The sequence below is a fragment of the Mesorhizobium sp. P160187 genome (assembly GCF_057766425.1).
On sequence record NZ_JBYMDX010000003.1, the window covers coordinates 277258 to 388641 of the forward strand.

At 62.5% G+C, this 111384-nt stretch carries 110 protein-coding genes, 1 tRNA gene and 2 pseudogenes (2 of these 113 cut by a window edge); 59 read left to right on the forward strand and 54 right to left on the reverse strand.

Annotated features, from left to right (window positions below):
- Both AC3CCE_RS04655 and AC3CCE_RS04660 read left to right on the forward strand, forming a co-directional pair.
- Positions 1-1525, forward strand: partial view of a DUF4159 domain-containing protein gene (locus AC3CCE_RS04655; RefSeq protein ID WP_352624140.1) — the 3' portion only. Its footprint begins 1301 nt before the window's first position; the window shows 1525 of its 2826 coding nt (coding positions 1302-2826); its start codon lies beyond the left edge, outside the window; its stop codon occupies positions 1523-1525.
- A gap of 4 nt (positions 1526-1529) precedes the next feature.
- Entirely contained in the window at positions 1530-3614 is a 2085-nt protein-coding gene (locus tag AC3CCE_RS04660; protein ID WP_352594765.1) for a hypothetical protein, read from the forward strand.
- Positions 3615-3658: 44 nt separating this feature from the next.
- Here AC3CCE_RS04660 and clpS read toward each other — a convergent pair whose 3' ends face one another.
- The 4 genes from clpS to AC3CCE_RS04680 all read right to left on the reverse strand — a co-directional run bounded on the left by clpS (position 3659) and on the right by AC3CCE_RS04680 (position 5171).
- On the reverse strand, positions 3659-3964 hold the full coding sequence (clpS, locus tag AC3CCE_RS04665; RefSeq protein WP_023670006.1) for an ATP-dependent Clp protease adapter ClpS: 306 nt from the start codon (positions 3962-3964) through the stop codon (positions 3659-3661).
- Positions 3965-4097: 133 nt separating this feature from the next.
- Positions 4098-4445, reverse strand: a complete 348-nt coding sequence (locus tag AC3CCE_RS04670; RefSeq protein WP_023713954.1) for a hypothetical protein — start codon at positions 4443-4445, stop codon at positions 4098-4100.
- A gap of 153 nt (positions 4446-4598) precedes the next feature.
- A complete protein-coding gene (locus tag AC3CCE_RS04675; RefSeq protein ID WP_352624143.1) occupies positions 4599-4829 on the reverse strand; it encodes a hypothetical protein in 231 nt (76 codons plus the stop codon).
- 39 nt (positions 4830-4868) lie between these two features.
- Entirely contained in the window at positions 4869-5171 is a 303-nt protein-coding gene (locus AC3CCE_RS04680) for a hypothetical protein (RefSeq protein WP_023683677.1), read from the reverse strand.
- Between the two features lie 258 nt (positions 5172-5429).
- Here AC3CCE_RS04680 and AC3CCE_RS04685 point away from each other — a divergent pair, with 258 nt between their 5' ends.
- From AC3CCE_RS04685 to AC3CCE_RS04695, 3 genes and pseudogenes are all read left to right on the forward strand, one after another.
- Positions 5430-6146, forward strand: a complete 717-nt coding sequence (locus AC3CCE_RS04685; protein ID WP_023670002.1) for a response regulator — start codon at positions 5430-5432, stop codon at positions 6144-6146.
- The gene (locus tag AC3CCE_RS04690; protein WP_352510472.1) at positions 6143-7552 is read left to right on the forward strand and encodes an ATP-binding protein; all 1410 of its coding nucleotides are present in this window, start codon (positions 6143-6145) and stop codon (positions 7550-7552) included. The genes AC3CCE_RS04685 and AC3CCE_RS04690 overlap by 4 nt, the downstream gene beginning before the upstream one ends.
- A 93-nt stretch (positions 7553-7645) precedes the next feature.
- A pseudogene (locus AC3CCE_RS04695) lies at positions 7646-8049 on the forward strand (YciI family protein).
- An 18-nt stretch (positions 8050-8067) separates the two neighbouring features.
- Here the strand turns inward: AC3CCE_RS04695 and AC3CCE_RS04700 are convergent.
- Both AC3CCE_RS04700 and AC3CCE_RS04705 read right to left on the reverse strand, forming a co-directional pair.
- The gene (locus tag AC3CCE_RS04700) at positions 8068-9543 is read right to left on the reverse strand and encodes a pyridoxal phosphate-dependent decarboxylase family protein (protein WP_352624146.1); all 1476 of its coding nucleotides are present in this window, start codon (positions 9541-9543) and stop codon (positions 8068-8070) included.
- Between the two features lie 19 nt (positions 9544-9562).
- Positions 9563-10648: a PLP-dependent cysteine synthase family protein gene (locus tag AC3CCE_RS04705; RefSeq protein WP_023754941.1), complete on the reverse strand. Its 1086-nt coding sequence runs from the start codon at positions 10646-10648 to the stop codon at positions 9563-9565.
- 202 nt (positions 10649-10850) lie between these two features.
- On the opposite strand from AC3CCE_RS04705, the gene AC3CCE_RS04710 reads away from it, so the two are divergent.
- Positions 10851-12881 (forward strand): transcriptional regulator, encoded by a 2031-nt coding sequence (locus AC3CCE_RS04710; protein ID WP_352624148.1) that lies wholly within the window; start codon positions 10851-10853, stop codon positions 12879-12881.
- 97 nt (positions 12882-12978) lie between these two features.
- Here the strand turns inward: AC3CCE_RS04710 and choV are convergent, their stop codons facing one another.
- The 3 genes from choV to AC3CCE_RS04725 form a co-directional block, all read right to left on the reverse strand.
- Positions 12979-14160 (reverse strand): choline ABC transporter ATP-binding protein, encoded by a 1182-nt coding sequence (gene choV, locus AC3CCE_RS04715; RefSeq protein ID WP_352510467.1) that lies wholly within the window; start codon positions 14158-14160, stop codon positions 12979-12981.
- Complete coding sequence (gene choW, locus AC3CCE_RS04720) at positions 14157-15011, reverse strand: choline ABC transporter permease subunit (RefSeq protein WP_352510465.1); 855 nt, start codon at positions 15009-15011, stop codon at positions 14157-14159. Before choW ends, choV begins: the two co-directional genes overlap by 4 nt.
- Positions 15012-15148: 137 nt before the next feature.
- Complete coding sequence (locus tag AC3CCE_RS04725) at positions 15149-16084, reverse strand: choline ABC transporter substrate-binding protein (RefSeq protein WP_023686157.1); 936 nt, start codon at positions 16082-16084, stop codon at positions 15149-15151.
- A gap of 237 nt (positions 16085-16321) precedes the next feature.
- Here AC3CCE_RS04725 and AC3CCE_RS04730 point away from each other — a divergent pair, with 237 nt between their 5' ends.
- From AC3CCE_RS04730 to AC3CCE_RS04760, 7 genes are all read left to right on the forward strand, one after another.
- Positions 16322-16933, forward strand: coding sequence for a thymidine kinase (locus AC3CCE_RS04730; RefSeq protein ID WP_352510462.1), 612 nt, complete (start codon positions 16322-16324; stop codon positions 16931-16933).
- Positions 16934-16947: 14 nt separating this feature from the next.
- Positions 16948-18126 carry a glycosyltransferase gene (locus AC3CCE_RS04735; RefSeq protein WP_352510461.1) on the forward strand — a complete coding sequence of 393 codons (1179 nt, stop codon included), beginning with the start codon at positions 16948-16950 and terminating at the stop codon, positions 18124-18126.
- Positions 18127-18210: 84 nt separating this feature from the next.
- On the forward strand, positions 18211-18594 hold the full coding sequence (locus tag AC3CCE_RS04740; protein ID WP_023737794.1) for a c-type cytochrome: 384 nt from the start codon (positions 18211-18213) through the stop codon (positions 18592-18594).
- A gap of 321 nt (positions 18595-18915) precedes the next feature.
- On the forward strand, positions 18916-20004 hold the full coding sequence (locus tag AC3CCE_RS04745; protein ID WP_023669990.1) for a hypothetical protein: 1089 nt from the start codon (positions 18916-18918) through the stop codon (positions 20002-20004).
- Between the two features lie 27 nt (positions 20005-20031).
- Positions 20032-21177 (forward strand): hypothetical protein, encoded by a 1146-nt coding sequence (locus AC3CCE_RS04750; RefSeq protein WP_023669989.1) that lies wholly within the window; start codon positions 20032-20034, stop codon positions 21175-21177.
- A gap of 48 nt (positions 21178-21225) precedes the next feature.
- Entirely contained in the window at positions 21226-22005 is a 780-nt protein-coding gene (locus AC3CCE_RS04755; RefSeq protein ID WP_352459836.1) for a Fic family protein, read from the forward strand.
- A gap of 2 nt (positions 22006-22007) precedes the next feature.
- The gene (locus AC3CCE_RS04760; protein ID WP_352459835.1) at positions 22008-23918 is read left to right on the forward strand and encodes an ATP-binding protein; all 1911 of its coding nucleotides are present in this window, start codon (positions 22008-22010) and stop codon (positions 23916-23918) included.
- 68 nt (positions 23919-23986) lie between these two features.
- Here AC3CCE_RS04760 and AC3CCE_RS04765 read toward each other — a convergent pair whose 3' ends face one another.
- Positions 23987-24124, reverse strand: a complete 138-nt coding sequence (locus tag AC3CCE_RS04765; protein ID WP_023749803.1) for a hypothetical protein — start codon at positions 24122-24124, stop codon at positions 23987-23989.
- A 127-nt stretch (positions 24125-24251) separates the two neighbouring features.
- On the opposite strand from AC3CCE_RS04765, the gene AC3CCE_RS04770 reads away from it, so the two are divergent.
- The 3 genes from AC3CCE_RS04770 to AC3CCE_RS04780 all read left to right on the forward strand — a co-directional run bounded on the left by AC3CCE_RS04770 (position 24252) and on the right by AC3CCE_RS04780 (position 28667).
- Positions 24252-25556, forward strand: coding sequence for a DUF6638 family protein (locus AC3CCE_RS04770; RefSeq protein WP_023683664.1), 1305 nt, complete (start codon positions 24252-24254; stop codon positions 25554-25556).
- Between the two features lie 16 nt (positions 25557-25572).
- Positions 25573-26697 (forward strand): DUF2333 family protein, encoded by a 1125-nt coding sequence (locus AC3CCE_RS04775; protein WP_352459834.1) that lies wholly within the window; start codon positions 25573-25575, stop codon positions 26695-26697.
- Positions 26698-26987: 290 nt separating this feature from the next.
- Complete coding sequence (locus AC3CCE_RS04780; protein ID WP_352459833.1) at positions 26988-28667, forward strand: formate--tetrahydrofolate ligase; 1680 nt, start codon at positions 26988-26990, stop codon at positions 28665-28667.
- 74 nt (positions 28668-28741) lie between these two features.
- On the opposite strand, the gene AC3CCE_RS04785 is transcribed toward AC3CCE_RS04780, so the two are convergent.
- Entirely contained in the window at positions 28742-29380 is a 639-nt protein-coding gene (locus AC3CCE_RS04785; protein WP_352459832.1) for an isochorismatase family protein, read from the reverse strand.
- Positions 29381-29507: 127 nt separating this feature from the next.
- Between AC3CCE_RS04785 and AC3CCE_RS04790 the strand changes: the two genes are divergently transcribed.
- The gene (locus AC3CCE_RS04790; protein WP_352459831.1) at positions 29508-30503 is read left to right on the forward strand and encodes a helix-turn-helix domain-containing protein; all 996 of its coding nucleotides are present in this window, start codon (positions 29508-29510) and stop codon (positions 30501-30503) included.
- A 15-nt stretch (positions 30504-30518) separates the two neighbouring features.
- On the opposite strand, the gene AC3CCE_RS04795 is transcribed toward AC3CCE_RS04790, so the two are convergent.
- Complete coding sequence (locus tag AC3CCE_RS04795; protein WP_352459830.1) at positions 30519-31076, reverse strand: sugar O-acetyltransferase; 558 nt, start codon at positions 31074-31076, stop codon at positions 30519-30521.
- A 154-nt stretch (positions 31077-31230) separates the two neighbouring features.
- On the opposite strand from AC3CCE_RS04795, the gene AC3CCE_RS04800 reads away from it, so the two are divergent.
- From AC3CCE_RS04800 to AC3CCE_RS04815, 4 genes are all read left to right on the forward strand, one after another.
- On the forward strand, positions 31231-31692 hold the full coding sequence (locus AC3CCE_RS04800) for a membrane protein (protein WP_023695827.1): 462 nt from the start codon (positions 31231-31233) through the stop codon (positions 31690-31692).
- Positions 31689-33080, forward strand: a complete 1392-nt coding sequence (locus AC3CCE_RS04805; protein ID WP_023733378.1) for an FAD-containing oxidoreductase — start codon at positions 31689-31691, stop codon at positions 33078-33080. Before AC3CCE_RS04800 ends, AC3CCE_RS04805 begins: the two co-directional genes overlap by 4 nt.
- A 115-nt stretch (positions 33081-33195) precedes the next feature.
- On the forward strand, positions 33196-34374 hold the full coding sequence (locus tag AC3CCE_RS04810; protein WP_352624153.1) for an MFS transporter: 1179 nt from the start codon (positions 33196-33198) through the stop codon (positions 34372-34374).
- A 91-nt stretch (positions 34375-34465) separates the two neighbouring features.
- Complete coding sequence (locus AC3CCE_RS04815; protein ID WP_352624155.1) at positions 34466-35521, forward strand: M14 family metallopeptidase; 1056 nt, start codon at positions 34466-34468, stop codon at positions 35519-35521.
- A gap of 1 nt (position 35522) precedes the next feature.
- Here the strand turns inward: AC3CCE_RS04815 and AC3CCE_RS04820 are convergent, their stop codons facing one another.
- On the reverse strand, positions 35523-36293 hold the full coding sequence (locus tag AC3CCE_RS04820; protein WP_023686174.1) for an isocitrate lyase/PEP mutase family protein: 771 nt from the start codon (positions 36291-36293) through the stop codon (positions 35523-35525).
- 321 nt (positions 36294-36614) lie between these two features.
- Here AC3CCE_RS04820 and AC3CCE_RS04825 point away from each other — a divergent pair, with 321 nt between their 5' ends.
- On the forward strand, positions 36615-38804 hold the full coding sequence (locus AC3CCE_RS04825) for an anthranilate synthase (RefSeq protein WP_023741042.1): 2190 nt from the start codon (positions 36615-36617) through the stop codon (positions 38802-38804).
- Between the two features lie 23 nt (positions 38805-38827).
- Positions 38828-39757, forward strand: a complete 930-nt coding sequence (locus tag AC3CCE_RS04830; protein ID WP_196813681.1) for a cation diffusion facilitator family transporter — start codon at positions 38828-38830, stop codon at positions 39755-39757.
- 6 nt (positions 39758-39763) lie between these two features.
- On the opposite strand, the gene AC3CCE_RS04835 is transcribed toward AC3CCE_RS04830, so the two are convergent.
- The 3 genes from AC3CCE_RS04835 to AC3CCE_RS04845 form a co-directional block, all read right to left on the reverse strand.
- Positions 39764-40150 carry a type II toxin-antitoxin system VapC family toxin gene (locus AC3CCE_RS04835; RefSeq protein ID WP_023669975.1) on the reverse strand — a complete coding sequence of 129 codons (387 nt, stop codon included), beginning with the start codon at positions 40148-40150 and terminating at the stop codon, positions 39764-39766.
- Positions 40147-40392: an antitoxin gene (locus AC3CCE_RS04840; RefSeq protein ID WP_023669974.1), complete on the reverse strand. Its 246-nt coding sequence runs from the start codon at positions 40390-40392 to the stop codon at positions 40147-40149. Before AC3CCE_RS04840 ends, AC3CCE_RS04835 begins: the two co-directional genes overlap by 4 nt.
- Before the next feature lie 65 nt (positions 40393-40457).
- On the reverse strand, positions 40458-41546 hold the full coding sequence (locus tag AC3CCE_RS04845) for a hypothetical protein (RefSeq protein ID WP_352624158.1): 1089 nt from the start codon (positions 41544-41546) through the stop codon (positions 40458-40460).
- A gap of 98 nt (positions 41547-41644) precedes the next feature.
- Here AC3CCE_RS04845 and AC3CCE_RS04850 point away from each other — a divergent pair, with 98 nt between their 5' ends.
- The 5 genes from AC3CCE_RS04850 to AC3CCE_RS04870 all read left to right on the forward strand — a co-directional run bounded on the left by AC3CCE_RS04850 (position 41645) and on the right by AC3CCE_RS04870 (position 45281).
- Positions 41645-42073, forward strand: a complete 429-nt coding sequence (locus AC3CCE_RS04850) for a DsrE family protein (RefSeq protein WP_023669972.1) — start codon at positions 41645-41647, stop codon at positions 42071-42073.
- A gap of 73 nt (positions 42074-42146) precedes the next feature.
- A complete protein-coding gene (locus tag AC3CCE_RS04855; RefSeq protein WP_352624160.1) occupies positions 42147-42926 on the forward strand; it encodes an SDR family NAD(P)-dependent oxidoreductase in 780 nt (259 codons plus the stop codon).
- A gap of 79 nt (positions 42927-43005) precedes the next feature.
- The gene (locus AC3CCE_RS04860; RefSeq protein WP_023669970.1) at positions 43006-43314 is read left to right on the forward strand and encodes a putative quinol monooxygenase; all 309 of its coding nucleotides are present in this window, start codon (positions 43006-43008) and stop codon (positions 43312-43314) included.
- An 80-nt stretch (positions 43315-43394) separates the two neighbouring features.
- Complete coding sequence (locus AC3CCE_RS04865; protein ID WP_023669969.1) at positions 43395-44483, forward strand: AbrB family transcriptional regulator; 1089 nt, start codon at positions 43395-43397, stop codon at positions 44481-44483.
- 45 nt (positions 44484-44528) lie between these two features.
- The gene (locus AC3CCE_RS04870; RefSeq protein ID WP_023669968.1) at positions 44529-45281 is read left to right on the forward strand and encodes an SDR family NAD(P)-dependent oxidoreductase; all 753 of its coding nucleotides are present in this window, start codon (positions 44529-44531) and stop codon (positions 45279-45281) included.
- Positions 45282-45334: 53 nt separating this feature from the next.
- On the opposite strand, the gene AC3CCE_RS04875 is transcribed toward AC3CCE_RS04870, so the two are convergent.
- Positions 45335-46231 (reverse strand): LysR family transcriptional regulator, encoded by an 897-nt coding sequence (locus tag AC3CCE_RS04875; protein ID WP_023669967.1) that lies wholly within the window; start codon positions 46229-46231, stop codon positions 45335-45337.
- Between the two features lie 146 nt (positions 46232-46377).
- Between AC3CCE_RS04875 and AC3CCE_RS04880 the strand changes: the two genes are divergently transcribed.
- Positions 46378-47913, forward strand: a complete 1536-nt coding sequence (locus AC3CCE_RS04880; RefSeq protein ID WP_352624163.1) for an MFS transporter — start codon at positions 46378-46380, stop codon at positions 47911-47913.
- 10 nt (positions 47914-47923) lie between these two features.
- Here AC3CCE_RS04880 and AC3CCE_RS04885 read toward each other — a convergent pair whose 3' ends face one another.
- The 3 genes from AC3CCE_RS04885 to AC3CCE_RS04895 are packed head-to-tail and all read right to left on the reverse strand — an operon-like array spanning position 47924 to position 50186.
- The gene (locus AC3CCE_RS04885; protein ID WP_031192978.1) at positions 47924-48238 is read right to left on the reverse strand and encodes a nuclear transport factor 2 family protein; all 315 of its coding nucleotides are present in this window, start codon (positions 48236-48238) and stop codon (positions 47924-47926) included.
- Positions 48238-49014 carry an esterase family protein gene (locus AC3CCE_RS04890; RefSeq protein WP_023804785.1) on the reverse strand — a complete coding sequence of 259 codons (777 nt, stop codon included), beginning with the start codon at positions 49012-49014 and terminating at the stop codon, positions 48238-48240. Before AC3CCE_RS04890 ends, AC3CCE_RS04885 begins: the two co-directional genes overlap by 1 nt.
- A gap of 5 nt (positions 49015-49019) precedes the next feature.
- The gene (locus AC3CCE_RS04895) at positions 49020-50186 is read right to left on the reverse strand and encodes an ATP-grasp domain-containing protein (RefSeq protein WP_352510447.1); all 1167 of its coding nucleotides are present in this window, start codon (positions 50184-50186) and stop codon (positions 49020-49022) included.
- 419 nt (positions 50187-50605) lie between these two features.
- Here AC3CCE_RS04895 and leuA point away from each other — a divergent pair, with 419 nt between their 5' ends.
- From leuA to AC3CCE_RS04915, 4 genes are all read left to right on the forward strand, one after another.
- Positions 50606-52345, forward strand: a complete 1740-nt coding sequence (leuA, locus tag AC3CCE_RS04900) for a 2-isopropylmalate synthase (protein WP_488377108.1) — start codon at positions 50606-50608, stop codon at positions 52343-52345.
- Positions 52346-52538: 193 nt separating this feature from the next.
- Positions 52539-54308, forward strand: coding sequence for a tetratricopeptide repeat protein (locus tag AC3CCE_RS04905; protein ID WP_023711106.1), 1770 nt, complete (start codon positions 52539-52541; stop codon positions 54306-54308).
- A gap of 121 nt (positions 54309-54429) precedes the next feature.
- The gene (locus AC3CCE_RS04910) at positions 54430-55233 is read left to right on the forward strand and encodes an alpha/beta fold hydrolase (protein ID WP_023711105.1); all 804 of its coding nucleotides are present in this window, start codon (positions 54430-54432) and stop codon (positions 55231-55233) included.
- 84 nt (positions 55234-55317) lie between these two features.
- Positions 55318-55935 (forward strand): hypothetical protein, encoded by a 618-nt coding sequence (locus tag AC3CCE_RS04915; RefSeq protein ID WP_023711104.1) that lies wholly within the window; start codon positions 55318-55320, stop codon positions 55933-55935.
- Here AC3CCE_RS04915 and AC3CCE_RS04920 read toward each other — a convergent pair whose 3' ends face one another.
- Entirely contained in the window at positions 55936-56862 is a 927-nt protein-coding gene (locus AC3CCE_RS04920) for a metallophosphoesterase family protein (RefSeq protein ID WP_023683636.1), read from the reverse strand.
- A 71-nt stretch (positions 56863-56933) separates the two neighbouring features.
- On the opposite strand from AC3CCE_RS04920, the gene AC3CCE_RS04925 reads away from it, so the two are divergent.
- Positions 56934-57434 carry an NUDIX domain-containing protein gene (locus AC3CCE_RS04925; RefSeq protein ID WP_352510445.1) on the forward strand — a complete coding sequence of 167 codons (501 nt, stop codon included), beginning with the start codon at positions 56934-56936 and terminating at the stop codon, positions 57432-57434.
- Between the two features lie 16 nt (positions 57435-57450).
- Here the strand turns inward: AC3CCE_RS04925 and AC3CCE_RS04930 are convergent, their stop codons facing one another.
- A complete protein-coding gene (locus AC3CCE_RS04930; RefSeq protein WP_023699707.1) occupies positions 57451-58437 on the reverse strand; it encodes a glutathione S-transferase family protein in 987 nt (328 codons plus the stop codon).
- Between the two features lie 271 nt (positions 58438-58708).
- On the opposite strand from AC3CCE_RS04930, the gene AC3CCE_RS04935 reads away from it, so the two are divergent.
- From AC3CCE_RS04935 to AC3CCE_RS04960, 6 genes are all read left to right on the forward strand, one after another.
- Complete coding sequence (locus AC3CCE_RS04935; RefSeq protein ID WP_023686191.1) at positions 58709-59245, forward strand: GNAT family N-acetyltransferase; 537 nt, start codon at positions 58709-58711, stop codon at positions 59243-59245.
- 106 nt (positions 59246-59351) lie between these two features.
- A complete protein-coding gene (locus AC3CCE_RS04940) occupies positions 59352-60113 on the forward strand; it encodes a 3-hydroxyacyl-CoA dehydrogenase (RefSeq protein ID WP_023683632.1) in 762 nt (253 codons plus the stop codon).
- 6 nt (positions 60114-60119) lie between these two features.
- Positions 60120-61286: a CaiB/BaiF CoA transferase family protein gene (locus AC3CCE_RS04945; protein WP_352510444.1), complete on the forward strand. Its 1167-nt coding sequence runs from the start codon at positions 60120-60122 to the stop codon at positions 61284-61286.
- A 35-nt stretch (positions 61287-61321) separates the two neighbouring features.
- Positions 61322-62092 carry a HugZ family pyridoxamine 5'-phosphate oxidase gene (locus AC3CCE_RS04950; protein ID WP_352510571.1) on the forward strand — a complete coding sequence of 257 codons (771 nt, stop codon included), beginning with the start codon at positions 61322-61324 and terminating at the stop codon, positions 62090-62092.
- Positions 62093-62245: 153 nt separating this feature from the next.
- The gene (locus AC3CCE_RS04955) at positions 62246-62584 is read left to right on the forward strand and encodes an ArsR/SmtB family transcription factor (RefSeq protein ID WP_023669951.1); all 339 of its coding nucleotides are present in this window, start codon (positions 62246-62248) and stop codon (positions 62582-62584) included.
- Between the two features lie 71 nt (positions 62585-62655).
- On the forward strand, positions 62656-63450 hold the full coding sequence (locus tag AC3CCE_RS04960; protein ID WP_023683629.1) for a TrmH family RNA methyltransferase: 795 nt from the start codon (positions 62656-62658) through the stop codon (positions 63448-63450).
- 38 nt (positions 63451-63488) lie between these two features.
- On the opposite strand, the gene AC3CCE_RS04965 is transcribed toward AC3CCE_RS04960, so the two are convergent.
- Both AC3CCE_RS04965 and AC3CCE_RS04970 read right to left on the reverse strand, forming a co-directional pair.
- Positions 63489-64649 (reverse strand): coiled-coil domain-containing protein, encoded by a 1161-nt coding sequence (locus AC3CCE_RS04965; RefSeq protein WP_352510442.1) that lies wholly within the window; start codon positions 64647-64649, stop codon positions 63489-63491.
- 155 nt (positions 64650-64804) lie between these two features.
- Complete coding sequence (locus tag AC3CCE_RS04970) at positions 64805-65341, reverse strand: DUF1134 domain-containing protein (RefSeq protein WP_245259859.1); 537 nt, start codon at positions 65339-65341, stop codon at positions 64805-64807.
- 390 nt (positions 65342-65731) lie between these two features.
- On the opposite strand from AC3CCE_RS04970, the gene chpT reads away from it, so the two are divergent.
- Together chpT and AC3CCE_RS04980 are read left to right on the forward strand one after the other, a co-directional pair.
- Positions 65732-66361, forward strand: coding sequence for a histidine phosphotransferase ChpT (chpT, locus tag AC3CCE_RS04975; protein ID WP_023669947.1), 630 nt, complete (start codon positions 65732-65734; stop codon positions 66359-66361).
- Positions 66362-66605: 244 nt separating this feature from the next.
- The gene (locus AC3CCE_RS04980) at positions 66606-66974 is read left to right on the forward strand and encodes a response regulator (RefSeq protein WP_352510441.1); all 369 of its coding nucleotides are present in this window, start codon (positions 66606-66608) and stop codon (positions 66972-66974) included.
- Positions 66975-67060: 86 nt separating this feature from the next.
- Here the strand turns inward: AC3CCE_RS04980 and ctrA are convergent, their stop codons facing one another.
- A complete protein-coding gene (gene ctrA, locus AC3CCE_RS04985) occupies positions 67061-67756 on the reverse strand; it encodes a response regulator transcription factor CtrA (protein ID WP_006203583.1) in 696 nt (231 codons plus the stop codon).
- 449 nt (positions 67757-68205) lie between these two features.
- Between ctrA and AC3CCE_RS04990 the strand changes: the two genes are divergently transcribed.
- Positions 68206-68583 carry a flagellar export protein FliJ gene (locus tag AC3CCE_RS04990; RefSeq protein WP_023669945.1) on the forward strand — a complete coding sequence of 126 codons (378 nt, stop codon included), beginning with the start codon at positions 68206-68208 and terminating at the stop codon, positions 68581-68583.
- Between the two features lie 109 nt (positions 68584-68692).
- Here AC3CCE_RS04990 and AC3CCE_RS04995 read toward each other — a convergent pair whose 3' ends face one another.
- Complete coding sequence (locus AC3CCE_RS04995; protein WP_352624168.1) at positions 68693-69094, reverse strand: winged helix-turn-helix transcriptional regulator; 402 nt, start codon at positions 69092-69094, stop codon at positions 68693-68695.
- Positions 69095-69186: 92 nt separating this feature from the next.
- Between AC3CCE_RS04995 and AC3CCE_RS05000 the strand changes: the two genes are divergently transcribed.
- On the forward strand, positions 69187-70116 hold the full coding sequence (locus AC3CCE_RS05000; RefSeq protein WP_352624170.1) for an NADP-dependent oxidoreductase: 930 nt from the start codon (positions 69187-69189) through the stop codon (positions 70114-70116).
- Positions 70117-70182: 66 nt separating this feature from the next.
- Here AC3CCE_RS05000 and sciP read toward each other — a convergent pair whose 3' ends face one another.
- Positions 70183-70458 carry a CtrA inhibitor SciP gene (gene sciP / locus AC3CCE_RS05005; protein ID WP_013529904.1) on the reverse strand — a complete coding sequence of 92 codons (276 nt, stop codon included), beginning with the start codon at positions 70456-70458 and terminating at the stop codon, positions 70183-70185.
- 257 nt (positions 70459-70715) lie between these two features.
- Between sciP and mnmA the strand changes: the two genes are divergently transcribed.
- The gene (gene mnmA / locus AC3CCE_RS05010) at positions 70716-71906 is read left to right on the forward strand and encodes a tRNA 2-thiouridine(34) synthase MnmA (RefSeq protein WP_027049863.1); all 1191 of its coding nucleotides are present in this window, start codon (positions 70716-70718) and stop codon (positions 71904-71906) included.
- Positions 71907-71970: 64 nt separating this feature from the next.
- Here mnmA and AC3CCE_RS05015 read toward each other — a convergent pair whose 3' ends face one another.
- On the reverse strand, positions 71971-72930 hold the full coding sequence (locus AC3CCE_RS05015; RefSeq protein WP_023669941.1) for a Gfo/Idh/MocA family protein: 960 nt from the start codon (positions 72928-72930) through the stop codon (positions 71971-71973).
- A gap of 236 nt (positions 72931-73166) precedes the next feature.
- Here AC3CCE_RS05015 and AC3CCE_RS05020 point away from each other — a divergent pair.
- Positions 73167-73243: transfer RNA gene (locus tag AC3CCE_RS05020), tRNA-Met, on the forward strand.
- Here AC3CCE_RS05020 and AC3CCE_RS05025 read toward each other — a convergent pair.
- From AC3CCE_RS05025 to AC3CCE_RS05035, 3 genes are all read right to left on the reverse strand, one after another.
- Positions 73200-74828, reverse strand: coding sequence for a recombinase family protein (locus AC3CCE_RS05025; protein ID WP_031201392.1), 1629 nt, complete (start codon positions 74826-74828; stop codon positions 73200-73202). The genes AC3CCE_RS05020 and AC3CCE_RS05025 overlap by 44 nt on opposite strands.
- Positions 74829-75393: 565 nt before the next feature.
- Entirely contained in the window at positions 75394-75753 is a 360-nt protein-coding gene (locus AC3CCE_RS05030) for a helix-turn-helix domain-containing protein (protein WP_352624172.1), read from the reverse strand.
- A 7-nt stretch (positions 75754-75760) separates the two neighbouring features.
- Positions 75761-76441, reverse strand: coding sequence for a hypothetical protein (locus AC3CCE_RS05035; protein WP_023669908.1), 681 nt, complete (start codon positions 76439-76441; stop codon positions 75761-75763).
- A 137-nt stretch (positions 76442-76578) separates the two neighbouring features.
- Between AC3CCE_RS05035 and AC3CCE_RS05040 the strand changes: the two genes are divergently transcribed.
- Positions 76579-76821 (forward strand): helix-turn-helix domain-containing protein, encoded by a 243-nt coding sequence (locus AC3CCE_RS05040; RefSeq protein ID WP_023699715.1) that lies wholly within the window; start codon positions 76579-76581, stop codon positions 76819-76821.
- Positions 76822-76906: 85 nt separating this feature from the next.
- Here AC3CCE_RS05040 and AC3CCE_RS05045 read toward each other — a convergent pair whose 3' ends face one another.
- Together AC3CCE_RS05045 and traA are read right to left on the reverse strand one after the other, a co-directional pair.
- Positions 76907-77122 carry a helix-turn-helix transcriptional regulator gene (locus AC3CCE_RS05045; protein WP_023669907.1) on the reverse strand — a complete coding sequence of 72 codons (216 nt, stop codon included), beginning with the start codon at positions 77120-77122 and terminating at the stop codon, positions 76907-76909.
- Positions 77123-77251: 129 nt separating this feature from the next.
- Positions 77252-80300, reverse strand: a pseudogene (gene traA / locus AC3CCE_RS05050) (Ti-type conjugative transfer relaxase TraA).
- A gap of 172 nt (positions 80301-80472) precedes the next feature.
- Here traA and AC3CCE_RS05055 point away from each other — a divergent pair.
- The 3 genes from AC3CCE_RS05055 to AC3CCE_RS05065 all read left to right on the forward strand — a co-directional run bounded on the left by AC3CCE_RS05055 (position 80473) and on the right by AC3CCE_RS05065 (position 82118).
- A complete protein-coding gene (locus tag AC3CCE_RS05055; RefSeq protein WP_023669905.1) occupies positions 80473-80799 on the forward strand; it encodes a conjugal transfer protein TraD in 327 nt (108 codons plus the stop codon).
- Between the two features lies 1 nt (position 80800).
- Positions 80801-81049 carry a conjugal transfer protein TraD gene (locus AC3CCE_RS05060; RefSeq protein ID WP_023669904.1) on the forward strand — a complete coding sequence of 83 codons (249 nt, stop codon included), beginning with the start codon at positions 80801-80803 and terminating at the stop codon, positions 81047-81049.
- 538 nt (positions 81050-81587) lie between these two features.
- The gene (locus AC3CCE_RS05065) at positions 81588-82118 is read left to right on the forward strand and encodes a Ros/MucR family transcriptional regulator (RefSeq protein ID WP_352624176.1); all 531 of its coding nucleotides are present in this window, start codon (positions 81588-81590) and stop codon (positions 82116-82118) included.
- Between the two features lie 88 nt (positions 82119-82206).
- On the opposite strand, the gene AC3CCE_RS05070 is transcribed toward AC3CCE_RS05065, so the two are convergent.
- Entirely contained in the window at positions 82207-82518 is a 312-nt protein-coding gene (locus AC3CCE_RS05070) for a DUF736 domain-containing protein (protein ID WP_023669902.1), read from the reverse strand.
- Positions 82519-83332: 814 nt separating this feature from the next.
- Between AC3CCE_RS05070 and AC3CCE_RS05075 the strand changes: the two genes are divergently transcribed.
- A complete protein-coding gene (locus AC3CCE_RS05075; protein ID WP_352624178.1) occupies positions 83333-83560 on the forward strand; it encodes a hypothetical protein in 228 nt (75 codons plus the stop codon).
- 282 nt (positions 83561-83842) lie between these two features.
- Here the strand turns inward: AC3CCE_RS05075 and AC3CCE_RS05080 are convergent, their stop codons facing one another.
- From AC3CCE_RS05080 to AC3CCE_RS05110, 7 genes are all read right to left on the reverse strand, one after another.
- Positions 83843-84094: a hypothetical protein gene (locus AC3CCE_RS05080; RefSeq protein WP_352624180.1), complete on the reverse strand. Its 252-nt coding sequence runs from the start codon at positions 84092-84094 to the stop codon at positions 83843-83845.
- Positions 84095-84209: 115 nt separating this feature from the next.
- Complete coding sequence (locus AC3CCE_RS05085) at positions 84210-84347, reverse strand: YHYH domain-containing protein (protein ID WP_023669898.1); 138 nt, start codon at positions 84345-84347, stop codon at positions 84210-84212.
- A 948-nt stretch (positions 84348-85295) separates the two neighbouring features.
- Positions 85296-86639 carry a hemolysin family protein gene (locus tag AC3CCE_RS05090; protein WP_023669895.1) on the reverse strand — a complete coding sequence of 448 codons (1344 nt, stop codon included), beginning with the start codon at positions 86637-86639 and terminating at the stop codon, positions 85296-85298.
- Between the two features lie 478 nt (positions 86640-87117).
- A complete protein-coding gene (locus AC3CCE_RS05095; RefSeq protein WP_023669894.1) occupies positions 87118-87834 on the reverse strand; it encodes a HoxN/HupN/NixA family nickel/cobalt transporter in 717 nt (238 codons plus the stop codon).
- Positions 87835-87854: 20 nt separating this feature from the next.
- Positions 87855-88499, reverse strand: coding sequence for a DUF1007 family protein (locus AC3CCE_RS05100; protein WP_460221597.1), 645 nt, complete (start codon positions 88497-88499; stop codon positions 87855-87857).
- A gap of 87 nt (positions 88500-88586) precedes the next feature.
- A complete protein-coding gene (locus tag AC3CCE_RS05105) occupies positions 88587-89261 on the reverse strand; it encodes a hypothetical protein (protein WP_156940642.1) in 675 nt (224 codons plus the stop codon).
- A 7-nt stretch (positions 89262-89268) separates the two neighbouring features.
- Positions 89269-90081 carry a class I SAM-dependent methyltransferase gene (locus AC3CCE_RS05110; protein WP_050588535.1) on the reverse strand — a complete coding sequence of 271 codons (813 nt, stop codon included), beginning with the start codon at positions 90079-90081 and terminating at the stop codon, positions 89269-89271.
- A gap of 204 nt (positions 90082-90285) precedes the next feature.
- Here AC3CCE_RS05110 and AC3CCE_RS05115 point away from each other — a divergent pair, with 204 nt between their 5' ends.
- The gene (locus AC3CCE_RS05115; protein WP_023807249.1) at positions 90286-90879 is read left to right on the forward strand and encodes a TetR/AcrR family transcriptional regulator; all 594 of its coding nucleotides are present in this window, start codon (positions 90286-90288) and stop codon (positions 90877-90879) included.
- A gap of 229 nt (positions 90880-91108) precedes the next feature.
- Here AC3CCE_RS05115 and AC3CCE_RS05120 read toward each other — a convergent pair whose 3' ends face one another.
- From AC3CCE_RS05120 to AC3CCE_RS05130, 3 genes are all read right to left on the reverse strand, one after another.
- Entirely contained in the window at positions 91109-92146 is a 1038-nt protein-coding gene (locus AC3CCE_RS05120; RefSeq protein ID WP_352624183.1) for a Cj0069 family protein, read from the reverse strand.
- 86 nt (positions 92147-92232) lie between these two features.
- The gene (chrA, locus tag AC3CCE_RS05125) at positions 92233-93648 is read right to left on the reverse strand and encodes a chromate efflux transporter (RefSeq protein WP_031197581.1); all 1416 of its coding nucleotides are present in this window, start codon (positions 93646-93648) and stop codon (positions 92233-92235) included.
- A gap of 17 nt (positions 93649-93665) precedes the next feature.
- Positions 93666-94643 carry a chromate resistance protein ChrB domain-containing protein gene (locus tag AC3CCE_RS05130; RefSeq protein WP_023669887.1) on the reverse strand — a complete coding sequence of 326 codons (978 nt, stop codon included), beginning with the start codon at positions 94641-94643 and terminating at the stop codon, positions 93666-93668.
- Positions 94644-95212: 569 nt separating this feature from the next.
- Between AC3CCE_RS05130 and AC3CCE_RS05135 the strand changes: the two genes are divergently transcribed.
- The gene (locus AC3CCE_RS05135; RefSeq protein ID WP_023669886.1) at positions 95213-96187 is read left to right on the forward strand and encodes a Fe-Mn family superoxide dismutase; all 975 of its coding nucleotides are present in this window, start codon (positions 95213-95215) and stop codon (positions 96185-96187) included.
- A complete protein-coding gene (locus AC3CCE_RS05140) occupies positions 96184-96654 on the forward strand; it encodes a chromate resistance protein ChrB domain-containing protein (protein WP_023669885.1) in 471 nt (156 codons plus the stop codon). The genes AC3CCE_RS05135 and AC3CCE_RS05140 overlap by 4 nt, the downstream gene beginning before the upstream one ends.
- 34 nt (positions 96655-96688) lie before the next feature.
- Here the strand turns inward: AC3CCE_RS05140 and AC3CCE_RS05145 are convergent, their stop codons facing one another.
- The 9 genes from AC3CCE_RS05145 to AC3CCE_RS05185 all read right to left on the reverse strand — a co-directional run bounded on the left by AC3CCE_RS05145 (position 96689) and on the right by AC3CCE_RS05185 (position 105718).
- Positions 96689-97672, reverse strand: coding sequence for an ABC transporter ATP-binding protein (locus AC3CCE_RS05145; protein WP_023686257.1), 984 nt, complete (start codon positions 97670-97672; stop codon positions 96689-96691).
- Positions 97665-98675 carry an ABC transporter ATP-binding protein gene (locus tag AC3CCE_RS05150; protein ID WP_023669883.1) on the reverse strand — a complete coding sequence of 337 codons (1011 nt, stop codon included), beginning with the start codon at positions 98673-98675 and terminating at the stop codon, positions 97665-97667. The genes AC3CCE_RS05145 and AC3CCE_RS05150 overlap by 8 nt, the downstream gene beginning before the upstream one ends.
- Positions 98672-99583: an ABC transporter permease gene (locus tag AC3CCE_RS05155; RefSeq protein ID WP_023669882.1), complete on the reverse strand. Its 912-nt coding sequence runs from the start codon at positions 99581-99583 to the stop codon at positions 98672-98674. The genes AC3CCE_RS05150 and AC3CCE_RS05155 overlap by 4 nt, the downstream gene beginning before the upstream one ends.
- A gap of 4 nt (positions 99584-99587) precedes the next feature.
- On the reverse strand, positions 99588-100529 hold the full coding sequence (locus tag AC3CCE_RS05160; protein ID WP_352624188.1) for an ABC transporter permease: 942 nt from the start codon (positions 100527-100529) through the stop codon (positions 99588-99590).
- A 28-nt stretch (positions 100530-100557) separates the two neighbouring features.
- Positions 100558-102120 carry an ABC transporter substrate-binding protein gene (locus tag AC3CCE_RS05165; RefSeq protein WP_352624189.1) on the reverse strand — a complete coding sequence of 521 codons (1563 nt, stop codon included), beginning with the start codon at positions 102118-102120 and terminating at the stop codon, positions 100558-100560.
- A gap of 130 nt (positions 102121-102250) precedes the next feature.
- Positions 102251-102691, reverse strand: a complete 441-nt coding sequence (locus tag AC3CCE_RS05170) for a YqaA family protein (RefSeq protein WP_031197584.1) — start codon at positions 102689-102691, stop codon at positions 102251-102253.
- 9 nt (positions 102692-102700) lie between these two features.
- Positions 102701-104023, reverse strand: a complete 1323-nt coding sequence (locus AC3CCE_RS05175) for an MFS transporter (protein WP_023669878.1) — start codon at positions 104021-104023, stop codon at positions 102701-102703.
- Positions 104024-104087: 64 nt separating this feature from the next.
- On the reverse strand, positions 104088-105428 hold the full coding sequence (locus AC3CCE_RS05180; RefSeq protein ID WP_023713973.1) for a cation diffusion facilitator family transporter: 1341 nt from the start codon (positions 105426-105428) through the stop codon (positions 104088-104090).
- Positions 105429-105436: 8 nt separating this feature from the next.
- Positions 105437-105718 (reverse strand): metal-sensing transcriptional repressor, encoded by a 282-nt coding sequence (locus AC3CCE_RS05185; protein ID WP_023669876.1) that lies wholly within the window; start codon positions 105716-105718, stop codon positions 105437-105439.
- Positions 105719-105822: 104 nt separating this feature from the next.
- On the opposite strand from AC3CCE_RS05185, the gene AC3CCE_RS05190 reads away from it, so the two are divergent.
- From AC3CCE_RS05190 to AC3CCE_RS05200, 3 genes are read left to right on the forward strand one after another with little or no spacing between them, the layout of a single operon-like run.
- Positions 105823-106212, forward strand: a complete 390-nt coding sequence (locus tag AC3CCE_RS05190; RefSeq protein WP_352624192.1) for a hypothetical protein — start codon at positions 105823-105825, stop codon at positions 106210-106212.
- A 48-nt stretch (positions 106213-106260) separates the two neighbouring features.
- Complete coding sequence (locus AC3CCE_RS05195) at positions 106261-106995, forward strand: HupE/UreJ family protein (RefSeq protein ID WP_023713974.1); 735 nt, start codon at positions 106261-106263, stop codon at positions 106993-106995.
- Between the two features lie 34 nt (positions 106996-107029).
- Positions 107030-107677 carry a hypothetical protein gene (locus AC3CCE_RS05200; RefSeq protein ID WP_023669873.1) on the forward strand — a complete coding sequence of 216 codons (648 nt, stop codon included), beginning with the start codon at positions 107030-107032 and terminating at the stop codon, positions 107675-107677.
- A gap of 210 nt (positions 107678-107887) precedes the next feature.
- Here the strand turns inward: AC3CCE_RS05200 and AC3CCE_RS05205 are convergent, their stop codons facing one another.
- Positions 107888-108958, reverse strand: a complete 1071-nt coding sequence (locus AC3CCE_RS05205; protein WP_031197587.1) for an NAD/NADP octopine/nopaline dehydrogenase family protein — start codon at positions 108956-108958, stop codon at positions 107888-107890.
- Positions 108959-109189: 231 nt separating this feature from the next.
- Here AC3CCE_RS05205 and AC3CCE_RS05210 point away from each other — a divergent pair, with 231 nt between their 5' ends.
- Positions 109190-110161 carry a LysR family transcriptional regulator gene (locus AC3CCE_RS05210; protein WP_023669872.1) on the forward strand — a complete coding sequence of 324 codons (972 nt, stop codon included), beginning with the start codon at positions 109190-109192 and terminating at the stop codon, positions 110159-110161.
- Positions 110158-111384: the 5' portion of an NAD(P)-binding domain-containing protein gene (locus AC3CCE_RS05215; protein WP_023669871.1), read on the forward strand. 243 nt of this gene lie beyond the right edge of the window; 1227 of the gene's 1470 nt are visible here — the first part of the coding sequence; it begins with the start codon at positions 110158-110160; its stop codon lies off the right edge, out of view. The genes AC3CCE_RS05210 and AC3CCE_RS05215 overlap by 4 nt, the downstream gene beginning before the upstream one ends.

The window sequence follows — 111384 nt, forward strand, 5'->3', positions numbered from 1 at the left end:
GACGCCGCAAGCGGTGACCGAATTCCCGAAGAACGGCCCGTTCGCCGACCTCGCACCGCCGGCCGAGGTCACGGTAAGCCGGCAGGTGTTGGCCGAACCGACGCCGGACATCGTCGAACGCACCTGGGCAACCCTTGCCGATGGCACCCCGCTGGTGACCGGGTTGAAGAAGGGCAAGGGCACGCTGGTTCTGTTCCACATCACCCCGGAAGCGACATGGTCGACGCTGCCGATCTCCGGCAGCTTCGTCGAGATGCTGCGGCGCATTGTGCAACTGTCGCGCAACCAGGGTGCGGCGGTTGCCAACGCTGAAGCCGCTGCTACGTCGCTGGCGCCTTATCGCATGATAGCCGCCGACGGCACTTTGGTGCCGCCGACGCCGGACGCACGACCGCTGGTCCCTGGCGCCGGCTCGCTGCCGGTGACGTTCGAGAACCCGCCCGGCCTCTATGGCTCGGAAACCGGCGTTTTCGCCCACAATCTGCTCGACCCGGCCACCGCCTTCGCGCCGCTGGTGCGCCCGCAATTCACAGTGCCGGTGACCAATATCCAGTACGCTTTCGATGAATCGCGCGACCTCAAGGGATCGCTGGTCACAGCGGCACTTGTGCTTATGCTGCTCGACACGCTGGCGGTGTTCTGGATGGGCGGGCTGATGTCGCGCCGACCACGCCGCGCCCGATCGGCCGCGGCAACGACGGCTGCGCTGCTGCTTGGCCTCGGCATGCTGTTTGGCCATGCCGACCTCGCCCGCGCCGACGACGCCAAGCCCGGCGATGCCGCCGCTATCGAGGACATTGCCAAGACCCGCATCGCCTATGTGCTGACCGGTGTGCCCGGTGACGATTCGATCAGCCGCGCAGGGCTCGAAGGCTTGACCCGCTTCCTGATCGAGAAGACCGCGCTCGAGCCGGGCGCGCCGGCGGGCGTCGATATCTCGAAGGACGAGCTTTCCTTCTATCCGCTGATCTACTGGCCGATCGATCCCTCCGCGCCGATGCCGAGCCAAGCCGCGATCGCCCGCATCGACGCCTATATGCAGCAGGGCGGCACGGTGCTGTTCGACACGCGCGACCAGTTCGCCAACGGCATCGGTGCGGATTCGGCGAGCCCGGCGACGGAACGGTTGCGCGACATTCTCGGCAATCTCAACGTGCCGCCGCTGGAGCCGGTGCCCGCCGACCATGTGCTGACCAAATCCTTCTTCATCCTGCCCGAATTTCCCGGCCGCTTCTCCGGCAGCCCGCTCTGGGTGGAAGCCTCGCTCGAGGCCAGCAATGCCGAGAATCGGCCGGTACGCGTCGGCGACGGCGTCTCGCCGATCCTGATCACCGCCAATGATTTTGCCGGCGCCTGGGCCGTCGACGAGAATGGTGACCCGCTTTTGCCGACCGTGCCATCGGATCCGATGCAGCGCATCTATGCGCTGCGCGCCGGCGTCAATATCATGATGTACATGCTGACCGGCAACTACAAATCCGACCAGGTGCACGTGCCGATCCTGCTCGAACGGCTGGGGCAGTAAGCCTATGAACTGGTCGATTTCCTTCGAACCGCTGCTGTCCTGGCCCTTGCTGGCTTTGGTGCTCGCACCGCTGCTGGTGCTGGCGGCTGTCGGCTTGTGGTTTCGCCAGCGCGGCGCGATCTTCCGCTTCGCGGCGCTGATTGCGCTGGGCGCAGCACTCCTCAATCCGGTCTTCCTCGATGAGGAGCGCGAGGCGCTGAAGAGCGTCGTTGCCGTCATCGTCGACCGCAGCCAGAGCCAGGATATCGGCGACCGGACCAAACAGACCGACGAAGCGCTTGCCGGTTTGCAGCAGCGCCTTGACCGCTTCAAGCAGTTCGACGTCCGCGTCATCGAGGCCGGCAAGTCGGAAGCCGCCGACGAGCGCACCGAGACCAAGCTTTTTGCAGCGCTTGAAGGCGCGTTCCGCGACGTGCCGCCCTCGCGCATCGGTGGCGCCATCATGATCACCGATGGCGAGGTGCATGACGCGCCGGCCGCCCCCGACTTCAATGCGCCGCTGCACGCGCTGATCACCGGCAACGAGCACGAGAAGGACCGCCGCATCCGCTTCGAGAATGCGCCGCGCTTCGGCTTGGTCGGCAAGCCGCTCGACATGACCTACCGGGTCATCGCCACCGACGGCGAAACCGGCCCGGTCGATGTCCGCGTCTCGGTCAATGGCGAGCAGGTCGCGGTCGAAGAGGCGACCATCGGCCAGGCGATGCCGCTGCAGGTGACCATCCCCGGCGCCGGCCGCAACATCGTCGAACTCTCCATTGACCGCGAGCCGGGCGAACTGACCGACGCCAACAACCGCGCCATCGCGCTGATCGACGGCATCCGCGAGAATTTGCGCGTGCTTTTGGTTTCCGGCGAACCGCATGCCGGCGAGCGCACGTGGCGCAACCTGCTGAAATCCGACGCCTCGGTCGATCTCGTCCATTTCACTATTTTGCGGCCGCCGGAAAAGCAGGACGGCACGCCGATCAACGAACTGTCGCTGATCGCCTTCCCGACCCGCGAGCTGTTCGTCGAGAAGATCAAGGATTTCGATCTCATCATCTTCGACCGCTACCAGCACCGCGACGTGCTGCCGATCCTCTATTACGACTACATCTCCGAATATGTCGAAAAGGGCGGCGCGCTGCTGATCGCCGCCGGGCCGGAATATGCCGGCGACGCCTCGATCGCCCGCACCCCGCTAATGTCGTCGCTGCCGGCAATGCCGACCGGCGAAGTCATCGACAAGGCCTTCTATCCGCGCCTCACCGATCTCGGCCAGCGCCATCCGGTGACGCGCGGCCTCGACGGCTCGGCGACGGAGCCGCCGCGCTGGAGCCGCTGGTTCCGCACGATCGGCGTGCAGAACCCCGAAGGCGAAGTGGTGATGAAGGGCGCCGACAACCGCCCGCTGCTTCTGCTCGACCATAAGGGCGAAGGCCGCGTCGGCATGCTTCTGTCCGATCAGGGCTGGCTATGGGCGCGCGGCTTCGAGGGTGGCGGGCCGCATGTCCAGCTTTACCGCCGCATCGCCCACTGGCTGATGAAGGAACCTGAACTCGAGGAAGAGCGGCTGACCGCCGACGGCCGCGGCATGATGCTGGAAATCCGCCGCCAGACGATGAGCGACGATCCCGGCCCGGCGCAGGTGATCACCCCTTCGGGCAAGGCGCTGATCGTGAAGCTGGAGAAGTCCGAACCCGGCGTTTTCCTGGGCAGCATCGAGACCAAGGAGATCGGCCTCTACCAGATCGGCAATGGTGACCTGACCGCACTCGCCCATGTCGGCCCGGTCAACGCGCCGGAATTCTCCGACGTCGTCTCTACCGAGGACCGGTTGAAGGCTCCGACTGAGGCCACCGGCGGCAGCGTGCGCCGGCTGGCGGCCTCCTCCACCCTTGGCCAGCTCACCGGCAGTGTCGCCCTGCCCTCCATCGTCCCGGTCCGCGCCTCCGGTGCGGCCTCGGGCGCAGACTGGATCGGCCTGCGCAGCACCGACGACAGCGTGCTCAAAGCCGTCTCGCGCGTACCCTTGTTCGGCGGCTTCCTCGGCCTTTGCCTGCTGCTGCTGGCCATGGGCGCGATGTGGTATAGAGAAGGAAGGTGAGGATCCCTTCTCCCCGTCACTATACGGGGAGAAAGACGCTCAACCTACTCCTCCGGCTCCGTCGTAAACAGCAGCGGGTACCCCTTGGCCTTGGCCGCGTCGACGGCCCGTGTCGCCTTGGTCTCGGCGACATCCCTGGTGAAGACGGCAACGACGCAAACGCCGAGCCGGTGCGCGGTGATCATCACCCGGTTAGCCTGGTCTTCGCTGAGCTTGAACTCGCCCTTCAGCACCGTCACCACGAATTCGCGCGGCGTAAAATCGTCATTGATGAGGATGACCTTGTAGAGCTTCGGCCGCTCGGTCCGCGGCTTGGTCTTGGTGCGGGGTTTGGAACTGATTTCAGGCATCGGGAACCGGTATCGCGCGAGGGGTCGCTCTCACTTTGTCATGGGGGAAAGCCGTCGTCCATTTTGATCGGCGCGCCAAACCGGCTTCCCGGAAGTGCTGCCGTTCACAAATTTAGGAAGTGTATGCTGCGGTTCAACGGCCCTGGCGATTGGCGACGCGACGAGCCTGGAATTGCCGTGCGCTGGATGCCGCATCCGGCCTTGATCCGGCCGCCTTGTATTCGACCCAGGCGACCGCGAGCCAGCCGAAGAAGCAGGCCAGCGCCGCGCCGGTGATCACGGTAAGCAGCAGGCTTTGCCATGGTGTGATGTATTGCCAGCTGCTGGAGATTGCCGGTGCAAACAGCGACGGCTCTGTGCGCCCGCTCACCGGATCGGGCACCGGGCTGGCGGTGAACTGGATCAGCACCCTGACCATTGCCGAGGCCACAAGGCCGCCGATGGCCATCGAGCGCAGAATGGATGAAAGCCGCTTCTTCATGCGGGCTATCCTACCGGATCTGCATTGCAAACGGGTTAAAGTCCTGGGTGGCCGGCACCCATCAACGGGTAATCATGCTCACACGACAAGGCCGCTCCAGCCGGGGGGGTGCTGGAGCGGCCTTGTTACAGACAAGCCTGTTGGCTGTCTGGATCAGGCCTTCGGGGCGTCCGTCTTGACGACCTTCTTCGCCTTCTTGTGCTTCTTGACGGGCTTCTTGGCGACGACCTTCTTCACCGGGGGCTTGGCGGTCGTGGTCGCCGGAGCGGTGCTCGTGGAAGCAGCCGGAGCAGCGGTCGTGGTGGCAGCGGCATTGCCCAGAGCCGGCATTGCGAAAGCGAGAGCGACGGCGAGACCGGTGGCGGAGAGGATGGACTTTTTCATGGCTTCATTTCCTTCTTTGTGCGGGTCGAGTTTCGAGTGTCACTGAACCGGGTCGATCGGTGTCACTCCAAGCAGCTTCAAAGCGTTCGCGAGCATCCGGATACCCTGTGCCTGTTTCTTGTTGGCGCAGAACCGGTTTCCCTTTCTTTGCAGTGCTTTCGCCGCGGTGACCTGCGTTGCCGCGGCATGGGTTTCAAGGGCTTCGTCTACCTGGCGATTGAGATCGATGCAGCGCTCGCTCCTTGTGATCGGCGTCACCTTTGCGGTTGTGGCTCCGACCGCGGCTGTGACGAGCGGAATGCTGAGCAGCGCACCCATCAAGCTGATCGTGAACCTGTGCATTGGTGATGTCCGTTACTCCGGAGACTTCGCGTCGCAGCCGATGTCCTGACCGCCACGGCACCCTTTATGCCCTTGATTTTTTTCGGGAGTTTTTCCGGACTATAGAATTTTGTTTCTGGACTGTTTCTGGCAAATCGGCTTTGCGGGCGATCATCGCCGCTCGCCAACATGTGGCCAGAATTCTATCGTGTGGGTGACGCCACAGAAGCAGACTCAGAAGGCAGCCGCCGACCGGCCGCCAGCAATGACAGGATCGCCGTGAAATCCGATGCGCACATACTGATCGTCGACGACGACAAGGGCATTCGCGACCTGCTTCAGGAATTCTTCCAGAAGCGCGGCCTGCGCACCACGGTTGCCGCCGACGGCGTCGAGATGGAAGACATACTGCGCCGCACGCAGGTAGACCTGATCGTGCTTGATGTGATGCTGCCAGGAAAGAGCGGGCTGGAGCTCTGCCGCGACCTGCGCGCCAGCTACTCGACGCCGATCATCATGCTGACGGCGGTGACCGAGACCACCGACCGCGTCGTCGGCCTGGAAATGGGAGCCGACGACTATGTGCCCAAACCCTTCGATCCGCGCGAGCTGCTGGCCCGTATCCGCGCCGTTTTGAGGCGCAATGGTGCTGCCGAGCCGAAGCGGGCCACCACCAAGCAGATCTATCATTTCGCCGGCTGGACGATGGACTGCTCGCGCCGCCGGCTGATGGCGCCGGGCGACGTCAGGGTCGAGCTGACGATGGCGGAGTTCAACCTGCTGCAGACCTTCGTCAAAAGCGCGCAGCGCGTGCTCACCCGCGACCAGCTCATCGAGCTTTCCGGCGGTGACAGCGACTATTCCTTCGATCGCAGTATCGACATCCTGGTCAGCCGTCTCAGGCGCAAGATGGAAGACGACCCCAAGACGCCGAAACTGATCCTGACTGTGCGCAGCGGAGGCTACCAGTTTCTGCCCGAGACCACCTCCGAATGAGACGTTTCCTGCCGCAAACCCTGCCGGTCTGGGTTTTGCTCATCGTCATTGCCGGCCTGCTGATCAGCCAGGTCGCTACGCTCTATATCGTCTCGCGCGATCGCGCCGTCGCCAATGACGAGGTCGATCTCTACCGGCTTAACGACCGCGCCTATTCGCTGGTGCAGCTGATGCATGACGACACGCCGGAGCAGCGCAAGCTGACGGCCTCCGGTCTGTTCAACGCCACCTATGCGCTCACCGTTTCGGACACGCCCGCGGTCACCTCGTCGATCGCCGGCGACGACGAACTGGCCGAACTCGAGGACATCCTGGTCGGGCGGCTGTCGAAATTCGGCATCACCGACGCCCGCGTCCGGCGCGATCCGGCAACCCAGGCAGCCAACGCGCCTGGCGGTGTGGCCGTGACCAAGGATGTCGGCGCGGTGGAGCGCGACCTGTTATCGCTGGCGGCCAGCTTCGCCCAGAGCGACAAGCTGACGGCATCTGTCCGCTTCGCCGACGGCCAATGGCTGAATTTCACCGAGCCCAACACGCCGGTCGGACCGATATTGAGCTTCGACAGCCTGCCGCTCTATTCGCTGATCGCGGCCCTGGTGGTGATCATGTCGATCTGGTCGCTGCGCCGGCTGACGGCGCCCTATCGGATGATGGAAACGGCGGTCAACCGGATCGGCACGGATCTGAAGAGCCCGCCGATCGCCGAGACCGGCAGCCGCGAAATCCGCGCCGCGGCCAAAGCCGTCAACGCCATGCAGGTCCGGCTGCGCGACTATGTCGAGGACCGCGAACATCTGGCCGCCGCGCTCGCCCACGATCTGCGCACGCCGCTGACCCGCATGCGGCTGCGCCTCGAACTGTTGCGCAGATCGACGGCGCGCGAGGCGCTCGCCCACGACCTCGCCGACATCGAGAGCATCGCCAGCTCCGTCATCGACTTCGCCACCTTCGAAGTCACCGAGGAGAAGAGCGAGCGGATCGATTTCTGGTCGCTGGTGGAATCGATCGCCGACAGTTTCGAGGACGTCACGTTCGACCATGACGGCGCCAGGCCGCGTGGCATGATCTGCATCGCGCGACCGGTGGCGCTGAAGCGCTGCGTCAACAATCTGGTCCAGAATGCCGTGACCTACGGCAAGAAAGCCCATGTCAGCCTGCGGCAGTCGGACGGCACGGTCACGCTGGTTATCCGCGACGAGGGGCCGGGCATACCGCAGGCGCAGCTCGACCAGGTGTTCGGTTCCTTCGTGCGGCTGGAGCAATCGCGCAACCGCCAGACCGGCGGTCTCGGGCTAGGCCTGACCATTGCCCGCAACATTGCGCGTGCCGCCGGCGGCGATGTCAACCTGTCCAACCATCCTCGCGGCGGCCTGCTGACGGAGCTCAGCCTGCCGCTGGCGGCATAAGGCAGCAGACTAGCGTCTCGCTGGGCACCGGGGGTGGATCAACCAACCCGCCCTTGCAATAGTGCGGCCGCTCGAACAGGAGGAGATCGCCGCATGTTTTACGCCATCCTGGCCTATCACGTCGAACAGACCATCGAGTCCCTGACGCCGCAGCAGGAGCGGCGCTGATGCACGACCTGCTCGAAGTCAACGCCAGGCTGACCCGCGAAGGCAAGCTTGGGCCGGCGGCAAGACTGGCCGCCACCGCCGAGGCCGTCACGCTGCGTGGTCCGGGCGACGGCATCGTCATCGACGGGCCGTTTGCCGAGACCAAGGAACAATTGCTGGGTCTTTATGTCCTCGACTGCGCCACGCAGGAGGCGGCGATTGCAGCCGCGCGCGACTTGCGCCGCGTGAACCCCTCGGCAGTGTACGAGATCCGGCCGATTACATTCTACCTTCCCGGCGTGACGTTTCCCGCCACGGAGGGCGATTTAAAGGAGGCCGCCAGCGGCTGAGAACTACCCCATGGCCGGTCAGGCAGAAGCGATCTCGTTACCCAGGCGAACCGTTTCGGCGACCAGAAGGTCGAGGTCCTCGCGCCGGGTCCGGTGGTTGTTGATCGCCACCCTGAGGCAATGCCGGCCTTGCACCGTGGTATCGGAAATGGCGGCGGTTCCGTCTTCCTGCAGCCTCAGCATGATCTCGGTGTTGAGCGCTTTCGCGCGCTCGCCATCGAGACCATCCGCGCGATAGCGGAAGCAGACGATGTTGATGCTGGTCGGCGCCGTCAGTTCGAGCGCTGGTTCGGCCGCGATCAGCCCTGAGAGATACTGCCCCTGCGCAATGTTCTGGTCGATCAGGCGGCCGAATTTTTCGACGCCGTGTTCTCGCAACGCCATCCACACTTTGAGTGCCTTGAAGCCGCGTGTCGTCTGCAGGCCATAGTCGTGCAGCCATTGGCCGGAGGCGAGGCCGCGCGGTGTCGATTCCAGATATTCCGGCGTCACCGCGAAGGTCTTGCGATGCGCCGAGGCATCCCGCACCAGCGCGCAGCCTGCCTCGAAAGGCGCATGCAGCCATTTGTGCGGATCGAGCGCGATGGAATCGGCCCATTCGATGCCGGCGACGCGATGTGCATTCTCAGGCGCGATCGCGATCAGAGCGCCGATGCAGCCGTCGACATGGAACCAGAGGTCCTCCTCATGCGCCAGCTTGGCCAGCGCCTGCAGATCGTCGATGGCGCCGGTGTTGACAGTGCCGGCGTTGCCGATGATGCAGGCCGGCTTGAACCCGGCCGCGCGATCTTCCGATATCGCAGTCCTCAAACCTTCAATGTCGATGCGCAGGCCGGCGTCGCTGGCAATGCGGCGCAGCGCCTTGTTGCCGAGACCGAGCGCTTCCATCCCCTTGCGGTGACAGGAATGGACCTGGTCCGAGCCATAGAAGCGCAAAGGCTTTTCGATTGCTCCAACGCCGTGCTCGCGCACGTCGATGCCGGCCTTGGTGTTGCGCGCCACGGTGAGCCCGATGATGTTGGCCATCGAGCCGCCGCTGACCAGCGTACCGCTGGCCGAAGCCGGCATGCCCATCATCTGCTTGCACCAGTCGACCACCTGGCCGTCCATCAGGGCGGCGGCATGGTTGCCGCCGCCTAGATTGGAGCCCTGGATTGCCGCCAGGAAATCGCCGATCGCGCCGGTAAAATTGCTCGACCCCATATACCAGGACCAGAAGCGCGGATGGATGTTGCCCATCGGATAGGGCATCACCTTGTCCACGACATCGCCATAGATGTCGGCAAGCGGGGTCGGCGATTGCGGCAGCGAGGCGGTGAAGAAATGCCTCACATCTCCAGGCATCTCCTGCCACACCGGCCGTTGCCTGACATCGCGCAGGTAAGCGACAGCATCGTCAACGATCCGATGCGACAGGCTTTGCACATCGGCCCAGTCCGAGGGGTCAAGCGTTTCCTCGGTACTGGTAGCCGAGTGTCCAGGCATCGCGTCCATGCAATTTGCTCCCGCGTCATCATGCCGGGAACTGGCAACCGGGCGTCGAGCGCGAGAGAGCAAGCTCTTCCGCATTCATCTCGGCCTCGATGCCGTCGAACAAAGGCGTGGTCATGTAGCGTTCACCGGTATCGGGAAGCATGCACAGGATCACCGATCCGGCCGGTGCCGTGCCGGCGATCTGGCGCGCCACGGCAAAAGCCGAACCGCCGGAAATGCCGGTGAAGATGCCTTCCTGCTGCGCCAGCGCCTTGGCCCATTTCATGCCCTCCGGCCCGGCGATCGGCATCACCTCGTCATAGAAGTTGCCATCGATGGCCTCCTGCAGGACGTGCGGGATGAAATCCGGCGTCCAGCCCTGGATCGGGTGCGGTTCGAAAGCCGGATGGCTGGCGGCCGGCGCTCCGCCGGCGCCACGCATCTGCGGCTTGCCGCTGCCGACAAGCTGCGCATTAACCGGTTCGGTGAGCACGATCCGAGTCTCAGGCCGCTCGCGGCGCAGCACCCGCGCCACGCCGGCGACGGTGCCGCCGGTGCCGTAGCCAGTGACGAAATAGTCGAGCCGCGAGCCGGCGAAATCGTTGACGATCTCGCGTCCCGTGGTTGCTTCATGGATGTCGGCGTTGGCCTCGGTCTCGAACTGGCGGGCCAGGAACCAGCCATTGGCTTCGGCCAGTTCCACCGCCTTCTTGTACATGCCGAAGCCTTTCTCGGCGCGCGGCGTCAGCACCACCTTGGCGCCCAGCATCCGCATCAGCTTGCGGCGCTCGACCGAGAAACTGTCGGCCATCGTCACCACCAGCTTGTAGCCCTTCTGCGCACAGACCATGGCAAGACCGATGCCGGTGTTGCCGCTGGTCGCCTCGACGATGGTCTGTCCCGGCTTGAGCGCGCCGGTGCGTTCACCTTCCTCGATGATGTTGAGCGCCAGCCGGTCCTTCACCGACGCAGCCGGATTGAAGAACTCGGCCTTGACGTAGATGGTGGCGTGCGCCGGTCCGAGATTATTGACGCGGATGACCGGCGTGTCGCCGATGGTGTCGAGAATGCTGTCGAACAGGCGGCCGCGGCCGGCCGTGGTTCTGATTTTCTGCTGATGCAACATGGTAGACTCCTGGTTCTTGCTCACGGGCCGGTTACACACCGGCGGTTTGAGCGGCGAGATTTCGACACCTTGCCGCACTACAGGTCCTTGACGTGCGGCAGTGTGGTAAACACCACATTCGGCGCACAAATTTTGCCAGCCGGGTGCACTTTGTCGTGCTCGGTGGTAAAGCAGGGGCCGGCAGGTCAGCGTGGGAGCAGGCGTGGTATCTGGCGTGGAATCGAGCCTGGCGAGCAGCCATCAAGGTGTTGTCGTGCGCCTGTTTGGGCCGCCGACAATTGCGCGCGACGGCGTCCCGGTGGTCTTGCCGGCATCGCGCAAGCTGCGCGCGCTGCTGGCCTATCTGGCGCTGGCGCCCCATCCGGTCGGACGTGGCAAGCTCTGCGAGTTGCTGTGGGATGTTCCAAATGATCCCAGGGGTGAGCTGCGCTGGTGCCTGAGCAAGCTGCGGGCCGCGCTCGACGAACCGGGCCGCCGCAGGATCGAAACATCGGGCGATACGATCGCGCTCGATCTCGACGGCATCTCAGTCGACGTTCTGGATGTCGCGGCGGCGGCTGCCGCAGGCATCGAAACGCTCGAGCCGACGCGATTGCAGTTGCTCTCCGACCTGTTCGTCGGCGACTTCCTCGAAGGGCTGGAGATCGACCGCAGCCCTCTCTTCAACAGCTGGCTGACCGCGCAGCGCCGCCGTTTCGGTTCCTGCCAAGCTGCTATACTGGAACATTTGGTCAAGACGCTGCCGGCCGATTCCGAAGCCGTCTCCGCCCATCTCGAAAAATGGCTGGAACTGACCCCGTTCGACAGCAGCGCCCATGTCGCACTCCTGGTGAGGCTGGCGCGGCGCGGCCAGTTCGGCGCCTGCGAAGACCATCTTGCCGCTGCGGCGCAGTTGTTCCAGTCGGAAGAGCTGGATTTCGGCCCGGTGCGCGAGGCGTGGCTGTCCATCCGCAGCGAACGGCCCTGCGCGATTTTGCCGGCACAACCGGCAGCTCCGCCCGGGCCGAACCAGGCGTCAGTCATGCTTGCCGGTTCAGAAGCCGCGACGCCGCACAAGGCTTCGCTGGCCGTGATGCCATTTGCCGAAGACGCCGGTAGCGGCGTTCGTGGCGGGCTGGCCGATGGCTTGACCCACGACATCATTACCCGCCTCGCCAAGCTCAGGGACTTCTTTGTCATCGCCCGGGGCTCGGTCTTTGCGCTGGCGGAAAGGAACATCGCGCCGGAAGATGCCGGCCGAAGGCTGAATGTCGACTATGTCGCCACCGGCACGGTGCGCAGCGCGACGGGTCGCCTGATCGTCACTGTCGAGCTTGTCGAGGTTCGCACGGCCAGGATCGTCTGGGCCGAGACCTTCGAGCGCAAGGCCGAGGACATCTTCATTGTCCTCGACGATATCGGCAACAGCATCGTGGCCTCTGTCTCATCCGAGATAGAGATGGTCGAGCGCAACCGCGCCATGCTGAAAGCGCCCAATTCACTTAACGCCTGGGAGGCCTACCATCGCGGCCTCTGGCACATGTATCGCTTCACCCGCAGCGAGAACGACCTCGCACGGCATTTCTTCGACATTGCTGTCAGGCAGGATCCGACCTTTACCCGCGCCTATGCCGGCCTGTCCTTCACCCATTGGCAGAGCGCCTTCCAGCGCTGGGGCGACCGCGACCAGGACAGCGTGCTTGCCTTTGAGGCGGCCGGCCAGAGCGTTTTGGTCGACGATCATAATCCCGCCGCGCACTGGGCGATGGGCCGGGCGCTGTGGCTGCGCGGCGAGGGTGATGCGTCCGTGCTAGAACTGCAAAGAGCCGTCGACCTCAGCCCGAACTTCGCGCTTGGCCACTATGCGCTGTCCTTCGTGCATTCGCAGTCGGGCGACCCGCACGCGGCGATCGGATCGTCGGATCATTCGCGCCATCTGTCGCCGTTCGACCCGATGCTGTTCGGCATGCTGGGCGCACGCGCCATGGCGCATGTCCGCCTCGGCCAGTTCGACGAGGCGGCCGAATGGGCGCTGAAGGCGGCCGCCCGCCCCAACGCCCATGTCATCATCCTGTCGATCGCCGCTCACTGCCTGGCGTTGGCTGGGCGGCTGGACGAGGCGAAAAACTTCGCCGCCGCCATCCGCAAGACGCTTCCGGACTACCGTGCGGACGACTTCATCCACACCTTCCGCTTCGACCGGGATGCCACAGCCCTGTTCAAGCTCGGCGCCACGCGCATCGGTCTGGCTTAGAGCATGATTCCAAAAAGTGGGTACCGGTTTTTGGAAAAGATCATGCTCCAACAAAGGGTTAGATCATGATGAGATTTCAACCAAATCTCATCATGATCTAGCGCCGCAACACCGCGCTCAGCACGTCGCGTATGCCGATCGCCCCGACAAAGCGCGACTGGTCGTCGAACAGCGCCACGGGTGCCGTCTGCGAGCGGTGCATGGCCAGCATCACCGTCTTCAGCGAGGTCCCGGGATTGGCCCAGAACACTTGCGCCGTCTCCTCCGGCTGCGCCTCGACATCGGCGCATGAAACCCATACCGCCGGTTTGCCGTCGCGTTCCGCCGCCGCCACCAGCCCGTGCTCGTCGATCTTAAAGCGCGTCGTCTTGCGCCGGTCGAGCCACACCCAGCCATTATCGCCGTGCTCGAGGTCGCGGCTGTCGCGCATGACGTTCCAGGCGGTCAGCACCGACAACGGATTCACATTGGCGATGAAGTCGCGGACATAGTCATTGGCGGGCTTGAGCACGATGTCTTCCGGCGCCCCGGTCTGCACGATGCGCCCGCCTTCCATGATGGTGATATGGGTGCCGATCTTCAGCGCCTCTTCCAGATCATGGCTGACGAAGATGATGGTCTTCTTCAGCTCCGCCTGCAGCTGCAGCAATTCGTCCTGCAGCTTGGTGCGGATCAGCGGATCGAGCGCCGAGAACGGCTCGTCCATCAGCAGGATCGGCGCCTCGGTGGCGAAGGCACGGGCCAGGCCGACGCGCTGCTGCATGCCGCCGGACAGTTCATGCGCGTATTTCTTCGACCACTGGTCGAGATTGACCAGTTTCAGCTGGCGTTGCACGCGCTCCTTGCGCTCTTGCTCCGGCACGCCGGCGAGTTCGAGGCCGAGGCCGACATTCTCCTCCACCGTACGCCAAGGCAGCAGGCCGAACTGCTGGAACACCATCGCCACCTGCTGCTGGCGCAGCCGCCGCAGCGTCGCCTGATCGCAGGTCACGACATCGACGATATTGTCGCCGTCCTTGACCAGCACCTGGCCGCGCGACACCACGTTGAGCCGGTTGACCGCCCGCAGCAGCGTCGACTTGCCCGAGCCGGACAGGCCCATCAGCACCGAGATTTCGCCCTCATGGACGGTCAGGCTGGCGCCGGCGCAACCCAGCACATTGCCGGTCTTTTCGAGGATTTCGGCGCGCGTGGCGCCGCCGTCGATCAGCGCCAGCGAACCGGCCTGGTCGGACCCGAAGACGATATCGACATTCTTGAAGTCAACGGCGACGGTCATTTCTTGCCTCCAACGCCGATACGCGTCATCCGGTCGAGCACGATGGCGAGTACGACAATCGCCAGGCCCGCCTCGAGCCCGAGATCGATGCGGCGCGAGCCGAGCGCGCGGTTGATTTCAGTGCCGAGGCCGCCGGCGCCGATCAGTGCTGCAAACACCACCATCGACAGCGACAGCATGATCGATTGCGTCAGCCCGGCCATGATGGTCGGCAGCGCTGAGGGCAATTCGACCTTCCACAGCAGCTGCTGCTTGGTGGCGCCAAACGCCTCGCCGGCCTCGATGATCGACTTCGGCACCGAGACGACGCCGAGATGGGTGAGCCGGACCGCGGTCGGGATGACGAAGATGATGGTGACGATGAGGCCGGGCGCGTTGCCGAGACCGAACAGGGTCAGGACCGGGATCAGGTAGACGAAGGTCGGCAGCGTCTGCATCAGATCGAGCACCGGCAGCATGATGCGGTAGACCTTCGGCTTGTGCGCGGCCCAGATGCCGAGCGGCACGCCGATGGCCATCGCCATGGCGGCGGCGGCCACGACCAGCACCAGCGTCTGCACCGTCTGCTTCCAGAGGTTCTGGTTGATGATGAAGATCAGGCCGAGAAAGACGCCTATGGCCAGCGGGCGCGAGCGCTGCAGCAGCCAGGCGACGATGGCGATGATCAGCGCCAGCAGCACCGGCGGCACCACCAACAGGATGCCAACCAGCCCGTCGAGCAGGAAATTGAGGCCATTCGAGAAGGCCCTGAACACAGTGTCGAAATTGTCGGTGAGGAAACCGAAGAACGCCTTTCCCCAGGCGCCGATCGGTATCTTGTGATCGACCATGAATTTCGAAATCGGATCCATATCGCCCCTCTCATGCGAGAGACCGCCTGCTTCCGGCCTCCGCTGTCGTTAGGTCATCTTCTCACAGGATATGAAAAAGGGCAGCCCTTTCTAGATTGGCTGCCCTTCCTGGTTCGGCTTTGCCGAATTCAGTCGGCTCAGCTTCCGAGCGCGGTCTTGACCGCCGCTGCCGCATCGCCGCCATCGAAGGTGGTGACGCCGGCAATCCACGGCGCAACCGCGTCAGGGTGCTTCTTCAGCCAGTCGGCTGCGACCGTGTTGGCGTCGCCGCCCTTCAGGATCGCGTCCATCATCTCGCCTTCCATGTCCAGGTTGAACTTCAGGTTGGCGATGAACTTGCCGGCATTCGGGCATTCGGTGGTGTAGCCCTTGCGCACATTGGTGTAGACGGTGGCGGCGCCGAAGCCGCTGTCGCCCATGCCGTCGAGATAGGTGAGCTTCATGGCGCCCATCACCGGATGCGGCGTCCAGCCGAGGAACGCGATCCACTCATTGTTCTTGATCGACTGCTCGGCCTGCGTCAGCATGCCGGCTTCCGAGGACTCGACCAGCTCGAAGCCTTCGAGATTGTCCTTCGGGTTCTTGATCATGTCGAGGATGATGCGGTTGCCGTCATTGCCCGCCTCGATGCCGTAAATCTTGCCGTTGAACTTGTCCTTGAACTTGCCGATGTCGGTCAGCGACTTGACGCCGGCCTCCGCGACATAGGTCGGTACGACGATGCCGTAGCCGGCGCCGGTCAGGTTGGTGCCGATCGTCTCGACCGAACCATCGGCGGTGTAGTCCTTGATGTCGTTGGTCATCGAGGGCATCCAGTTGCCGAGGAAGACGTCGAGATCCTTGTTTTTCAGCGACGCCATGGTCACCGGTACCGATAGCTGGATCGTCTGCGGCTCGTAGCCGAGCGCGGTGAGCAGCACCGAAGCGACGCCGGTGGTTGCCTGGATGTCGGTCCAGCCGACATCGGAAAGGCGCACCGCCTTGCAGCTCTCCGGATCGCCGGCAAGTGCAGCGCTCGTGGACAGAAAAGTCGCCAGGCCGAGGCCGGCGACGAAGGTGTTCATACGCGACATTGGCAGTCTCCCATTGTGATTCTTTGGCGAAGCGTAGTTACGGTTTCTCTGCCCGCCTTGTTTCGTCAGCCAAACACCATTCTGGTGTGGTTTCAAGCGCTAAGACAATCACGATCAACGGCGCGGACTGGCCAAACAGCGACACGCCCGCCGCTTTTTGGATTGCAGACGGCTTTTCCCATGAAATGCAGCGGTGCCCTCTCCCCGCGCCGCGCCAACTCGGCTTAAAAGGACGGCATGGCCAAGCTCTACTTCCACTATGCGACGATGAATGCCGGCAAAACGACAATGCTGCTGCAGGCGTCCTACAATTATCGCGAACGCGGTATGACGACGATGCTGTTCGTCGCCGGCCACTACAGAAAGGGCGACACCGGGCTGATCTCGTCGCGCATCGGCCTGGAGACGGAGGCCGAGATGTTCCGCGACGGCGACGATCTCTACGCTCGCGTCGCCGAGCATCACGAACATACGACGGTGCATTGCATCTTTGTCGACGAGGCGCAATTTCTCGAGGAAGAGCAGGTCTGGCAGCTCGCCCGTATCGCCGACCGGCTGAACATCCCTGTGATGTGCTACGGCCTGCGCACCGATTTCCAGGGCAATCTGTTTTCCGGTTCGCGAGCGCTTCTGGCCATCGCAGACGATCTGCGCGAAGTGCGCACCATCTGCCGCTGCGGCCGCAAGGCGACGATGGTCGTGCGTCTCGGCGCTGACGGCAAGGTGGCCAGACAAGGCGAACAGGTGGCGATCGGCAAGGACGTCTATATCTCGCTCTGCCGCCGCCACTGGGAAGAGGAAATGGGCCGCGCCGCGCCCGACGATTTCATTGGCTTCACCAGAAGCTGAACGGCCGGGACAACATGAAAATTCTGCAGTTCACAGTTGATTGCCCGTTTCCGCCGGTCTCCGGCGGAGAGATCCGGAACGCCGCCAATGCACGCGCCCTGGCATCGATGGGCGAGGTCCTGACGGTAAGCCTGACTGGCGCCCCGGCACCCTCCACACCGCCGAACATCCGTCACCGGATCATCGAGGCAGCGCGCGGCAGGGCGCCCTGGGGCAGGCGCAGCCCGCACCCGACCGTGCATATGATGCCGGACGACGAGCTGGCCGAAGCCGACGCCATCTGGAGGGAGTTCGCGCCCGATCTCGTGGTGATCGAGGAGATCGTGCTTTCGCAGCTGCTGACGCTGGCGCCGAAGCATCGCGCGCGCACCGTCCTTGACCAGCACAACATTGATTCCCGGACGGTGTCCGACCGGATCGCCGGCCTGACGCTGTGGCAGCAAATTCGAGACTGGCGCCAAAACAGGCGAAGGAAGGCAGAGGCGCGCGAAGCCGACAGGTGTGCGGCTGCCCTGGCCGACCAGGTCTGGGTTTGTTCGCGGGCCGACGAAGCGCTTCTGTCCGCTCTCGGCCCCGTCAACGACGTCAGGTTCGTCGCCAACCCCATTCCAGACGAGAGCGTGCTTTCCCTGCCGATTGCTGCCGAGCGCTTCAGTGAGCTCAGCCTGTGCTTCATCGGGCATCTCGGCTATTTCCCCAACATCGACGCCGTCAAGCAGATCGGCCGCGCGATGGCGCCGTGCCTCGCCGCCTCCGGCCGGCCCTGGTCGATCACCGTCGCCGGCAGAAACCCGCGCGATGTCGTGCGCGGTCTATGCACCAGGCATGGTCTGCGGTTGATCGAGAACCCACCGCATCTGCCGGAATTGCTTGGGCGTGCCGGCTATGCGCCGATCCCGCTGCGCTTCGGCGGCGGAACCCGCATCAAGGTGCTGGAGGCGATGGCGGCGGGCCTTGTCGTCGCCGCCACCGAAAAGGCCGTCGAAGGGCTTGGCCTGCAGGCGGGCAGGCATTTCCTGTCCAGCGACGATGCCGGCAAGTTGGCATTGAAAATCATCGATCTCGCGACACGCCCGCAAGCGGCCGCCGAGATGGCGGAGATCGGCCGCGCTTTCGTGCGCGACAATCATTCGTCGGCGGCGATTGAAAAGCAGGTCAAGCAGGCGGTCGCGGCGATCCCGCGCACGGACTGAGCCCGGCTGCTATCCACCGGCATACGGCGTTTGTTAAGGCCTGCTGCCTATTTTGCCCTCAGCAAGAGCCAGCCGGGAACCGCCATGCTTCGAGCCATTTCATCAGCCCTTGTCATTTACTTGGCCGGTATCCTCGCCGCGCAGGCCGACGGCGATGCAGCACTTGGCAAGAAAGTATTCTACCGCTGCATGGCCTGTCACGAGGCGGCAAGCGACCGCGACAAGGTCGGCCCGCATCTCCTCGGTATCGTCGGCCGCACCGCCGGCACCGCCCAGAATTTCAACTATTCGCAGGCCATGAAGGACGCCGGCGCGGCCGGCCTGGTCTGGGACGAAGCCAACCTCAAAGCCTATCTCGGCGCTCCCAAGCTGAAAGTACCCGGCAACAGGATGGGCTTCTCCGGCCTGAGCAGCGACGAGGACATCGCCAACGTCATCGCCTATCTGAAGGCCGATCCGAAGCCTTGAACGGCGCGATGCGTAGCGTGATGGCGACGGCTTCCGCCAGCTGTCTCGCGCTTGCAACTCATTGAGCCCTCTGTCGAATTCAGCACACCCACACTGTCCGAGATCGACTTCTTCGCAGCCGTCAAAGTTCAATGACAATTGAACAATACTTGGCCGGCTGGTTAATCACGCCATGACCCCGCCTTCATTGCCTTTCAAGACGACCAGGCATTTTTTTGTTTTCGGGGCGGGTCTTGTCTTGCGTCTTTCAATCCCCTGATACCCCACATATATTCGCCGCTGTTCGCAGCCAGCGACCGGAAGCCGAAGCGGGAGGCCCCTATGGCGACATTGCAGAATTTCGATGCCGAAATTGCCAAGACCAGGCAGGTCGTGCAGGACATGCGCTCCAAGATCGAGCAGTCGGGCACGGTGCTTGATACGCTGGCCACCGCCGACAAGAAGATCGGCGACGCCAATTTCGACATCGAGAATGCCCGCATCGAGGACGTGCTGAAGCAGCAGAAGGTGATGGAAGGCAACATTGCCGACCTGATCATCGGGCTGGAAGACGCCACCAACGTCTTCGGCACCGAATTCGAGAGCATGAAGAACTACACCGGCTGGGAAAGCTTCGTCGGCGTCTTCTCGGCGCAACGCAAGCAGCGCATGCGCACCGACCGCGTCCGCAACATGTCGCTGGCCGGCAATCTGCAGGAGCTTCTGGTCAAGTCCGACACCATCGTCGGCATCCTGAAAGCGCAGAAAGAGGTCCTCGACCAGCGCTACAAGACCTCGGAAAACAGCCTGTCGCAGGTGATCGAGCGCCGCAAGGTCACCATGACCAACCTCGAGGCGGTGCAGAAGCGCATCGAGGAGGTCAATCCGCTGCTGCTCGACATCGAAAACAAGATCGCCGCTTCTACCAGTCAGAAGGAGCGCACGCAGCTTGAGGGCGAGCGCTCGAAACTGGCGACCGAATACAATGAAAAGCAGGCCAAGGAGCAGGAGCTTCTGGCCGAAAGCCAGACGCTGGAACGCTACACCTCGATGTTCCAGACCTTCGTCGATTCGCTCAACAATCAGATCGCAGCGCAGTCGACGCTGATCAACAAGCTGACCATCGATACCGAGCAGCGCATCGTGCTCTACAAGGCACTGGAAGATTCCTTGAAGACCGCCGCCCAGCAGGATGTCGCCCACAAGATCAACACGCTGGGCAGCCAGGTTGACAACACCGCCGAAGAGACCATGGCCGGCATTGGCGCCGCCTCGCAAAAGCACATCGGCGATCTCCTCGAAATGCACGAGAAGAACATGGTCGCCAGCTCCGACATCCAGCGCCGCAAGAAGCTCGCCGACGACGCCTTCGCCCGCCGTTTCGACGACGTGATGAAGAAGCACAATTCGGCCAACTACGTGCAGTCGTAAGGAGCGGCTGCACGCGGGCACACCGGCATGACTCCCGAAAACGAAGCGGCGGCGCGCTATTTTTCCGCCATCACGGCGGCACTCAGCGGCCTCGAAGTGTTCATGCGCGACGACCGCTCGCCGCTTTACCGGCACGGCATCGTCGCCAAGATTGTCGCCGAATACATTGCCCGGCTGGACAAATCGTTTTCCTGCTGGCGCAACCGGCTCGGCTTCATGGACACGTTCCGCATTTCGCGCGCCGACAGCGGCTATCCCGTCTTCCAGAACCTGCTCGAACTGGAAAACGACCGCCGCCAGGCCGAGGCGCGGCTGGCCAACATTCCGCTGGCCGGCGAATTGCGCGAGGAAATGGCCGACTTCATCCTGCGCCACAAGGAATTCCCCGAAGCGCTGCAGAAGTCGATGGCCGAGCGGCTCTATCTCGAGGACGTCAAGAGCGAACAGACTTTTGGCCCGTTCTCGCTGGCGCAGACGGCCAAGGTCTCGGTCAATCCAAAGACCGGGCGCCCCTATTACCTCGTGCACTGGGCGAGCTTCGACGGCAGCGCCAACCTGCCGCTGGTCTACATGGTGACGGTGGAGGATTCCTCCGAAAGCATGATCCGGCAGCTCGTTGACAGCAGCGGCAAGCTCAATGAACGGGTCGACATCCCGCTGCCGGTGGACGGCCTGCTCAACCCCGAACTCGCCCATCGCTTCGACGATTTCACCGAGAAGAATTCCGCCTACACGCTTTCGCCCGCAACGATTGCGGTCAATCTCGACAAGGATTTCGAGCCGCTGCACCCTAAGCAGCTGCGCCGCGTCGTGCTCGGCCCCTTTTATTCCGCAGGCATTACGGACAACAATTCGACCGTGACCGAGGTGCTGGCCAAGGTGCGCAAACCGGAAAATGCCTGGCTGCTCACCTGGACCATCCAGGAGGTCTACTCCAAGGGCGAGAAACCCGGCCGCAAGGGCCTGTTTTCGAGCGAGAAGACCACGCAGGAATTCTTTATCAACACCGACGATCTCGAAGCCGCGCGCCAGGGTGTGTCGAGCTACGAGAACCACGCCCTGATCCCGCACGAAGCCTATCAAGCACTCTACGCCGCCGGCGAAGCTCAAAAGATCTTTTCCGGCTACAAGGTTCACATCCTGTCAAATGGGCAGGTGATTTCAGATGTGTAAGAGTCTCGCTTGTGACGCCAATCGCCAAGCTGAGCCGAGGCGTGGCCGATGATGCCAGCGGTCTTCGCAAAGAAGAAACAGCTTGATGCTCTGAGGAAGACTGTCCGGGCCGGCGCGCTGGAAGGTCTGGAGCACAGCCAGCGCATCGACATCACCTACACGTCCAATGCGATCGAAGGCAACACGCTGACTGCCGGCGAAACAGCCCTGGTGCTCGAGAAGGGCATCACAATCAGCGGCAAGCCCCTTAAGGACCATCTGGAGGCAGTCGATCATGCGCGAGCACTGAATTGGGTGCTGGAAATCGCCTCGCAACGCGACATGCCGATAATCGAGGCCGATATCCGTAACCTCCACCACCTGGTTGTCGCGAATTCCAGGCCCGAGATTGCAGGCAGCTATGCCGATACCGCCCGCTATGTGAATACCGATGCCGGTGTTCACAATTTTCCGACGCCGACGGAAGTCCCGGCCCTCATGGAAGCTTTTTCCCATTGGCTGGGCGTGGCACGCAACACGCCGAAGACCGCCTTCGAAGCGCATAGACGGTTCGTCGGCATTCATCCTTTCAACGACGGGAATGGTCGTACGGCACGTCTGTTGATGAACCTCATTCTGGCGCGGGCCGGCTATCCGCCGGTAGCGATTCGTCCCGAGGATCGTCCGGCCTACATTGCCGCCCTTGAGATCGATCAACGCGGCGGCGGCCATGCCGCCTTTGACAAGTTGCTTTTCGACAGGCTGGACCAGACGTTGGATATGTATCTCGACGCCGCTCGCCAGGCGCGCGATTCGTCGGCCAGCAAAAGTATTCCTATGAGGAGCTGACCATGGACACGGGCCTGACCACCATCCCGGAAGCGGCTATCGAAAAGCACCGCGCAACCGCGCAAAGCTTCATCACCCGCGTCGTCGTATTGGAAGACCCCTCGCGCGAATCCGGCACAGCGCTGGCCGGCACCAACCGCCGCTTCGTCTCCACCGTCTCGGTCGGCTCGGTGCGGCGCACACGCGAGGTCGAGCTGGTCAAGACCGTCGCCGCAATCCATCCCGACGACCAGCTGATGAGCATCCCGCAGCACACGCTGTTGTTCCGCGCCCGCCGCGGCCTGGCGATTGCGCTCGCCATCTCCGACGTCTTCGCCGAGGGCTCCGACCTCGAAAGCCTCCAGGCCAAGAACACCCGCGCGCCTCTTGAGGGCGATGAGGCGGCGACCTTCAAGAAGCTTCTGTCAGCCTCGGCTTACGTTTCAGCCTTCAGCCTCGCCTCTTACCTGTTCCAGCTGATCGACAGCGACGGCGAGGCGCCCAACGATATCCCCGAACCGGACTTCCTGTTCGACACGCCGCAGGACGCGGTGAAGTCGATCGTCGCCGGGTTGGACAAGGCGATTGCAGGCTCCAAGGACGATGGCGACCTGACGACGCGCGCGCGAGCTTTTGCACGGGTCGCCATTGATGGGCTGCTGGCCCGCAAAGGCCGCTTCGACGGCATCGGTCCGTTCGAGAACGCCCACATCCGCATCGACGCCGACGATTTCACCCTCGACGGCTTCGACGTCGCGCCCGGCAAGCGCTCGAAACCGCTGGTGATGACCTTCAAGAAGCCCGAAGAGGTCGTCGGCAATCACATCGCCAAATACCAGTCGGTCAAGCTCGCCAAGATGCTGATGGCCTATGATTTCGAGCGCGAGCTGAACCCGTTCGTCGAGCTCGGCGGCTTCCTCTTCACCTTCATCGGCGATGGCGCGCCGGGCACCGGCAAGACGACGCTGATCCAGATGATCGCCGGCCTCGTCAACAATTATTGCCAGGTTGCCGGCTATCCCTTCGCCTATGAGAATTTCGGCGTCGACCAGATCTCGTCCTACCAGGGCAAATCCGGCCAGAATTGCCGCCAGTTCATCAACAACGTCTTGAACCCACGCGTCATCGGTTTCGGCACCGTCGACGACATCGACCAGGTGGCGGCCCGCCGCTCCGACGACCGCGCCTCGGCCGGCCAACAGGAAATCACCGGCGTCTTGATGGACGCCTTTGCCGGCGCCGGCACGGTGGTGCGCGGCAATTGCTCGTTCGGCATGTTTTCCAACTATCCCGAAAATGTCGACGATGCGCTGCGCCAGCGCGCCGGCGCCCGCTGGCTGGTCGACGGCCCGCAGAGCCGCGACGACTATATCGACATCTTCGTGCTGCTTGCCGGCAAGAACCACAAGATCCCACTCGGCGACCACAAGCTCTACGCCGCGCAGGAGATCCAGCGCGCGGTGACCGAAGCCTATGAGGAGCATGAGAAGCCTCAGGAAGACGGGCTGATGAAGGTCTATGAGCGCTACATGAAGGAGAATGGCGCGCCGAAATCGATGGCCGACATCGGCACTTATCTGCACCTGATCAAGGATGCCGAGCCGCGCTTCACCGGCCGAGCCATCAAGAACGTCACCGACGCCATCAAGATGCGCGCCATGGACATCGAGCTGCCCGACGACTGGTTCGAGAAGCCGGAAGCCTTCATGCACAAGGGTTACAACGAAAAGAAAGCCATGATCGAGGAACTGCGTGGGCCGTTCTCGATGGACATGGTCATGCAGGAGATCAACCGCTACGCCGACTCGGAGTTCCGCTATTCCGACAAATCCGATGACGCCGCGGTGGAGAAGCTGCTGCGCGACGCACGCCTGCGCGAACGGGCGGGGCGCGAGATGGAGGAGATGAAGAAGAAGGGGCTCTGGAATGCGTGAGCTTCCTTCGCTGCCCGCGGGTGCTGAAAGGCTTGGCGCTAACGCTGACGCCCCCCTCTCCCCGTCCTTCACGGGGAGAGGGTAAGGGTGAGGGGCGGCGCATGCGTGGACCAGAGATCGCTACGACCATACTGGCAGCTATCGAACAGCGCCTCGATCGGCACATCCGGACCAATGATCTTCGATTTATTGACGCCAAAGGCCATGGGGAGACATGTCCTTGAATGCTAGCGCTGCCCCTCACCCTTACCCTCTCCCCGTGAAGAACGGGGAGAGGGAGGCGTCAGCGTTGGCGCTTCGCCACAACAGGCAACGCCACTCGGAACGTTCTGCATGAGCCACGCCAAAAAGCCCGACCTTCTCCGCGACAATGAGCTGATCTACGGTCGCTTGCTCACCGTCGACGAGTCGCACCTCATCCAGCGCTACAACAAGGCGCTTGTTGCCTTCGGCCTCAAGCCCACCAAGCTGAAGAGCTTCCAGATCGACCGCACCGGCTTCTCGCCCGAAGTGGCCGAGGAATGCGGCGATTACGATTATCTCGACCCCAATGAGGTCAACCGCCGCTTCATCATCCTGACGCCGTCGCAGATCGATCTGCCGGTGGTGCACACCGCCTTTTCCAACACCTCGCAGCTGATGTTCGAGTTCATGTCCAAGAACCAGCGCGCCATCGATGCGCTGACCATCAAGGATGTCATCTACGGCGAGATCGAGGATTCCGTTCCCCTGGTCAACGACATCGAGGATCTGCTGTCGATCAGCCAGGTCGAGTTCAGGGTGCTTTCGGCCGAGGACGTGCTGGGCAAGGCCGCCGAACTCGGCAAGCTGGTCGACCGGCTGAAGCAGGAGCCCGATGCCTGGCGCGACAACACCATGCTGAGCCGTATGGTGGAGCTGGCGAAGGTCTGCGGCGATATCCGTGAGAATGCGCTGGTGCCCGACCAGGTGATCTTCCGCCACAACGCCTACTGGACCAGCCATTTCGGCGGCGTCTACGTCTTCGTCGATCCTGATATGACCACCGTCATCGGCGACCCGGCCGCCCCCGGCTTTCGCCGTTCGCGGCCCTGGCAGGTCAGCTATCTCTCGATCAACGATGCCGACAAGGTGTTCAAGTTCCTGGCCAGCACCGGCCGCATCGAACTGCCCCGCGCGTCATGGGTCGAAAGCTCGGGCTATCTCGAGCATCGCGCCGAGATGGTGGTGCGCTCTCTCATCCGCGACACAGAGCCGAACCGCAATTTGACCGAGGTCGACAAGGTCTGGCTGCAGACCTGGATCCATGGCCATGCCGATCTGATCACCAAGGACGGCAATTTCCCCTTTCTCAACGCCGCCAAGCGTGAGATCGCCCAACTCGGCCATCTCAAGATCGAGGATGTGTTTCCGCAACAGCGCTTCCTGGTCGTGCGTGGCAAGCCCGACCATCCCGACGCCTGGCTGACCAACCAGCTGATCTCGGATTTCGTGCCGCAGGACTTCGTCTCGCGTTACGTCTTCAACAAGCCGGGCTTCTACAAGGACTATGACGGCTACAGCGACGCCTGGCGGTCGCATGTTGTGGACGTTCTGAAAACCACATATTTGAAAGACAAAGTGGCGTTTCGCACGCGCCTTTACGGCCTGACTGACTGAGGGGTGAACGAGAGCCATGCTTGATCCGATCGTGAATTTCTTCACCCGCATCTTCCAATGGATAGGCCGCGGCATCGGCCTCGTCATCGGCGCGATCCTGTGGCCGTTCCTCTGGGCTGGGCGCTGGTATACGCAGCGCGGCTGGATCCTGAAGGCTGTGGTCGGCCTCGCGCTTCTGGTGTTGATTGGCCTCTACGCCAATTTCTTCTACGCCACCCAGTGGTGGAACAAGTTCGATCCCAACTACGTCGACAAATACACCTTCGAGAACCGCAACATTTCCGCCGGCGAACAGGTCGCCGCCGGCGCCGGCACCGACACCGCCAAGACCTGCGGCAATTCGGGCATCGCCCAGGTGGCGGCCGACCTGACGGACTTCAACGTCAACCAGAATGCCTGGATCTCGTCGATGATCCTCTACAAACTCGGCCTGTTCGGCATCGACTGGGACAACACGCCGTTCATGGACAACAAGGCCTCGTTCCAGCGCGGCATCAACCAGGCGGTGCGGCGCACCGCCACCGAGCTTGCCGACAATCTCGGGCGTGTTCGCACCACATCGCAGATCGACGGCGACCTGCAGGATGCGCGCGGCAATCTGCAGTTCGACGAGGAGACCTGGTATTTCGGCATCAACCCGTTCGGCCCCAAGACGCCGACGCCGAGCTATTATCGCGATGCCGTCACCAAGCTGCGCTCCTTCAACGCCCGCCTCGGCAGCTGCCAGGCGACGTTCGATGCCCGCGCCGACAATCTGAAGCAGTATATCGACCGCATCTCCTCCGACATCGGTTCCACCTCCGCGATCCTCAAGGAGCGCGCCGAAAACCACAACAATGGCTGGTTCGACTTCCGCGCCGACGACCGCTTCTGGTTCGCCTATGGCCAGCTCTATGCCTATTACGGCCTGATGAAGGGCGCCCAGGCCGACTTCGAGGACGTCATCAAGGAAAAGCATCTCGGCAATCTGTGGGACACGATGGATGCGCAATTCGTCTCGGCCCTGCGCATCCAGCCCTTCATCATCGCCAATGGCCGCGAGGATGGCTGGATCATGCCGACGCACCTGACGACGATGGGTTTCTACGTGCTTCGCGTGCGCTCCAACATGGTCGAGATCAGCAACGTCCTGACTCAGTAGCGTTCACTGCTTTCCCGGCGAGCGATGGCGAATTTGCGCCGTCGCCTCTGTCGCATTCCGTGCATTGGGCGGCTGTTTTGAGACGGCGGAACGTCGCGTCCTCTGGCTTCTATACGGCGCGGCAACAGGTCGGCCGGCCGCGGAGACACTTTCTTCATAGGAAACATAGTTGCATGCAAGTTGACGCCGCGGGAGCGACAGGGTTAGAACATGCCCGCGCCCGGGTTCAACATGCCTGCGAGTGAGATCAAACCCGTCCCCTCCACCGTCCAATCCGAAGGAAAGCCGTCATGGCCGAAGTGAAGTCCGACATCGAGATCGCGCGCGGCGCCAAGAAAAAGCAAATCCAGGAGATCGGCGCCAAGATCGGCATCCCGACCGAGCACCTTTTGCCCTACGGCCACGACAAGGCGAAGATTTCGGCCGAATTCATCAAATCGGTGAAGGGCAACAAGGACGGCAAGCTGATCCTCGTCACCGCCATCAACCCGACGCCGGCCGGCGAAGGCAAGACGACCACCACCGTCGGCCTTGGTGACGGTCTGAACCGCATCGGCAAGAAGGCGATCGTCTGCATCCGCGAGGCTTCGCTCGGCCCGAATTTCGGCGTCAAGGGCGGTGCTGCCGGCGGCGGCTACGCGCAGGTCGTGCCGATGGAGGACATGAACCTCCACTTCACCGGCGACTTCCACGCCATCACCACGGCGCACAACCTTCTGTCGGCGCTGATCGACAACCACATCTACTGGGGCAATGAGCTCGGCATCGACACCCGCCGCGTCGCCTGGCGCCGCGTCATGGACATGAACGACCGGGCGCTGCGCGAAATCATCTGCTCGCTCGGCGGCGTCGCCAACGGCTATCCGCGCGAGGCCGGCTTCGACATCACCGTCGCCTCGGAAGTCATGGCTATCCTGTGCCTTTCCACCGACCTCAAGGATCTGGAAAAGCGCCTTGGCGACATCATCGTCGCCTACCGCCGCGACAAGACGCCGGTCTATGCCCGCGACCTCAAGGCCGACGGCGCCATGGCGGTGCTGCTGAAGGACGCCATGCAGCCAAACCTGGTGCAGACGCTGGAAAACAACCCGGCCTTCGTCCATGGCGGTCCGTTCGCCAACATCGCCCATGGCTGCAACTCGGTCGTCGCCACCACGACGGCGCTGAAGCTCGCCGACTACGTCGTCACCGAAGCCGGCTTCGGCGCCGACCTCGGAGCCGAAAAATTCTTCGACATCAAGTGCCGCAAGGCGGGTTTGAAGCCGGCGGCTGCCGTCATCGTCGCCACCGTGCGCGCCATGAAGATGAATGGCGGCGTCAAGAAGGAAGACCTCGGCAAGGAAAACATCGAGGCAGTCAAGAAGGGCTGCCTCAATCTGGGCCGCCACATCGAGAATGTGAAACAGTTCGGCGTGCCTGCGATCGTGGCGATCAATCATTTCACCACCGATACCGAGGTGGAAATCCAGGCGATGAAGGATTTCGTCGCCTCGCTCGGCGCCGAGGCGATCCTGTGCAAGCATTGGGCCAATGGCTCTGCCGGCATTGAGGAGTTGGCGCGCAAGGTCGTCGAGATCGCCGAATCCGGCGCCTCGCAGTTCGCGCCGCTCTATCCCGACGCAATGCCGCTGTTCGAGAAGATCAACACCATCGTCCAGCGCATCTATCGCGGCGACGAGGCGATCGCCGACAAGTCGGTGCGCGACCAGCTGCATGCCTGGGAGCAGGCCGGCTACGGGCACCTGCCGGTCTGCATGGCCAAGACCCAATATTCCTTCTCGACCGACCCGACCCTGCGTGGCGCGCCGACCGGCCACACCGTGCCGGTGCGCGAGGTCAGGCTTTCGGCGGGTGCCGGCTTCGTCGTCGTCATCTGCGGTGAGGTCATGACCATGCCCGGCCTGCCCAAGGCGCCGTCCTCGGAAAAAATCTTCCTCAACGAGATCGGCCAGATCGAAGGCCTGTTCTGAAAATTTCGAGATCGTTGCGAGATCCAAGAAGGGCGGCCACTGGCCGCCCTTTTGCTTTTCGGGGACAGATTTGCCTATGCAGCGTTGCGCGCCAGCGCGCGCTGGTTGGACGCATAGGGCGTGTCGCGTTCGGGCAAAGCACCGGTCTTCAGGCAATCGATCCATTCGGCGGTCTTGAGCACGGCCGCAAAGCGCGACTGCAGGATGATGGACACCACGCGGTGGATCTCCTCGGCCGAGGCGTAGCCGGCGCCGTTGGCGTAAGGCAGCGAACCGGTGGCGTCGGACAGGAACTCGACCGCAAAGCCGACATGCGCGGCGTGGATGATGCTCGACAGGTCGCAATTATGCGTCATGTAGCCGATCACCGTTATTGTATCGATGGTATTGGCGCGCAGCCACGCCTCGAGGTCGGTGCCGGCAAAGGCGCTAGGCAGTGACTTCTCGACATAGTGGTCGCGGCTTCGCCGGGCGATCTCGGGATGCAGTTCGCCGCCATGGCTGCCCTTGGCGAAGACTGGCGAGGTCTCGGGCGCCATCTGCTTGACGACCACCACCTTCACGCCGGCCGCAGCGGCGGCATCCATAGCGCGCGCGACATTGACGACGCTGTCGCGGAACGGCGGATACTGGATGGCGAGGTTGCCGCCGTCATAATCGTTCTGGACATCGATGACGATGAGCGCGCGGCGCGGCGTGATATTGGCGGACATGGTGTTCTCCTTCGGGCTTGAATGGGACAGGTCGAAAATAGGCGGATCGCCCGACTGCCAAAAGTGGCCCGATTGACATCATTCGAAAGAATTAGGACAATTCGCTTTTCGCTTGCTGGAAACACGCATGGCCGACCCGATCATTGCCGTTCTCGCCTTTGACGGCATCAGCCCGTTCCACCTCTCCGTGCCGTGCGTGGTGTTCGGCACCGACCGCACCAAGCTTGGCCTGCCGCGTTTCGACTTTCGCGTCTGCGCGCTCGACGATGGAGCGATCCACACCGATGCCGGGCTGACCATCGCGGTGCCGTATGGCCTTTCCGCATTCGACGATGCCGACATCGTCATCATTCCGAGCTGGAAGGATCTCGAGGCCCCACTTCCGCCGCCGCTCCTGGCAGCGCTCACCCACGCGCACCGGCGCGGTGCGGTGATCGTCGGCCTCTGTCTCGGCACCTTCGCCATTGCCGCCGCCGGGCTGCTTGCGGGCCGGCGTGCGACGACACATTGGGCCTCCACCGACCGGCTGCAAACATTATACCCGGACATCGAAGTCGACGCCGACGTGCTCTATGTCGACGACGGCGACATCGTCACCTCGGCCGGCGTCGCCGCCGGGCTCGATTGCTGCCTGCACATTGTGCGCGCCCGCTATGGCGCAGAGGTAGCGCTGCGGCTGGCCAGGCACATCGTGCTGTCGCCGCACCGGCAGGGTGGGCAAGCGCAGTTCATCGAGCGCCCGCTGGCGAAAACCCCGTCCACCGACCGCTTCACCCTGGCGCTCGACACGGTGCGGGCAACGCTCGGACAAACGCACAACCTCGACCGCGTCGCGGAGGCCGCGGGCCTGACCCGGCGCACTTTCACCCGCCGTTTCCAGAAATCGATCGGCACCAGCTTTGGCGAATGGTTGGCCGGCCAACGCATCGAACTGGCGCAACGGCTGCTGGAGGCGACGGAAAAATCGATGGACATGGTGGCCTTCGAAGCCGGCTTCGGCAGCGCCACCTCGCTGCGCCAGCATTTCGCCGCACGGCTCAAGACGTCACCGGCCCAATACCGGCGTGAATTCTCGCGGCGAGCCGGTCCGGACGAGCGCATGGCACGCACGGCTTCATACTGACCGCCCACGACGAGTTCAGCCCCGCTTGACCGCCCGCGCCGGATTGCCGACCACCGTGGTGTTGTCAGGGACGTCGCGCGTCACCACCGCGCCGGCGCCGACTATGACGCCATTGCCGATGCTGATGCCGCCGAGGATGATGGCGCTGCCGCCGATCCAGGCGTCATTGCCGATGGTGACCGGCCGGGCAATCTCCAGTCCCGACTGACGGCCCGCGGCCTCCTTGTGGTGCTCGGCGCAGTAGATCTGCACATTGGGGCCGAGAAGCGTCCGGCTTCCGATACGCACCGGCGCGGTGTCGAGGATGGTGCAGCCGGCATTGAGGAAGGCGCCGTCGCCGAGATGGATGTTGAAACCGTAGGCGCAGTGGAACGGCGCCTCGATGCGGCCGCCCTCGCCCGTGCTGCCGAGCAGCACCGATAGCGCTGGACCGATATTGCCGCGTTGCTGGGGCGGTATCGTATTATGCTCGAACACCGCATCGCGCGCGATCACCCGCAGCGCCTCCAGTTCGTCGTCGATGCAGGTGTACCATTCGCCTGCAATCATCCTTGTGCGTTCGCTATCGGCCATCACAGCGACTCCGTCCCTTCGTCGTGTTCGACTGTTTACCAAAGTACAATGCTCACTGATGGAAGAAGCACCATCGCCTACTCTCGTCAAACGCAGGACCTATGCTAGCTTGCCCTCGTGGGCCAGTCCCGGGCCTGCTTTCGAGGGGATCGACATGCTCTATTTGCTTGCACTTCTGATCGGCGTCATTGCCGGTCTTCGCGCCATGACCGCGCCGGCCGCGATCGCCTGGGGCGCGTATCTCGGCTGGCTGCCGGTGGCCGGCACCTGGGCAAGTTTCATGGGCCATTGGGCCGCCGTCGGTATCTTCACCATCCTCGCCATCGTCGAACTGGTCACCGACCAGCTGCCCTCGACGCCGAGCCGCAAGGTGCCGCAGCAATTCGGCGCCCGCATCCTGCTTGGCGCCTTCAGCGGCGCGGTGATCGGCGCCACCGCCGGTTCCACCATTGGCGGCCTGATTGCCGGCGCCATCGGCGCCGTCATCGGCACCTATGGCGGCGCCGAAGCGCGCGGCCGGTTGGCCGCCGCCTTCGGCAAGGATTTGCCTGCCGCCCTCATCGAGGACGCGGTGGCGATCATCGGCGGCCTACTGATCGTGGCGGCGGTGGTATGACTGCCCAAGCCTCAGACGCCAAGACATACGACGCCATCATCATCGGCGCCGGACAGGCCGGCCCTCCTCTCGCCGGCCGGCTGACGTCAGCCGGCATGAGCGTGGCGCTGATCGAGCGCAAGCTGGTCGGCGGCACCTGCGTCAACACCGGCTGCATGCCGACCAAGACCATGGTCGCCAGCGCCTATGCCGCGCATCTGGCGCGGCGTGCCGCGGACTACGGCGTGACGTTCTCAGGCCCTGTCGGCGTGAACTACAAGAGGATCAAGGCGCGCAAGGACAAGGTCACAAACGACTCCCGCAGCAATCTGGAGACGTGGATCGCCGGCATGAAGGGCTGCACGCTTTATCGCGGCCATGCCCGCTTCGAATCCGCCAACACCGTGCGTATCGGCGACGACCTTCTGACCGCCGAAAAGATCTTCCTCAACACGGGCGGCCGCGCCTCGGTGCCCGACCTGCCCGGCGTCAACGACGTCGACTACCTCACCAACTCCTCGATGATGGACCTCGACGTTTTGCCGCGCCATCTTATCGTCGTCGGCGGCAGCTACATCTCTCTTGAATTCGCGCAGATGTTTCGCCGCTTCGGCTCTGAAGTCACCGTCATCGAGAAGAGTTCGCGCCTGACCGGCCGCGAGGACGAGGACGTGTCGGCGGCCATCCTGTCGATCCTCGAAAACGAAGCCATAGAAGTCCATGTCGGCGCCGACGACATCCGCTTTGCCAGACAGGGCAAGGACATCGCCGTGACCTTCTCATCCGGCAAGCCGCCGGCGGTCGGCTCGCATGTGCTTCTGGCACTCGGCCGCACCCCCAACACCGACGATCTCGGCCTCGATAAGGCCGGCGTCGCGGTCGATCTGCGCGGCTTCGTCACCGTCGACGACCAGCTGCGCACCAGCGCGCCCGGCATCTGGGCAATGGGCGACTGCAACGGCAAGGGCGCCTTCACCCACACCTCCTACAACGATTATGAGATCGTCGCGGCCAATCTGCTCGACGACGATCCGCGCAAGGTCAGCGACCGCATCGAGGCCTATGCGCTCTACATCGATCCACCGCTCGGCCGCTGCGGCATGACCGAGGCGGCGGTGAAGAAATCCGGGCGCAAGGCGCTGGTCGGCCAGCGGCCAATGACCCGCGTCGGCCGCGCCATCGAAAAGGGCGAGACGCAAGGTTTCATGAAAATCCTGGTCGATGCCGACACCAGGCAAATCCTCGGCTGCTCCGTGCTCGGCCCCGGCGGCGACGAGGCGGTGCACTGCGTGCTCGACCTGATGTACGCCAAGGCGCCGGTCGATACGCTGGCGCGCGCCGTGCATATCCACCCCAACGTCTCGGAGCTGTTGCCAACCATCGCCCAGGAGCTGAAGCCGCTCGCCTGACATAGCCCCGCGTCAAGCTCAGCGCTTTCTGCATTGGTGCGTTGCAGCAATGTGCATTGCGCGCGGCAAGGCTTCTCGTTCAGTCTGAATTGAACCGATTCAGTCTGGATTTTCCATGCCTTTGCCGATCCTTGCGCTTGCCATTGCGTCCTTCTGCATCGGCACCACCGAATTCGTCATCATGGGCCTGTTGCCGGAGGTTGCGGCCGATCTCGGCGTGTCGATCCCCTCGGCCGGCCTGCTGGTTACCGGCTATGCGCTGGGCGTCGTCTTCGGCGCACCCATCGTCGCCATGGCCACCGCGCATCTGCCGCGCAAGCCAGTGTTGGTCGCGCTGACGGCGATGTTCGTCGTCGGCAATCTGCTCTGCGCCATTGCGCCCAATTACTGGCTCCTGATGGCCGCGCGCGTCTTCACCGCGTTCGGTCATGGCGCCTTTTTCGGCATCGGTTCCGTCGTTGCCGCCAGCCTGGTGCCGCGCAACAAGCGCGCCAGCGCCATGGCGATGATGTTCGCGGGATTGACGCTCTCCAACATTCTCGGCGTTCCTGCCGGCACCGCGCTTGGCGAAGCCTTCGGCTGGCGCTCCACCTTCTTTGCCGTCGTCGGCATCGGCCTGATCTCTGTTGCCGCCATCGCCTGGCTGGTGCCATCCAATGTCGTCGAACCGAGCGGCGGCGGCCTGCGCAGCGAACTGCGCGTGCTGGGCAAGCTGCAGGTCTGGCTCGCCATGCTGATCGCCTCGCTGGCCTCGGCCAGCCTGTTTGCCGTCTTCACCTACATCAAGCCCTACCTTACCGATGTCTCCGGCCTGTCGACCTCCGCGGTCACCTGGGTCCTGCTGCTGTTCGGCGCCGGCATGACCATAGGCAACATCATCGGCGGCCGGCTGGCCGACTGGAAATTGATGCCGACGGTGATCGGCACGCTGCTTTTAATGGCGGTTCTGTTTGTCAGCTTCATGCAGTTCGGCGCTATCGCCAGCGTCGCCATCGGCGTCGTCTTCTTGTGGGGACTGCTGATCTTCGTCGTCGTGCCGCCGCTGCAGATCCGCGTCGTCGAAACGGCTTCGGAAGGGCCGAACCTCGCCGCCACGCTCAACCAGGGCGCATTCAATATCGGCAATGCCAGCGGCGCCTGGATCGGCGGCGTGGCTCTGTCGGCCGGCGTTTCCTATGCTCATTTGCCGCTGGTCGGCGCGGTGCTGGCCCTGCTGGCGGTCAGCGTAGCCGTTGTCTCGCAGGCGCTCGAAGGATCGGCGCCGATGACGACGGTTCCGACCGCCGCCGAATAATTCCATTGCGCCCATGGCGGCGCGAACTGGACCAATCGACAGCCCTTCGGCAAAAGTGCATGTGTTCTGCCTCTTATCCTGGAGGCATCCCATGCAGAAATCGATCGAACGCATCGCCGGCGATACCGAAGGCGTTTCCTACGAATTCCCGGTGTTCCGCTTCGCCGGCGCCGACAAGGCAGCACCTTCGGCCTACCTGCAGGCAGCGCTCCACGCCGGTGAATTGCCTGGTGTCGTCGCCATCGACGCGCTGATGCCGGCGATGAACAAGGCCGAAGCGGAAGGCCGCATCAAGGGCAGCATCACGGTCGTGCCCTGGGCCAATCCGATCGGCCGCGCGCAATATCATTTCGGCGAGCACCAGGGCCGCTTTCATCTCGGCACCCGCAACAATTTCAACCGCGGCTTTCCGTTGCTCGCAGCACCGGACGCCAAGCTTTTGCCCGACACCACGCTTGGCACCCCCGACCAGCGATTGAAGACCCGTCTGGTGCAGCTGTCGCTCGGCCACGACATCGTGCTCGACCTGCATTGCGACGACGAGGGCCTTGCCTATCTCTACGTCCACGCCAGTCTGTGGCCGGCAATGGCCGATTGCGCCGCCGCCATGGGTATCGACGCCGTGGTGTTGTGGAGCGAGGACACGGACGGCACCTTCGAGGGTGCCACGATCATGCCCTACCAGAACGTCCCCGCCAACGTGGCGAAGCTCGACCGCCGCGTTGCCACCACGGTAGAATACCGTGGCATGCTGGATGTCGACGGCACGCTGGCAAATTCCGATGCCGCAGGCCTCTACCGGCTGCTGGTGGCGCGCGGCGTCATCGCCGACACCGCCCTTCCCCCGCCCAGCCCGTTCAAGGGCCTCGTCGCGCCGCTCGAAAACATCGACATGATGCCGGCGCCCAGGGCCGGCGCCATCCTCTACGACGTCAGGCCCGGTGACCGCGTCGCGAAGGGCGCGCGCCTCGCCACCATCGTCCACACACCGGGCGAGGCCGGCGGCCGCACCGAGGTGCTGGCACCGCAGGACGGCGTCATCCTGACCCGCCGCTCGCGCCGCATCATCCGCGCCGGCGAGGATCTCTTGAAGCTGGTCGGCGACAAGAAGAGCGCCGACGCGAGGTCAGGCACGCTGGAGGACTGAGCTAACCCGAAATCGCCAGCCGCGCTTTGGCCTCGAGCCATTCGGCCATCTGCCGGTACGGCACCGGGCCGTGGCTGACACGGGCGACACCAAGCTCGGCCAGGCGCTGGCGCGGCGGCACATGCGCCAGCGCGATGATGTTGACCGGCAGCACGGTGGCCTTGCACAGCGCCTCGATCAGACCCTCGTCGCCGAGCCCCGGCGCAAAGAAGCCGCTAGCTCCTGCCTTTTCATAAGCGTGCGCCCGCTCGATGGCCTGGTCGAGCAGCACGCTGTCATGCGCATCCGGCTTGGCCTTGAGGAAAATGTCGGTACGGGCGTTGATGTAGGCGGGAATGCCGGAAGCCTTCACCGCCGCCGCTGCCGCCTCGATCCGCTTCACCTGTACCGCGATGTCGTGCAGACCAGCGCCGCCGACGATCTGGTCCTCGAAATTGAAACCGATGGCGCCGGCCTGCAGGGCACGTGTCACCGTCTGGGCGACAGTCTCCGGCTCGACGCCGTAGCCGCCTTCGAGGTCCATGGTCACCGGCAGGTCGACTGCCGCCACGATGCGCCTGATGTTGTCCAGCGCTAGCTCCAGCGGAATTTTCTCGCCATCGGCATAACCAAAAGCAGCCGCGACCGGCCAGCTTCCGGTGGCGATCGCCTTGGCGCCCGCCCTCTCGACGATCTTGGCCGAGCCCGGATCCCAGGCATTGTAGAGAACGATCGGGTTGCCCTTGACATGAAGGGCATGGAACGTGCGTGCGCGCTCGATCTGCTCGGTCATTGCTGTCTTCCCGTCTTTCCGATGTTGGACGAACAGTCTAGGCAGGACCCCAAGCCTTGGCGATGTGCCATGGGCTGCAGAAGCGGCGGCCACAAACAGGCCTTTCAAACCTGTTGCGCATCCGGCTTTTCGCCGCTATGGATTTCGCCCATGAACATGCGCTCGATCAAGACCATTTGGTGGTGGGCTCGCTGACAGCGGCCTGTTCGAACGCGTGCGCGTGAAAATAGAGGGTGGCCGCAACGGAATGTCCGGGCGGCCATTTGTTTTTTCAAAGCCATTCCCGGGTCCGTTGCCCCAACAAGCCATATGGAGACGGCAATGACGATGAAGGCTCTGGAAAACGGCGCGGAAAGCTTCGTGACCGCAGGTGGTGTCACCATCACCCGCGAACGCCACGACAAGCCTTACGCCGGTGCGATCGATGCTTATGTCGACGGCTTGAACTCGCGCCGTGGTGCGGTGTTTTCCTCGAATTACGAATATCCGGGCCGCTACACACGCTGGGATACGGCCATCATCGATCCGCCGCTGGTGATTTCCGCGCGTGGCCGCGCCATGCGCATCGAGGCGCTGAATGGCCGTGGCGAAGTGCTGCTGCCGGTGATCGGCAAGACGCTGGCCGGCATTGCCGAGGTGACGATTGCTGAAACCTCGAAAAAGCTGATCCGCCTCGATGTCGCCAAGCCCGGCCGCGTCTTCACCGAGGAAGAGCGCAGCCGCGTCCCCTCTGTGTTTACTGTGCTGCGCGCCATCACCGCTTTGTTCAAGACCGATGAAGACGCCAATCTCGGCCTTTACGGCGCCTTCGGTTACGACCTCGCCTTCCAGTTCGATCCAGTCGACTACAAGCTCGAGCGCAAACAGAGCCAGCGCGATCTCGTGCTGTTCCTGCCTGACGAGATCCTGGTCGTCGACCATTATTCGACCAAGGCCTGGACCGACCGCTACGACTATTCCGGCGACGGTTTTTCAACCGAGGGGCTGCCGCGGGACGAAATTGCCGAACCGTTCAAGACCGCCGACCGCATCCCGCCGCGCGGCGACCATGAGCCGGGCGAATATGCCAATCTGGTGCGCAAGGCGATGGACAGTTTCAAGCGCGGCGACCTGTTCGAGGTCGTGCCCGGGCAGATGTTCTACGAACGCTGCGAGACGCAGCCTTCCGAAATCTCGCGCAAGCTGAAGTCGATCAACCCGTCGCCCTATTCCTTCTTCATCAATCTCGGCGAAAACGAGTATCTGATCGGCGCCTCGCCCGAAATGTTCGTGCGCGTCAATGGCCGCCGCGTCGAGACCTGCCCGATATCCGGCACCATCAAGCGCGGCGACGACGCCATTTCCGATAGCGAGCAGATCCTGAAGCTGCTCAATTCCAAGAAGGATGAATCCGAGCTGACCATGTGCTCGGACGTCGACCGCAACGACAAGTCCAGGGTCTGCGATCCGGGCTCGGTGCGCGTCATCGGCCGCCGCCAGATCGAGATGTATTCACGCCTGATCCACACCGTCGATCACATCGAAGGGCGCCTGCGCGAAGGCATGGATGCCTTCGACGCCTTCCTGTCGCATGCCTGGGCGGTCACCGTCACCGGTGCGCCGAAACTGTGGGCGATGCGCTTCATCGAGCAGAACGAAAAGAGCCCGCGTGCCTGGTATGGCGGCGCCATCGGCATGGTCAATTTCAACGGCGACATGAACACCGGCCTGACGCTCCGCACCATCCGCATCAAGGACGGCATTGCCGAGGTGCGAGCCGGCGCCACATTGCTCTTCGACAGCATCCCCGAGGAAGAAGAAGCCGAAACCGAACTGAAGGCATCCGCCATGCTCTCCGCCATTCGCGACGCCAAATTGGGCAATGCCGCAGGCGCCGAACGCACCACCGCGCGCGTCGGCGACGGCGTCAACATCCTGCTCGTCGACCACGAAGACTCCTTTGTCCACACACTGGCCAACTATTTCCGCCAGACCGGTGCCAATGTCTCGACCGTGCGTTCGCCGGTGCCGGAAGAAGTCTTCGAACGGCTGAAGCCCGATCTCGTCGTGCTGTCGCCCGGACCGGGCACGCCGAAGGATTTCGACTGCGCCGCGACCATCAAGAACGCCCGCGCCCGCGACCTGCCGATCTTCGGTGTCTGCCTTGGCCTGCAGGCGCTGGCCGAGGCCTATGGCGGCGAACTCAGGCAGTTGCACGTGCCGATGCACGGCAAGCCGTCGCGCATCCGCGTCTCCAAGCCCGGAATCATCTTCTCCGGCCTGCCCAAGGAAGTGACCGTCGGCCGCTACCACTCGATCTTTGCCGATCCGGTGCGGCTGCCCGACGATTTCATCGTCACCGCCGAGACCGAGGATGGCATCATCATGGCCTTCGAACACCGCAAGGAGCCGATCGCCGCCGTCCAGTTCCATCCGGAATCGATCATGACGCTCGGCCACAATGCCGGCATGCGCATCATCGAAAACATCGTTGCGCATCTGCCGCGCAAGGCCAAGGAAAAGGCCGCTTAGAAACGATGGCGGCGACGGACAACATGGCGGCGATCGCAGCGAAGGCAGCGGCCAGGCAAAGGATCGCCAGCCTTGCCTTCTGGTCGATTGTCATCGCCTGCGTGGTGCTCGCGCTCAAGCTTGCCGCATGGTACGTCACCGGCTCCGTTGCGCTCTATTCGGATGCGCTGGAGTCGATCGTCAACGTCATAGCCTCGGCCGCCGCCTATTGGGCGGTCCTGGTCAGCTACAAGCCGGCCGACCAGGACCATCCGTTCGGCCACCACAAGGCCGAGTATTTTTCGGCGGTGCTGGAAGGCGTGCTGATCGTGCTCGCCGCGCTTTTGATCCTCAACGAGGTCTGGCGCTCCTGGCAGACGCCGACCCCGCTCGAACAACCCTGGGAGGGCCTGGCGATCAACGGCGTCGCCACCGTCATCAACGCCTTCTGGGCCTGGACGCTGATCCGCGCCGGGCGCAGCGCAAAATCACCGGCGCTGGTCGCCGACGGCCGGCACATCATGACCGACGTCGTGACCTCGGTCGGCGTCTTCGGCGGCCTCGTCGGCGCTATCCTGACCGGTTGGCAGATCCTTGATCCGGCGCTTGCCGTCATCGTCGCGCTCAACATCCTGTGGCAGGGCTGGCACGTCATCGGCTCGTCGATGAACGGGCTGATGGACCGCGCAGTGGACACGACCGAACACATGCACATTCGCGACATCATCTCGGCCAATTGCAAGGGCGCGCTGGAGGTTCATGACCTCAAGACCCGCATCGCCGGCCGCGCCACCTTCATCGAGTTCCACCTGGTCGTCGACGCCGACATGACGGTCGGCGCCAGCCACGTCATTTGCGACCGCATCGAGGACGCGCTGAAGGCCGAAATCCCCTCGGTGCGCGTCACCATCCATGTCGAGCCCGACGACGAGGCGAAGCTGCCGAAAGGCACGACGGCGGTGCCGTTCGCGTGAGGCGAGTTACCACGTTTCGATAGTGAGATCTTTGATTCGCTCGAATTCGCGGATATTGCGGGTTATCAGCGCGAGGTCCCGAGCACGTGCCTGCCCGCCAATCAGCGCATCGTAGGGACCAATCGGGGTTCCCAGTGCCGCAAGCCCAGCACGAATCTCACCGGCATGTCTCGCGTCGTCTCGGTCGAATTCAAGTACCGGGAACTGCAAAGCTTCGATGCGCGCCAGATTTTGGACCTTTCGCTGGCTCTTTTCAGCGCCGTAGTACAGCTCATGCAAAACGACCGCCGAGAGAGCAAAGTCTTGTGGTGCATGCCGTTTAAGCAAAGCCAGCAGACCCTCGTCGCCCGAGATGATCGCTATGACGGCATTGGTGTCGAGCAGGTAGGTCACTTAAAGAGGTCATCCAAAGCAGGTCGATCCTGACCATCCTGACGCTCCAGCGCTCCCTGGACGAAATCGTCGTCAACCGGTGCGATGACCTGGTCGAGCCATGCCCAATCCTGCGCAAGCGGCTCCAAGATGACAGTTCGCCCATGACGACGGATCGAAACCTCGTCTGCCTCGAACCGAAACTCCTTAGGCAAGCGCACAGCTTGTGACCGGCCTGACCAGAACACCTTTGCCTTGTCCATGTGCTATCCTCAAATGAGATATAGCAAAGATATATACCATGGTAGCGTCATAGACAAGATCGAACTCAACGAGTGCAGGCCGACTGCGGCATAGCCTCCAACCGGTAGACCTTGTCATCGGACTTGGTCTTGCCATCCGCCGAGCACAGATCGACAATCGCCAGGCTGCTATTGGGGTTGGCCAGCATCAGGGTGCCGTTGGCGCCGCGCTTGAGGAAGATTTCCTTTTGCGCGATATCGCAGGAAAAGTTGCTCATCTTCGAACTGGCCGCGCAGCGCCATTGATCCGCTTCACCCTGGCAGGAATAGGTCTGCGTGACCTTCGTCCCGTTCTTCCTGGTGGTCACCGAAACGGCGACATCGGAGCCGTCGGGCCAGTTGGCGACATCGCCTGAGGCAAAGGAGGCGAGTTCGACCGGCCCGCGGAAGACCCGGATCGACTGCGTCATCTGGTCGGGATGCGAGGAGAGATGCGCGGCATCGTAATTGCGTCCGAAGCAGAAAGGCTGGTCCGGCTTCAGCCGCTCGCGCAACGGCGCACCCAGCGCCGGATCGATCGGATCGATCTTGGCGAATTCAGCCTGGCAGGTTGCGGCCGGCATCGGCTCGAGGCGGAAATTGTCGTCCGCCGAGCCCAGAGCCTCCCGGTCATATTCGGCTTCGCCCAGTTCGTCTTCCGATCCGGCGTCGAGATAGAGATCGGACGAGACGTCGGTGAGGATCAGGCGGCCTTTGTCATCGAGCTTCAGCGACGCCATGGTGCGGTCGCAGTCCATGCCGCAGCGGATCGGACCTGACTTGCCGTCCTCGGACTCGTGATTGCACCAGCCGCCGGCCCATTGCGGCGCCTTGGCGCCGCGCACCGTGGTGGTGAGAAAACCGTTGTAGGAGGTGTCGGCGTTTGCCATCGGCTCTTCGTTCGGATGGCTCACCGGATCATGGCCATAGAGGAAGAAGATCCGCGCCACCTTCTGCTTTGGATGCGCCTTGAGGTGCGCCGCATCATAGACGCGGCCGAAACACGCATCAGCGCCATTCGGGCTGAGTTCGGGTAATTTAAGCGCATCGCCGGCAAGGGCCGAACTTGCAAGCGCGCCGAGCAGCACGCAGCCAAATCCAGCGCTGGCAACAACCTTCCACTTCCTGAACGCCATGTGACCCCTCCTCGCATCGACAGGACGTAACGTCAATTTATGCTAGTATCATGGCCGCAGCCACGCAATTTGCGGTGAGCGCAAGCCGAGAGGATGCCATGCGTCGACGCGACATGTTCCGGGCCAGCCTTGCCGGCGCCGCCGGCCTGTTCGGGCTGAGCCGGGCGGCCGCCGCTGAAGACAGACCGAAGGTCGCCTATCACCTCAGCGACCTCGATAAGGTCAACTTCGTGCTCGGCAACATCAACAACCACTATGAAGGCACCGGCGGCAATGTCGACATCGTGCTGGTCGTGCATGGTCCGGCCCTTGCCGGCTTCAAGTCGAAAGGCATATCGGCGGCGATCTCGGGACGCTTTGCCGGCCTCGTCCAGCAGGGCCTTGAGCCGCATGCCTGCGGCAACACCATGCAAGGCATGGAGATCACGCTTGCCGACCTGCTCGAGGGCTTCCACGCCGCCGACAAGGGCGGCGTCGTCAAGCTCGCCGAACTGCAGCGCCAGGGCTACGCCTATCTCCGGCCCTGAGCCGCCACGGGCTTGAACGTGAAGGCCATGAGAGCCTACGAAGGGTGGCCAAACAGCCCGAAGGAAAGTGCTCATGACCGCGACCACCCTCGTCATCCCCGATCTTGCCGGCAAGGCGGTGCTGGTCACCGGCGCTTCGACCGGCATCGGTGCCGCCCTTGCACTGGCCTACGCCGCCCAGAAATGCCGGGTCGCGCTGCACTACAATTCGAGCCGGAAGGCCGCAGAAACGCTGGCCAAAACCATCCGCGACAGCGGCGGTGAGGTGTTCCTGACACAGGGCGACTTCTCACAGGCAGCCGATGTCGAGCGGGTAGTCGAGGAGAGCGCCGAAAAATTCGGCCGGCTCGACGGGCTGGTCAACAATGCCGGCGGCATGCTCGGCCGCGTGCCCTATGCGGAGCAGACCGAGGCGCACTACGACGCGGTGATGGACCTCAACGCCCGCTCGGTGCTGACGGCCTCGCGCAAGGCGATGCCATGGCTGAAGAAGCAGGGCGGCTTCATCGTCAACACCTCGTCGATCGCGGCGCGCAATGGCGCTGGCGGCGGCGCCGGGCTGTACGGTTCGGCCAAGGCCTTTGTCTCCAATGTGACGCGCGGCATGGCCAAGGAACTGATCGGCTTCGGCATCCGCGTCAATGCGGTGGCGCCGGGCACCATCGCGACATCCTTCCATGAGCGCTATTCCACCGACGAGCAGATGAAGGGCATGGTCGCCACCATTCCTCAAGGGCGTGCCGGCACGGCCGAAGACTGCGTCGGCGCCTATCTGTTCTTGTCCTCCGATCTTTTGAGCGGCTACATCACCGGTCAGGTCATCGAGGTGAACGGTGGCCAGTTGATGCCGTGAGCCGGCAATTGCATACTGCGTCTCGCAACCATGCATGTCGTGCGCACGTTTGCTGAGGTTGGAAGAAAGGGGAGAGGCAATGTACGGATTGATCGGAAAGATGCGGGCGGCGCGCGGCCAGCGGGACGCGATCATGGATGTGCTGCTCGCCTCGACCGGCGCCATGCCGGGTTGCCTGAGTTATGTCATCGCCCGCGACCCGGCCGATGCCGACGCGATCTGGGTGACCGAAGTGTGGACCGACGCCGCAAGCCACAAGGCTTCGCTGCAGCTGCCGGAGGTCCAGGCAGCGATCGCCAAGGCCCGGCCGATCATCGCCGGCTTCGAATTCCAGGTCGAGACCCATCCGGCCGGCGGTTTCGGCCTGCCCGCCACCAAAAACGAGTGACATCCCAACGCGGGGTCGGGGTCGTGAATTTCTTCCGAGACAGCGTTCGCATTTTTCTCTTCCAGGTCTAAGACCCAAACATGGACTCTTCGCCAGACCAACCGGCCGTCGAACGCATGGCGGGCATGCGTCCGGTCCGACAATGGCTGGTGCTGCTGATCGTCTCGCTGCTGTTCGCCGGCGCGCTGGAATACGCCGCACTGCCGGCGGCGCTGCTGATCGGCCCGATGCTGGCGGCGATCCTTGCCGGCACCAATGGCGCCACGGTGCGCGTGCCGCGGCCGCTGTTCGCCGCCGCCCAGGCCTTGGTCGGCTGTCTGGTCGCGGCGTCGATCTCCACCGACATTTTTTCGGTGTTCTACAAGGAATGGCCGCTGGTCCTTGTCGTGGTGCTGGCGACCCTTGCGGCGTCCAGCCTGCTTGGCTGGTTGATCAGCCGCTGGCGCATCCTGCCCGGCACCACCGCGGTCTGGGGCTCGTCGCCGGGTGCTGCCACTGCCATGGTGCTGATGGCCGGTGCCTTCGGCGCCGATCAGCGCCTCGTCGCCTTCATGCAGTATCTGCGCGTCATCTTCGTCTCGATGACGGCAGCACTCGTCGCCAAGATGTGGGTCGACACTTCGGGCATCGAGGTACCAGCCATCGTCTGGTTCCCGCCGATCGAACCGGCAGCCTTTGCCGCCACGCTCGGCGTGGCGCTGGTCGGCGGCCTGCTCGGCCGGTTGTGCCGGCTGCCGTCACCCTTCTTCCTCGGCACCTTCATCATCGGCACCATCGTCCATCTCGGCTTCGGCGTGGCGATGCAATTGCCGCCATGGCTGCTGGCGCTCTCCTATGCGATGGTCGGCTGGTCGATAGGGCTGAATTTTACCCGGGCGATCCTGCGTCATGCGACACGGGCGCTGCCGCAGATCGTCGGCTCTATCGTCGTGCTGATCGCCTTTTGCGGCGGGCTAGCCTGGCTGATCAGCCACGTCCTTGGTATCGATCCGCTGACCGCCTATCTCGCGACCAGCCCCGGCGGCATGGACAGCGTCGCCATCATTGCCGCCGCCGCGCAGAACGTCGACATATCCTTCGTCATGGCCTTGCAGTCGACCCGCTTCCTGGTCGTGCTCATCGCCGGGCCGAGCATAGCGCGGCTGGTGGCGAGAGCCGTCAGGGACTGAGATTCAAATATCCAGGGAAGAGGAAAAGTGCCCATGAAACGTCGTGTGAATGCCGTCGATCTCTCAGGCCGGGTCGCCGTGGTGACCGGCGGCGCGCAAGGCATCGGCCTTGCTGTCGCCCGGCGACTGCTGTCATCGGGCGCCAGCGTCGCCATCTGGGATGTGGACGAGACCGCCATGGCGAAGGCCGTTTCCGAACTCGCCCCGCTCGGCCGGGTCGAGGGTTTGCTGTGCGATCAATCGCTGATGGAGGCCGTCGACAGCGCCGCGACCGAAACCGAGCGCTCGCTTGGTCCGGTCGATCTGCTGGTAAACAATGCCGGCATCGCCGGACCGGCAGCGACGGTGGCGGATTATGATCCTGCCGCCTGGCGCCAGATAATTGACATCGACCTCAACGGCGTCTTCTACTGCTGCAAGCGCCTGGTGCCCGGCATGATCGCGCGCAGCTACGGCCGCATCGTCAACATCGCCTCGGTCGCAGGCAAGGAAGGCAATCCGAATGCCGCCGCCTATTCCGCCGCCAAGGCCGGCGTGCTCGCGCTGACAAAATCGCTCGGTAAGGAGTTGGCTGGCCACGACATCGCCGTCAATGCGCTGACCCCATCGCCCGCCCGCACCCGCATCCTCGAACAGCTCACTGAGGCCCAGGTCGCCTACATGCTGGGCAAGGTGCCGCGAGGCCGGTTCGTCGAAGTCGAAGAGGCGGCTGCGATGATCGCCTTCATGCTATCGGACGAAAATTCCTTCACCACCGGCGCAACGTTCGATCTCTCCGGCGGCCGCGCCACCTACTGAGAAGCGCCGCTGTTCCTTGCTGTCGCCGTCGCTGTCGGCCGCGAAGGACTAATTCAAGAGCCGCTCAGCGTCGCGGCAAGCCGGTCGGGAAGAAAGTCGACGAAGGCGCGAACCTTTGGCGACAAATGGCGATTGGACGGCCAAAGCAACCGGAACTGGCCGCGGCCGTCGACATGGTCGTCCAGCACCGTGCGCAGCAGGCCGTCACGCAGCGCCTCGCGGACCAGGAAATCGGGCATCGAGCTGATGCCGAGCCCGGCCATCGTGGCGCCCTTCAGCGCCTCCGTGTTGTTGCAGGTCAGCATCGAGCGGACCTGCGGCTCGGCGCTGCCGCCGATGAACGGCCAGCCTTGCAGCTTGCCGCTGTTGGGAAAGCGGAAGCGGATGCCGTAATGGTTCACGAGATCGTCCGGGCGGCTCGGGTTGCCGTGCTGCTCGATATAGGAGGGTGCCGCACACAACAGCAGCCGGAAGGGTGCAAGCGGCCGCGCCACCAGGCGCGAATCCGGCAGGTCGCCGCTGCGGATCGCGATGTCGACGCCTTCGTCGATGAGGTCGACGATGCGGTCGTTAAAGTCGATGTCGAGTTCGATTTCGGGATAGCGCGCCATGAACTCGGACAGCACCGGGAACAGCAAATGATAGGTCACGATCGGCGTCGAAACGCGCAGCCGCCCATGCGGTGTTTCGCGGCTCCGCGACAGCATCGCCTCGGCATCGTCGATGTCGTCGAGGATGCGCCGCACCCGCTCGTTGAACAGCTTGCCCTCTTCGGTCAGGCCGATGCGGCGCGTGCTGCGCTGAAGCAACCTTACGCCGAGATCCTGCTCGAGCCTGGCGACGCTCTTGCCGACGGCCGATGCCGAGATGCCGAGCGTGCGGCCCGCAGCGATGAAGCTGCCGAACTCAGCCGTGCGGGCAAAGGCCAGGAGCCCATTGAGGCGTTCCATCGCATCTCTCCATTCGAGCGTTTCAGTCCGGTATATCTGGAGATTTAACACTATTTTTCTCGAAGTGTCGCGAGCCTATCTTCCCGTTGCGACCGGCGCAGCAAGCTTGCGGCAGGCCGGCGGATCCTGGTTCAGATAGGAAATCCATGACCTCGAAGACCACAAACGGCGCGGTCGCGCCATGGCTTGTCCTGTTGTCGGTATGCCTTGCCGCCATGACAATGCCCTTGACCTTCACCGGCCCGGCCGTCGCGCTTTCCCGCATTGCGGCCGACCTCGGCGGCAGCCCGATCGCGCTCAACTGGGTGACCAACGCCTTCATGCTGACCTTCGCCGCCACCTTGATGGCATCAGGCGGGCTGGCCGACAATCATGGCCGCAAGCGGCTCTTCCTTGTTGGCCTCGCCACCTATGTGCTGGCATCGCTGGGATCGATGTTCGCCCCTGATATCGTCTGGTTCGATGTGCTCAGGGCTGCGCAAGGGCTCGGCAGTGCCGGCGCCTTTGCCGGCGGCGCCTCCGCTCTTGCCCAGGAATTCGATGGGCCATTGCGGCTGCGCGCCTTCTCCTTCCTCGGCACCAGTTTCGGCATCGGCCTCGCTTTTGGGCCGATCGCGTCGGGCCTGCTCATAGATGCTTTCGGCTGGCGATCGATCTTCGTCTTGGTGGCAGTGCTCGCGATTGCAGCCGCTTTGCTCGGCCTGCGCACCATCAGGGAATCGCGCGATCCGGATGCGACCGGCCTCGACTGGGCGGGAGCCGGCACCTTTACGATCGCGCTGGCATCGCTGACCTACGGGGTGCTGCAAGCGCCGCAGAGCGGCTGGACCGATCCCCTGGTGATCGCGCTTCTCGTGGCGGCCGCCCTTTGCTTTGCCGCTTTCGTCGTCGTCGAGCGGCGCGTGCGCCGGCCGATGCTCGATCTCTCGCTGTTCCGCTTTCCCCGCTTCGTCGGCGTCCAGTTCCTGGCGGCCGCTCCCGCCTATGGCTTCGTCGTCCTGCTGGTGCTGTTGCCGATCCGCTTCATCGGCATCGAGGGGATGAGCGAGATCAAGGCGGGGCAGTTGATGATCTGCCTGTCGGGACCGCTGTTGATCCTGCCACTGCTCGCCGGCCAGGTAGCGCGCTGGATCGCTCCGGCAACGATCTGCGGTGTCGGCCTGCTTGTGGCCGCCGGCGGCCTTGTCTGGCTGAGCCTGATACCGCCTGTCGTCGCAGCGCTGGTGGCGCCGCTGATCCTCATCGGCGTCGGCATCGCCTTGCCCTGGGGGCTGATGGACGGACTTGCCGTCGGCGTCGTGCCGAAAGAGCGTGCCGGCATGGCGGTCGGCATCTTCAACACCACCCGCGTCGCTTGCGAAGGCGTGGCTCTGGCGATCGTCATGGCAGTCCTGTCGGGTTTCACGGCAGCCCAACTGGCGGCTCAGGGAACGGCGTCTTCCCTGGATGCAACCGCCGCCGCGCAGCTGCTGGTGACCGGCAACATCGGCGAAGCGGCAGCCCGCTTGCCGGGTGCCGGAGCCACGGTCCTGGTCCAGGCCTATGAGATCGCGTTCGACAGGCTGCTGATCGTGCTGGCGGCAATCACCATCGTCACCGCCCTTGTCGTCTTTCTCGGCTTGCGCCGTGGATCGGCGGTGGAACACGAGACCATTGCTCTGCCTGTTTGCCAGGAAGGGTAGCTGAGCCGCGTCAGGAGATGACGAGGCTCGCTATGCGGTGGCCGTCCAGCACGAAGGTCATGTCACCCTCGCCGTTGAAGCCATTGCCTTTCACGGCAATGCGGACGCGGTAGCTGCCCTCGACCTCGGCGATGCGGACAATGCGAAGATTGGACTTCACGCCGATATTGTCCGACTGGTTCCAGCGCGCGATCTGCTGGCGGCCTTGGAAGGACCGCCCCCAGTCGGTCAGGGACGCGTCGGCTGTGAACGTGTGGAGAACGGCTTCGCTATCACCCGCATTGGTGGCCTCGATAAAGCGGCGGATAGGTTCGGGTGTGGTCATCAATCGAGCCGGTGCATCAGATCATCATCCAGCCAGCGGCCGAAGAAATAGACCAGCTGCTTGTGCCACCATGGCCAGTCATGACTGACATCGCCGCCCCAATAGTCGACCCAGGCGGGAATGGATTTGTCGCGCAGGATCTGTTCCAGCCTGCGGGTCTCGACCAGCATCCGCTCTTCCCAGGCGCCCTGCCCGCAGCAGAAGATCATCCTCAGCGACTTCAGCCGGGCAAGCAGCTTTGGGTCTACGGTGCCGGGCAGATAGTCGAGCGGTGAATTGTAGAAGATATCACCTTCCAGCGCCTTGCCGAAGAAATCGCCCGCCGAATAGACGCCCGACAGCGCGATGACGCCGCTGGCGAGTTCGGGAAAGCGAAAGACGAAGTTCGTGGAATGATAACCGCCCATCGAACAGCCGGTGAACAGCGGCTTTAATTTGCGCCCGCCATTGGCTTGCTCGGCGGTCGCCAGAAACTCCGGCAGCGCCTCCTCGCGCACATATCGGAAATAAGCCTCGTGGCGACCGATGCGGTGGGCGGCGCCGGCATGCTTGTTGAAGAACGATTCCGAATCCACGCCGTCGACCGCGAACAGCTGGATGCGGCCGGTGTCGATGAATTCGGCCAGCGCTCCTACCCCGCCGGAATCCTCGAACTGGTAGAACCGCCCCTGCGAGGTCGGGAACACCACCACCGGCCGGCCGGCATGGCCGTAGCGCTTGTATTCCATGTCGCGGCCGAGATTGCCGGAGAAACCCTTGTGATAGGAGATGTCCATCGCGTCTAAGCCTTTTCCGCGTGGATGTAGGCGACGGCCGCGCGCAGCTCTCTCTCGTCCTTCGAGCGCATCTGGTAGGCGTAATTTCCCATAGCGCGGCTGAAAACCTTTTCTATCGGCTGATGATGGACGATCTTGTCGCGATGCGCGGCTAGCACGTCCTCATGGCTGTGCAAATAGTGGAGGTGCTGCTTGCGGCTGGCATAAGCGGTGAAATACTTGCCCTCATAAGGACCACCGGCGGCATCCTTCACCACCATGTCGGCCCAGGCCGCGTAGACGTCGATGTCGAACGTGTAGTTGATCGCATCGGTCATCCAGGCGCCGGGCGGCCGCATGTTGACCTCAAGCGCGATGACGCGGTCGTCCTTGGTTTCGAACAGCTCGATGTGGAAGAAGCGCTCGCGCACGTCGAACGCCTTGAGGATTTTGCGGCCGGCCTCTTCGATCGCCGGTCGGACGTTGGGAAAGCAGGTGTAGCTCATGTGGCGGTCCTTGTTGACCACTTCCATGATGCTCTGGTCGTAGCGGTGGCTGGCCGCCAGCACCACCTCGCCGTCACGGTTGACCAGCCCATCGAAGGTCACCACCAGCCCCTCGATGAACTGCTCCATGACGAAGGTCACGTCCTCGGGCTTGTCCCTGAAAAACTGGTCAAGTTCCCTGGCGTTGGAAATCTTGAAGGTGTTCGAGGCGCCGGACCCGGAATCGGGCTTCACCACCACGGGATAGCCGACGCGGCGGATGAAGGTCATGGCGCCGGCGCGGTCGGAGCATTTGCGCTGGGCGATGGTGTCGACGCCGCTCTTGCGAAAGAATGCACGCATGCGGCTCTTGCGCTTCAAATTCTTCACGAAATCGAGCTTGGTGCCGTAGATGTTGAAGTCGGTGCGGATGTTGGCTTCCAGCTCCAGCCAATGCTCGTTGAGTGACTCGAAGCGCTCGATCCGACCCCATTTGTGGATGAAATGACCCATGGCCCGGAACACCGGATCGTAGTCCTCCATGTCGGCGATGCGGTAATATTCCGACAGGGCCGCCTTCAGCTTGCCGTCCAGCGCCTCATAAGGCGCATCGCCAATGCCCAGCACCGTGGCGCCGGCCTTTTTCAGCCGGTCGCAGAAATCGGCGCCGTTGGCGGGAAAATGCGGCGAGAAGAAAACGAAATTCACGGATGACCCCTCCGACGGCGAAGCATTGCGGCCCCGGCTACACGCAAGTCTGGCGCATTTGCCGCGCATGGGGAAGAGTGCTCGCGAGTGGTGGAATGGCAGCCCACTTGCCTGTCCATGGCGGCTCCTGTATGAAACCCGCCATGAACACGCGCGTCTCCTCCGTCGCTTCCCGTCCGACCGGCTTTGCCGGCGAGACGGTGCGCGCGCTGGCATCGACCCTGCTTCTTCTCGGCCTTATCGGCGATCGCCGGGTTCGCTGAAGGAGCGCCCGGCGGTCGAACCGCCGCTTACGCGTACGCTCCTTGGCCAGTTCAGAAATTGGCAATTCACATCAAGCGAACGAAAATCTGATAAGGCGCTGCTCGCCCTGGAATCCGTCCGAAGACCGATCCGCGAGCCGCCGGGAGAACAAGACGATGAACGCACGAGAAGAGATCCGATCCGGCGAAGCCGAAAGCGTAAAACACGCGGCCGGCCACATGCCGGACGCAGCCCGCAAGTACCAGCCCTATCCGACCGTCGGCCTCACCGACCGCACCTGGCCCAACAAGGTCATCGACAAGGCGCCGATCTGGTGTTCGGTCGATTTGCGTGACGGCAACCAGGCGCTGATCGATCCGATGGGCCATGAGCGCAAGGCGCGCATGTTCGCCCTGTTGCTCGACATGGGCTTCAAGGAGATCGAGATCGGTTTCCCCTCGGCCTCGCAGACCGATTTCGATTTCGCCCGCTGGTGCATCGAGGAAGGCAATGTGCCGGCCGATGTCTCGCTGCAGGTGCTGGTGCAGTGCCGTCCCGAACTGATCACCCGCACCTTCGAGGCGCTGAAGGGCGCTACCAATCCGATCGTGCATTTCTACAATTCGACCAGCGAGCTGCAGCGCCGCGTCGTCTTCGAGAAGGACGTCGGCGGCATCAAGCGCATCGCCACCGATGCCGCCAAGATGATCACCGACATGGCCGCCAAGGCCGGTGGCGGTTACCGCTTCGAATATTCGCCGGAGAGCTTTACCGGCACCGAACTCGACGTGGCGTTGGAGATCTGCAACGCCGTCACCGAGATCGTCAGGCCGACGCCCGACAACAAGCTGATCATCAACCTGCCCTCGACGGTCGAGATGTCGACGCCCAACATCTACGCCGACCGTATCGAGTGGATGTGCCGTAACCTCGACAACCGTGAAAACTTGTTGATCTCGCTGCATCCCCACAATGACCGCGGCACCGGCATCGCCACCACCGAGCTCGGCCTGATGGCGGGTGCGGACCGCGTCGAAGGCACGCTGTTCGGCAATGGCGAGCGCACCGGCAATGTCGACATCGTGACGCTGGCGCTCAACATGTACACGCAAGGCGTCGATCCCCATCTGGATTGCTCGGACATCAACCGGATGAAGGACGTCTACGAATATTCCAACCAGCTGAAGATATCCGAACGCCATCCTTATGTCGGTGAACTGGTCTACACCGCCTTTTCCGGCTCGCACCAGGACGCCATCAACAAGGGCATGAAGGCCTTGAAGAAGGCCAACACGCCGGTCTGGGAAGTGCCCTATCTGCCGATCGATCCGGCCGATGTCGGGCGCAGCTACGAGGCGATCATCCGCATCAACTCGCAGTCGGGCAAAGGCGGCATCGCCTATGTACTGCAGGCCGATTACGGCCTCAATCTGCCGCGCAACCTGCAGATCGAGTTCAGCCAGGAGATCCAGGCGATCACCGACGCCGAAGGCAAGGAAGTGCCGGCAAAACGCATCCATGACCGCTTTATTGAAACCTATGTCGACCAGCCCGGCGCACGACTGAAGTTCCTCGACCATCACACCTATCCCGATACCGAGAAAAAGGGCCGGCGCGTGGTCGAGGCGGTGATCCTCGACAACGGCAAGGAGACGACAATCGCCGGCTCCGGCACCGGCCCGATCGACGGCTTCGTCGATGCGCTGTCGCGTCATGTTGGCGTCGACATGTCGGTGCTTGATTATTCCGAACATTCGCTCCAGCGCGGCTCGAACGCCTCGGCGATTTCCTATGTCGAGATGGAATATCCCGGCGGCAAGCTGTTCGGCGCCGGCATCAACACCAACATCGTCGCCGCCTCGCTGGAAGCCGTTGTTTCGGCCGCCAACCGGATAATCGGCCGCAAGGCCGGCTGATATTTTCCCGGGCGCCGAATGTCCGCGGCGCCCGGAAATCCCCCATTTGCCGAGGGAAATTCCGGTCTTTTGTGTCAACCACCGGCAACTATCCGGTGTGTTACGCGATCGCATAACATAAGCATGCTTGTATGGAAGTGCAGGCTCTATATGATTGCGCCTCAACCTGTGCCGACTTCGAGAGGATCGACACTTGCAGCATGCCACGCCTGCCGCCCCCGCAGTGCGCGAGACACTGGAGCGACTGCTCGCCAGCGAAACGTTCGGACGTTCCGAGCGCGCGCGCAAGTTGCTGCGCTATCTTGTTGAGCGCGAGCAGGCCGGCGAAGCCGACAGGCTCAAGGGTTTCTCCATCGCCATGGACGTCTTCGGCAAGGACGGCGATTTCGATTCGTCGACCGACGCCGTTGTCCGGGTGCAGGCAGGCCGGCTGCGCGAACTTCTCCAGCATTATTTCGCCAATGAAGGCATAGCCGAACCGGTTCGCATTGCCATTCCGCGCGGCGGCTACGTGCCGTCCTATGAGCTCAACGCCATACGCCTGCCGGTTGGGCAGGAGCCGCTTGCGGCGGCGGTAGCCGCCTTGCCCGGATCGCCCGACCAGGCGGCTCTTGACGCCGTTCCCGCTGCCGCGACAGCTTCGGGGGTTACAGAACCTGGGCCTTCGCTGGCGCGCCATCTCCAGTTCTTCTGGGTCGCCATGACGCTGGTCATTCTCATGCTGGGCGTGCTCATCCTGCGCCAGGGCAGCGGCGCATTGCTTGCCAGCAGCGATCCTACCGCGGTGGTCGAGACCGCGGGCGTAACGAGCAGCATCGCATCGCCGTCGATGGAGGCCCTGCCCCTCGTCTACATCGCGGTGAAGGCCACCGGCCCCGAGGCCGGCCGCGTCGCCGCTTCGCTGCGCGCCGGCCTTGCCGGTTTCGACACGATCGACTTCATCGGCCGCGACGCCGACAGCAAGCGCGATCCGAGCACCGACCCGACCAGCTTCGTTTTCGATGTCCTGCCGGGACCAATGGCAGGTGACGTGACGCTCGAACTGCAGAGCGTGGCGACCGGCCGCGTGCTTTTGTCCCGCAGTCTGACGGCCGCCGACAGCGCACCTGGCACCGTCGAGGATCGTATCGCCGCCATCCTCAGCTCGACCATTCCCGCCTCCGGCCCGCTCTACAGCTACATCGAACAGAACGGCATTCAGACCGGGCTGACGAGCTGCCTGATCCTCAACGACAGATACTATCTCGACCAGAGCACCAGGACGCACGAGGCCGCCTATCGCTGCCTGGACAACCTCGCCGGCCAGGGTGCGAAATCGTCGTTGGTCTATTCGGAACTGGCCTCCCTGACCCTTGAGGCAGCCACCGATCATTACGCCTATCCGCCTGGCGCGACGGTCGAACAGGCAATGTCTTTCGCCCATCGCGCCATCCAGATGGGACCGACCAGCCCCTATGCGCACCGCGCCTATGGCTACCTCAACTCGCGCCTCGGCAACACCGAGGAATCGATCCGCTGGATGCGCAAGGCCTATGAGCTCAACCCCTACGACCTCGGCATGGCTGCCGCTTACGGCTATGGCCTGATCTTTGCCGGCAAATATGCCGAGGGAACACCGATCCTGACCCATGCCGTCGAGACGTTCAGCGGCCATCCGACATGGTGGGATTTTGGGCTTTTCGCCGGACAGTTCATGCTGGGCGACATGAACAAGGCCGCGATAGCCAGCGAGTCGCTGCGCACGACGGCGATGAAATCGCATTATCTGGCGGCGCGGCTGATCGGCGCCAAGGCTGCCGGCCGCGAACAGCTGGCAGCCAAGCTTCTGGATGAGCTGACCACCAAATTCCCGAAATTCGCCGCCGATCCGCGCGCGGCCTTCGCCGAGCGCAAATATCCCGCCGATCTGACCGACCGGCTGGTTGAGGCGCTGCGCGCCGCGGGCCTCGGCAACGCCAGCTAGTCTTTCCGGATCGCGAAAACTTTACTGGCCATCGGTCTGGACTGGGAGCAATCCAGCCTCGATTCGAATTTCCTCTCCAGTCTTGCAATAATCGCAAGTCTTGCAATAATCGCACATTTTCATGGTCTCATCCCTCTATGTTGCCGAGCGGGGCGCCGGGCCGAAGACGGTCGTCCTGCTGCATGGCTTCGGTGGTTGCCATGATATCTGGCGCGAGGTGACCGCGTCGCTAGGGCCCGATATCAGGACTTTGGCCTACGATCTTCCGGGACACGGACTGTCTCTCGAATTCCCTGGCAGCGGCCCGGCCAAAACAGCGGCGCGAGCGGTTCTCGCGGATATCGCCGCACGCGGGATAGCAAGGGTGCATGTCGCCGGTCATTCGATGGGCGGTGCGGTCGCCTCCCTGATGGCGCTTGCCGAGCCTGACAGGATAGGCTCGCTGACGCTTCTGGCGCCGGGCGGTGCTGGGTCAGAGATCAACGGACCGCTGTTGCGCCGCTACGCCGCGGCCGCCGACAGACGGGAAATCCGCGCCTGCCTTGCCGCCATGTCGGGACCGCGAAGCCCGCCGCCCGAACGCATCGTTGGCGTCCTGGCGGACCTACGCCGTCGCCCCGGCCAGTTGCGCAAGCTGATTGAGATATCGGCCGTCATGACCAGGAACGAGCGGCAGGGGGTCATACCCCGCGAACAGCTGGACACCCTCGACATGCCGGTGATGGTGGTTTGGGGAACGGACGATCCGGTGCTGCCCTTTACCCAGGCTGATTGTCTGCCGGCGCATTTTCATATTCATCACGTGCTCGATGCCGGCCATATGCTGGTCGAGGAAGTGCCTGATGTGGTCGCCCAGGCCGTGCGCCGAAACATGGCACGCCGCGGCAGGCGCCTGCGTCCGACATTCGAGGCCGCGGCGAGCTAACTTACTTGCGCCCCGCATCTCGCCAGTGCATTTTGCCGCCGCCTGTGTTAACTCGCAATTAACCATATCAGCGAGGCGACGCCGATGAAGGACACTGGCGAAAACATCACCCCCATCGACACCTCCCGCAAACTGTCCGACGTCGTTCGCGATGTGAAAAATGCCTTCGCCGATCGCGACGATGTCGTGGTCGACATGCGCGAGGCGCACCGGATGCGGCTTGATCTGCTCGCCGCCGAGCTCGCCCCGGTCTTTGCCGACGTGCCCGCCGACATGGACAATTTCGACTTCGTCGTCTCCTCCGGCCTGCAGCCCCGCCTGTGGATCGACGCCGTCAGCCATGTCGCCATGGGGCGCGACCGCCGCACCTACCGCTTTCTCAGGGATACCCGCATCGGCCGCGTCGTGCTCGCCGAATCGACCGATATGAAACCGGTCGCCGATCAGGTCACGCGCTATGTGGCGGAGCGTATCGTCGAGCGCCAGCGCATGATGGAGGGCGGTGTCGAGCCGGCCGTCGCCGACCTGAAACGCGCCGCCGTGCCGGAAGCTGAGCCGCCCTTGCAAGCAGCCGTGCCCCGCAAGGGCTGGTCGACGTTCCTTTCCGGTCTCGGCTTGGTCGCCGCCGGCGCGCTTGTTGGCCTGGCGGTGGCGGCCGCGCTGTTTTGGGATCGCCTGATGGCGATGAAGATCAGCTTCTGATCAACGATCTGGAGGCCTCGGTGTCTGCGCGCCGAGTTCAATGACCTGCAGGTCCGATGGCGGCAAGGCCGGCCCGGTCAGGCCGCGCCGCGTCAGGCGAATCAGCCAATTGCCCTTCTCCCCGTCAATATCGAGCAGATTGTACTGTGCCGCCGGGTTCTTGCTGCCTGGCGACTGCCCGGCGGCGGCGACGCCGACGACCGGAATCCTGGCGCCGCGCCCGCCAATGAAGAACAGCGACGGCAGATGCGAATGGCCGTGCAGCACGAGTTCGGCGCCATGCCTATGAACGGTCTTGTGGAAGCGGGAGATGCCGAACAGGCGCTTTTGCTGGGCGACGGCGCCGCGCACCGGCGGATGATGGATCATGATCACCCGCAACAGGCCGCGTTTGTTCGTTGCGTCGAGCACTGTCGCCAGCCTTTGCGCCTGACCTTCGAGGAAGAAGCCGTTGGCCATGAACGGCGCCGTGGCGCGCGCCGTCGAAACGCCGATCAGCGCGACATTGCCGCGTACGCGCAGATAGGGAAAAGCGTTGCGGTCGATCGGCGCAGTCACGCCGTCGCCGCTCATCCACGCCGCCCAGGAGCGGCAGACCTTGTCGAAGGCGCCCGGCACATAGGCGTCGTGGTTGCCCGGCACCACCGAGACATCCTCCGGCGAACCCAGCGTCTCAAGCCAGTGCTTGGCCATCTCGATCTCGCCGTCGAGCGCCAGATTGACCAGATCGCCGGTAACGGTGAGGTGGTCGGGTGTGCTCGCCTTCATGTCGGCGACGATGGTGTCGATGACGGCATCGTGCATATGGCGGCGGCGGTTGCGCTGCCAGTTGACGTAGCCGACGACGCGCTTGGACGCGAGTTCGCGATAGGTTACACCGGGAAGCGGCCCCAGATGGACATCGGAAATATGCGCGAGCCTGAACATCCTTCCTTCATAGGCGACGCGCTCCCCGCTTTCCACTCACTGTTTCCTGCCCATCCACGGTTTCGCTAGTCATGGCTATATCGGACCCGGAGCAGGCGTTTCGCCAGACCGGCTGGGCAGGCCTCAGGGCAAGGCTGTTCCATCTCTATTTCCTGCTGCGGCGGCCGATGACGCTGGGCGTGCGCGGCCTGATCCACGATCGCGCCTCGAACACCGTCTTCCTCATCCGCCACACCTATGTCCCCGGCTGGCAATTGCCGGGCGGCGGCGTCGAGGTCGGCGAAACGCTTGGCGAAGCGCTGGCGCGGGAACTGGCCGAGGAAGGCAATATCGCGCTCACCGCCCCGCCGGTGCTGAAGTCGATGCATTTCAACCGCCGCTCCAGCCGCCGCGACCATGTCGGCCTCTATCTCATCGAAACCTTCAACCAGACCGCGCCGAAACTGCCGGACCACGAGATCGCCGAAGCAGGCTTCTTTCCGCTCGACCGCTTGCCGCATGGCACGACGCCGGCGACGCTGCGGCGGCTTGCCGAGGTTTTTGAAGGCGAGCCGGTATCGCCGTACTGGTAGGCTGTCAATCCGATGCTCACGCCGCCTGCCTGAACCGCGCCCGGTCGTGCGGCGCGCCATAGTCGAGCCCAGGCCCGACCGGCACGATGCGCGTCGGGTTGATGCTCTCGTGGCTGCCGTAATAGTGCATTTTGATGTGGTGCAGGTTCACCGTGCCGGCGATACCGGGCACCTGGTAGAGGTCGCGCAGATAGTTCGAAAGGTTCGGATAGTCGGCGATGCGGCGCAGATTGCATTTGAAATGGCCGACATAGACCGGGTCGAAACGCACCAGCGTGGTGAACAGCCGCCAATCGGCCTCGGTGACACGCTCGCCAGTGAGATAGCGCTGTTTTGACAGTCGGCCCTCCAGCGTGTCGAGCGCCGCGAACAGCTCGCCGAACGCCTCTTCATAGGCCGCTTGCGTGGTGGCAAAGCCGGCGCGGTAGACGCCGTTGTTTACGGCGGGAAAGACCAGCGCATTGACCTTGTCGATCTCGCCGCGCAGGCCTGGCGGATAGGAATCGAGAGCGGCATCGCCCCACTCGTCGAAGGCCGAATTGAGCATGCGGATGATTTCGGCGGATTCGTTGGAGACGATGGTCTCTTCCTTCTTGTCCCACAGCACCGGCACCGAAACCCGGCCCGAATAGGCTGGATCGGCCTTGGTGTAGATTTGGTGCAGGAAGTCGAGGCCGTAGAGCGTGTCGCCGGTGGCGCCATCCTCGGCCAAAAACGTCCAGCCCTCAGCACCGAGGAAATGATGCACGACTGAAACCGGGATGATGTCTTCTAGCTTCTTCAGCGCGCGAAAGATCAGCGTGCGGTGCGCCCACGGACAGGCGAGCGAGACATAAAGATGGTAGCGTCCGGGCTCGGCCTTGAAGCCGCGCGTACGACCTTGCGCCGGCGCGCCGTCGCGCGTGATCCAGTCACGCCACTGCGTCTCGGCGCGGATGAACCTGCCGCTGCTATCGACATTGGCCGGACGGTCCTGCCATTTGCCTTCGACCAGCAATCCCATACGAAATCTCCTTGCGTGCCTTGGCCAATGTAGTCGCAAGGCGGCAATGCCGAAGCCGTCATCTGCTGAACAGAGCGTCACTCGTATGAAACGCCGGATGAAAACAGCCGATTGCAGCCGCCGGAAATTGATGCTAGCGGACACTCCGCATGTTCGATCTTGGCTTGATCCGGTTTGACCGACGACGAAAGGGCGCCCGCGCTTAGAAAGCGCTGACTGGCGAACGCTGCCGCTTGCAGCAACCTTTCCTCTTTATCGGACCGCGAAGACCATGAGCCTTGCCGACGTGAAATACCTGCCGGAAACTCCGGCGCATGATCCCGAAATCGAAGCCATCAACGACGAAGCCTTTGGCCCCGGCCGTTTCGTGCTGGCCGCCTACAAGATTCGCGAGACCGGCGGCCACGAGCGCTCGCTATCCTTTGTCGCCATGGATGGCGACATCGTCGTTGCTTCGGTGCGCATGACCCGCATCGCCGCCGGCGCCGGACGCGCGCTGATGCTCGGGCCGCTCGCCGTGCGGCCCGCCTTCAAGAATCTCGGTATCGGCCGCCGGCTCGTGGCGATCGCGCTGGAGGCGGCCGCCAAGGCCGGCGCGCCGGCGGTGATCCTTGTCGGCGACGAGCCTTATTACGGCCCGCTCGGCTTCAGAAAGATCCCCCGCGGCCAGATCTCCATGCCGCGCCCGGTCGACCTCGACCGGCTGCTGTCGCACGAGATCGTGCCCGGTGCCGTGGCGCGGCTCTCCGGCGAGGTCGGCCATGCCAGCCTTGCCAGGATCGCGGAGCAGGCACCAGTGATGGCCTGAGCTCCAGGATCGGTCGCGGCACCGGTCGCGATGGATCCCCATTGGTCAGGTTGCACCATGGCGGCGACCTCCGTAGCATGACCTGGAACAGCACGGAGCATGCAGCATGAACCCGAACGGCCAGATTGCGATCGTAACCGGCGGCGGCTCCGGCCTCGGCGAGGCAACCGCCCGCGCGCTGGCCGACAAGGGCGCGCGCGTCGCCATTTTCGATATCGGCATCGACCGGGCATCGAAGGTGGCGGGCGACATTGGCGGCGCCGCCATCCAGTGCGATGTGAGCAGCGCCGACAGCGGTGCGGCCGCGGTCGCCGAGGTGGAAAAGAGACTTGGGCCAGCGCGCATCCTGGTCAATTGCGCGGGCATTGCCATCGGCGTGAAGACGATCGGCAAGGATGGTCCACATCCGCTCGACCAGTACCGCAAGGTGATCGAGATCAATTTGATCGGCACCTTCAACATGATCCGCCTCGTCGCCGACCGTGCCGCCAAACTCGAACCGCTGCAGGGCGGCGAGCGCGGCGTCATCGTCAACACCGCGTCGGTGGCCGCCTATGATGGCCAGATCGGCCAGGCCGCCTATGCCGCATCCAAGGGCGGCGTCGTCGGCATGACGCTGCCGGTTGCCCGCGACCTGGCGCGCTCCGGCATTCGCGTCTGCACCATCGCGCCCGGCATCTTCAAGACGCCAATGATGGCCGGCATGCCGCAGGAGGTGCAGGATTCGCTCGGCGCGGCCGTGCCCTTCCCGTCCCGCCTCGGCGAGCCGTCCGAATATGCCGCGCTCGCCCTGCATATCGTCGAAAACCAGATGCTGAACGGCGAAACCATCCGCCTCGATGGGGCAATCCGCATGGCGCCGAAATAGACGGCCATGGCGGCCGGCGCAGTGAAGACCGGTCCGCTGGCCGGCCTGAAAGTCATCGAGATGGCTGGGCTCGGCCCGGTGCCTCTGGCCGGGCTGATGCTGTCGGAGATGGGCGCCGAGGTGCTGCGCATCGAGCGCACCGGTTCGGACCAACCCCTGCTGCCGCTCTCCGATGCGTACAATCTCGACCGTCACGGCCGCTCCATCCTGCGCGTCGACCTCAAGCAGGCCAAAGGAACGGAACTGCTGCTGCGCCTTGCCGAAAAGGCCGATCTGTTTGTCGAAGGCTTTCGCCCCGGTGTGATGGAGCGGCTTGGTCTCGGCCCGGATGCTGCATTGGCGCGCAATCCGGCGCTGATTTACGGCCGCATGACCGGCTTCGGCCAGGACGGGCCGCTCGCAGGTCGTGCCGGCCACGACATCACCTACCTCGCCTATTCGGGTGTGTTGCATGCCATCGGCCGGGAGGAAGGTCGGCCGGTGCCGCCGCTGAATCTGATCGCCGACAATGGCGGCGGCGCCATGATGCTGATCGCCGGGGTGCTTGCAGCGCTGTTCGAGCGCTCGCGCTCCGGCAAAGGCCAGGTGATCGACGCAGCGATGGTCGAGGGCGCTTCGATGCTGGCGGCCCCCATACACGCCTTCATGTCGGCAGGTCTGTGGAGCGACCGGCGCGGCGCCAACCTGCTCGATTCCGGTGCGCCCTTCTACGACACCTATGAGACGGCGGACGCACGCCACGTTGCGGTCGGCTGCCTTGAGCCGCGCTTCTTCGCCGCATTCGCAAGGCTGCTGCCGCTCGGCGAGGATTTTGTCCGCGGCCAATACGACAAGGCGTTGTGGCCGGACATGCGCGCGGCCATTGCCGACCGGTTCCGGCAGAAGACACGCGACGACTGGGACGCGCTGTTTGCCGCAAGCGATGCCTGCGTGGCGCCGGTTCTGTCGCTGGCCGAAGCCAGGGATCATCCGCACAACCGGGCGCGTCACGCATTTGTGAAAGCAGGTGCGCTCGAGCGGCCCGCACCCGCGCCACGCTTCTCGGCCTCGCAGCCGGCGCTTTCCGGCATGCCTGAAGATGACGATCAGCGACCGCAGACCGTGCTGGCGCGCTTCGGCTTTTCGACAGCCGAGATCAAAGCGCTTGTCAAAGCCGGCATGATTGGCCAATAACTGGATTTAGAAAATCAACTTACCTGGTGAGCATTTTGGACCAGCCGAAGAAGGACGTCATTCGCGCGACGGACGCCGAGGCGATCAGGCTGGCCGCAACGCTGATCCGCAGCGCCCGTTTCGGCGCCCTCGCGGTGATCGAGCCGTCGACCGGCGCACCGCTGGCCTCCAGGGTCGGAGTCGCCACCGACATCGATGGCACGCCGCTGATCCTTGTCTCGGCGCTGTCAGCCCATACCGGCGCCATGCTTGCCGAGCCGCGCTGCTCGCTGCTTGTCGGCGAACCCGGCAAGGGCGATCCGCTGGCGCATCCCAGGATAACGCTGGTCTGCCGGGCGCAGCCGCTGGAACGCGGGTCGAGCGCGCATGCCCGCGCCGAGCGGCGCTATCTCAACCGCCATCCCAAGGCAAAGCTCTATGCCGAGCTCGGCGATTTCTCGATCTTTCGGCTCGAGCCGGAGCGCGCCAGCCTGAATGGCGGCTTCGGCAAGGCCTACCTGCTCGACCGTGCCGATCTCATCACCGAGGGGCCGATCGTCGACGAGCTGGCCGCCAGCGAACAATCCGCTCTCGACCACATGAATGCCGACCATCTCGACGCCATCGCCGTCTATGCCCATCATTTCGCCAGGGTTGAAGGTGATGGTTGGACCATGACCGGCTTCGATGCCGATGGCATGGACCTGGCATCGGGCGACACCGTTTGCAGGGTCTATTTTCCGCAGCCGTTGAAGACCGCGCGCGACCTGCGGCCGGTTCTGGTCGACATGGCCAAAGCCGGTCGTGCGCCAGCTACGCAAGGATAATCGTCATGAATCAAAAGCACGTCTTGAGATTTGGGCGAAATGATCTACGATTCAGACGACGCTGAATCAGCAGCGTGATCCATAGCTGAATTATAGCAGCCAACGCTATTTGCCCCCATAGCGTTTGGATGAGCAGGAAAACATGGGGCATCGATGGTCTCGACCAAACTAATCGCCAATGCCGAATCGGCGGCGACATTTCTGACCCTTATGGGCAACGAAAAGCGGCTCTTGATCATGAGCTATCTGGCCGACGGTGAAATGTCGGTCGGCGCCATCGCCGAAAAGGTGATGCTCAGCCAGTCCGCTTTGTCGCAACATCTGGCCAAGCTCAGGGCGCTCGATCTTGTCGAGACCCGCCGCGACCGGCAGATGATCTACTATTCCTGCAAGTCCGAAGCCGTGCGCGAACTGTTGCGCATGCTGGACGGCATTTTCGGGATAGGCGACTTGTCCCAAATGGCAACGCGTCTGCGCCGCGCCGGGACTTGACCTGCAGGGCTTGACTGGCGGCTCCGATCGCTCCTTACCTCGCTGACGATTTTTCGCCGGCCGAGGTATTGATGGATCCGATCCAGATCGACGACGCGCGCGATCCGCGGGTCGCCGCCTATCTCGACATCCGCGAGCGCGATCTCACCGGTCGCCATGGCCGGTTCGTTGCCGAAGGCAAGGTGGTGCTGGACGTCCTGCTGTCAGCCGGACGCTTTGCTGCGGAGTCGGTCCTGGTCCTCGAAAACCGGCTGGCCGGGCTCGACGACATCCTGCGCAAGGCCCCTGCCGACCTGCCGGTCTACGTTGCGGCAAGCGCCGTCATGGACAGGATCGCCGGCTTCCACATGCATCGCGGTATATTGGCGATCGGCAGCAAGGGCACGCCACAGCCCGCCGAGGCCTTGCTCGACACCTTGCCTGCCGAAGCGTTGATCGTCGTTCTCATCGGCATCGCCAACCATGACAATATCGGATCGATCTTCCGCAATGCCGCCGCCTTCGGCGCCGATGCCGTCTTCGTCGACGCCACCTGTTGCGACCCACTGTATCGCAAGGCGATCCGGGTCTCCGTCGGCGCCGCGTTGAAGGTGCCCTTTGCGTCCTTCGGCGACACTGAAGCTTTCATCGCGAAGCTCGGCGAGTTGGGCTTCGGCCAGGTCGCTTTGTCGCCGCGTGGTGAGGCTGACATTCGCGATGCCGCGCGACCGAAACGACTGGCGCTCTATCTCGGTACCGAAGGCGAGGGCCTCCCGGAGAGCCTGCTTGCCCGCCTGCGGACGGTGCGGATCGCGATGTCGGAAGGGTTCGACAGCCTGAATGTTGCTGCCGCGTCAGCCATTGCGCTGCACCATTTTTCGCCCTGATAGGAGTAGTCAGGCAATTCCAAGCCGGGGCTTGAAACTCAGCTCGGCAAATCTGCCTTCTGCAACGCCCGGACGCGATCGGCCAGGCTGGTGGTTCCTGACCGCGTTTCCTGCGGCGCCGCCAGCGCCTTGGCGATCGGTGAATCAGGTCCTTCGAGCTTGGCTGTCAAATGGACGACCTCAGCCGCCAGATTGTTCATCTGTTCGCGCAAGGCAGAACCGGCATCATTGCCATTGCCGGGGCCATTCCCGGGCTTCGCGGATCCAGAACCGCCAAGCTCCGCCTTCATCCGCTTGTTTTCGCGGGCCAGCGTCGTCAGCCTGGCTTCGAGCCGCTCTCGGTCGCCTTCGAGCTTGGCGAGCGTCTTGTCCATGTCCTCGTTCCTGGCGCGGGCACTGTCTTGCGCACCAACCAGGCCAGCAGCCGCGGCGCCTCCCGCAGCCTCGCCCTTCACCCGTTCGCGAAGCCGGGCCAGTTCCTTTTCGCGGCGATCGAGCTTGTCCTCGCGATCGGCAAGCGTGGCGAGCAGGCGCTCGAGCTTTCTGTCGAGGTCGGCGGTTCTTTTCTTTTCGGCCTTCAAGGCATCGCGCGTGGCCTTGGCCTCGGTGACGACTTCCTGATGGCGCCTGTCGGCCTCCTTGCGCTGGCCGCGCAGCACTGAAATGTCGTTGGCAAGTTTTTCCAGCTCGGATTCGCGAGCCACCAGTTCGATCTGACGATTGCTGGAGGAGAAGGACGCGTCGTCGTACATATGCTCGAGCTTTTCCAGCTCGAGCGCGCGCTTTTCCATCGTGCGCTCTGTTTGTGCAAGCCTGTCAGACAGCTGTTGTATCTGCTGCTCGCGATGCAGGAGCAATTCGTTTTTTTCCCCGAGCTCCGAAAGCGCCTGCTTCTTGTCCTTGCGCTCGACCGCCAGGCCCTTCAGCGCCTCGCGGCCGCGATTGATTTCGACGAGTTGCTCATTCGCCTGCTCACGCAGCGTCTTGATGCTGATTTCGAGCCGGCGCGTCGTCATGGCGAACTCGGCCCGCAAGCTGTCCTTATCGGCCTGGATCTCGGCCAGCGTTCGCGGCACCGACGCCTCGACACGCTTGCGTGTCAGCACAACCGCCCGCCGCCAGATGGCCGGCGCGACCAGCAGCGCCAGAAAGCCTGCGCACAGAAAGCCGAGGGCGAAGAACAGGATCGACTGAACCAAGGTGACTACCCGTTACGGGCGGGCCGCTATCCGGCAACCGCCAAGTCTGGACTTTGCCATGTTCGCATGACGCAAATCCAGCGCTGCGGCAAGGGTTTGCCGCAGCTGCACCGGGTCAGAATCTGTTGATCGGGTCGAAGTGTGGTCGGAATCGCTCAGAAAGGATTCCAGGTCGGCCTCTGCGTCAGCTTCAGATAGCCGAGATTGACGCCAAGCCGCGCGCCGACGCCGGTGCGGATCGGCACCAGCAGCACCCTGTTGTTCTGCAGCACGTTGAAGCCGACGCCAGCCACGACATAGGCCGAACCGGCAACGCCGCCGAACCGATTGTAGAGATTGCTGACGTCGTCGAGGTTATAGACGAGCATCATCACCCGCGATCCCTCGCCGCCGAAATCCCAGCCGAGCGAAGGCCCTTGCCAGAACACCTTATGGTCGCCAGCATTCTTGGTGTAGAGCGTGCCTTCGCCATAGGTCAGGCCGCCGATCAGCGCGCCGGAGCCCTCTTCGCCGAGCAGATAGCCATTGGGCAGGCCGTAGGAGGCAAAAATCTTCTCGACGACGGTTGCGAGACCGCCCGACGTCGCGCCGAAGAACTTGTGACCGGAATCGACGATCTCCTGAGCGGTGTATTCCTGTGCCCGCGACGCAGAGGTTGAGAAAGCGAGAGCGCCCATGAGGGCAATCGCCATGAAGAAGACGCGGACAAACGTCCGGTCGTAGAATCGGGAAACCATGCTTCCAATCTCCGTCAGGGAGCACTTTCGCCGACGCCTCGCACCCCGTCCGGCTCTTTAGGCGGCCGTTAAGGATGACTGTTACGGGCAAACTATGCCGTAATCCTTTTTCAACCATTAACCTCCCACATGAACATGGCGGTTCGAAGGCTGTTTCTGACTGTCTGCACGGGCTCCCATCCTGTGCAAAGATGCCGTTTTTCTCACAAGAATTGTGGATTGTTGCTGCACGCTCGGGCGCTGTGTATTCAGAATGCCTGGGGGAGAGAGCGTGATTCGGGTGGTGAGCGTGGCTGTCGGCCGCGCGGCCACCAGGAAGTGAATTTTAGCAGGGATTTTTCGCCGATGGCTGAGCTTTTCTCTCTCTCCGCACCCGATCTCGCAGCCTTGTTGTGCAGCCGAGTCTGCCACGACATCATTTCGCCGGTCGGCGCCATCAACAACGGCCTCGAACTCCTGGACGAGGGCGGCGCCGACGAAGACGCCATGAAACTGATCCGGCAGAGCGCCAGAAACGCTTCGGCCCGCCTGCAATTCGCCCGCATCGCCTTCGGTGCCGCCGGTTCGGCGGGCATGATGATCGACACCGGCGATGCCGAGTCCGTCGCCATCGCCTTCCTGAAGAACGAGAAGCCGGAATTGATCTGGAACGGGGTTCGCGCCCTGCTGCCCAAGAACAAGGTCAAGCTGCTGCTCAATTTGCTGCTCGTCGCCAATGCCGCCATCCCGCGCGGTGGCAGATTGGTGGTCACGCTGGAAAACCTCGACACCGAGCCGCGCTTTGCGCTTGCCGCAAGCGGCCCGATGCTGCGCGTGCCGCCGAAATTCCTCGAACTCCATTCCGGCAACAAGCCCGAGGAGCCTATCGACGCCCATACCGTCCAGCCCTACTACACGCTGCTGCTGGCGCGTGAGGCCAACATGACGATCTCGATTCACGCGACCGCCGAAGAGATCGTGCTGTCCGCGGCCTGAGCGAAGCCGCTCGGCAGGACGTCCGAGCATCAAGAACAATCAAGTATCTTTTCCCGCTGATATTTGCGGCAATTCAGAACAGGCAAGTTTCATTGCCGGCAACGCCCCTGCCGAATGGGGCTGCAAACGACATGTTTGTAAAAACTTTACCTAACGGCTTTTCTGCTTCTTTACCAGATTGGCCTAGTGTGCATCCCGATACCCGGATGCCGCCGGTTCGCACCATGGCAAAGAGGACCCGGAAATGAAGCGCTGCATGTTTGTCGACGATTCGAGCGTCATCAGAAAGGTTGCAAAACGGATTCTTGGCGGCTCCGACATGATGGTCATCGAAGCGGCAACTGGACTTGATGCTGTCGAGATGTGCGCTGCCGAGATGCCTGATGTGATTGTCGTCGACGGCGCCCTGCCGGACATGCAAGCGGTCGACGTCATTCGCCAGGTTCGCGCCATGGAGAGCACGATCAAACCGCAGATTCTGATCTCACTGGTCGAGGTCGATGTTGCCTCGATCATGAAGGCAAAGCGCGCCGGCGCCCAGGGTTATCTGTTGAAGCCGTTCAACCGGCCGCAACTGCTCGAACGATTTCGTACCTTGAAGGTTGCCGCCTGATTCGGCTCGTTTTCGGCCAAAAAGGACAGCAAAAAACCCGGCCTGAGCCGGGTTTTTTGCATTGGGTTCAATCGGATGGTGTTCGCTCAGGCGCTGACGCGGATGTCTTCCGGCTCGCGCAGCACATAGCCGCGACCCCAGACCGTCTCGATGTAGTTCTGGCCACCGGATGCTGCGTCGAGCTTCTTGCGCAGCTTGCAAATGAAGACGTCGATGATCTTCAGTTCCGGTTCGTCCATGCCGCCATAAAGGTGGTTGAGGAACATTTCCTTGGTCAGCGTGGTGCCCTTGCGCAGCGAGAGCAACTCCAGCATCTGGTATTCCTTGCCGGTCAGATGCACGCGTTGACCGCCGACTTCGACGGTCTTGGCGTCGAGATTGACCACCAGGTCGCCGGTGGTGATGACCGACTGGGCATGGCCCTTGGAACGGCGCACGATGGCATGAATGCGGGCGACCAGCTCGTCCTTGTGGAACGGCTTGGTCATATAGTCGTCGGCGCCGAAGCCCAGGCCGCGCACCTTGTCCTCTATGCCGGCCATGCCGGACAGGATCAGGATCGGCGTCTTCACCTTGGACAGGCGAAGTGTCCGCAAGACTTCGTAGCCGGACATATCGGGAAGGTTGAGGTCGAGAAGAATGATATCGTAATCATAAAGTTTACCGAGATCGACACCTTCTTCGCCGAGGTCGGTCGTGTAAACATTAAAACTTTCAGATTTGAGCATCAGCTCGATGCTCTGAGCGGTTGCACTGTCGTCTTCTATCAGCAGAACGCGCATTTCATTCCCCTTTTCTGCCGCCGGACCATGTCACAACCCATCCGGGACCGGAGCAGTGATTGCCTGAACAGAGGCTGCCATCGAATGGTTAACAAAACCTAATTCCGCACCAAGGACGGTACCAGATTTTTTAACCCCTTTCTACACCCTCTTGAATCTAATGATAAATCACAGAACCAAATCGCTAATGCAACACATTAATAAGTCGGACTAAGTGACTCAAGGGACTCGCTGGCCGGCTTCCGTATCGGGAGCCGGAATTTTTACCCGGCCTTAAGTCCTCGCCCTTATGATTAACAATGCGCGTAAACGAATGGTTACCGCCGGCAAAAAACTTTAGGGATTTGTTTCCCATAGTTCGGGGAATGCCGGTGGATACGGGCGGCGCCAGGCCCTGGCGGGCGGATTGGACGATATGTGCAGGTGTGCGTTTCCGGGAGTACCGAATCATGAAGTCACGTGAAAACCTCGTTCGGCTGAAGCAATTTCAGGTGAATGAGAAGCGGCGGCAGCTGCTGCAGCTCGACATGATGATCGCCGAGTTCGAGCGCATGGCCGTTGAACTGGAGCTTCAGATCACCGCCGAGGAGAAGAAGGCCGGCATCACCGACATCAATCATTTTGCCTATCCGACCTTCGCCAAGGCGGCGCGTCTGCGCCGTGATAACCTCAGAAACTCTCAAAGCGACCTCGCCCAGCAGCGAAGCGCTGCCGAATCATTACTCGGCGAAGCTGAAGCGGAGCTTTCCAAGGCCGAGATGCTGGAATCGCGCGACACCAAGATCCGCGACGCGGAACTCGGCGGTCGCAGCGCCATGATCGGCTGACGGCAGGGTTTTAACCCGACCGGCGCCGCCTGACGCCGCGCTTTGCTTTGCGTGTAGCGCGCCAAAAGGCTCCGGCGCTGCTGATCCGGCCCGTAAGGCGGCCGCAGCTTCAGGCCCGTGTCAAATCCCCGTCCAGGTTCGCCGCTGCCCTCGCCCGCGCTTGCTTGATGTCAGGCACATGCTCTTCCGACCAGGAGCGTATCTGGGTGAGCAGCCCCGCCAGGTTCTGGCCAAGTTCGGTCAATTCATATTCGACCCGCGGCGGGATCACCGGAAAGATTTCGCGCCGCACAAGCCCGTCGCGCTCGAGGACGCGCAGCGTCTGCGTCAGCATTTTGGGTGTGATGCCTTCGAGCTTACGCGCCAGTTCCCCATTGCGCATCCGGCCACGGCGCAGCGCACAAACCGTCAGATAGACCCATTTGCTGGCCAGCATCTCGAGCACGGCGTGCGAAGGACACGTCCGCTGGAAGGCGTCATAGCCGGAGCCGCAATCATTATCACTATCCATGAGGTGCCTATATATGGAAAAGGTACATACTGGACAAGGGAATGTTACTATCCAAATGATAGTGGCTCAGAAAACCCCAGCAGGAGCCTCCCATGCGTGCCGTTATCCAGAATTCCGTCGGCGGGCCCGACGTCCTCGTCATCGCCGATCGCCCCGCGCCCTCGCCCAAGTCCGGCGAAGTGCTCGTGCGCGTGCATGCTGCCGGCATCAATCCGGTCGATGGCTCGGTGCGCGCCGGTTACTATCCTTTGCTGGGCGAACCGCCCTTCACTTTGGGCTGGGATATTTCAGGCACGGTCGAGGCGGTGGGCCCAGGCGTCGATGGCGGCCTCAAGGTCGGTGACGCCGTGTTCGGCATGCCGCGTTTTCCCAAGCAGGCCGCGGCCTATGCGGAGCTCGCTGTGGCCCCGGCCGATGAAATCGCACCGAAGCCGCAAGGCATCGACCACAATCATGCCGGCGCGCTGCCGCTGGCCGGTCTGACCGCCTGGCAAGGCCTTGTCCGCCATGGCGGCCTGAAGCGCGGCCAGCGCGTGTTGATCCATGCTGCGGCCGGCGGCGTCGGGCATCTGGCGGTGCAGATCGCCAAGGCGCACGGCGCTTATGTCATCGCCACCGCCAGCCCGAAGAAACTCGATTTCGTCCGCTCGCTCGGCGCCGATGAAGTGGTCGACTACACCAAAGGAGATTTCGCCGCCGAGGTCAGCGACATCGACCTGGTGCTGGAGCCGATGGGCGGCGACCATGCCGACCAATCGCTGACAGTCCTGAAGGACGGTGGGGTCCTGGTGTCGCTGCTCAATGTCCACGACACCACCCGAGCCAAGGCTGCTGCGCGTGGGATCCGCGTCGAGCGCATGTCCGTCGTGCCCGACCGTGAAGGCCTCGTCGAACTTGGCAAACTGGTCGATGCGGGAAAGCTTGCGGTCCATGTGGCAAAGAGCTTTCCGCTCGAACAGGCGGGCGCCGCGCACGCTTTTCTCGCCACCAGGCCGATCGGCAAGGTGGTGCTGACGGTCTGAGCAGCAGGCATTACCGACAGGCAAAAGGGCGCGGTTACCGCGCCCTTTTCTGTTGTGGTCCTGGCTCTAGTGCCGGTATTGCTGGATGCGCGTCGTGCGCAGCCCGGCAAGGCCGTATTCGTCGATCGACGCTTGCCAGGACAGGAATTCCTCGGTGGTCAGCTTGTAGCGCTGGCATGCCTCGTCGAGGCTCAAAAGCCCGCCGCGGACCGCAGCAACCACTTCCGCCTTGCGCCGGATAACCCAGCGACGTGTATTCGTCGGCGGAAGATCGGCAATCGTAAGAGGGCTGCCGTCAGGCCCAATAACATATTTGACTCGCGGTCTAACAAGATCGGTCATCGTACTCTCTACTAAAAACTCAAAGACCCAATCCCCACCACATTACCGCCACAGCTTTAAAAATTGCCTAAGCGAACCCTAATGAGTAGGTAAGGATCATGAACGCCGCGTTAGTCTTTTCGTCGGCATTTGAGGCAACGGCGGGCAGACGCGCAATTTTCCCGCAAAATCGGCACCGCCGCAAAGCTGGCGCCGCTGGTGTGGTTGACCTATATTCGCGCCACTGCCATTGAAGCGCCGCGCAGAACGAAAGAACCATGAACAGCCTCGACCTTCCCGCCAGCCCGCAAAACACCCGCGTCGTCGTCGCCATGTCGGGCGGTGTCGACTCGTCCGTCGTCGCCGGTCTGCTGAAGCGCGAAGGCTATGATGTCGTCGGCGTCACGCTGCAGCTCTACGATCATGGCGCCGCAACGCACCGGGCCGGGTCGTGCTGCGCCGGCCAGGACATTGACGATGCCCGCCGCGTTTCCGAGACACTGGGCATTCCGCATTACGTGCTCGACTATGAGGAGCGCTTCCGTAAGGCGGTCATCGACCCGTTTGCCGAAAGCTACGTCGCCGGCGAAACGCCCATTCCGTGCGTCTCTTGCAATCAGACGGTGAAGTTCGCCGACCTTTTGGCCACCGCCAAGGACCTTGGCGCCGATGCGCTCGCCACCGGCCACTATATCCGCTCCGGGGCCAATGGCGCCCACCGCGCGCTATTCCGGCCCGTCGATGCCGACCGCGACCAGAGCTATTTCCTGTTTGCCACCACGCAGGCGCAGATCGACTATCTGCGCTTTCCGCTGGGTGGGCTGTCCAAGCCTGCGGTGCGGGCCATCGCCGAAGAAATGGGGCTGACCGTTGCCGCCAAGCAGGACAGTCAGGACATCTGCTTCGTGCCGCAGGGCAAATATTCCGACATCATCGCCAAGCTGAAGCCAGCTGCCGCCAACCCAGGCGACATCGTCCATATCGACGGCCGCGTGCTCGGTCGCCATGACGGCATCCTGCGCTATACGATCGGCCAGCGCCGCGGCATCGGCATCGCCTCGGGCGAGCCGCTTTACGTCGTCCATCTCGACGCCGACCGGGCCCGTGTCATCGTCGGCCCGCGCGAGGCGCTGGAGACCCACAAGATCTATCTGCGCAACATGAACTGGCTGGGCGATCGCGCGCTGTCCGACATTCCGGCCGCCGGCATGGAGCTGTTCGCCAAGGTCCGCTCGACGCGGCCGCCGCGCCCGGCCGTGCTGCATCACCGCGCCGGCAGCACCTTTGTCGAACTGGTCGACGGCGAGTCCGGCATCGCGCCGGGACAGGCCTGCGTGCTCTATTCCGACGACGGCAACGAAGCCCGCGTTTTCGGCGGCGGCTTCATCGAGCGCTCCGAGCGCGGCGCCGAGGCCGAAGCCATGCTCAGCCGGCTCGCAGCCAGGCCGGCGCAGATTCCCGCTGAGTAAACACTACCCTCTCGGAGACAGTTTTAGTTTCGATCTGCCTTAAGAGCAGAGTTTCGAAACGGTCTCAGGACTTTGTGTGCGTGACCGTGCCCGCCGTCAGGATGCGCAGCACCCTGATGGCTTCCTCGCCGCTGGTGCGCGGCTCGGCCCGCGTCTCGATACACTGGATAAAGTGCTCGAGCTCGCGTGTCAGCGGCATGCCCTGGCCGACCGCGACATAGGACGGCTCGTTGGTGGTGAAGGCCCACTGGCCGCTGTCCTGCCACACCGCGTGGCGGTAGACGGCCAGCTTGCGCTCCCATGGCTCGACATCGTCGAACACCGCCATTGCCTTGGTGCCGACCACGGTCAGCCGCCGCTCGCGATAGGGATTGAGCCGCGAGGTGAAGAGATGGCTGCGCAGCCCGTTGGGAAAACGCATGTGCAGATGCGCGAAATCGCTGAGATTGTCGAGGAGTGCCGCCCCCTCGCCCCTGACCTCGATCGGCTCGGTGCCGGTGATGGCCAGGATCATCGACAGATCGTGCGGCGCCAGATCCCACAGTGCGTCGTTCTCGGTGTGGAATTTGCCGAGGCCGAGCCGGTGCGAGTGGATGTAGCGGACCTCGCCGAGCTCGCCATTGTCGATCAGCGCCTTCAGCGTCTCGAAGGCGGGATGGAAGCGCAAGACATGGCCGACCATGAACACGCGGCCATTGTCCCTGGCCGCCTGCACGGCGCGCTCGGCGTCGGGCACGGTCAACGCAATCGGCTTTTCCACCAGCACGTCCTTGCCGGCCTCAGCGGCGCGCACGGCAAGATCGGCATGGAACTGCGGCGGCAGCGCCATGACGATGGCGTCGATATCATCACGCACGAACAGCTGGTCGGGCTCGATCGCCAGGCAGTCCTGCTCGCTGGCAAAGCCTTCGGCCCGCGCCCGATTGGCATCGGAAACCGCATGCAGCGCGCCGAGCGCCTTGAGGGTGCGGATGTGGTTGCTGCCCCAGTATCCGCAACCGAGGACTGCAATGCGCGGCTTCATCAGCTTCAAACTCTAATTTCTTGGCCGAGACATAGCGGCGTGCCCGGTCGAACTCAACCCCGGTGGCTTACCGGAAATGCCAGCCCGGCAAAGCTTTTACCGGCGACAATATGCCGGCGCCCCTCGCGCATCGATGCTTGACAGGCTCGCCCTCCCAACCTTATATCCGCGCGACCTTGGCGAACGCCTCGAAATGCCTTTCGATTTAAGGCGGATTTCGGGCCTTTCGCCGCCCTGGCGGGGTAGCTCAGTTGGTTAGAGCACGGGAATCATAATCCTGGGGTCGGGGGTTCAAGTCCCTCTCCCGCTACCACCATTCCCCCCGCTCGTTTGACGCCGTGGGGGAAGGCACCCTCGCCCAAGAGTGCCGTTAACCGCCCAGCGATTTCGACTTCGACGCCGCCGATCCTCGATGGATCTCGAAACACCGTGACGGTTTCGACCAAGTCGCGCATTGCCTCTGCACATTCGGAATCGCCAAAAGCAATGCCCTTAGCAAGCCCGGTCCGAAGTTGGTTTAGTTGTTCCTCGTAGCGAGCGAGCACCGCAGGGTGCAGCGCGATCACTCCCGTAGCGGCGGGCACCCGATCCAACTCGGCTAGAATGCCCTTACGCTCTTCATTCAGCGTTGTTGATTGCGGTCCCAGCACGGCTGGGTCGCCATAGCCCTTGGCAATGGCGTTGACCAGGCGCTCGATCTCCCGAGTTAGTTCTTCAAGCCGTCGCTCCAAACGGCTGCGCCTGGCATCGGTGTCGGCTGCCAAGCGCTTCCGTTCTTCGTGGTAGGTCTGGACGTACTGGGCAATCACTTCGGGATGGCGCAACTCGGCGGAAAGGCCGTTCAGAACTGCAGCTTCGACCGTATCCAAATAGAAGGTCTTGGGATCGGCGCATGTTCCGCTTTCAGTCGCGGCGGAACAGCGGATGCGAATGCGCTTGGACTTGTCCACGCCTTTCGACGACATTCCCGCACCACAGGCACCACACCTCAGGAGCCCCGTCAACATGTGCCGTGGTCGGCGCTGGTGGCTTGGATGAGTGGCTGCACGCGCCTTCTTGCGTGCTTGTGCTGCGTCGAACAGGTCGGACGGAACAATAGCGAGGTCGGGCACTGCGACTACTCGCCAGTCACCCTTGGGATTTGGGCGCGAGACACGTTTCCCCGTGTCAGGATCCTTGATCATTCTGACCCTGTTCCAGATCAGGCGGCCAGCATAAAGCTCATTGTGAAGCAGCCCCGTCCCTCTCTGCACATTTCCATTGATGGTGGAGGCATTCCAGGCACGACCGCGAGGCGGCGGTATGCGGTCTGTGTTTAGATCGTGAGCGATATCGCGCGGGGTTTGCCCTGCGACATACTCTCGAAAGACACGACGCACGATTTCCGCTTCATCCTCTGCGATCATCCGCTTCCCGGGATCGCCTAGCACGTACGAATAGCCATAGGTCAGACCGCCGGCGTGAAGCCCTTTGTTGACTCGGCCGGCTTGGCCCCTGCGGACTTTGTGAGCGATGTCCTCTCGGTATAGCTGGCCAACGAGACCGCGCAGGCCGACCAAGACCGTGTTCACCACGCCTTCGTGAACGGCACGAATTTCGATGCCGAGAAATGAAAGGCGTTTGTGAATGCCCGCAAGGTCTTCCATGTCGCGCGAGAGCCGATCAAGTGCCTCTACGACGAGCACGTCGAATTCGTGCTCACGCGCTTTGTCCATGAGCTGAAGTAATCCGTCACGGCCCAGGACGGAGCCACCGGAGCGTGCTCGGTCGTCAAACGTTGCGACAACGTTCAACCCCTCACGTTCTGCATATGCTCGGCACAAAGCGAGTTGATCGTCGATTGATCGCTCATTTTGGAGGTCGGTTGAGAAGCGTGCGTAGATCGCGGTTCGAGTCATGATAAGTTTTCTCGGCCTGTTCACGCTCGTGGTCTTCGCGAGCCGCTTGGCGCGCAAGTGCTTTTGCAAGGCGCAGAATCGCTCTATCAGGCGCTCGGAACAAGGCCCTTTTTTGGTGCCTCACAACCATTGCGAGTAGCGCTCGCTACGGATCGGCTGGGCTTCTGCTGAAAATAAGAATGCGCGGCTTGGTTCGATCCTGCCGAGATCATGATCTTGGTCCATGTCTCCCAGATGCGCGCATGCAGGAGATGAGAAAAGCCATCAAATTGATTAGTCGCAGAATTGGATAGCAAGGCGTGCTTTTCGGAAATCCGTAAGTCCCAACCTCAAGCCGCAAGCTATTCCGGGCGGCTCTGGAGAAGCTCTCAGGCATGTCTGGCGGGATCGCCTGACTACACCCACCGCCGTCTTTCCGAGGTTGTAGGCAACAAGTGGCGCGGGCCCTCACGACCTCCTCAACCTCGTTTCTAATACTCGTCTGGGCATTGCACAGGATCGATTTCCTTTCCCAATTCAAAGAGCAGAGACGACACGCGGTTGCGCACACGCGGGGGGAGTCGCATCAGCTTTCGATCAAGCGTCTGCCTTCCGCGCTGGCGATGAATCCCAGGCGTTCGTCTACGGTCAGGAGCGGAGCGGTTGCCTCGCCATTGCCCGGCAGACCATCGAAGAAGCGGCTGACAGGAACATCCAGCGAGCGGGCGATTTCGTAGAGCGTGGAAGCGCTGACGCGGTTGCGCGCGCTTTCGTATTTCTGGAGCTGTTGAAAGCTGATGCGGATCGCACGGGCCAGTTGCGCCTGCGAGACGTCCGACTGGACTCGCAGAGTCGCGATCTGCCTGCCGACGTGACGGTCGGCCGGATGGGGACCGACCTCACCGTTAGGTGCCACACCGCTTTGAAAACGATCCAAGATTTTCATCAAGGCTTCACCTGCTCTGTGAGTTTTGCTGCTTTTCTGAGCTTGGGTTCGTCGCAACGTCTAAACGGTGAAGACGGACGAGGTCATTCAGTACCGATCGGATGTGCGGCCAGGGAAAATCGTCTGGATGTTCCCAGTGCTCACCGTCACGCAGGATGACCTTGAGCTTGGCCAAAATGCCTTCGATGGACGTGGCCGCTGTCTGCGGTAGATCATCCAGAAGTGCCCCTTCGACTGTTTCCGATTGCCGGATCAGTTCGTCTGTTCTCGAATAGCCGATCTCAGCATCAGCAGCGTCCCAGCGCGCCTGGTGTGCCACGAAATCCGCAAGCGCCCTGCCCCATTCGACTTCATTTTCAGGAGAGTGGGCATCGTTCAGGCTCTCGATGGAATGGAGCGTCACGTCCGTACCATCGGCAAGCCGCACCTTGGCGCAGGGAAAGCCAACTATCCTGGCGAGGTGTGTCTCCAACCGCTGCTGTTCGCGGCACAGCGCCAGTGTCTCATCATGGATTCTTTGCCAGCTCCCACACAGACGAAGAGCAGGATCGGCCGCGCTGCCGTCCGTCAGTTCGCCAGCCAGCGATTTTGCCTGGAAGGGCCATGCCGCCGCGCCCGTGGCCGTTCCCGTCAGCAAGCGCCGCCGGGTGATGAAAAACAAATTCATGCTATCGTCGGAATCATCCATGATCCGAGCTCCAAACAGCTTTGCATGGTTGGTGATACAGCCAAACGCTTTGGCGGCCTCAGCTAAATATCTGAATTTAAGATAACTGAAAATCAGATATAAAGGAAGCCCCCATCTGAGTTCAGATGAGGTGATAAGTGGTCGATACACTCGGTACGAATCGGCACAAAGCTTTGATCGCGCTGCTGATCAAAAACCGTGAAGCGGCAGGCCTTACGCAAGTTGAGTTGGCAACCAGGCTCGGCCAATACCAATCGTTCGTAGCTCGACTAGAAAGCGGACAGAGACGTGTTGATGTCGTGGAGTTTATAAACCTCGCCGAGATTCTCGGTTTTAGCGCTCCGTCAGCCATCAAGAAGCTATCGGAAGTAACAGGTTGAGCGATGGGAGCGTGTGACCGCGCTAGTGCAAATTGACAATTTGCAGAACCGGCAAGGAAGCCCCCAGGTTGTTGCACCTACCCGTTCAATCGGACCTCTTCACCTCAGCCTTCGACCCCCATCGAATGGGATCCTCAACCCAGCGGTTGATCTCGGATTCATGCCACCCGGCGCCATTGGTGCTGATCCTCAGTTGAGCCGGGAACGTGCCGTCGGCGATCTTGCGATAGATTGTCGAGCGGGACAGGCCGGTCCTGGCGAGGACTGTTTTGAGACGAACGATACGATCCGGCTCGGACATAGCTTGCGTCCACCTGAATGGTTGTTGCTGATTTCTGTTGGGACAGACAGGACGAACCCATGCCGGAGGCAATCCGATTTTTCGCTTCATCCGCCTGTAGCGTGAAAACGGTGGCAAATCGGAGGGGTGTCAGAGCCCAAGGCCCCGCCCCTTTCCGATGCCATGGCTGAATGCCAGTTCCACACCCAGACGCCGGCCGGATTCGACCTCGATGCCAAGCGCCTTCTTATGATTGGCAAGCATGGATTCAAGCTGCGGATCGCGTTCAAGGCTCTTGGCCATATCGGACATGGCCGAGCGCGTTGACTTGTAGCCGGACATGTCGCCGGCCTGATATTGCTCCCGTCCCGTCCGATCGAGCTTTTGCCAGCGTTCGACGAAACGGTCGGCGCGGCGGCCTGGATCGATGTCCATCCCGGTGCGGATTTCCGTCTCAAGCTGGAGAGCAAGCACGATGCGGCGGACGCGGCCAGCCCCCGCCTCGTGGACAAGTTCGGGATTTTTCACATAAGCCGCTTCGGCATCGCGCCAGCCAAAGGGCCGCACCTTCTCGAAGGCCCTACGGGCATCCCTCAACTCGCGCATCTGCTCGGGACTGCCCAGCCCATCCGCATCTCCGTTGTGCGATATCGCGTCGATAGCGCGCGCGTGATGAATAAGCGCCTTCGTACGAGCGCTGCGCAACGCCGCTTCCGCGTCCACCGGCACATTCGTGTCGCGCGGCACTCCGGTGGCAAGATTTCCTCTGCCGGGCGTCGGGTCTGCATCTCCGATCCGCACCCCAACACTCTCCCTTCCCGGCCCAGGTCCACGTTCCTGCATGGGCACGGCGTCTGCGGGCGAGCGCAACCCGTCGAGCAGTCCGCCTATCCTGTCGCGCAGCTTCTCCGGAACGATCCGGCGCACGATCTCGACCACGCGCTCGCGGAACGTGATACCGCGCCGTTCGGCATAGTGTTGCGCCGAGTCGACCTGCTCGTAATCCGACGCCATATCTTTGGCGCGGTCCCGTGACAGCGTCCGGACGAGGCGTTCGCGGGTCGTGAAGTCATCGCTGCCGTAGTGCAGGTCCATTCCGTCTCGATGCCGCGACAGTGCGACGTAGCTGCCATGCGCATCCATGCCCGGTGTGGCGAGCACATGCGTCCGGTCGACGGTCATGCCCTGGGCCTTGTGAATGGTCGCGGCATAGCCGTGGTCGATGTGGGCATAGTCTTTCAGATCGAAGCGCACGGATCGGCCGTCGTCGATTTGAACCGTCATCCTCTGTATGCTGACCTCTTCGATCACGCCGAGCGTGCCGTTCTTGACGCCAAGCGCGCGCTCGTTGCGCAGGAACATGACACGGTCGCCGCTGGCGAAGGCCCTTGCACCGCGTTCCACATCCCACCTGAACCTCGTCGCCGAGATCGCCGGCAGCGCGCATGCGCTCGCGCGCTGCCTGGTTGAGCGCGCTCACCTCGTTGTTTGTGTGGGTGAGGATGATCCGGCTTGCCTCTGGATGCGCCTGCCTGTCGCGATCCCAGCGCTCGACGAGTTCAGCTCGCGCCTCGTCGCGCGTTGCAGCCTGATGCACCATGCCTTGCGCATCGTAGGTGCCGATCGCGGCGCCGATCCTGCCGGTTGCCAGATCGCGCGTGGCATCGCGCTGCCAGTCCTCACGCTGCCGGCGAACCTGACCGATTTCGACGCCGCCATGACGCTCGTGGATGGAACGGAATGCGGCGCCGGCCTCGATCGCCTGCAACTGCTGCGGATCGCCGACGAGTACGACTTTTGCGCCAACGTCGGCGGCATGGGAAAGCACGCGCTCCAACTGGCGCGTGCCGACCATGCCGGCCTCATCAATCACCAGGACATCGCGAGCTGTGAGCAGATCGCGGCCCTGTCCCCAGCTATGCTCCATACTGGCGATGGTGCGTGATGAGATGCCTGATCCGCCTTCCAGATTCTCGGCGGCAATGCCGGAGAGTGCGGCGCCTCGAACCTCGTAGCCCGCCGCTGCCCATGCCTGGCGCGCAACGCCCAGCATGGCGCTCTTGCCCGTTCCGGCAAAGCCGACGACGACACCAAGACCGTTTCTATCGGTGATATGCGCCAGCGCATCGGTCTGCTCGCTCGAAAGGACAAGCCCGCGTTGCGCTGCGCGCGCCAGTGCCGCCTCGCGATGTGCGTTACTCACCGCGTGTCTCTCGTCCAAATCGATACGCTCCGCAGCGCGGTGAAGGCGCTGTTCGGTGTCGATCATCTGCCGAGTGGTGAAGCGATCTTCGCCACGTCCGTCCTTGCCGAGTTCAATCAGATCGGGTGCGTTGCTAATGGCTGCCACGACCGCGTTGAACTGCTCCACTCCGTCGCTGTGCCGATGCGAGAACTTCGCAATGTCCTTTCGGGTGAAAGTCGATTGCTGATGCGTGATGGCATCGAGCGCCACGGATGGATCGGCAATGATGCGCGCACCATTGTTGCGCGCGATGTCGCGATGCAGTTCGGCGCGATCTGCTTCAATGTCGCTAGCAGCAAGGCCACTGCCCTCAATGCGCTGTGCTGGCGCACCAATCTGGGTTTGCGGCTCCAGTGAAATGCCCTGCGCTTCCAGACTGCGATGATCGATGTGCGCGTCGATGTCGAGTTCGGCCAGGCGTTCATTGGCCAGCTCCGCCCATCGCTCGCGCCAGCGCTCAACCAGCTGGGTAGCATTCCAGTCACGAACCTTGGCGCCAAAACCATTCTCGTCCACGGCCCGCATGGTCAGCATGACATGAGCATGCGGCTTGGGGCTTCCATCCTCTGCGCGGTCCCAGTGCACATTGAGATCGGCGACCATGCCCCGGCTTACGAACTCAGCCTGAACGAAGTCGCGCGCCAACTCGATGCCTTGCGCCTGGCTGAGTTCACGCGGGAGCGCAAACTCGACCTCGCGGGCAAGTTGCGCATCCTTCCTCACCTCGAACGCCTCGACATCGTTCCAAAGCCGTTCGCGGTCGCGCCAGGCCTCCGGTGCATCCTCCGGCAGCATCACCTCGGAATGAACGACACCGCGCTTGGCGGAGAAGTCGTGGCTGCGTTCTATCCGCTCGTCACGCAGCCGCGAGGCCGAGCGGTAGGCGGCGGACGCCACAGCGCTTGAGCCTGCCTTGCGGCCAATGACCTTGACGTGAACATGATAGATCGCCATCGCGACCAGATCATTTGCACGTCAAAGCCCACGTCGGCACGACGTATAAGCGCGCCCTCCCTCGAAAAAATCTCGGGATGGACCAGCCCGTCCCGGGCTGTCTCGGCGACCCTGAAGCCTTCCGGCAGCCGCTCCCCTATCATCCTCCGACCGACAACCGATGGAGACAGCCATGCGCAAACCGCGGGACTTCGACGCAGAACTTCAAGCCCTGGAAGAAAAAGCGCGAGAGCTCAAAACCAGAAAGGTGCAGCAGCTTGGCGAGCTGGTGATCGCCACCGGCGCCGATCAGCTCAGCGCGGACGAACTGGCGGGCGCACTGGTCGCAATCACTGAGACGAAAGACACGGCAAAGCGTGAGGCATGGGCTAAGCGTGGGGTGATGTTTTTCGAGAGCAGGTCCCGGCGAACTGCTTCGGCATCTCAGCGCAACCCTCGCGGCGCTCCAGCGCAATCGGGCAGCGCGCAATCGCCGGCAGGCGGCACAGGCTCGCAATGACATGAGAACATGGCAGGTGGAGCGTCGCAAACGCACCCGACAGCTGATCGAGCTTGGCGGTCTCGTCCTCAAGGCAGGCATTGTCGAGCTCACCAATGACGATCGCGCAATCATCTACGGCGCGATGCTCTGGATCGCCGCGAAGCTGCAGGGCCATGACGGTAAGCATGCCCGGGAGCTTTTGGCCGCGAAGGGAAAGCAGGCATTCGATGGTGAACGGCGTGAAGAGCAGATGGACTGGCGAACATAGCCACAGTTGGCGAGCAGCGGCCAGTCCGAAGTCGGAACAGCAAACTTCCGCCGGTGTGCCAGCGCCGCAGTCAAGCGCTTGCGCAGGAAGCTTTCGCGATCTCCTCGCGACCGCCGACAATCTTCTCTCGCGAGCCTTGATCCTGATCATATAGAGCGCAAGGCTCGCGTTGGCGACGCTCGTCAAAGCGGGCGCTGCCCTATGAGCGAACTTCAAAATCCAGATCGTGCCCTCGAAACCTCCCACGCCCTCCAGATTCGATCATGCACACTGCGCATTGATACAAACTCTATAGCCAGGGTGAGAGCCAGCGGCATTGCTCTGCACAGCTGGAACGGGCGGAAAAGTGAAGGAAGCTCCTCGCTTTAGATGAGATAGGCAAAAGCATCCCAGCCGATGGGACAACAGAAGCGAAACTTACTCTTGTCATGTTGCGCAAAAGAGGTGGATTTTACGAAGAAACGTACTATTTGCGCCGTGGGCAGGCTAGAAAAATCAAAGGTCGCTCAATTCATCCGATACAAAAAAGGGAAATCATATGACCACTGCTCTCGAGCAAGGCAACAAACTGGATACCGTGTCGATAACGGCTGACATTGTCGCCGCCTATGTATCGAACAATCCAGTACCGGTTGGCGAGTTGCCGAAACTCATCGGCGACATCCATGCCGCCCTGAATGGCATCGGCACGCCGGCGGTAGAACCTGTGGTAAAACAGCACCCGGCAGTTTCGATCAAGAAATCGGTGACACCTGACTTCATCATCTGTCTGGAAGACGGAAGGAAATTCAAATCGCTCAAGCGGCACCTTCAGCACTTCAACCTGACCCCCGACGAATACCGGCAGAAATGGAACCTGCCGTCCGACTATCCGATGGTGGCGCCGAACTACGCGGCTACCCGGTCGGCTCTGGCGAAATCAATAGGGCTCGGGCGCAAGGCGGCGACGCCCACGTCTGCCGCGGCGGAAAAACCAAAACGGGCTACTCGTGCGGCGGCAGCGGCGACGACTGCGGCGGCCATGAAGTCGCCGCTGAAGAAGGTCCGCAAGGCGCCGGCCAAAGCGTAACGCGCTGCACCTAGCGGACGTGCCAAGTTGTATAGGACCTGAACATGGCAAAGCCCCGCCTTGCGGCGGGGCTTCGTGTTTTGTCGGGTCACTCTGCGGCGCGGCGTGACCAGATGAGCGAGAACTCACCCTCGGTGTCGGTCTCGACCAGGCTCGCATAGATCGGAGCGGGGAAGCTGGGATCGTCGAGCTTGACCGAGTGGTAGTCGCGTCCCTCGCGCGAGGTCTTCTTCCATGCCGCCCCGAACTCGGTGGCGCCAGCGAAGATGCGGAAGTCGGGACCCTTTTCATTTTCGCCATCCGTCGGAGCGAACGTTACCGTCTTGACGTTGAGATTGAGGGTCTTGACCGAGCCGGAGAAGCCGTTCGCGGTGCGGGAGAAAGTGCCGATCGTAGCCATGGTGATGTTCCTTTGTGTTTTCTCGGGCCGCGCCCATCGCGGCCTCGATGGTGGACGTGAGACCGGAAACGATCGGTCTGCATCCCGAAGGGGCTGAAACGAAGTGGAAGACGGCGACGCGAGGCTTTCTTGGACCGTGAGGAATGGACGCGCAGCGGACAGGGGAAGAAAACGCAGCGCCGACGTTGCGAGAAGACGATCGAGACGGAGTGAAACGAAGACGGTCTTCGGTCAGACCCAATCCATTTGAGGACGCCTTGGGCGTGGCCTGGAAAGAATACCCGGAAGGAACGCCACATTGGCTAAGATCAGTCAGGGCCATTGTAGCTTGCGCCCTGCGCTTCTGAATTTCGGCCACAGACCTTCCTCACGCGCCAGGGCGGTGTTGGTCCTACTCCTAACCGGTGAAGAAGGGACGCCCGATTTCCCTAATCTTTGGGCTGAATCGTCATCGCGTTCGGGGCGGCTCCGAAGGCGACCAATTGATTGCTGAGGGCAGCACTTCTAAGCCGACAGATGCCGACGATTTCCTATAGATGCGCCACACCTGATCCTCCACCGCATGGCCGAATGTTCCCGCTGCGGTCACGCCGACGCGCGGTGAGGCATTGCTGGAAGGTCGGATTGACGCCGGGCGTCTGACGCCGAGGTGATGCGCTGCGTGACTTTCCCGATAAGAGTGGTGGAAATTCCCGGTTCGACCATTGGTTTGGAGGTGCATCCCGAGCATCTGCCGAAGCGCTTGATGATCCACAAGCCGATGAAGATCGACGGCAAGGTCGTCTGGCACACAGAGAGATTTCGAGGATAGGACATGGCCAGGTCGAAAGGTTCGCAGCAATTATCACAGGCTGAAATTGAGCGCTTTGCGACGGCAGCGGAGGCACTGCACTTAAGTATCATCAGCCGTTTATCGCCCCATAGCGACGACTACCGGCAGACGCGCGTCCTGCATGAGGTGCTGTTGAAAGCCGTGCGGGAAGTCACCGGGAAGGAAGTGGCGTTCATCCAGTGGAACGGGACAGGGCCGTCCAAGCCGTAGCGTGGCTCTAGCCGTTTTCGCAGCCGATCCCATCGCCGTCGCGGTCCAGATCATAGATATCCCTGCCGACAACAGTGACCGGGCCGCGTACATAGGCGGACCATTGCCCTTTCCGGAGGAGCAATCGACGTCGCTGGCGATTGGAACGCAGGCTCCCGCGTAGTTTGGGTCGCACGCGTCTTCGGCATGAGCGCAGCCGATGAAAGATGCCACACCAAAAGCGACCGCGCCTACACGACGGGAAGCCGCCGGCTGGATCCTTATCCGAATCAGCGCTGTATCTCAGTCGTCTATCTCTTCGCCTTCATCGTCTTCGTCCGAACCGCTAGACGGGTCTTCGACGAAGGTTTGGCAACCCTCATTAAATGATTGGCTGTTTGAGCTGCAGTCGCTGTCGTTGGAAATCTGATTTTGCTCAGCCCAGTCGTAGCCAGCTTTATGCCCGGAACAATCTTCGGTGCAGTCATTTCCTCCGAAAGTCCCCTGCGCATGACATGGCGTGGCTGATGCCGCCGCAAGCATCAATGTGCCCAAGTGGAACAGCCTTCGAATTCTCATCTGCGCCCCCCCATGGTGAGCAACGCTGCTATCCAGGCGCCGCGAATATGCCTACTCGCACGAACCCAAATCACGCAATTTGGTCCTGATATCAGTGGCAGTGATACTCGCCAGTCTTGTGGTTGGTATGGCACCCATTGGCATCGGTGCCGCCGCCGTGTGCGAAGGTATCCACCGAAAATGCCAACATGGTCAAAGCCGCCATGGCGGCAAGAATTGTGGATTTCATATCGCCCTCCCAAGATAATTCGGACAGAAGAGCACTATCGTGGAGTTAGCACAACTGGCTGATTGCAAATTACCTACTGGTTAAGTGCCGATGTTCAATATCCAATATTGCTCCCGCGCATCAAGATCGGCCGATGAAATGGCGAGCGACGGACTTAGACGCCCAATTGCGCGGCCATCTTTTGCGTGGCCGCCGTTTCCGGTCGATGCCGCTGGTGATCGACAGCAGATGTCGTTTCGTCGAAAGAAATTCGGAGTCGCTGCAATCGGCCACAGCGCGCTTGAACAGGGCTCGCATGGCGATGAGCGCGACCTCGCCGTTACCAGATCACAGACCAGCGAGGCATCTGTCGGCGCAAGTTGATTTGCGACGGCCTTTCGGATCGCAAAGCTTCGCGAACTCGGCTTTCTCAAAGCGGGTCAACGGCGCGGCGGCGGAAAATCAGGGGATTTGGGATTGGTCTTGGCCATGACTTCTGTACACGATTCAAAAATCATTCTTCGCCGCAAAAAATTGCCGCATGCCGCATCTGTGGTCGTTCGTCGACACGCAACCGACATGTCCCTCCGTCGCGCAGTCGCTGTGGTAATGGGGGTGCCACCGCCCCGGCGGTCACAACGGCCTGTGGCGAGTGTCGATCAGCCTGGCTAACTCATAGCAGCCCGAATGCCATTGCGGTGAGAAAGGCCACCACTAGCACCACCAGGACCCCAATAATCAGCCAGACGGCGCTCTTGGCGTCCATTTAGACCCTCAACTGTCGGTTCCATTGATCACATAGCGCGACGCGAAGACGCTCACCAGTCACTGTGACTCCAGCGGATACGCGTCCTGGGCGAACTGACGGGCGTTTGTGGATAGGGACTACTGTGGGAGCGTGGGTTCGAAAAGTGGGAATATTCGCGCGCAAAAGGCCGGCCGGCTTACCGGCCTGTCGCGCGGTCAGTCTCAACTGGTTGCCGGCTTGGATGTAGGCGGCTCACGGCGAGCGAGCAGCTTGTCGATCCGCCTTCCATCCATATCGAGGATCTCGAAGCGCCAGCCCTCGTAGTCAAAGTGCTCACCGGCTTCCGGCAAGTGCCCAAGGCTTGACAAGGCGAACCCAGCGATCGTGTGAAAATCCCCTTCGGCAGACCCCGATCGGAATCCTAGGCGAGCGAACGCATCGTGCGCCAGCATCATTCCGTCGATGAGCAAGGACCCGTCATCGCGCTCGATGACATCAGGGTCCTCATTGTCCAGGTCAGGAAGGTCGCCTGCGATGGCTTCGAGCAGATCGGTCTGGGTGACGATCCCCTCCAGAGCGCCATATTCGTCGATGACGATCGCCAGACGCACCGGCGTCCGCTTGAACTGATCGAGTACACGGAAAATCGGCGTTGCCTCGTGAACGATCAAAGGTTCTCGGATGACCGCCATCGGGTCAAGCGTTTTGCCGTCGAGCACCTGGTCGAGAAGGTCCTTCTTCAGAATCATGCCAAGCGGTTCGTCTATCCCCCCACGGCCGACCAGAAGCTGCTCATGGCGACATTGCCGGATGGTGCGCAGAATCTCGTCAGGGATGTCGTCGGTATCGATCCAGTCGATATCGCGTCGCGGTGTCATGATGTCGGCAATGCGCCGATCGCCGATGTTGAAGACACGCTCGACCAGTTCCTGTTGCGTCTGATGAAGGAGCCCTGCCTCCTGGCTTGCCGCCACGAGCAGCTTCAGCTCTTCGGGCGAATGCAAGGACTCCTCGCCTGTGCCCGGACGCAGACCGCACAGACGCAGCACCAGATTGCCGAGACCGTTGAGAACAAGAATCGCCGGCCTGAGCAGGAACAGGAACAGACCGAGAGGGCGGACGACCCGAAGTGCCGTGCTCTCGCTGCGCTGGAGCGCCAGACTTTTCGGCGCTAGTTCACCCAGGACAATGTGTAGCGCGGTTATGATGATGAAGGCGATTGCGACGGCAATGGTGTGCGAAGCTGCCGTGGCCAGCGACCCCATCACTCCCAAGAGGAGTGGCTCGATCAGATGAGCGAGTGCAGGCTCGCCGACCCAACCGAGCGCCAGCGATGAGATGGTGATGCCGAGCTGAGTTGCTGCAAGGTTCGCATCGAGATTCACCAAAGCCCGTTGAAGGAGGCTGGCGTTCGAGCGTCCAGCTGTAGCCAATTCGTCGACGCGGCTTCGTCTAACCGCGACCAGCGCAAATTCGGCGGCGACAAAGAAACCGTTGGCGCCTACGAGTAGGAGAACCAACAGAATTCCAAGAATGTCGCGTAGACTACCATCGTCCGCAGGCATGATATCCTCTTTATGAAACAGCCACTCTCATCTCTCAAGCGCGTATGCCGTCGTGAAACCGCCGTTGGCCATCATTGCGGAGCGATCACCGCAGCTCCGCCTCTGACAATCAGGGGCAAGATAGCCAAATCCGCGCTGAGTATCCTACCCCCGCAAAAAATCCGCCGGCGCGAACCGGCGGGCCAGAAATCGGATAGAAAAAGAACCGGTCATGCCGGCCGAACTAAATGTGGCGTCTGGGTAGTCGAAGTCAATGGACCCGCCGCGTAGAGATCGCCTTTGATCCAGTGATTTAGCAATATCACCGCGATGCCGGCGAGGATCGCCAGCGCTATCATCCAAATGATCTTCTGACGGTCGCTCAATGTTCTAAACCCAAACCCGAACCACGCGTGCCGGCACTTAATGGCACGACGTCGTTAATTGCAATGTGATCCCTATGAGAATCGCTGTGGCCTTGGCGGTCGGTCAAACTTTCTCATTTCGACGAGATTTGCCAGACAGCCACGCCAGTAAGAATAAGGCCGGCGGTACCTTCGATAGTTCGCGATATCACATCGAACAGGCGCGGCCGACGGTCGAAGAAATGCACCAGCCGTTCCCGAAACAGGATCGACAGAACTGCCACGCAAGACAACGTCAGTGCCACGCCGGCCATCATGGTGATTGCAAAGAGTATGCCCGCGACCGGAACACCTCTTGAGATCGCGAAGGTCATCGCGAAGAGCGTCAATGGACATGGGATCAGGCCGGCCATGACGCCCACAACCTCGCCTTCATGCTGATGGTGATGACCGTGGCTGAGCGCCCGCCAAAGCATCCACAGACCAATTAACCCGAGCAGGCCACGACTGACATCCTCCAAAAGCGGCGCCCGGCCGACGCTGCCCAGCGCAATCGAGACCAATGGCAACGAGAGGGCTGCAATCACAACGGCAATCGTGACATGGGTGAAGGAGAGTGTCAGCGACACCAGTAGGCCGCGACGGATGCTGGCATCCGATCCGGCCAAATAGGTAGCCAGCACGGCTTTGCTGTGTCCGGGTGTCAAAGCATGCGCAGCTCCGAACAGGACACCCATCGGCAGGAAGGCAGTGAACGCCAGCCAGTCGCCCCCGGCTGACAGCAATTTGATCTGTTCGGCGAGCGCCAAGTATATCGTGCGTTGAAACTCGACCAGGGTTTGGAAAAACACGTTCTATCCGTTCCGCCGCTTCAACCGCACGTCAATTCAAGGCGTGTCGCGAATATCTTGCCGAGATCGGTTCCGGTCGGATCGCTGAAGAAGGCATCCGTCAATTTCGTCTGATTCTGTGCGATTGCGGTATTCGGATCGGGGCGGACGACTGCCCTCGTGCAATCTTTCGGTAGGCCAGCCACGGCGATCTTATCGTCATCGGTGAAATCGATCGCGGTGTAGAAGGTCGGATCGTAGACGCCGATGCTCACCTTGCCGGCGAGCGCCAACGTGTCTTTCGGCTGCGTCTCGAATTGGATGACGAGTTGATTGTTCTCGTAGCTAGTGACCAGCCTCGCCGGCGGCGTCATCGCCACGTCCTTGCCTTCCACAGTGACCATTTGGAAATAATTGTATTCTTCCAGTGAGGCATGGATGGTGAGGGCGGCGGCGTCGAGTTCTTCGGCGTCCAGAGTAAGGTCGGAATTCTTGTCGAACTCCATCAGCACCGTCGAGGAGAAGAGCTCGTCGAACCGCCAGAGATGCTTGAGCGACTTGACCGACTTGTCAGCGCCAACCGTTAGGTCCAAACGGGCTTCCGCGAAGACATGAGGATGAGCGCCGACCGCGACGGTGGAGGCGAGCAGGAGCGCCATGCCAAAAATCGTGCTGGTCAGTCGCATTTGCGCTCGCTTTCTCGTCATTGCGCGCCAACCGAGTGATCTGGCAGCGCAAGCAGGCTAAATTGGGACGCGGCCCGCGAAGCCTTTTCAATCATCGACGATCGAACTTGCTATGATGGCGTTCGCTGTGCTCCGAACGGCTGGCGACGTCAAATGCACGAGCTGCTTGCGATTGCCCGCGATCAGTATGAACAGCCGGGAAACCTGCCTGCCCTTCCTCTCCTCGCCGATTTTTTCGGCGTCGGTGCGGTGGAAGAACCGTTTTTCAAACTCGGCGCGGTCGACATCGAAAAGCTTGAGCGAGCAGGTCTGGACGGACCTGCCGTCCATGGTAGCCCTGGTCACCGCGACCATCGTTCCGGCCGGAAGGTCGTCGCCGGTGACCTGCCATCCGCGGAACGCCTTCATGGCATCCACAGGAGCAAGTGCCGCGCCGTCGACGAGCGGCGTCCATCCGCGCGTCTTTGCCAATGTCGCGGTTCGCTCGAAGTCGGGGCCGTGCGCCAGGCATGTCGCGTGGAAGGCATCCAGCGCCCGGTCGACGCCATCGGCATGCGCAAGCGGTGATGCCAACCATGCGGCCGCAAGCGTCAAGGACAAGTAGGTCTTGGGCATTCGGTAGACTCGCGTATCGAAGCAGGCCGGGATAGCCAATCGGCAAGATAGCGCCGCGGCGGCTACGCACGCAATGCAGCGCGGCCCGCGACTACCGGCCCGCGCGTGTTCCTGGCGGCGGCGCGCCCGGTCCGGTCGCCGCGGCATGCCGCGCTCAGGCAGGCAGGATCTTGTCCGTGGTCGCGCGCACATAATCGAGGTTCATGGTCCCGACGGCGCCGGTATCGTCGACCCTGAAGCCTGTCTCGACCAGTAGAGTTCCGACCGCATTCATGTCGATATGCCCGTGCCGATGGAGCCTCGGCAATCTGGATTCGTGCAGCGGCCTTCCGAAGTCGATCAGCAGCAGTCGGCCTCCCGGCTTCAGAACCCGCTCCGCTTCACGGAAGAAGGTCGATCGGTCGGGTTTCGGCAGGTGATGCAGCATGAGCGTACCGATCACGATGTCGAATTGGCCATCCTCGAAGGGAAGTTCCTGGGCCGTCGCCTGGACGAAGGTAAGATCAACGCCGGCTCGCGTAGCCTTGACGCGCGCCCTCTCGACCATTTCGACCGATGCGTCGACGCCCGTGACGCGTCCGACCGCTCCGACCAACCGTCTCGCGGCTATGGCAAGCGTGCCCGTACCGCAGGCGACATCGAGCATCGCCTCGCCGGGCTGGAGCCTTGCCAGACGCAGCATGAATTCACGGAACCGGTCCTCGCGGCCCCAAGTCAGGACGCGCGCAAGCAGGTCATAGCCGACCGCCCTATGCAGGACGATGCCGATGCCCCTTTCGCCGGCGCCATGCGCGCCGGCAGTCCGCATGTGATGGAAGCCGCCCCAGAGTGCGAATGCCGCGACCGCAGCGAGGATGAGGCCGTGGACTGCAGCCGTCCAAGCACCGGCATTGAGATAGCCGTCCCCGAAATGAAGCATTAGTAGAAAACCGCTGACCAGCGACAGTTTGACGAGCACGGCAAGCATAATAACACCCTTTCGCGAATGCTGTCCGTTTCCAGCCCGATGACCAAATTGGTGCATTTCCTTTTGCCTCCTCGTCCGTTTCCGGAGTGCTCAAGGCATTCTTGAGCTTCTGGACTCGGCGTATCATACTGGACAGATTGTCCATTAGCGCTGTTGCTGGACAACGGACCGCTGAACGTCCCAAACCGCACGGTGGAAAGAGCAATGACCATTAAAATCGAGCGGCCCGACGACAGGGGTACAATCGACCGTCGTGTCGCGCGCACGCGCGCCATGCTGCAGGACGCGCTGATTGCTCTGATCCCAGAGTGCGGCTATGCGGCTCTCACCGTGGAAGACATCTGCCAGAAAGCTGATGTCGGCAGGTCGACCTTCTATACGCACTATGCCGGCAAGGACGAATTGCGCAGCGCGGCCCTTGAGGCGCATCTGCTGTCGCTGAGCAGGCGCGTGTCGGCAGACGAAAAGACAGGCAATCGCCTGTTCGAATTCAGCCTGCCGATGTTCGAGCACGCGCGGGCGTTCCGGTCGCTTCACAAAGCGCTACTTGCGAGCAGCGGCGACACGATCCACGATCAATTGCGTGAACGCATACGGCGCGCAGTGCGAACCGAACTGTCTGGCAAGCGGATCGGCGACGCGGGCGTGCCGCTGGAATTCGTCGTCCAGTTCATATCGGGAGCCTTTCTCTCGGTGCTTGCCTGGTGGATCGCCGAGGACTCCAGCCTATCGCCGGCCCAGGTCGACGACCTGTTCCAGCGGATGGCGGGTTCAGCTCTTCCGGGGCGGTCACCCTAGCAAGACCTTCCAAATCCAGATCTCGCGCCGGTTGAGGCTAACGTTCCTCGGGCGGCCGAATCTTGCGAAACGTCATGAGCAAAGGATTTCGTAGATGGTGTTCAAGCCACCGGCGACGAGAATTGGTCAGCCGAAACCGGAAACGGCAAGCAGGGGTCCGGCGACCATCGGACTGACCGCCGAACCGCGTTCGGCCAGAGCCCCACTCGGACCGCCAATCTTCGTCGATTCAAAATCGCATGGCAACGAGTCGAGCTATTTCGGCCGGCGCTTGATCGGGGATGGCAAAGACCGAGCTGACGTTGATCTCACAAAGCGCATACGTGTCTTCACCTGACACAGTCCGTGGTCCGTAGAGAAAATCGGCATCCCAAATGATCGGCAGCGACCTGGCATCGACGCCTAGCACAGCCATCATTTGCGGCGTCCACCCGGTTTCCATATTGGTCCGCAGCGACTGAAACGGTTCGGCCGTGGCGGGATGCATTATCCGCGGCCCTGGTTGCGCAGCCTCGGAATCTGGCCCTTCAGGAGGTGGCGGGATTAGGGCCTTGATGAACTGGTGGCCAAAGCCGACCACCTTGTCGGCGCCCATGTAACAGCGGATCATCCCGTCGGGTAAACGCGGTTGGAATGGCTGATCCACGATGCAGCCATCGGGTGTCAAATACACCTCGCAGCGCGCCATGAAATCCGGCAGTGCGAGTTCTTCCGGCGTACTGCCGCGTCGCGCGTGCAGCACCCGAACCGCCGGCTCTCCGCCAGGAAGCGAACCGATCAGCTCGACCTTCCATACTCCCTGGCCGCCATTGCCGCGGTTCTGCTTCAGCACCCGTGGACCGGCCGTTCGAAGCCGCTCCGGAAACGCCTCGCGAAAAGCCTCGGCGGAGCCGTAGAGGTAAGTATCGGTTCCCCATCCGAGATGCTTCGTACGGTGCAGAACTTCCTTCACGCCCATTTTCAGGATCACGTCTGGATGTGCACTCACCCAGGGGCCGCGTGCCGCCACGTCGCGCAGCAGCGGGTCAAGCACCGCACGGGTTTTTCCCTCGTGCAAGGGATCGACCCAGACCAGCACGCCGTCCGTCGCCAGGAGCTGGGTCCGAACCTCCTCGGCAAACTCTTCGTCATAAACGGCCGGTTCGGCGTGAACACCGATCGCAGCGAGTTCCTCGAACACGCGATGAAACCGGTTGTTCTGCGGTGTCGCCGTGCGACGCGCCTCCCGGTCACCGCGCCAGACCACAGCCACTCGCCTCGTGCCCATTATACCTCGCCTCCTACTTGCTCGCCCATCAGGCAGCCCCGATACGAAATAGACTGCGATGCTCGCATCCGAGCAGAAAGATCGCCCTAGACCGAGCCCGCCGCGACGCCGAAAAGCACGCCCAGGATCGAACATGCCGCTAGCATCGGGATCACGCCGACCTTGAAGCGGAATACCGCCAGCATCGCACCGAGGGTCAGTACGAGAGACGGAATGTTGAGGGAACCGAGGACTGGCACGTCGAGCCTCATGCCCAGCAAGCCGATCTCATGCAAATCGCGAAACAGGACATGAAGCGCGAACCACACCGCGAGGTTCAGGATCACTCCAACCACCGCTGCCGTGATGGTCGACAGTGCGGCTGACAGGGCCTTGTTGCTGCGCATCGTCTCTATGTACGGCGCGCCGAGAAATATCCACAGGAAGCACGGGACGAAGGTCACCCACGTCGTCAGAAGGCCGCCGAGCGTTCCAGCGACCAACGCGTTAAGAACCCCCGGCTCCCGGAATGCTCCCATGAAACCAACGAATTGAGTGACCATGATCAGCGGACCCGGCGTTGTTTCGGCCATGCCGAGGCCATCCAGCATTTCTCCAGGCTTCAGCCAGCCATAGTGCTCGACTCCTTGCTGGGCGACATAGGCAAGCACCGCATAGGCCCCGCCGAACGTCACCACCGCCATCTTGGAAAAGAAGATGGCGATGTCGGTGAAGACATTGCCTTGCCCAAGAAACAGCAACAAGAAAAGGACCGGAACGAACCATAGCAGCAGAAACACCGCCGCAATCTTCAGCGACCATTCGATGGATGGCCGGGCATGCGCCGGCATCCCTTCGCCAAGCGCCGAGTCGACATCATCGACCTGCTTGCCACCAAGCTTGCCATGTCCATTGCCTGGCTGGAATGCGGCCCAACCCATCTTGCCCCCGACGTAGCCGATCACGGCCGCAACCAGGATGACCAGCGGGAACGGTGCATGGAAGAAGAACAGGGCGATGAAGGCTGCCGCAGCGAGGCCGACCATCACATTGTTCCTGAGCGCCCTCCTGCCGATCCGCAGGACCGCTTCGAGCACGATGGCCAGAACCGCCGCCTTCAGGCCGAAGAAGAGCGCCTGGATAGCGCCAACGTTGCCGAAGATGGCGTAGATCCAGCTCAGGACCATGATGGCGACCGCGCCTGGCAGCACGAACAGGATTCCCGCGACGAGGCCGCCTTTGGTCTTGTGCATGAGCCAGCCAATATAGATGGCCAATTGCTGCGCCTCCGGACCGGGCAGCAGCGTGCAGTAGTTGAGCGCATGCAGGAATCTCGTCTCGCCGATCCAGCGCTTTTCCTCAACGACGATCCGATGCATCATGGCGATCTGGCCGGCCGGGCCGCCGAAGCTGAGCATTGCAACGCGGGCCCATACTCGCATGGCGTCCGCAAACGAAATGTCATGGTCGTGGGTTTCGGCCAGAGATGGCGGCGTCGTGACGGACTGCTCCAGATTGGCCATAGTTTGAGTCCCTGCGGTCATCCGCGTTTCTTGCGGAAATACTGATAGAGGTTGTCGAAGACAGGAGCGCCCTGCGCGATCCGCTGTTCGTCGCTCTCGTTCGCCATGGCGATGCCTGCAATCAGACTGGCAATCCCAGTCGCCTCCTCGCGACCGAACTTGTTGTCCTTGAGGTCGATGTCATGGACGATCTCGGCGATGGCCTGGAGTGCCGGATCATTGATGCCGGCGCGGGTAAGCAGAACTTCGAAGCTGCAGCGATCGCCCTCATGGGTGATTTCGCCTTCGAACATGTCGAAGCGCAATTCCCCCTCCTTTGGCACGTATCCCTTGCCCGCTACGAAGCGGATGATCGCGTCAGCATCGATGAACCGGCGGATCAGCCAACTGCAGGCGATGCGGTCGACATGCACGTCCCGGCGCGTGACCCAGATTCGGCCCTTGAGCTCGCTCGGCTCGGCGGCCTTCTTCGGTTCCTTGGTCATGGCCTTGTCCTCTGTAAGCTGTGTTTCAAGTTCGGCGATCAGTCCCTCGATCGTGAGGCGACCGCTGGCACCAAAAAAGTCGATCATCACCACTTCAGTGAGCCGCTTGCGCAAGCGACCAAGTTGCGGACGCGCTTCTGCGTGTTTTTCCGATGTCGCGTCGGCCCCAATCGCTGCAGCCAGCTCGCGCGCTTCCCCAGCGATCTCCGCATAGTCGGCATCACGGGCCGCGTCGAACATCGCCCGCACCTGCGCGTCCGACAGACCGTCGACAAGGCGCGCCTCGCAAATCATGGCCTCGCCGCCGCCGGCGACGATCTCCTTCAGAAGCCATTCGAAATCCTCCTGCATCTCGGCATTCGCCGGCAGGGCGTAAACGGTGCTTTTGACTGCGACCGCGCCGATGCCTTGCAACCGTCGCCAGATCTTCACCCGGAAATAGGCGGGCTTGCTTGGCAGCTGATAAATCAGGAGCAGCCAGCGCTGCTCCTGCGATTGCCCCTCACTCATAAGTGAACCGTATCATGGACTGAATTAGATGCAACACTTGTATCATGGCTCATGCGCAAACCATACTAAATGGCCAAAATCCGCAGAGACACCATACTTCAATGCGGGCGAAGCTCATCGTCGGTTGTCGAAGCGCCCCAGCGCACTTCCGGGCGAAGAAAGAAAGCTCATGTGGCGCCCCTCGAACGTCGTCCGGCAGGAATGGAGGCCCCGGAAGTAGTGGCGACGGCACCTTCGTGTACACAGTTACGGACAATCGCATCACACGCCTCGCCATCAAGGCTGGTGTCACCGACAACGGTCGCGTCGAGGTGACCGCGGGCCTTTCGGAAGCGACATCGGTGGTGGCAACCACCCAAGGCGTGCCGCCCCTGAGGACTGCGGTTCAGCCGCAGATGGTTCGCTCCTCGTCCTTGGTGGAATACCCGGCGCAGCTGGGATCGATCCCCTCTCGCCCATAAGTGACCGGTATCAAACGCCCGAGCAAGATGCAACACTTGTATCATTTCTCGTTTGGGCATAACGTGCGCCTGCTCACGGATGGCCGTGCCGCCGAGCGAGGAAATCCAATGCCGCACCAGATCATGCCGCTGCCGTTCAAGCCGCCCAGGCTCGTCGGACTGTCCGAACGCCTGCTGGCCAGCCATTATGAAAACAATTACGGCGGTGCGGTTCGCCGCCTCAACGCTATCGAACAGCGGCTCGATGAACTCGACTGGGGCGCAGCACCCGTCTTCGACATCAACGGGTTGAAGCGCGAAGAGCTGGTCGCGGCAAATTCGGCGATCCTGCACGAGATCTATTTCGATGGGCTCGGTGGTTCCGGCGATGCCGGAGGCGATCTTGCCGCAGCACTGGAGCGCGACTTCGGCAGCGTGGCGGCATGGCGCGCCAAGTTCATGGCTTGTGCTAAGGCGCAGGCCGGAGGCTCGGGATGGACGCTGCTGACCTGGTCGGAGCGCCGCGATCGGCTGACGATTCAATGGGCGGCGGATCACACCAATTGTCTCGCCGGCGGCATGCCGATCCTCGCGCTCGACATGTACGAACATGCCTACCACCTCGATTTTGGCGCCAAGGCTGGCGCCTATGTCGACGCGTTCATGAAGAACATCCATTGGGAGCGGGTTGCCGCCCGCCACCGGCGGGCTGTCGCGCAGCGCGATCCTTCAACAGGACCTGCATCGGACAATAAGGTTCCAACTGTTGCGCCAGAGGAACTGCGGGCCCGACTCGACCAGGGCGAAGATCTGGTCGTGCTCGACGTCTGCCTGGCCGACGATCTGGCAAAACGCAGCGATATGCTGCCGGGCGCCAAGCTCCGCGCTCCCGAGACCATTGCCGATTGGGCCGATGAACTGCCGAGGGACAGGCCTGTCATCGTCTATTGCGTCTACGGCTTCCAGGTCAGCGGCGACGCAGTCGCCGAACTGCGTCGCCGCGGCGTCGATGCAACGGCGCTCTCAGGCGGCATCGCCGCCTGGCACGCCATCGGCGCGCCAACCGTCCCTCTGGTGATGAGCGAAGAAAGGATTGCGTCATGAAATGGGTTACCCGTGAACGCCCGGTCATCGACCGCATCGCCTGCCCCTGGCTGATTGCACGCTTCATCGACAAGGAACCTGATTTCCTGTTCGCGGCACCTGATCAGGTGATCCGTGTTGCCCAGGAAGCGGGCGCGACACCCTACGACGTGCCCGGCGTCGAATTCACCCATGTCGGCGACGGTTGCAGCTTCGACACCTTCGTCTCGAAATTCGGCCTCGATCGCGACCCGGCGATCGTGACCATTGCCGCGATCGTGCGCGGCGCCGACACGGATCGGCACGATCTCACGCCACAGTCTGCAGGACTGCTCGCGATCTCCATGGGGCTGCGGGACGTGACGCCCGACGACCACGAGATCCTGAAGCACGGCTTCGTCATTTACGATGCGCTTTATGCCTGGGCCTCACGACGCAAGGCGGAGACCCATAGCTGGCCACCCGTCACGAAGCCGGCGGCGGCCTGAAGTAGCGGGCAACGAGGGCAGATCAAGTCGGCACTCAAATCACCGGCCGCCGCTCGCCGTCGGCCAGGTGGCAGGCCGCGACCCCGCCATGCGGCACCGAGCGCAACATCGGCTCCTCGGTCCGGCAGACATCGATCGCCACAGGACAGCGGGTGTTGAAGCGGCATCCCGGTGGCGGCGCGCTGGGGCTTGGAGGGTCGCCCGCGAGGATGATTCGGCGACGGCCGGCCTCGATACGAGGATCCGGCGAAGGAACCGCCGAAAGCAGTGCCTGGCTGTAGGGATGGGCCGGCTCGCGAAACAGCGGCCGCGTCACGCCGGCTTCCGCGATGCGGCCAAGATACATCACCGTCACGTTTGAGCAGACCTCGCGCACGATCGCCAGGTCATGCGCAACGATGACGATGGTAAGGCCAAGCTGTTTCTGCAATGATGTGAACAGGTTGACGATCTGCGCCCGGATCGAAACGTCAAGCGCGCTGAGCGGTTCGTCGCAAACCAGGATCGATGGCTTCAGCGCAAGCGCGCGAGCGATCGAAACGCGCTGGCGCTGGCCGCCGGAAAGCGAACGCGGCAGGCGGTCGAGCACGGTCGCTGGCAGCGCCACCAGATCCAGCAGCTCGCCGATACGGCGCCGGCGCTCGGCCGGAGATCCGAGGCGATGGATCTGCAGCGGCTCTTCCAGCGTCTGGTAGACGGTCTGGCGACGGCTCATCGAGCCCAGCGGATCCTGGAAGACGAACTGGACCTCGCGGCTGAACGATTTGCGGTCCGACTTCAGCCACTGGGCGCGATCCCGCCCCGAGATCAGCACCGTACCCTCAGTCTCCTTCTGCAGGCCGACGACGCTGCGAGCCAGCGTGGTCTTGCCACAACCGGATTCGCCAACGATGCCATGGAAGGCACCACGCGGAATGGTCAGGTCGATGCCGTCGACCGCCCGCACGGCGCCTGTTCCGGAGCGGTTGGCGAAATGGACCTTCAGGCCCTTGACCTCAATCGCCGCAATGTCAGCCATGGATTGCTATCCCTTCCCGCCTCAGCACCACCGGGCATCCCACCTTGTGCGGCGTCCCGCCCGTCGAGATCGTCTGGAGCGGCGGCCGATGCACGCGGCATTCGGGCTCAACCAGTTCGCAGCGGGCAGCGAAACGGCAGCCCGGCTCCAGCCTGATCTGGTTCGGCGGCAAACCTGGTATTTCCTTGGTCGCGGCGCGTTCGTCGGCGCGGAAATCCGGTACAGAGGCAAGCAGCCCGCGTGTATAGGGATGCGTCGGCCGCGTCAGCACATCCATCGCGGTCCCCTCCTCCGCCACCTGCCCGGCATAGAGCACCATGACCCGGTCCGCGACCGAGGCGACGACGCCGATGTCGTGCGTGATCAGCACGACCGCGATGCCTTCCTCGCGCTGGATCTGGCGGATGAGCTCCAGGATCTGCGCCTGCACCGTGGCGTCCAGCGCAGTGGTCGGCTCGTCGGCGATCAGCACGCGCGGCCGGCTTGCCAGGGCCAGTGCGATCATGGCGCGCTGCAGCATGCCGCCAGACATTTCATGCGGATAGCGATCGTAGCGGTCTTCCGGGTCAGGGATGCCGGTGCGGGCGAGCAGCGAGACCGCTTCCTTGCGGGCATCCGCATGCGAGAGATTGGCAAAGCGGCGCGCCTGGCGCGCCAGTTGCGGTCCGATCTTCAGCATCGGGTTCAGCGCGCTCATCGGGTCCTGGAAAATGACGCCGAAATAGCGGCCGCGAAGGTCAGACAAGCGCCTGGACTCCATTCCGACCAGTTCGCTCGCTTCGGCTCGGGCCGATCCCTTGATGTCGACGGTGACGCCCTCGGGCAGCAGGCCGAGCGGCCCAAGCGTCATGACGGTCTTGCCCGAACCGCTCTCGCCGACGACGGCGACTGTCTCGCCGGGACGGACGTTGAACGACACCCCATCGACCGCGCGCACGGAAACGGTCGTGGCGTAGAGATCAATGACCATGTTTTCTATGGAGTAGATCGGCTCGTCGCTCATGGCGCGGCTGTTCCCGTTTCGACGGCGTTCCGCTCCGCTTCCTCAACGGCGCGCGCCTTGCGACGCTTGCGCAGCAAACCGCCGCGCACCGGCCTCGGCACCTTTTGCAACGCGAAGGTCTCGCCCAGCAGATTGAAGCTGACCACCACCAAAGTGAGCGCAAGGCCCGGAAGGACGACCAGCCTCGGGTATTCCTCAATGTAGCTCATGCCGTCGACCAGCATCTGGCCCCATTCCGGCGCCGGCGGCGCGACGCCCAGGCCGAGGAAGCTCAGCGTCGCGATGGCCAGGACAAGGGCGCCAGCATCGGCGCTGGCATAGACCACGACGAGGGCCAGGACATGCGGCAGGATATGGCGCACAAAGATCCACAGATGGCTGGCGCCCATCACCCTTGCCGCTTCGATATAGGGCTGTTGCAATTCGGCGGTGACCACGGCGCGGCTCATGCGGGCATAGTTCGCCCACCACGCCAGCGTCAGCGCCGTGATCATCGACCAGTAGCCGGTGCCGAGAATGCCGATCAGCGCCAGCGCGATCACCAAGCTTGGCAGCGCCAGCGCGATGTCGATGAGGCTGATCAACACCAGCTCGACGCGCCCGCCGACATAACCGGCGAACGAACCGATGCTGACGCCGATGGCAAGTGCGGCCACCAGCACGATCACCATCGCCACCAGCGATATGCGGGCGCCGCCGATGATGCGGCTCAGAATATCGCGGCCGAGATAGTCGGTGCCCAGCCAGTGAGCCCAGCTCGGTCCCGCAAGCGTGACGTCGTAGTCTTGCGCGCCGGGATCGTAAGGCATGATCGAGGGACCGAGCACACCGACCGCGACAAAGAAGACGACTGGCAGCAGCACCAGCCAGGGCCAGTCCTTCATGCTCCTGAACAAGGAAGTGTTCATCGGATCAAGCTCCTCTCGCCCTACGCATGCGCGGGTCGACAAACATGCAGATCACGTCAACCATCAGGTTGACGACAACGAAGAACACCACGAACAGCAACAGAACCGACTGCATGCCGACGAAGTCGCGGAAGCGGATTGCATCGATAAAGAAGGCGCCGACGCCGCGCAGCGCAAACACCGTTTCAACCACGATCGAACCGATGATCATCAGCGTGAACTGGGCGCCGAAGGTGGTCAGGAACGGGGTGGCGATGTTGGGCAGAGCCTCGCGCATCAGCACCTGTGTCCTCGTGTAGCCCTTCGCGAAGCCCGTCGTGGCGAAGGGTCGCGACATGGCCTCCTGGAGGTTGACGCGGACGACGCGGCTCAGCACCGATGCCGGAAACAGGGCGATTGTCACCCACGGCAAGAGCCACGAGGTGAAGCCGCTGACGCCGAAGGTGGGCAGCCAGCCCAGCATCACCGAAAAGACGATGACCAGCAGCGCCGCCACGAAGAAGTTCGGCGTCGAGGCGCCGACCAGCGAGAAGGCGTGGAGGAACCGGTCCAACGCGCCACCATTGCTGACCGCACCGGCAACGCCGAGCGCCAGCGACAGGAAAAAGGCGAGAATGCCGCCGCCCGCAAGCAGCGCCGCCGTCATCGGGATTCTGGCGGCGAATTCCTGCGCGATCGGCTTGCCGGTGCGCAGCGAGACGCCGAGATCGCCGGTGATAGCGCTGAAAAGCCATCGGCCGTAGCGGACCGGCAGCGGATCATAGAGCCCGAGGTCCTCGCCGATCTTCTTGATCATTTCGGCATCCGCGCCCGGGCCTGCCGCACGCTCGGCCATGAGCGCGGCGACGTTGCCCGGCGCCGCGGCAACCAGGGTAAAGGTCAATGCCGATGCCGCCACGACAAGCAGACAGGCAAGCAACATCCTTCGCAGAATCGTGCGTCTCATCGGAACTCCCCCAGGAGATTCGAGGCGTTCAGGCCTTCAGCGTGATCGCCTTGAACGGCAGGTCGTAGTCCGTCGCGGGAAGCGCGAAGTTCTCGACGCGAGGATTGTGCGCCCACAGCCGCTGGCTGACAACGAGCGGGCAGATCGCCCGGTTGTCGTGCAGCCAGTCGTAGAGCGCCTGCATCTTGGCTTCGCGTTCGTCGCCGCTCGCTTCGAGCGCGGCCTTGACCACGCCATCAAGCTCCGGGGAAACATAGATCTTGCCGTCCGGCCCGCTGTCGGCGGTGGATACGAACGCGTTGCCGAGCGTGCCGTGCGGATCATAGGGCGCGCCATAGGTGGTGAAGAAGGCAAGATCATATTCGAACGCCGGGCGACGGTCGTGCATGGTGGCGTTGTCGACTGACGAGACCTGAACCTGGAAGCCGACCTCGGACAGCTGACCCTGGATCATCTCGGCGATGCGGCGCGAACCCGGCAGCGATTCCTCCGATACGAGGAAATCGATCGCCAGCGGCGCGCCCTCCTTGCTCCAGGCGCCTCCGCTTTCGCTCCAACCGCCATCGGCAAGGATTTTCCTGGCCGCGGCGACGTCGCGTACCGGCACGTTATGCCGCTTGCCCGAGGAAGGCACGTTGGCCGGAAAGAGATCCGCCGCCGGATCTGCGTAGCCTTCGAACAACACCTTGGCGATCGCGGCGCGGTCGACCGAGACATAGATGGCCTCGCGCACGGCCTTGTCGGCCATCATCTTGGCCTTCGGCGAATAACCGAGCAGCATGGTTGCGGTGCCGGCCTCGGCCACCACTTTCATGCCGTCCTTTTCAAGCGCGCGGGCGCGGCGCGGCGACAGCGTCGCCACCCAGTCGCCGCCGATCACGTCGAGGTCGCCGGAACGCAGCGCGTTGGCGCGGGCGAGTTCGTCGGGAACCACCTTCAGTTCCATGCGAGCAAACAGTGGCTTCTCGCCCCAGTATTTGTCGTTGCGCATCAGCACGGTGCCGGAGGAATCGTAGCTTTCGACGATCCACGGTCCGGTGCCGACCGGAGCGGTCTGCTTGCCGCCGGCGTCGACCGCCTTCGGCGACAGGAAGCGCACCGGACGCACTATGGTGAGCTCCAGCAAGGCGGCGGGCACCGGACGCTTTAGCTTGATCGTCAACTTGCTGGGTCCATCGGTGACGATGCTGTCGAATGCGTCGGACACACCGATCCATGAGAAATCCGCGACGCCCAGCCAGCGTTTGAGATTCCATTCGGCGGCGGTCGAATCGAAGGGCGTGCCGTCACTGAAGGCAACACCTTCGCGCAGGTCGAAGGCGATCGAAAGCTGGTCGCCGGCGACAGCCCACTTGGTGGCGAGCCCGGGCTCGAGCGCGCCGTCCTGGCCATAGTGTATGAGGGCGTCGAACACGACCGTGTAGGAACTCAGCGTGGAGACGTTTTGCAGCAGGTCGAGATCGCCGGTTTCGGCGGCAATGGCGACCTTCAACGTTTCATGCCCCTCCGAGTACGCGGCGCGTGGAAACGCGGCAATGAAGGCCAGGCCGGCTGTGGAGGCCAGGAAATTGCGGCGGTCGAGAGTCATCATGTTAGTTCCCCTTTTTGTTTGATTGGCAACGATCATGTGCACGCTTGCTAATTTGTATAGACATAAGACATAAAGTCGGAAAACCGTTTGAGAGTTTTACCCCAGCGACCCACTTGGTCGCGGTTGCGGCCTACAGCCAGTTCAGCGCCGCCGCCGAGAGCGCGAGATAGCGGCCGGCTTTCGCCATCGTGACGATCGCAACGAAGCTCCAGAGCGGCTCGCGCAGAACACCGGCCATCATCGTCAGCGGATCGCCGATGACGGGAACCCAGCTCAGCAACAGGCTCCATCGTCCGCAACGGCGGTAGCGCGCCGCGGCGCGATCGAGCGCAGTGGGCTTGACCGGAAACCATTTGCGGTCGCGAAAGCGGTCGATGCAGCGGCCGAGCAGCCAGTTGACAACCGAACCAAGCACGTTGCCGATCGTCGCGACCAGGATCAGCGCCGCCGGTGACTGGCTTCCGGTCAGCAGCAGGCCGGCCAGCACCGCCTCTGACTGCAGCGGCAGAATTGTCGCTGCGGCGAACGCGGTGAGGAACAGCGCGCCGAAGGCACCAACATCTCCCAGCATTGGGGCCGCTCAGCTCGCTTTCGGCCATTTTGGGTGCCTATCGTTAACGACATAACCATGCGCATGCTCGAAGCCTGCTTCGGTCCAGACGGCGTCCTCGAGGTGCGAATGCCCGTCAGACAGATCGTCATGGGCGTGGCTGAGAACGTCGGGATCGTGACGCGGCCACAACCACATCGCGGCAAAGAGTGCCGCGGCGCCAATGACGCCAAGCAGGATAAAGGTGAAGGGCAGGCCCATCGCCGCGCCGACGAGTCCGGCGATCGGATAGGTGATGAGCCAGCAGGCGTGCGAAAGCGCGAATTGCGCGGCAAACAATGCCGGCCGGTCGACGGGATCGGCCGAGCGCTTGATCAGCCGCCCAGACGGGGTCTGCGCCAGCGAATAGCCGAGCCCGAGCACGAACCAGAGCGGCAAGAGCAGCTGATAGCTGATGGCAAACGGCCCTGCGAACACGCCGGCAACCAGCAGGCCGGCGCCTGACAACATCGCAACCCGATCCGGGATGCCGTCCAGCAGCCGCGGCAGGACCAGCGCCGCGATCATCGAGCCGCCACCGAAGGCGGCAAGGGCAAATGCCGTGTCGCTCTGGGAGAGGTCGAATTTTGCCTGCACCAGGACCACCGTGTTGACGATCACCATGGCGCTGGCCGCCGCGACGGCAAGATTAAGGGCCAGCAAACCGCGCAAACGCGGCGTCGTCAGATAGATGCGGATCCCGCCCGTCGTGCGTTCATAGATGCCGCGCGGCTCGGAGGGCTGCGGGCTGGGCAGCACCACGGAGACGACCAGCGCCGCTGACGCCAGGAACCCGACAACCGTGCCGGCGAACAGGCTATGGAAGCTTATGACCGAAAGCAGCGCCGCCGCGAGGAGGGGGCTGACGACGCTTTCCAGGTCGTAGGCCAGTCGCGAGAGCGACAAGGCCCGTGTGTAGTCCTTCTCTTCGGGCAGCACGTCAGGGATCGAAGCCTGGAAGGTCGGGGTGAAGCCGGCTGACGCCGACTGCAGGATGAAGATGAGAAGATATATCTGCCAGACTTCGGTGACGAAGGGCAGGAATACGGCAACCCCTGCCCTGATGAGGTCGAGCGAAACCAGCATGGTACGGCGTGGTAGGCGCTCGGCGAACGCGGCGGCAACGGGCGCCACGCCGACATAGGCGATCATCTTGATGGCAAGCGCCGTGCCGAGCACCGCGCCGGCATCGGCGCCGGCAAGGTCATAGGCCAGCAGCCCGAGCGCCACGGTGGCAAGGCCAGTGCCAATCAGGGCGATGACCTGGGCCAGGAAAAGATGGCGATAAGTGCGATTGGCAAGGACTTGCAGCATATGTCTGTCTTCTTGGAGGAGCGATGGGTCGTTGATCCGTGGCGATTGAATGGCGGGCCTGATCTCAGTGATGGTGGCCTTCCGGCTCGACCATTTTGAACGGCAGCACCTGCTCGCGACCCTTCGCGGCCAAGACCAGCCTCGCCTGGAACTCATGCGGCTCAGCAGGAGCCACGGTGCTCTCAAGGCGATGATGGTTGTCGGCGATGGGTTCGAGGCGAAGCGTCTCCGGCCCGCCAGGCCTATCGATGATCACCGTTGCCATCAGATCGTCGGCATGCCGGTCGATGGTCAGCCGCATCCGCTCGCCAGCCGGCGTGTCGACGATTTCCAATGTCCCGGCAGCCAGATCGCAGTCGACCTTGAAGGGCTCCGGCGCATGATGACCATGTGAGTGAGAGGGTTCCGTGCCCGTCGCGGCAGACCCGGCCGAACTCTCCAGACGAACATTCGCTTCAGCCAACGCCGGCAAGTGGGCGAACAGTTCCTCCTTGAGGGCTTCGGTGACGCCCATCACGTCCTTGGCCGTCGCCGCGTCGGCGACACTGATGGCGACGTCGGCATGCAGGCGATGGCCGATCCAGCGCGCCTGCACGCTTTGGACACGTTCGATACCGGACACATGCTCGGCGGCATGATGGATTTCATCGACGATGCCGGGCTCGACACCGTCGAGCATGCGCGTGAGGACTGCCTTCGAAGACTGCCAGACGATCGCGAAGATGGCCACCGTGATCAAGAGCCCGATGATCGGATCGGCCAGCGGAAACCCCAGCCATACGCCGATAGCACCCAGCACAACCGCCAGACTGGTAAAGCCGTCGGTGCGCGCATGGTAGCCGTCGGCGATCAGCGCCGCGCTGTTGATCTCGCGGCCGACCCGGATACGGAACACTGCAACGGCCTCGTTGCCTAAGAAACCTATAATGCCGGCTATGGCGACCCAGCCAAGAAATGCGATCGGCTGCGGATTGATCAACCGGTCGATCGCCTCGTAGCCGGCAACGATGGCGCTGAACAAGATGATGAGGACAATCAGAATGCCGGCCAGATCTTCGACGCGACCCAGCCCGTAGGTGAACGTCTTGCTCGGTTTGCGACGGGCCAGCATGAAGGCGACCCACAATGGGATGGCGGTGACCGCGTCGCCGACATTGTGGATCGTGTCGGCCAGCAGCGCCACGCTGCCGGAGAGGAACACAACCACCAACTGCAGCGCCGCCGTGATGGCCAGAACGACGAATGACCATTTAATCGCCCAGATGCCGCGCGTCGTCGTGGCGATCGTCGGGTCGATGACGCCATGCGTGTGGCCATGGCCGCCCTCGCCGTGATCATGTCCGTGGCCGCCCATGCCTTGCGTCATCGGGCCGAACCCGAACCAATCGCGAACTTTGTCCATCATGGCGCTTCTCACAGGTACTTGGTGATATCCTTGAACTCGTCGATCGAGCGGCGCTGCTCGAGCGCCAGCGGTCCGACGACGTCTTCAAGGCAGTGGTTGAGGTGGTCCTGGATCAGCGTCTTCTTGGCCTGGGCGATGGCCTTCTCCACGGCATGAAGTTGCTGGGCGATGTCGAGGCACGGTCGCCCGGCCTCGATCATCTCGACGATCCCGCGCAGATGGCCGTCGGCGCGCTTCAGCCGCTTGATGATGGCAGGATGGGTTTCGTGGACGTGGGGACGCTCATTCATGCCCTTGATGCTATCCCCCCCGAGAGGATATTCCAAGCCTCAAAGTGGCCTCGATTCTGGTGCATGCCACCATTCGTTAGGATTTTAGAGAATAATCGTTAAGCATGCCGAATTGGATCCCTAGCACAGCCTTTCGTCTCATCGTCGCGTTCGCGATGACTCTCGGCGTGCTGCTCTCCCCAGTGGGTAGTTCGGCCTCGCATAGCCCGATTGCGCTCGCTGCCGCCGAGGCAGCGCGTCACGCAGAGCTGGCAGCACAGATCGGAAAACACGGCCACAGCCATGACGATGGCGAAGCCGATGAGCAGAGCTTTGGTCATACCCACGGCCACAATCCGGCCGACCACACCCATGAAACGGCGAGCACGCTTCCGGGCTTCGCGCAGCCAGCACCGCCGATAGGCCGGAGCTGGCTGGTTTACCCGCCTTCGTTTGCCGACCTAGAAATCCGTTTCCGGCTTGAGCGCCCTCCCAGGCAGATCGTCATCGCATGATCGCGGCCGCACGCGCGGCCATCCTCAACGACGACGATTGGAATTCTCATGCAAGGATCCTTCTACAAGGGTCCGCCACGCACGCCTTGCGCGCGCTGGCGGTTTGCCCTTCCTGTGCTCATTGCTCTCCTGACCCTCCCATTGCTTGGGTGGACTGCCCTCGCCCATGCCGTTGCCGAAGGCGACAAGGGCTATATCCAGGAGATCACGGGCATCAATCTGCTGCCCTTCATCTATCTCGGCGCCAAGCACATGGTGACGGGATACGACCACGTCCTGTTCCTGTTCGGCGTGATCTTCTTCCTCTACCGGATGAAGCACATTGGCATCTATGTGAGCCTGTTCGCGCTCGGCCATTCCACGACCATGCTGCTTGGCGTCTATTTCAACGTTGGCATCAACAGCTACATCATCGACGCGATCATCGGCCTGTCGGTCGTCTACAAGGCGCTCGACAATATGGGTGCCTTCCAGAGGTGGCTCGGCTTCCAGCCGAACACCAAGATCGCGACGCTGATCTTCGGCTTTTTCCACGGCTTCGGCCTGTCGACGAAGATCATCGAATACAACATCTCGCCCGACGGGCTCGTGCCCAACCTACTTGCCTTCAACGTCGGCGTTGAGGTCGGTCAGCTTCTGGCGCTCGCTGCTATCCTTATCGTCATGGGCTACTGGCGCCGGACCGACAGTTTCTGGCGCCACGCATACACCGCCAACACCATCATGATGACCGCCGGGTTTGTGCTGATCGGCTATCAGCTCACCGGCTGGGTCGTCTCCTGAACCTCCAAGTAAAGATCAAAAAAGGAATTCTCCCATGTACAACACAGACATCCCGACCCGCGCTGAACTGCCGACATCCATGCAGCTCCTCCGATCTACCCTCATCGCCATTGTCGCGGCAGCGGCTATCCTTGTGACCATCGTGCTGCCGGCCGAATACGCCATCGATCCCACCGGCGTTGGGCGAGCGCTCGAGCTCACCGAGATGGGCGAGATCAAGACACAACTCGCCGAAGAGGCCGAGCAAGACCGCCTTCGCGAATTGCAAAACGGCACGCCGACCGCAGTGCCAGGCCAAGATCAGCAGTCGAGTCTTCTGGAGCGCGTCTTCGCTGAACTGGTGATTGGTTCCGCCTCTGCCCAGGAACTGCGGACGGACGAAATGTCGGTCACCCTCAAGCCCGGCGAAGGAGCTGAGATCAAGCTCGTCATGGCCAAGGGCGCAAAGGCAAACTACTCTTGGACAGCCAATGGCGCGGCGGTGAACTTCGACACCCATGGTGACGGCGGCGGCGAAAACATCTCATACGAGAAGGGACGCGGTGCTGCAGAGGACGAGGGCGTACTTGAGGCAGCCTTTGACGGCAATCACGGTTGGTTCTGGCGCAACCGCACCGGTGCCGACGTCACCGTGACGCTGAAGACGAATGGCGCGTACACCGACATCAAACGCATGATGTGATCGATACGGCACGTCTTATCCGGCGCCGTTTGGCGCCGGGGGAGATCAAGCAGGTGAAATAGCCAACTCGGACCAACACAGTTTGATAATATCCAACCTGTGTTGGTCCCCTTCGGATGTCGTTGGTTAGAATCAGCTCGCAATGATGTAACAGGAGCGTCGCGCTAGCTTCCTCAAAGCGTAATCACGCCGCATTGGCCGCGAGCGCGCTCAAAACCCCTTGCGGCAAAGGGCTTCAAGATCCGTCTTTGTCATGTTCTCGATGCCGAGCCCAGGAAGAATATCATTATCTCCCTTGAGATCCCGGCCATAAGCCGCCGACAATATGGAAATTCCGGATTCATGGAGAACCGCCGGATTTCCGCTGATCTTCCCCAGGACTGCGGTTGGTAACAGGCCGAACGGAACGTCCTCGAGAATATAGCGGCTCTCGATAGTCGTCGGGCCAAAGCCGCCACGACCTTGGCGATCCATCTCCAGGTTCATTTCCGAAACGGTGCTCATGGGGACGTGGAACGACAATGAAAAATGTTCCTGGACGGTACGAACCGCGATACCGAAATTGCCAGCTATGGCCAATCGTTCGGCATCCAGAGCCTCGATGAAGCGACCAACGGCAGGAGTGACATTTCCCCCCTGGCTCCATCGCTCGGCCCTCTCCATTCGTGTGAGATTGAGAAGGGCAATTCCCAGATGGTTCTGCGGATTGAGGTTGCTGAGCGCAATTGCCAGCAGACCATCGCGCTTGACGAAACGATCGCCGAACAAGGCCGTGCAAAGCTTGTACCCTTGATCGAGCGCATCGAAAGGCAGCGTCGCAACATCAAGCTTCTGGCGAATGGAAGTGACCTGGACTTCTGTTGGTCCGAGCTGGCGGCCGGTCAAGAGCGTTGTGCCCCAAACGACGATCGGCAACCTGACCTTGCGCTCGGCTAACCGCTTGGAGAGATACAGCGCGCCGAACGAACTGTGCGAACTGACGATGACAGGAATACCATCTGCCAGGTGAGGGACCGCGGCATCCATCACCATCTTGTGGCCGTAAGCGGGAAGCGCGATCACCACCACATCCGCGTGATCGATGGCATCTTTACAATCATTGGCAATACGCACCGGCACCGTCGCCTCGATATCCCCCGTCGCCTTCAATAATTCGCCAGTCGCCAACGTTCTGGTGCGGTCTCCCGACGGTGACCAAAGTGTTGGCGTATGTCCCGATTGTGCCAAATAGGCCGCAAGGCCATAGGCAATTGCTCCAGCGCCCAGAATACTCACGCGCATAACATTCCTCCTGTCGCCGGCTTTATGGTTCGAGAATCCTTGCCGTCCCCGCCTACAAGTTTTTTCATCGGGAGGATCCGAATTGAAGTCACGTCGGTTGCCATCAGCCGTTTCGATCAGGACTCCGGCTCTGAGCCGGCAAACGCCGCAACGACTATTAGTTTCCGCTTGACATATATCAAAAATGAATGAGACGATGTCAATCATACGAATTACGCATGTAGGGAGAACATGGAAACCCGGGACCTTCAGACCTTCCTTGCGGTTGCTGCCAGCGGCAGCATCACCAAGGCGGCTGACATGCTCGGGCGTTCCCAACCTTCGGTGACACGCACCATTCAGGAGCTCGAGGCCGAACTTGGCTTCGAATTGCTGCATCGGATCGGTCGACGGGTGCAGCTGTCTGAAGAGGGTGTCGCATTCGAGGAGGAAGCGCGGCGATTGTTGATGTCTTTCACCGAACTTGCAGCGCGGGCCAAGATGATCGCCGCCGGCCGTGGGCGGATCCTGCAGATTGTCACAACCTCCGCGATCGGCACCGGCTTGATCCCGGCGGCCCTGGCCGAGCTCAAGGGTGTCGAGCTTCCGCACGAGACGCATCTCGGGCAGTTTCTTCCCTCGATCGTCGCCCAGGAAGTGCGCAGCGGACGTGCCGAGATCGGGTTTTCAAGCCTGCCGCTCGATACGCCCGGTCTGGATGTCCTACGGCTCTATTCGGCGCCTGATGTTGCTGCCGTGCGGGAGGACGATGCGCTGGCTGAACTTGATGTCATACCGCTTTCGGCTTTTGCGGGTCGTCGCGTGGCTACGTTGCTCAATCCGCTGCGGTTTCAGTTGCATGTCGCCAAGGCACTCGCTGCCCGGGGCATCGACACCGGCCCGGTGATCCGGACCAATACTGCCTACGGCGCGTTGCAGATCGTGCGCCATACTGGTGTCGCGGCCGTCATCGATCCCCTCACGGCCTATGGCGTCGCCCTGCCTGGGGTCGTCATTCGCCCGATCGATGTAACCGTTCTCTTTTATTGGGGCGTTGTGGCTGCCTCAAAACGTCCCCTTCGCCCAGTCGCGCAGGCGCTGATGGATGCGGTCGAAGCGGTGGCTGAACGGTCGATCGTCGGTTTCAAGAAGCTCGATCCAGCTTTGGCCAGCCAATTGGTGAACGATCCCGCGTCGGGCACAAATAACGGAACTGGAATATGAAGCATACTCCCACCCCGGCAGCATCGACGGGCCTTGCCGCGTTGGAAGCCCAGCTTGCGCAGGATCTCGACTTTGTCGAGCTGCCCGCCAAGCCCTGGGTCCCCACACGCATGCATGAGGGCGCCCCGGTCCGTGATGTCGTGGTCATTGGCGCTGGCATGTGCGGACTTGCTGCCACGGCAAAGCTGGTGCTGGCAGGGATCACCAATGTCGTCGCCTATGATGCGGCGCCGGCTGGGCTCGAAGGACCGTGGATAACGTTTGCCCGCATGCAAACACTCCGGTCGCCGAAGACCCTGCACGGTCCGTCGCTCGGCTTGCCGCAATTGACGTTCCGCGCCTGGTTCACGGCGCAATGGGGCGTCGACGCCTGGCGGTCGCTGGACAAAATCCCCAAGGGCCAGTGGATGGATTACCTGGTCTGGTACCGCAAGGTTCTTGCTCTGCCTGTGCGCAACGGCGTGCGCATGACCGGCGTCGCACCGGTTGGTGATCTGATTGCGATCGATATCGAAGGCGCGGAATCCGGCCGGGTTCTCACCCGTCATCTCGTTCTGGCCACCGGCCGCTCTGGTCTGGGCGGTTTTGCCGTGCCCGATTTCCTCAGGGGCATCGATCGCGCTTATTGGGCCCATTCTGCGGACGAGATCGATTTCGACGCGCTGCAAGGTAAGCGTGTGGCGGTCATCGGCGCCGGTGCCTCGTCCATGGACAATGCCGCAACCGCACTCGAGGCGGGCGCCGGATCTGTGGACATGTTGATCCGGCGCAAGGAAATGCCGCGCATCAACAAGCTGACCGGAATCGGCAGTCCGGGTGTTGTACTCGGCATGCATCAGTTGCCCGATGCCTGGAAGTGGAAGTTCTTCGACTACACCGCCTCAACCCAGACGCCGCCGCCGCGTTCATCGACGCTTCGCGTTTCTCGCCACCCCAATGCCCGGTTCTTTCTCGACTGCGGCATCGTCGCGGTCACGGAAGATGCGGGAGGCCTGCTTATCGAAACCACCCAGGGGCTGATGCGCTACGACTTCCTGATCGCGGCAACCGGCTTTTCAAACGACTTCAACGGCCGCCCGGAATTTGCAGCCATCGCGCCACATATCCGCACCTGGTCGGATGGCCGATATACACCGGACATGGGGCCGGCGCGTGCAGGCATGTCCGACGCACCGGACCTAGGTCCCGCCTTCGAGTTTCGTGAGCGCGTCCCCGGCTCCTGC

Excerpts from the sequence above, each read along its gene's own strand:
- AC3CCE_RS04660 (WP_352594765.1), top strand. The coding sequence starts at position 1,530 with ATGAACTGGTCGATTTCCTTCGAACCGCTGCTGTCCTGGCCCTTGCTG.
- clpS (WP_023670006.1), bottom strand. The coding sequence starts at position 3,964 with ATGCCTGAAATCAGTTCCAAACCCCGCACCAAGACCAAGCCGCGGACC.
- AC3CCE_RS04670 (WP_023713954.1), bottom strand. The coding sequence starts at position 4,445 with ATGAAGAAGCGGCTTTCATCCATTCTGCGCTCGATGGCCATCGGCGGC.
- AC3CCE_RS04675 (WP_352624143.1), bottom strand. The coding sequence starts at position 4,829 with ATGAAAAAGTCCATCCTCTCCGCCACCGGTCTCGCCGTCGCTCTCGCT.
- AC3CCE_RS04680 (WP_023683677.1), bottom strand. The coding sequence starts at position 5,171 with ATGCACAGGTTCACGATCAGCTTGATGGGTGCGCTGCTCAGCATTCCG.
- AC3CCE_RS04690 (WP_352510472.1), top strand. The coding sequence starts at position 6,143 with ATGAGACGTTTCCTGCCGCAAACCCTGCCGGTCTGGGTTTTGCTCATC.
- AC3CCE_RS04700 (WP_352624146.1), bottom strand. The coding sequence starts at position 9,543 with ATGGACGCGATGCCTGGACACTCGGCTACCAGTACCGAGGAAACGCTT.
- AC3CCE_RS04705 (WP_023754941.1), bottom strand. The coding sequence starts at position 10,648 with ATGTTGCATCAGCAGAAAATCAGAACCACGGCCGGCCGCGGCCGCCTG.
- choV (WP_352510467.1), bottom strand. The coding sequence starts at position 14,160 with ATGACCGTCGCCGTTGACTTCAAGAATGTCGATATCGTCTTCGGGTCC.
- choW (WP_352510465.1), bottom strand. The coding sequence starts at position 15,011 with ATGGATCCGATTTCGAAATTCATGGTCGATCACAAGATACCGATCGGC.
- AC3CCE_RS04725 (WP_023686157.1), bottom strand. The coding sequence starts at position 16,084 with ATGTCGCGTATGAACACCTTCGTCGCCGGCCTCGGCCTGGCGACTTTT.
- AC3CCE_RS04730 (WP_352510462.1), top strand. The coding sequence starts at position 16,322 with ATGGCCAAGCTCTACTTCCACTATGCGACGATGAATGCCGGCAAAACG.
- AC3CCE_RS04735 (WP_352510461.1), top strand. The coding sequence starts at position 16,948 with ATGAAAATTCTGCAGTTCACAGTTGATTGCCCGTTTCCGCCGGTCTCC.
- AC3CCE_RS04740 (WP_023737794.1), top strand. The coding sequence starts at position 18,211 with ATGCTTCGAGCCATTTCATCAGCCCTTGTCATTTACTTGGCCGGTATC.
- AC3CCE_RS04745 (WP_023669990.1), top strand. The coding sequence starts at position 18,916 with ATGGCGACATTGCAGAATTTCGATGCCGAAATTGCCAAGACCAGGCAG.
- AC3CCE_RS04750 (WP_023669989.1), top strand. The coding sequence starts at position 20,032 with ATGACTCCCGAAAACGAAGCGGCGGCGCGCTATTTTTCCGCCATCACG.
- AC3CCE_RS04755 (WP_352459836.1), top strand. The coding sequence starts at position 21,226 with ATGATGCCAGCGGTCTTCGCAAAGAAGAAACAGCTTGATGCTCTGAGG.
- AC3CCE_RS04760 (WP_352459835.1), top strand. The coding sequence starts at position 22,008 with ATGGACACGGGCCTGACCACCATCCCGGAAGCGGCTATCGAAAAGCAC.
- AC3CCE_RS04765 (WP_023749803.1), bottom strand. The coding sequence starts at position 24,124 with ATGGCCTTTGGCGTCAATAAATCGAAGATCATTGGTCCGGATGTGCCG.
- AC3CCE_RS04770 (WP_023683664.1), top strand. The coding sequence starts at position 24,252 with ATGAGCCACGCCAAAAAGCCCGACCTTCTCCGCGACAATGAGCTGATC.
- AC3CCE_RS04775 (WP_352459834.1), top strand. The coding sequence starts at position 25,573 with ATGCTTGATCCGATCGTGAATTTCTTCACCCGCATCTTCCAATGGATA.
- AC3CCE_RS04780 (WP_352459833.1), top strand. The coding sequence starts at position 26,988 with ATGGCCGAAGTGAAGTCCGACATCGAGATCGCGCGCGGCGCCAAGAAA.
- AC3CCE_RS04785 (WP_352459832.1), bottom strand. The coding sequence starts at position 29,380 with ATGTCCGCCAATATCACGCCGCGCCGCGCGCTCATCGTCATCGATGTC.
- AC3CCE_RS04790 (WP_352459831.1), top strand. The coding sequence starts at position 29,508 with ATGGCCGACCCGATCATTGCCGTTCTCGCCTTTGACGGCATCAGCCCG.
- AC3CCE_RS04795 (WP_352459830.1), bottom strand. The coding sequence starts at position 31,076 with ATGGCCGATAGCGAACGCACAAGGATGATTGCAGGCGAATGGTACACC.
- AC3CCE_RS04800 (WP_023695827.1), top strand. The coding sequence starts at position 31,231 with ATGCTCTATTTGCTTGCACTTCTGATCGGCGTCATTGCCGGTCTTCGC.
- AC3CCE_RS04805 (WP_023733378.1), top strand. The coding sequence starts at position 31,689 with ATGACTGCCCAAGCCTCAGACGCCAAGACATACGACGCCATCATCATC.
- AC3CCE_RS04810 (WP_352624153.1), top strand. The coding sequence starts at position 33,196 with ATGCCTTTGCCGATCCTTGCGCTTGCCATTGCGTCCTTCTGCATCGGC.
- AC3CCE_RS04815 (WP_352624155.1), top strand. The coding sequence starts at position 34,466 with ATGCAGAAATCGATCGAACGCATCGCCGGCGATACCGAAGGCGTTTCC.
- AC3CCE_RS04820 (WP_023686174.1), bottom strand. The coding sequence starts at position 36,293 with ATGACCGAGCAGATCGAGCGCGCACGCACGTTCCATGCCCTTCATGTC.
- AC3CCE_RS04825 (WP_023741042.1), top strand. The coding sequence starts at position 36,615 with ATGACGATGAAGGCTCTGGAAAACGGCGCGGAAAGCTTCGTGACCGCA.
- AC3CCE_RS04830 (WP_196813681.1), top strand. The coding sequence starts at position 38,828 with ATGGCGGCGATCGCAGCGAAGGCAGCGGCCAGGCAAAGGATCGCCAGC.
- AC3CCE_RS04840 (WP_023669974.1), bottom strand. The coding sequence starts at position 40,392 with ATGGACAAGGCAAAGGTGTTCTGGTCAGGCCGGTCACAAGCTGTGCGC.
- AC3CCE_RS04845 (WP_352624158.1), bottom strand. The coding sequence starts at position 41,546 with ATGGCGTTCAGGAAGTGGAAGGTTGTTGCCAGCGCTGGATTTGGCTGC.
- AC3CCE_RS04850 (WP_023669972.1), top strand. The coding sequence starts at position 41,645 with ATGCGTCGACGCGACATGTTCCGGGCCAGCCTTGCCGGCGCCGCCGGC.
- AC3CCE_RS04855 (WP_352624160.1), top strand. The coding sequence starts at position 42,147 with ATGACCGCGACCACCCTCGTCATCCCCGATCTTGCCGGCAAGGCGGTG.
- AC3CCE_RS04860 (WP_023669970.1), top strand. The coding sequence starts at position 43,006 with ATGTACGGATTGATCGGAAAGATGCGGGCGGCGCGCGGCCAGCGGGAC.
- AC3CCE_RS04865 (WP_023669969.1), top strand. The coding sequence starts at position 43,395 with ATGGACTCTTCGCCAGACCAACCGGCCGTCGAACGCATGGCGGGCATG.
- AC3CCE_RS04875 (WP_023669967.1), bottom strand. The coding sequence starts at position 46,231 with ATGGAACGCCTCAATGGGCTCCTGGCCTTTGCCCGCACGGCTGAGTTC.
- AC3CCE_RS04880 (WP_352624163.1), top strand. The coding sequence starts at position 46,378 with ATGACCTCGAAGACCACAAACGGCGCGGTCGCGCCATGGCTTGTCCTG.
- AC3CCE_RS04885 (WP_031192978.1), bottom strand. The coding sequence starts at position 48,238 with ATGACCACACCCGAACCTATCCGCCGCTTTATCGAGGCCACCAATGCG.
- AC3CCE_RS04890 (WP_023804785.1), bottom strand. The coding sequence starts at position 49,014 with ATGGACATCTCCTATCACAAGGGTTTCTCCGGCAATCTCGGCCGCGAC.
- leuA (WP_488377108.1), top strand. The coding sequence starts at position 50,606 with ATGAACGCACGAGAAGAGATCCGATCCGGCGAAGCCGAAAGCGTAAAA.
- AC3CCE_RS04910 (WP_023711105.1), top strand. The coding sequence starts at position 54,430 with ATGGTCTCATCCCTCTATGTTGCCGAGCGGGGCGCCGGGCCGAAGACG.
- AC3CCE_RS04915 (WP_023711104.1), top strand. The coding sequence starts at position 55,318 with ATGAAGGACACTGGCGAAAACATCACCCCCATCGACACCTCCCGCAAA.
- AC3CCE_RS04920 (WP_023683636.1), bottom strand. The coding sequence starts at position 56,862 with ATGTTCAGGCTCGCGCATATTTCCGATGTCCATCTGGGGCCGCTTCCC.
- AC3CCE_RS04925 (WP_352510445.1), top strand. The coding sequence starts at position 56,934 with ATGGCTATATCGGACCCGGAGCAGGCGTTTCGCCAGACCGGCTGGGCA.
- AC3CCE_RS04930 (WP_023699707.1), bottom strand. The coding sequence starts at position 58,437 with ATGGGATTGCTGGTCGAAGGCAAATGGCAGGACCGTCCGGCCAATGTC.
- AC3CCE_RS04935 (WP_023686191.1), top strand. The coding sequence starts at position 58,709 with ATGAGCCTTGCCGACGTGAAATACCTGCCGGAAACTCCGGCGCATGAT.
- AC3CCE_RS04940 (WP_023683632.1), top strand. The coding sequence starts at position 59,352 with ATGAACCCGAACGGCCAGATTGCGATCGTAACCGGCGGCGGCTCCGGC.
- AC3CCE_RS04945 (WP_352510444.1), top strand. The coding sequence starts at position 60,120 with ATGGCGGCCGGCGCAGTGAAGACCGGTCCGCTGGCCGGCCTGAAAGTC.
- AC3CCE_RS04955 (WP_023669951.1), top strand. The coding sequence starts at position 62,246 with ATGGTCTCGACCAAACTAATCGCCAATGCCGAATCGGCGGCGACATTT.
- AC3CCE_RS04960 (WP_023683629.1), top strand. The coding sequence starts at position 62,656 with ATGGATCCGATCCAGATCGACGACGCGCGCGATCCGCGGGTCGCCGCC.
- AC3CCE_RS04970 (WP_245259859.1), bottom strand. The coding sequence starts at position 65,341 with ATGGCGATTGCCCTCATGGGCGCTCTCGCTTTCTCAACCTCTGCGTCG.
- chpT (WP_023669947.1), top strand. The coding sequence starts at position 65,732 with ATGGCTGAGCTTTTCTCTCTCTCCGCACCCGATCTCGCAGCCTTGTTG.
- AC3CCE_RS04980 (WP_352510441.1), top strand. The coding sequence starts at position 66,606 with ATGAAGCGCTGCATGTTTGTCGACGATTCGAGCGTCATCAGAAAGGTT.
- ctrA (WP_006203583.1), bottom strand. The coding sequence starts at position 67,756 with ATGCGCGTTCTGCTGATAGAAGACGACAGTGCAACCGCTCAGAGCATC.
- AC3CCE_RS04990 (WP_023669945.1), top strand. The coding sequence starts at position 68,206 with ATGAAGTCACGTGAAAACCTCGTTCGGCTGAAGCAATTTCAGGTGAAT.
- AC3CCE_RS04995 (WP_352624168.1), bottom strand. The coding sequence starts at position 69,094 with ATGGATAGTGATAATGATTGCGGCTCCGGCTATGACGCCTTCCAGCGG.
- AC3CCE_RS05000 (WP_352624170.1), top strand. The coding sequence starts at position 69,187 with ATGCGTGCCGTTATCCAGAATTCCGTCGGCGGGCCCGACGTCCTCGTC.
- sciP (WP_013529904.1), bottom strand. The coding sequence starts at position 70,458 with ATGACCGATCTTGTTAGACCGCGAGTCAAATATGTTATTGGGCCTGAC.
- mnmA (WP_027049863.1), top strand. The coding sequence starts at position 70,716 with ATGAACAGCCTCGACCTTCCCGCCAGCCCGCAAAACACCCGCGTCGTC.
- AC3CCE_RS05015 (WP_023669941.1), bottom strand. The coding sequence starts at position 72,930 with ATGAAGCCGCGCATTGCAGTCCTCGGTTGCGGATACTGGGGCAGCAAC.
- AC3CCE_RS05025 (WP_031201392.1), bottom strand. The coding sequence starts at position 74,828 with ATGACTCGAACCGCGATCTACGCACGCTTCTCAACCGACCTCCAAAAT.
- AC3CCE_RS05030 (WP_352624172.1), bottom strand. The coding sequence starts at position 75,753 with ATGAAAATCTTGGATCGTTTTCAAAGCGGTGTGGCACCTAACGGTGAG.
- AC3CCE_RS05035 (WP_023669908.1), bottom strand. The coding sequence starts at position 76,441 with ATGGATGATTCCGACGATAGCATGAATTTGTTTTTCATCACCCGGCGG.
- AC3CCE_RS05045 (WP_023669907.1), bottom strand. The coding sequence starts at position 77,122 with ATGTCCGAGCCGGATCGTATCGTTCGTCTCAAAACAGTCCTCGCCAGG.
- AC3CCE_RS05055 (WP_023669905.1), top strand. The coding sequence starts at position 80,473 with ATGCGCAAACCGCGGGACTTCGACGCAGAACTTCAAGCCCTGGAAGAA.
- AC3CCE_RS05060 (WP_023669904.1), top strand. The coding sequence starts at position 80,801 with ATGAGAACATGGCAGGTGGAGCGTCGCAAACGCACCCGACAGCTGATC.
- AC3CCE_RS05065 (WP_352624176.1), top strand. The coding sequence starts at position 81,588 with ATGACCACTGCTCTCGAGCAAGGCAACAAACTGGATACCGTGTCGATA.
- AC3CCE_RS05070 (WP_023669902.1), bottom strand. The coding sequence starts at position 82,518 with ATGGCTACGATCGGCACTTTCTCCCGCACCGCGAACGGCTTCTCCGGC.
- AC3CCE_RS05075 (WP_352624178.1), top strand. The coding sequence starts at position 83,333 with ATGGCCAGGTCGAAAGGTTCGCAGCAATTATCACAGGCTGAAATTGAG.
- AC3CCE_RS05085 (WP_023669898.1), bottom strand. The coding sequence starts at position 84,347 with ATGAAATCCACAATTCTTGCCGCCATGGCGGCTTTGACCATGTTGGCA.
- AC3CCE_RS05090 (WP_023669895.1), bottom strand. The coding sequence starts at position 86,639 with ATGCCTGCGGACGATGGTAGTCTACGCGACATTCTTGGAATTCTGTTG.
- AC3CCE_RS05100 (WP_460221597.1), bottom strand. The coding sequence starts at position 88,499 with ATGCGACTGACCAGCACGATTTTTGGCATGGCGCTCCTGCTCGCCTCC.
- AC3CCE_RS05105 (WP_156940642.1), bottom strand. The coding sequence starts at position 89,261 with ATGCCGCGGCGACCGGACCGGGCGCGCCGCCGCCAGGAACACGCGCGG.
- AC3CCE_RS05110 (WP_050588535.1), bottom strand. The coding sequence starts at position 90,081 with ATGCTTGCCGTGCTCGTCAAACTGTCGCTGGTCAGCGGTTTTCTACTA.
- AC3CCE_RS05115 (WP_023807249.1), top strand. The coding sequence starts at position 90,286 with ATGACCATTAAAATCGAGCGGCCCGACGACAGGGGTACAATCGACCGT.
- AC3CCE_RS05120 (WP_352624183.1), bottom strand. The coding sequence starts at position 92,146 with ATGGGCACGAGGCGAGTGGCTGTGGTCTGGCGCGGTGACCGGGAGGCG.
- chrA (WP_031197581.1), bottom strand. The coding sequence starts at position 93,648 with ATGGCCAATCTGGAGCAGTCCGTCACGACGCCGCCATCTCTGGCCGAA.
- AC3CCE_RS05130 (WP_023669887.1), bottom strand. The coding sequence starts at position 94,643 with ATGAGTGAGGGGCAATCGCAGGAGCAGCGCTGGCTGCTCCTGATTTAT.
- AC3CCE_RS05135 (WP_023669886.1), top strand. The coding sequence starts at position 95,213 with ATGCCGCACCAGATCATGCCGCTGCCGTTCAAGCCGCCCAGGCTCGTC.
- AC3CCE_RS05140 (WP_023669885.1), top strand. The coding sequence starts at position 96,184 with ATGAAATGGGTTACCCGTGAACGCCCGGTCATCGACCGCATCGCCTGC.
- AC3CCE_RS05145 (WP_023686257.1), bottom strand. The coding sequence starts at position 97,672 with ATGGCTGACATTGCGGCGATTGAGGTCAAGGGCCTGAAGGTCCATTTC.
- AC3CCE_RS05150 (WP_023669883.1), bottom strand. The coding sequence starts at position 98,675 with ATGAGCGACGAGCCGATCTACTCCATAGAAAACATGGTCATTGATCTC.
- AC3CCE_RS05155 (WP_023669882.1), bottom strand. The coding sequence starts at position 99,583 with ATGAACACTTCCTTGTTCAGGAGCATGAAGGACTGGCCCTGGCTGGTG.
- AC3CCE_RS05160 (WP_352624188.1), bottom strand. The coding sequence starts at position 100,529 with ATGAGACGCACGATTCTGCGAAGGATGTTGCTTGCCTGTCTGCTTGTC.
- AC3CCE_RS05165 (WP_352624189.1), bottom strand. The coding sequence starts at position 102,120 with ATGATGACTCTCGACCGCCGCAATTTCCTGGCCTCCACAGCCGGCCTG.
- AC3CCE_RS05170 (WP_031197584.1), bottom strand. The coding sequence starts at position 102,691 with ATGCTGGGAGATGTTGGTGCCTTCGGCGCGCTGTTCCTCACCGCGTTC.
- AC3CCE_RS05175 (WP_023669878.1), bottom strand. The coding sequence starts at position 104,023 with ATGCTGCAAGTCCTTGCCAATCGCACTTATCGCCATCTTTTCCTGGCC.
- AC3CCE_RS05180 (WP_023713973.1), bottom strand. The coding sequence starts at position 105,428 with ATGATGGACAAAGTTCGCGATTGGTTCGGGTTCGGCCCGATGACGCAA.
- AC3CCE_RS05185 (WP_023669876.1), bottom strand. The coding sequence starts at position 105,718 with ATGAATGAGCGTCCCCACGTCCACGAAACCCATCCTGCCATCATCAAG.
- AC3CCE_RS05190 (WP_352624192.1), top strand. The coding sequence starts at position 105,823 with ATGCCGAATTGGATCCCTAGCACAGCCTTTCGTCTCATCGTCGCGTTC.
- AC3CCE_RS05195 (WP_023713974.1), top strand. The coding sequence starts at position 106,261 with ATGCAAGGATCCTTCTACAAGGGTCCGCCACGCACGCCTTGCGCGCGC.
- AC3CCE_RS05200 (WP_023669873.1), top strand. The coding sequence starts at position 107,030 with ATGTACAACACAGACATCCCGACCCGCGCTGAACTGCCGACATCCATG.
- AC3CCE_RS05205 (WP_031197587.1), bottom strand. The coding sequence starts at position 108,958 with ATGCGCGTGAGTATTCTGGGCGCTGGAGCAATTGCCTATGGCCTTGCG.
- AC3CCE_RS05210 (WP_023669872.1), top strand. The coding sequence starts at position 109,190 with ATGGAAACCCGGGACCTTCAGACCTTCCTTGCGGTTGCTGCCAGCGGC.